At 36.8% G+C, this 115,343-nt stretch carries 95 protein-coding genes, 1 riboswitch and 1 other annotated feature; of the genes, 28 read left to right on the top strand and 67 right to left on the bottom strand.

What is annotated here, in order from left to right; translation table 11 throughout:
- Nucleotides 1-236: 236 nt before the first annotated feature.
- The 6 genes from C8K15_RS00465 to C8K15_RS00440 all read right to left on the bottom strand — a co-directional run bounded on the left by C8K15_RS00465 (nt 237) and on the right by C8K15_RS00440 (nt 7,472).
- The gene (locus C8K15_RS00465; protein WP_108584249.1) at nt 237-1,454 is read right to left on the bottom strand and encodes a putative glycoside hydrolase; all 1,218 of its coding nucleotides are present in this window, start codon (nt 1,452-1,454) and stop codon (nt 237-239) included.
- A gap of 149 nt (nt 1,455-1,603) precedes the next feature.
- A complete protein-coding gene (locus C8K15_RS00460) occupies nt 1,604-2,545 on the bottom strand; it encodes an ABC transporter ATP-binding protein (protein ID WP_108584248.1) in 942 nt (313 codons plus the stop codon).
- A complete protein-coding gene (locus C8K15_RS00455) occupies nt 2,538-3,599 on the bottom strand; it encodes an ABC transporter ATP-binding protein (RefSeq protein ID WP_108584246.1) in 1,062 nt (353 codons plus the stop codon). Before C8K15_RS00455 ends, C8K15_RS00460 begins: the two co-directional genes overlap by 8 nt.
- A gap of 17 nt (nt 3,600-3,616) precedes the next feature.
- Nucleotides 3,617-4,636, bottom strand: coding sequence for an oligopeptide ABC transporter permease (gene opp3C, locus C8K15_RS00450; RefSeq protein WP_108584245.1), 1,020 nt, complete (start codon nt 4,634-4,636; stop codon nt 3,617-3,619).
- A complete protein-coding gene (opp3b, locus tag C8K15_RS00445) occupies nt 4,636-5,568 on the bottom strand; it encodes an oligopeptide ABC transporter permease (protein WP_108584244.1) in 933 nt (310 codons plus the stop codon). The genes opp3C and opp3b overlap by 1 nt, the downstream gene beginning before the upstream one ends.
- Before the next feature lie 191 nt (nt 5,569-5,759).
- A complete protein-coding gene (locus C8K15_RS00440) occupies nt 5,760-7,472 on the bottom strand; it encodes a peptide ABC transporter substrate-binding protein (protein ID WP_108584242.1) in 1,713 nt (570 codons plus the stop codon).
- Between the two features lie 242 nt (nt 7,473-7,714).
- Here C8K15_RS00440 and C8K15_RS00435 point away from each other — a divergent pair, with 242 nt between their 5' ends.
- Both C8K15_RS00435 and trpS read left to right on the top strand, forming a co-directional pair.
- On the top strand, nt 7,715-8,059 hold the full coding sequence (locus C8K15_RS00435; RefSeq protein ID WP_108584240.1) for a DUF3899 domain-containing protein: 345 nt from the start codon (nt 7,715-7,717) through the stop codon (nt 8,057-8,059).
- A 57-nt stretch (nt 8,060-8,116) separates the two neighbouring features.
- Nucleotides 8,117-8,341: a binding site (T-box leader), on the top strand.
- A 44-nt stretch (nt 8,342-8,385) separates the two neighbouring features.
- Nucleotides 8,386-9,372 carry a tryptophan--tRNA ligase gene (trpS, locus tag C8K15_RS00430; protein ID WP_108584239.1) on the top strand — a complete coding sequence of 329 codons (987 nt, stop codon included), beginning with the start codon at nt 8,386-8,388 and terminating at the stop codon, nt 9,370-9,372.
- 405 nt (nt 9,373-9,777) lie between these two features.
- Here trpS and C8K15_RS00425 read toward each other — a convergent pair whose 3' ends face one another.
- The 7 genes from C8K15_RS00425 to C8K15_RS00395 all read right to left on the bottom strand — a co-directional run bounded on the left by C8K15_RS00425 (nt 9,778) and on the right by C8K15_RS00395 (nt 18,140).
- Entirely contained in the window at nt 9,778-11,592 is a 1,815-nt protein-coding gene (locus C8K15_RS00425) for an oligopeptide ABC transporter substrate-binding protein (protein ID WP_108584237.1), read from the bottom strand.
- Between the two features lie 73 nt (nt 11,593-11,665).
- Complete coding sequence (locus C8K15_RS00420) at nt 11,666-12,577, bottom strand: ABC transporter permease (RefSeq protein ID WP_108584236.1); 912 nt, start codon at nt 12,575-12,577, stop codon at nt 11,666-11,668.
- A gap of 31 nt (nt 12,578-12,608) precedes the next feature.
- Complete coding sequence (gene opp4B / locus C8K15_RS00415; RefSeq protein ID WP_108584234.1) at nt 12,609-13,571, bottom strand: oligopeptide ABC transporter permease; 963 nt, start codon at nt 13,569-13,571, stop codon at nt 12,609-12,611.
- Between the two features lies 1 nt (nt 13,572).
- Nucleotides 13,573-14,520, bottom strand: coding sequence for an ABC transporter ATP-binding protein (locus C8K15_RS00410; protein ID WP_108584232.1), 948 nt, complete (start codon nt 14,518-14,520; stop codon nt 13,573-13,575).
- Nucleotides 14,517-15,530 carry an ABC transporter ATP-binding protein gene (locus tag C8K15_RS00405; protein WP_108584231.1) on the bottom strand — a complete coding sequence of 338 codons (1,014 nt, stop codon included), beginning with the start codon at nt 15,528-15,530 and terminating at the stop codon, nt 14,517-14,519. Before C8K15_RS00405 ends, C8K15_RS00410 begins: the two co-directional genes overlap by 4 nt.
- Nucleotides 15,531-15,879: 349 nt before the next feature.
- Nucleotides 15,880-17,115 (bottom strand): beta-ketoacyl-ACP synthase II, encoded by a 1,236-nt coding sequence (gene fabF / locus C8K15_RS00400; RefSeq protein WP_108584229.1) that lies wholly within the window; start codon nt 17,113-17,115, stop codon nt 15,880-15,882.
- 89 nt (nt 17,116-17,204) lie between these two features.
- On the bottom strand, nt 17,205-18,140 hold the full coding sequence (locus C8K15_RS00395) for a beta-ketoacyl-ACP synthase III (protein ID WP_108584228.1): 936 nt from the start codon (nt 18,138-18,140) through the stop codon (nt 17,205-17,207).
- 190 nt (nt 18,141-18,330) lie between these two features.
- On the opposite strand from C8K15_RS00395, the gene C8K15_RS00390 reads away from it, so the two are divergent.
- On the top strand, nt 18,331-18,519 hold the full coding sequence (locus C8K15_RS00390; protein ID WP_108584226.1) for a YjzD family protein: 189 nt from the start codon (nt 18,331-18,333) through the stop codon (nt 18,517-18,519).
- A gap of 49 nt (nt 18,520-18,568) precedes the next feature.
- Here the strand turns inward: C8K15_RS00390 and C8K15_RS00385 are convergent, their stop codons facing one another.
- The 3 genes from C8K15_RS00385 to C8K15_RS00375 all read right to left on the bottom strand — a co-directional run bounded on the left by C8K15_RS00385 (nt 18,569) and on the right by C8K15_RS00375 (nt 22,012).
- Nucleotides 18,569-20,686, bottom strand: a complete 2,118-nt coding sequence (locus C8K15_RS00385; RefSeq protein WP_108584224.1) for an ATP-dependent Clp protease ATP-binding subunit — start codon at nt 20,684-20,686, stop codon at nt 18,569-18,571.
- A 194-nt stretch (nt 20,687-20,880) separates the two neighbouring features.
- Entirely contained in the window at nt 20,881-21,189 is a 309-nt protein-coding gene (locus tag C8K15_RS00380; RefSeq protein ID WP_108584223.1) for a metal-sulfur cluster assembly factor, read from the bottom strand.
- 49 nt (nt 21,190-21,238) lie between these two features.
- Nucleotides 21,239-22,012 carry a serine aminopeptidase domain-containing protein gene (locus C8K15_RS00375; RefSeq protein WP_108584221.1) on the bottom strand — a complete coding sequence of 258 codons (774 nt, stop codon included), beginning with the start codon at nt 22,010-22,012 and terminating at the stop codon, nt 21,239-21,241.
- A 137-nt stretch (nt 22,013-22,149) separates the two neighbouring features.
- Here C8K15_RS00375 and C8K15_RS00370 point away from each other — a divergent pair, with 137 nt between their 5' ends.
- From C8K15_RS00370 to C8K15_RS00360, 3 genes are read left to right on the top strand one after another with little or no spacing between them, the layout of a single operon-like run.
- On the top strand, nt 22,150-22,956 hold the full coding sequence (locus tag C8K15_RS00370) for a Cof-type HAD-IIB family hydrolase (protein WP_108584220.1): 807 nt from the start codon (nt 22,150-22,152) through the stop codon (nt 22,954-22,956).
- Nucleotides 22,957-22,983: 27 nt separating this feature from the next.
- Entirely contained in the window at nt 22,984-23,838 is an 855-nt protein-coding gene (locus C8K15_RS00365) for a DegV family protein (protein WP_108584218.1), read from the top strand.
- An 18-nt stretch (nt 23,839-23,856) separates the two neighbouring features.
- Nucleotides 23,857-25,185, top strand: coding sequence for a CoA-disulfide reductase (locus C8K15_RS00360; protein ID WP_108584217.1), 1,329 nt, complete (start codon nt 23,857-23,859; stop codon nt 25,183-25,185).
- Nucleotides 25,186-25,359: 174 nt separating this feature from the next.
- Here the strand turns inward: C8K15_RS00360 and C8K15_RS00355 are convergent, their stop codons facing one another.
- The 9 genes from C8K15_RS00355 to C8K15_RS00315 all read right to left on the bottom strand — a co-directional run bounded on the left by C8K15_RS00355 (nt 25,360) and on the right by C8K15_RS00315 (nt 38,926).
- On the bottom strand, nt 25,360-26,808 hold the full coding sequence (locus tag C8K15_RS00355) for an alpha-amylase family glycosyl hydrolase (protein WP_108584216.1): 1,449 nt from the start codon (nt 26,806-26,808) through the stop codon (nt 25,360-25,362).
- 243 nt (nt 26,809-27,051) lie between these two features.
- Nucleotides 27,052-27,426, bottom strand: a complete 375-nt coding sequence (locus tag C8K15_RS00350; RefSeq protein ID WP_108584214.1) for a YisL family protein — start codon at nt 27,424-27,426, stop codon at nt 27,052-27,054.
- 106 nt (nt 27,427-27,532) lie between these two features.
- A complete protein-coding gene (locus tag C8K15_RS00345; protein WP_108584213.1) occupies nt 27,533-28,435 on the bottom strand; it encodes a fumarylacetoacetate hydrolase family protein in 903 nt (300 codons plus the stop codon).
- Between the two features lie 74 nt (nt 28,436-28,509).
- The gene (locus C8K15_RS00340; RefSeq protein WP_108584212.1) at nt 28,510-29,667 is read right to left on the bottom strand and encodes a DUF418 domain-containing protein; all 1,158 of its coding nucleotides are present in this window, start codon (nt 29,665-29,667) and stop codon (nt 28,510-28,512) included.
- A gap of 2 nt (nt 29,668-29,669) precedes the next feature.
- Nucleotides 29,670-33,386, bottom strand: coding sequence for a helicase-exonuclease AddAB subunit AddA (gene addA / locus C8K15_RS00335; protein ID WP_108584210.1), 3,717 nt, complete (start codon nt 33,384-33,386; stop codon nt 29,670-29,672).
- Nucleotides 33,370-36,861 carry a helicase-exonuclease AddAB subunit AddB gene (gene addB / locus C8K15_RS00330; RefSeq protein WP_108584209.1) on the bottom strand — a complete coding sequence of 1,164 codons (3,492 nt, stop codon included), beginning with the start codon at nt 36,859-36,861 and terminating at the stop codon, nt 33,370-33,372. Before addB ends, addA begins: the two co-directional genes overlap by 17 nt.
- A gap of 243 nt (nt 36,862-37,104) precedes the next feature.
- The gene (lepB, locus tag C8K15_RS00325) at nt 37,105-37,677 is read right to left on the bottom strand and encodes a signal peptidase I (RefSeq protein ID WP_108584207.1); all 573 of its coding nucleotides are present in this window, start codon (nt 37,675-37,677) and stop codon (nt 37,105-37,107) included.
- Nucleotides 37,674-38,312, bottom strand: coding sequence for a TVP38/TMEM64 family protein (locus C8K15_RS00320; RefSeq protein WP_108584206.1), 639 nt, complete (start codon nt 38,310-38,312; stop codon nt 37,674-37,676). Before C8K15_RS00320 ends, lepB begins: the two co-directional genes overlap by 4 nt.
- Before the next feature lie 32 nt (nt 38,313-38,344).
- On the bottom strand, nt 38,345-38,926 hold the full coding sequence (locus C8K15_RS00315; RefSeq protein WP_108584205.1) for a helix-turn-helix domain-containing protein: 582 nt from the start codon (nt 38,924-38,926) through the stop codon (nt 38,345-38,347).
- Between the two features lie 77 nt (nt 38,927-39,003).
- Here C8K15_RS00315 and C8K15_RS00310 point away from each other — a divergent pair, with 77 nt between their 5' ends.
- The 3 genes from C8K15_RS00310 to C8K15_RS20095 all read left to right on the top strand — a co-directional run bounded on the left by C8K15_RS00310 (nt 39,004) and on the right by C8K15_RS20095 (nt 40,767).
- The gene (locus C8K15_RS00310) at nt 39,004-39,690 is read left to right on the top strand and encodes an AzlC family ABC transporter permease (RefSeq protein ID WP_108584204.1); all 687 of its coding nucleotides are present in this window, start codon (nt 39,004-39,006) and stop codon (nt 39,688-39,690) included.
- Complete coding sequence (locus tag C8K15_RS00305) at nt 39,690-39,998, top strand: AzlD domain-containing protein (RefSeq protein WP_108584202.1); 309 nt, start codon at nt 39,690-39,692, stop codon at nt 39,996-39,998. Before C8K15_RS00310 ends, C8K15_RS00305 begins: the two co-directional genes overlap by 1 nt.
- A gap of 246 nt (nt 39,999-40,244) precedes the next feature.
- Nucleotides 40,245-40,365, top strand: a riboswitch (SAM riboswitch).
- A gap of 240 nt (nt 40,366-40,605) precedes the next feature.
- The gene (locus tag C8K15_RS20095; RefSeq protein WP_146173627.1) at nt 40,606-40,767 is read left to right on the top strand and encodes a M20 family metallopeptidase; all 162 of its coding nucleotides are present in this window, start codon (nt 40,606-40,608) and stop codon (nt 40,765-40,767) included.
- Between the two features lie 198 nt (nt 40,768-40,965).
- Here the strand turns inward: C8K15_RS20095 and C8K15_RS00300 are convergent, their stop codons facing one another.
- The 19 genes from C8K15_RS00300 to C8K15_RS00210 form a co-directional block, all read right to left on the bottom strand.
- Complete coding sequence (locus tag C8K15_RS00300) at nt 40,966-41,211, bottom strand: CsbA family protein (RefSeq protein ID WP_108584200.1); 246 nt, start codon at nt 41,209-41,211, stop codon at nt 40,966-40,968.
- Nucleotides 41,212-41,221: 10 nt separating this feature from the next.
- Nucleotides 41,222-42,391, bottom strand: coding sequence for a PDZ domain-containing protein (locus C8K15_RS00295; protein ID WP_108584198.1), 1,170 nt, complete (start codon nt 42,389-42,391; stop codon nt 41,222-41,224).
- 81 nt (nt 42,392-42,472) lie between these two features.
- Complete coding sequence (locus C8K15_RS00290) at nt 42,473-43,906, bottom strand: S41 family peptidase (protein ID WP_108584197.1); 1,434 nt, start codon at nt 43,904-43,906, stop codon at nt 42,473-42,475.
- Between the two features lie 80 nt (nt 43,907-43,986).
- Nucleotides 43,987-44,562: a peroxiredoxin family protein gene (locus tag C8K15_RS00285; protein WP_108584195.1), complete on the bottom strand. Its 576-nt coding sequence runs from the start codon at nt 44,560-44,562 to the stop codon at nt 43,987-43,989.
- Between the two features lie 2 nt (nt 44,563-44,564).
- A complete protein-coding gene (locus C8K15_RS00280) occupies nt 44,565-45,215 on the bottom strand; it encodes a hypothetical protein (RefSeq protein ID WP_108584194.1) in 651 nt (216 codons plus the stop codon).
- Nucleotides 45,216-45,319: 104 nt separating this feature from the next.
- Nucleotides 45,320-46,645, bottom strand: coding sequence for a murein hydrolase activator EnvC family protein (locus C8K15_RS00275; protein WP_108584192.1), 1,326 nt, complete (start codon nt 46,643-46,645; stop codon nt 45,320-45,322).
- Nucleotides 46,646-46,669: 24 nt separating this feature from the next.
- Nucleotides 46,670-47,554, bottom strand: a complete 885-nt coding sequence (ftsX, locus tag C8K15_RS00270; RefSeq protein ID WP_108584190.1) for a permease-like cell division protein FtsX — start codon at nt 47,552-47,554, stop codon at nt 46,670-46,672.
- On the bottom strand, nt 47,544-48,230 hold the full coding sequence (gene ftsE / locus C8K15_RS00265) for a cell division ATP-binding protein FtsE (RefSeq protein WP_108584189.1): 687 nt from the start codon (nt 48,228-48,230) through the stop codon (nt 47,544-47,546). The genes ftsX and ftsE overlap by 11 nt, the downstream gene beginning before the upstream one ends.
- A 273-nt stretch (nt 48,231-48,503) precedes the next feature.
- Nucleotides 48,504-48,842: a cytochrome c551 gene (cccB, locus tag C8K15_RS00260; RefSeq protein ID WP_108584187.1), complete on the bottom strand. Its 339-nt coding sequence runs from the start codon at nt 48,840-48,842 to the stop codon at nt 48,504-48,506.
- 47 nt (nt 48,843-48,889) lie between these two features.
- Nucleotides 48,890-49,756, bottom strand: a complete 867-nt coding sequence (locus tag C8K15_RS00255; RefSeq protein ID WP_108584186.1) for a YitT family protein — start codon at nt 49,754-49,756, stop codon at nt 48,890-48,892.
- 1,219 nt (nt 49,757-50,975) lie between these two features.
- Nucleotides 50,976-52,077, bottom strand: a protein-coding gene (gene prfB / locus C8K15_RS00250) for a peptide chain release factor 2 (protein WP_108584759.1) whose coding sequence is annotated in 2 segments (ribosomal slippage) — nt 50,976-52,004 and nt 52,006-52,077 — 1,101 coding nt in all. Because the reading frame shifts where the segments join, the coding sequence is not laid out codon by codon here.
- Between the two features lie 21 nt (nt 52,078-52,098).
- A complete protein-coding gene (secA, locus tag C8K15_RS00245; protein ID WP_108584184.1) occupies nt 52,099-54,609 on the bottom strand; it encodes a preprotein translocase subunit SecA in 2,511 nt (836 codons plus the stop codon).
- A 78-nt stretch (nt 54,610-54,687) separates the two neighbouring features.
- Entirely contained in the window at nt 54,688-56,739 is a 2,052-nt protein-coding gene (locus tag C8K15_RS00240) for a bifunctional diguanylate cyclase/phosphodiesterase (RefSeq protein WP_108584183.1), read from the bottom strand.
- 166 nt (nt 56,740-56,905) lie between these two features.
- On the bottom strand, nt 56,906-57,466 hold the full coding sequence (gene hpf, locus C8K15_RS00235) for a ribosome hibernation-promoting factor, HPF/YfiA family (RefSeq protein WP_108584181.1): 561 nt from the start codon (nt 57,464-57,466) through the stop codon (nt 56,906-56,908).
- A 119-nt stretch (nt 57,467-57,585) separates the two neighbouring features.
- Complete coding sequence (locus C8K15_RS00230) at nt 57,586-58,206, bottom strand: ComF family protein (protein WP_108584180.1); 621 nt, start codon at nt 58,204-58,206, stop codon at nt 57,586-57,588.
- On the bottom strand, nt 58,203-59,555 hold the full coding sequence (locus C8K15_RS00225) for an ATP-dependent helicase ComFA (RefSeq protein ID WP_108584178.1): 1,353 nt from the start codon (nt 59,553-59,555) through the stop codon (nt 58,203-58,205). The genes C8K15_RS00230 and C8K15_RS00225 overlap by 4 nt, the downstream gene beginning before the upstream one ends.
- Nucleotides 59,556-59,673: 118 nt before the next feature.
- Nucleotides 59,674-60,252 carry a nuclear transport factor 2 family protein gene (locus C8K15_RS00220; protein WP_108584177.1) on the bottom strand — a complete coding sequence of 193 codons (579 nt, stop codon included), beginning with the start codon at nt 60,250-60,252 and terminating at the stop codon, nt 59,674-59,676.
- A gap of 283 nt (nt 60,253-60,535) precedes the next feature.
- On the bottom strand, nt 60,536-61,210 hold the full coding sequence (locus tag C8K15_RS00215; RefSeq protein ID WP_108584175.1) for a response regulator: 675 nt from the start codon (nt 61,208-61,210) through the stop codon (nt 60,536-60,538).
- Between the two features lie 31 nt (nt 61,211-61,241).
- Nucleotides 61,242-62,393, bottom strand: coding sequence for a sensor histidine kinase (locus C8K15_RS00210; protein ID WP_108584174.1), 1,152 nt, complete (start codon nt 62,391-62,393; stop codon nt 61,242-61,244).
- A 176-nt stretch (nt 62,394-62,569) separates the two neighbouring features.
- Between C8K15_RS00210 and C8K15_RS00205 the strand changes: the two genes are divergently transcribed.
- A complete protein-coding gene (locus tag C8K15_RS00205) occupies nt 62,570-63,202 on the top strand; it encodes a YigZ family protein (protein WP_108584172.1) in 633 nt (210 codons plus the stop codon).
- A gap of 132 nt (nt 63,203-63,334) precedes the next feature.
- A complete protein-coding gene (locus C8K15_RS00200; protein WP_108584170.1) occupies nt 63,335-64,438 on the top strand; it encodes an LCP family protein in 1,104 nt (367 codons plus the stop codon).
- Between the two features lie 61 nt (nt 64,439-64,499).
- On the opposite strand, the gene C8K15_RS21265 is transcribed toward C8K15_RS00200, so the two are convergent.
- A complete protein-coding gene (locus tag C8K15_RS21265; RefSeq protein ID WP_108584169.1) occupies nt 64,500-69,146 on the bottom strand; it encodes a cell wall-binding repeat-containing protein in 4,647 nt (1,548 codons plus the stop codon).
- Nucleotides 69,147-69,401: 255 nt separating this feature from the next.
- Here C8K15_RS21265 and murJ point away from each other — a divergent pair, with 255 nt between their 5' ends.
- The 4 genes from murJ to C8K15_RS00175 are packed head-to-tail and all read left to right on the top strand — an operon-like array spanning nt 69,402 to nt 74,194.
- On the top strand, nt 69,402-70,925 hold the full coding sequence (gene murJ, locus C8K15_RS00190) for a murein biosynthesis integral membrane protein MurJ (protein WP_108584167.1): 1,524 nt from the start codon (nt 69,402-69,404) through the stop codon (nt 70,923-70,925).
- Entirely contained in the window at nt 70,922-71,803 is an 882-nt protein-coding gene (locus C8K15_RS00185; protein ID WP_158268237.1) for a PIG-L deacetylase family protein, read from the top strand. The genes murJ and C8K15_RS00185 overlap by 4 nt, the downstream gene beginning before the upstream one ends.
- A 13-nt stretch (nt 71,804-71,816) precedes the next feature.
- On the top strand, nt 71,817-73,283 hold the full coding sequence (locus C8K15_RS00180) for an O-antigen ligase family protein (protein ID WP_108584164.1): 1,467 nt from the start codon (nt 71,817-71,819) through the stop codon (nt 73,281-73,283).
- A gap of 5 nt (nt 73,284-73,288) precedes the next feature.
- Nucleotides 73,289-74,194 carry a GNAT family N-acetyltransferase gene (locus tag C8K15_RS00175; RefSeq protein ID WP_108584162.1) on the top strand — a complete coding sequence of 302 codons (906 nt, stop codon included), beginning with the start codon at nt 73,289-73,291 and terminating at the stop codon, nt 74,192-74,194.
- Between the two features lie 50 nt (nt 74,195-74,244).
- Here C8K15_RS00175 and C8K15_RS00170 read toward each other — a convergent pair whose 3' ends face one another.
- The gene (locus tag C8K15_RS00170; protein WP_108584161.1) at nt 74,245-76,707 is read right to left on the bottom strand and encodes a cell wall-binding repeat-containing protein; all 2,463 of its coding nucleotides are present in this window, start codon (nt 76,705-76,707) and stop codon (nt 74,245-74,247) included.
- Between the two features lie 366 nt (nt 76,708-77,073).
- Nucleotides 77,074-77,556 (bottom strand): C40 family peptidase, encoded by a 483-nt coding sequence (locus C8K15_RS00165; protein WP_108584159.1) that lies wholly within the window; start codon nt 77,554-77,556, stop codon nt 77,074-77,076.
- A gap of 385 nt (nt 77,557-77,941) precedes the next feature.
- Between C8K15_RS00165 and C8K15_RS00160 the strand changes: the two genes are divergently transcribed.
- Entirely contained in the window at nt 77,942-78,706 is a 765-nt protein-coding gene (locus C8K15_RS00160) for a WecB/TagA/CpsF family glycosyltransferase (RefSeq protein WP_108584158.1), read from the top strand.
- 25 nt (nt 78,707-78,731) lie between these two features.
- Here C8K15_RS00160 and tagH read toward each other — a convergent pair whose 3' ends face one another.
- The 4 genes from tagH to C8K15_RS00140 all read right to left on the bottom strand — a co-directional run bounded on the left by tagH (nt 78,732) and on the right by C8K15_RS00140 (nt 84,001).
- Nucleotides 78,732-79,541 (bottom strand): teichoic acids export ABC transporter ATP-binding subunit TagH, encoded by an 810-nt coding sequence (gene tagH / locus C8K15_RS00155; RefSeq protein WP_108584156.1) that lies wholly within the window; start codon nt 79,539-79,541, stop codon nt 78,732-78,734.
- Between the two features lie 17 nt (nt 79,542-79,558).
- Entirely contained in the window at nt 79,559-80,365 is an 807-nt protein-coding gene (locus tag C8K15_RS00150; protein WP_108584155.1) for an ABC transporter permease, read from the bottom strand.
- Between the two features lie 32 nt (nt 80,366-80,397).
- A complete protein-coding gene (locus C8K15_RS00145; RefSeq protein WP_108584757.1) occupies nt 80,398-81,510 on the bottom strand; it encodes a CDP-glycerol glycerophosphotransferase family protein in 1,113 nt (370 codons plus the stop codon).
- Between the two features lie 130 nt (nt 81,511-81,640).
- The gene (locus tag C8K15_RS00140; protein WP_108584153.1) at nt 81,641-84,001 is read right to left on the bottom strand and encodes a CDP-glycerol glycerophosphotransferase family protein; all 2,361 of its coding nucleotides are present in this window, start codon (nt 83,999-84,001) and stop codon (nt 81,641-81,643) included.
- A gap of 113 nt (nt 84,002-84,114) precedes the next feature.
- Between C8K15_RS00140 and tagD the strand changes: the two genes are divergently transcribed.
- Nucleotides 84,115-84,510, top strand: coding sequence for a glycerol-3-phosphate cytidylyltransferase (tagD, locus tag C8K15_RS00135; RefSeq protein ID WP_108584152.1), 396 nt, complete (start codon nt 84,115-84,117; stop codon nt 84,508-84,510).
- Nucleotides 84,504-85,673 (top strand): CDP-glycerol glycerophosphotransferase family protein, encoded by a 1,170-nt coding sequence (locus C8K15_RS00130; RefSeq protein ID WP_108584150.1) that lies wholly within the window; start codon nt 84,504-84,506, stop codon nt 85,671-85,673. Before tagD ends, C8K15_RS00130 begins: the two co-directional genes overlap by 7 nt.
- Before the next feature lie 239 nt (nt 85,674-85,912).
- Here C8K15_RS00130 and C8K15_RS00125 read toward each other — a convergent pair whose 3' ends face one another.
- Both C8K15_RS00125 and C8K15_RS00120 read right to left on the bottom strand, forming a co-directional pair.
- Entirely contained in the window at nt 85,913-86,953 is a 1,041-nt protein-coding gene (locus C8K15_RS00125) for a hypothetical protein (RefSeq protein WP_108584148.1), read from the bottom strand.
- A gap of 12 nt (nt 86,954-86,965) precedes the next feature.
- Nucleotides 86,966-88,426: an MBOAT family O-acyltransferase gene (locus tag C8K15_RS00120; RefSeq protein ID WP_108584146.1), complete on the bottom strand. Its 1,461-nt coding sequence runs from the start codon at nt 88,424-88,426 to the stop codon at nt 86,966-86,968.
- 589 nt (nt 88,427-89,015) lie between these two features.
- Between C8K15_RS00120 and C8K15_RS00115 the strand changes: the two genes are divergently transcribed.
- Complete coding sequence (locus C8K15_RS00115) at nt 89,016-89,495, top strand: sigma-70 family RNA polymerase sigma factor (protein WP_108584145.1); 480 nt, start codon at nt 89,016-89,018, stop codon at nt 89,493-89,495.
- A gap of 202 nt (nt 89,496-89,697) precedes the next feature.
- On the opposite strand, the gene C8K15_RS00110 is transcribed toward C8K15_RS00115, so the two are convergent.
- Nucleotides 89,698-90,183: a competence protein ComK gene (locus tag C8K15_RS00110; RefSeq protein ID WP_233260339.1), complete on the bottom strand. Its 486-nt coding sequence runs from the start codon at nt 90,181-90,183 to the stop codon at nt 89,698-89,700.
- Nucleotides 90,184-90,439: 256 nt separating this feature from the next.
- On the opposite strand from C8K15_RS00110, the gene pgaC reads away from it, so the two are divergent.
- From pgaC to C8K15_RS00095, 3 genes are read left to right on the top strand one after another with little or no spacing between them, the layout of a single operon-like run.
- The gene (gene pgaC / locus C8K15_RS00105; protein WP_108584143.1) at nt 90,440-91,684 is read left to right on the top strand and encodes a poly-beta-1,6-N-acetyl-D-glucosamine synthase; all 1,245 of its coding nucleotides are present in this window, start codon (nt 90,440-90,442) and stop codon (nt 91,682-91,684) included.
- Nucleotides 91,648-92,106 (top strand): PgaD family protein, encoded by a 459-nt coding sequence (locus C8K15_RS00100; RefSeq protein WP_108584141.1) that lies wholly within the window; start codon nt 91,648-91,650, stop codon nt 92,104-92,106. Before pgaC ends, C8K15_RS00100 begins: the two co-directional genes overlap by 37 nt.
- A complete protein-coding gene (locus tag C8K15_RS00095) occupies nt 92,103-92,972 on the top strand; it encodes a polysaccharide deacetylase family protein (RefSeq protein ID WP_108584140.1) in 870 nt (289 codons plus the stop codon). Before C8K15_RS00100 ends, C8K15_RS00095 begins: the two co-directional genes overlap by 4 nt.
- A 194-nt stretch (nt 92,973-93,166) precedes the next feature.
- Here the strand turns inward: C8K15_RS00095 and C8K15_RS00090 are convergent, their stop codons facing one another.
- The 7 genes from C8K15_RS00090 to C8K15_RS00060 form a co-directional block, all read right to left on the bottom strand.
- A complete protein-coding gene (locus tag C8K15_RS00090; RefSeq protein WP_108584138.1) occupies nt 93,167-93,820 on the bottom strand; it encodes a hypothetical protein in 654 nt (217 codons plus the stop codon).
- Between the two features lie 193 nt (nt 93,821-94,013).
- Entirely contained in the window at nt 94,014-94,406 is a 393-nt protein-coding gene (locus C8K15_RS00085) for a hotdog fold thioesterase (RefSeq protein ID WP_108584136.1), read from the bottom strand.
- Nucleotides 94,407-94,490: 84 nt separating this feature from the next.
- Complete coding sequence (locus C8K15_RS00080; RefSeq protein ID WP_108584134.1) at nt 94,491-96,053, bottom strand: fatty acid--CoA ligase; 1,563 nt, start codon at nt 96,051-96,053, stop codon at nt 94,491-94,493.
- 491 nt (nt 96,054-96,544) lie between these two features.
- Nucleotides 96,545-97,528, bottom strand: coding sequence for a LacI family DNA-binding transcriptional regulator (locus tag C8K15_RS00075; RefSeq protein WP_108584133.1), 984 nt, complete (start codon nt 97,526-97,528; stop codon nt 96,545-96,547).
- Between the two features lie 91 nt (nt 97,529-97,619).
- Nucleotides 97,620-98,450, bottom strand: a complete 831-nt coding sequence (locus C8K15_RS00070) for a carbohydrate ABC transporter permease (protein WP_108584131.1) — start codon at nt 98,448-98,450, stop codon at nt 97,620-97,622.
- A gap of 208 nt (nt 98,451-98,658) precedes the next feature.
- Nucleotides 98,659-99,561, bottom strand: coding sequence for a carbohydrate ABC transporter permease (locus C8K15_RS00065; protein ID WP_108584130.1), 903 nt, complete (start codon nt 99,559-99,561; stop codon nt 98,659-98,661).
- A gap of 155 nt (nt 99,562-99,716) precedes the next feature.
- The gene (locus tag C8K15_RS00060) at nt 99,717-100,949 is read right to left on the bottom strand and encodes a sugar ABC transporter substrate-binding protein (RefSeq protein ID WP_108584129.1); all 1,233 of its coding nucleotides are present in this window, start codon (nt 100,947-100,949) and stop codon (nt 99,717-99,719) included.
- Between the two features lie 397 nt (nt 100,950-101,346).
- Here C8K15_RS00060 and C8K15_RS00055 point away from each other — a divergent pair, with 397 nt between their 5' ends.
- The 3 genes from C8K15_RS00055 (at nt 101,347) to C8K15_RS21100 (ending at nt 107,678) form a co-directional block, all read left to right on the top strand.
- Nucleotides 101,347-103,527, top strand: a complete 2,181-nt coding sequence (locus C8K15_RS00055; RefSeq protein WP_108584128.1) for a glycoside hydrolase family 3 N-terminal domain-containing protein — start codon at nt 101,347-101,349, stop codon at nt 103,525-103,527.
- 2 nt (nt 103,528-103,529) lie between these two features.
- Nucleotides 103,530-106,838 (top strand): GH36-type glycosyl hydrolase domain-containing protein, encoded by a 3,309-nt coding sequence (locus C8K15_RS00050; RefSeq protein ID WP_108584126.1) that lies wholly within the window; start codon nt 103,530-103,532, stop codon nt 106,836-106,838.
- A 711-nt stretch (nt 106,839-107,549) separates the two neighbouring features.
- Nucleotides 107,550-107,678, top strand: a complete 129-nt coding sequence (locus C8K15_RS21100; protein WP_255421015.1) for a hypothetical protein — start codon at nt 107,550-107,552, stop codon at nt 107,676-107,678.
- Between the two features lie 122 nt (nt 107,679-107,800).
- Here C8K15_RS21100 and C8K15_RS21095 read toward each other — a convergent pair whose 3' ends face one another.
- From C8K15_RS21095 to C8K15_RS00030, 4 genes are all read right to left on the bottom strand, one after another.
- On the bottom strand, nt 107,801-107,935 hold the full coding sequence (locus C8K15_RS21095; protein ID WP_255421014.1) for a hypothetical protein: 135 nt from the start codon (nt 107,933-107,935) through the stop codon (nt 107,801-107,803).
- A gap of 77 nt (nt 107,936-108,012) precedes the next feature.
- Entirely contained in the window at nt 108,013-108,195 is a 183-nt protein-coding gene (locus tag C8K15_RS00040) for a hypothetical protein (RefSeq protein ID WP_108584123.1), read from the bottom strand.
- Complete coding sequence (locus C8K15_RS00035; RefSeq protein ID WP_158268236.1) at nt 108,188-108,946, bottom strand: type II toxin-antitoxin system SpoIISA family toxin; 759 nt, start codon at nt 108,944-108,946, stop codon at nt 108,188-108,190. Before C8K15_RS00035 ends, C8K15_RS00040 begins: the two co-directional genes overlap by 8 nt.
- A gap of 49 nt (nt 108,947-108,995) precedes the next feature.
- Nucleotides 108,996-110,333, bottom strand: coding sequence for an esterase/lipase family protein (locus C8K15_RS00030; protein ID WP_146173626.1), 1,338 nt, complete (start codon nt 110,331-110,333; stop codon nt 108,996-108,998).
- A gap of 269 nt (nt 110,334-110,602) precedes the next feature.
- Between C8K15_RS00030 and C8K15_RS00025 the strand changes: the two genes are divergently transcribed.
- Nucleotides 110,603-110,941 carry an FmdB family zinc ribbon protein gene (locus C8K15_RS00025; protein ID WP_108584118.1) on the top strand — a complete coding sequence of 113 codons (339 nt, stop codon included), beginning with the start codon at nt 110,603-110,605 and terminating at the stop codon, nt 110,939-110,941.
- 725 nt (nt 110,942-111,666) lie between these two features.
- Here C8K15_RS00025 and C8K15_RS00015 read toward each other — a convergent pair.
- Complete coding sequence (locus tag C8K15_RS00015) at nt 111,667-112,362, bottom strand: GDSL-type esterase/lipase family protein (protein ID WP_108584115.1); 696 nt, start codon at nt 112,360-112,362, stop codon at nt 111,667-111,669.
- A gap of 186 nt (nt 112,363-112,548) precedes the next feature.
- The gene (locus C8K15_RS20140) at nt 112,549-112,704 is read right to left on the bottom strand and encodes a hypothetical protein (RefSeq protein WP_158268235.1); all 156 of its coding nucleotides are present in this window, start codon (nt 112,702-112,704) and stop codon (nt 112,549-112,551) included.
- A gap of 292 nt (nt 112,705-112,996) precedes the next feature.
- On the opposite strand from C8K15_RS20140, the gene C8K15_RS00010 reads away from it, so the two are divergent.
- Nucleotides 112,997-114,385 (top strand): LVIVD repeat-containing protein, encoded by a 1,389-nt coding sequence (locus C8K15_RS00010; protein WP_108584113.1) that lies wholly within the window; start codon nt 112,997-112,999, stop codon nt 114,383-114,385.
- Between the two features lie 382 nt (nt 114,386-114,767).
- Nucleotides 114,768-115,253 carry a hypothetical protein gene (locus C8K15_RS00005; protein ID WP_108584112.1) on the top strand — a complete coding sequence of 162 codons (486 nt, stop codon included), beginning with the start codon at nt 114,768-114,770 and terminating at the stop codon, nt 115,251-115,253.
- Nucleotides 115,254-115,343 lie beyond the last annotated feature (90 nt).

Below are 115,343 nucleotides of genomic sequence, written 5' to 3'. Positions count from 1 at the left end.
TTAGCAATAATTTATAGTTAAAACCTATGTTTATTAACTTTTTTGTGGTTCTCATACAAATATACCCGCTAAATTAACATTCTAAACACTCATTATTCTAGTTTTTCTTATTCTCAATTAGCAAATGAAAATGACAATCTAATATTCTTTCCCTACATATAATAATACGTAAGTAAACGGCAAAAGGTTTCACTTTTCAAAAAAAAGTTCTCTTCCTATAAGAAAGAGAACTTTTTTCATTTATTGAGGGGAGTGTAATCCACACCCGGTGAATAACGATTACCGGCATTCCATAATAAGTATTCTTTTATTCCAGCTTCATTTAATGCTAGAATTTGTGCTTGTACTTCGGTAGCACCATACTTTTGGTAGTTACCACTACCTAAGTAAGAGGCAGTAAAATCCTGTAACCACGGTCTTGATGTAGGTGGACTTTCAAGTTTTGCTAAAGTTGCATTTTCAGCTTTTGCATATTCTTGTACCAGTTTATATGGCTGTAAGTCTGGTTTTGCAATTCCAAAATATGATGTCCAGTGACTAGGATAAATCATTGAAGAAATGACATCGACATTTTCAGAAATCTTTCCAAAGTTTTGCCCAATACCAGGTGCTTCTGCTAATGTAGCAGCATATCCAAAAATATCGACTGAAACTTTTACGTTATAAGGTTTTAGCTTTTCACGAGCATAAGCAACAAAGTCTGTGACAGCGTGTACTCTTTTTTGTACTGAATCAGTGTCAGACGACTCATATTCACCCTTACCGTATGTTAAGGTATCTGCACGATTTTCAAATCCTTCTGGAAAACGTACATAGTCAAATTGAATCTCTTGGAAACCCATCTTCGCTGCTTCAACGGCTACCTCTACATTGTAATCCCATACTTCTTTCATAAATGGATTTACAAAGGATTCGCCACGTCCATTTTTCCAAACTTCTGATCCTTCTACAAATGAGAGCTCAGGTTTGGCCTTGGCAAGCGCCGAATCTTTAAAGACTACCACACGGGCAATTGGGTAAATTTTCTTTTCTTCTAGAATTTCTAAAACTTCACGAGGATTTTTAATGTAAGGATTTCCGATATTCAAAGGTTTCAATGGAGAATCATCTGAAGGCATGTATGTTAAATCACCAAAATCATCTTTAATATCAATTACCATGGCGTTTAAATCAGTTTTATCCAATAATTTTAGCAATTCATTAAATCGTGCTCCACCGGCTGAATGTCCAGTCACATAAACTCCTCGGACAGCATCTGGGTATGTAAATGTTAAACCTGAGTCAAACCGTAATAACGTTGAAGCCAAAATTAATTCCTCATCTATCGCAGTAAATCCATATGTACGTTCAGTAAAATCATCATTAGTCTTTTCTTCTTCAGCAGAAACGAGTGTATTTGGGGCAATTAATGCCGCCATTAAAGCACCAGTACTCATCCATTTCTTAAATGTCATAGTTTAATTTACATCCTTTCTATTCATTACCATCTTATCAAGTTAAGCATTACATTTAAAGCGAAATTTGTCATATTTACAATAATAAGAGCCATTCTTGTAATAAGAATGGCTCTTTTTGCTAATTTTTCTATTAATATCTTAATCTCTTAGACACGAGCAGCTGAAGTTAATTTTAATGATTCAAATTCTCTTGCTGAACAGAATACAAAATGTCCAGGAGTTACTTCACGCATTGCAATTTCTTCACCGTCTTCATAGTTATGAGACGTTGGGTCATACGATTTACGTACGCGTGTACGCTCATAGTTTGGATCTGGTAGTGGAATTGCTGATAATAGTGATTGAGTATATGGATGTAGTGGGTTGTTGTACAGCTCTTCAGCTGGTGCAAGTTCAACCAATTTACCAAAATACATAACACCGATACGATCTGAGATATATTTAACCATCGACAAATCATGTGCAATAAACAAGTACGTTAATCCTTTTTCTTCTTGTAATTCTTTTAACAAGTTAACAACTTGCGCTTGGATGGATACGTCTAGTGCAGAGATTGGCTCATCAGCAATGATGAACTCAGGCTCTACTGCAAGAGCACGAGCAATACCCAGACGTTGTCGTTGTCCACCAGAGAACTCATGTGGGTAACGGTTCGCATGTTCTTTATTTAGACCAACAGTTTCAAGTAACTCGTGAACACGATCTTTACGTTCTTTTGATGATTTAGTAAGACCATGAATATCTAAACCTTCTGCAATAATATCCAACACTTTCATACGTGGATTAAGAGACGCATATGGATCTTGGAAAATCATTTGCATTTTACGGTTAAATATTTTCAAATCAGACTTTGATTTTTTCCCATGAACACTAACGCCATTGAATTTCACTTCTCCAGCAGTTGCATCGTAAAGACGGATAATAGAGCGGCCAGTTGTTGATTTACCACAACCAGACTCTCCTACTAATCCAAGGGTTTCACCTCTGTAAATATCGAAACTAATATCATCAACTGCACGTACTTCATTTGCTTTACCTTGATTGAAATATTGTTTTAAATTTTTAATTTCAAGTAATTTTTCAGCCATTAGTACGCACTCCTTCATAGTAACGACTTCCTGGGAACTTTTTCATTCGCTCAATAATTGAAAGTGGTGGTTCCACTTTTGGTGCATCAGGATGTAATAACCAAGTGGATGCAAAATGTGTATCACTTACTTGGAAAACAGGTGGTGCTTGTTCCATGTCAATTGCTAGTGCATATTCACTGCGAAGTGCAAATGCATCTCCTTTTGGAGGATCCAACAAGTCTGGAGGCGTACCTGGAATCGCGTATAATTTTTCTTCTGCCGTATCGAGGGAAGGCATTGAGCTCAGTAACCCCCATGTATATGGATGTTGAGGATTGTAGAAAATTTCATCTACTGTACCCATTTCAACAATGCGGCCGCCATACATAACCGCAACGCGATCTGCCACGTTTGCAACTACCCCAAGGTCATGTGTAATGAAGATAATCGATGTATCGATTTTCTTCTGTAAATCTTTCATGAGTTCCAAAATTTGAGCTTGGATTGTAACGTCCAAAGCAGTTGTCGGCTCATCTGCAATCAAAATTTGTGGATTACATGCTAAAGCAATCGCAATAACAATACGCTGACGTTGACCACCAGAAAATTGGTGTGGGTATTGTTTAATTCGCAATTCCGGTTTAGGCATCCCAACCATACGTAGTAAATCGACTGCAATTTTTTTCGCTTCTGTTTTCCCTACTTTTTGATGTTTTAACAATGGTTCAGTAATTTGACGACCAATAGTCATGGTAGGATTTAATGACGTCATAGGATCCTGGAAGATCATTGAGATATCTTTCCCGCGAATTTTTTGCATTTCTTTATCAGTAAGCTTCGTTAAATCTTTTCCGTTAAATAAGATTTCTCCGCTTTTAAATTCAGAACTAGATTCTGGTAAAAGACGCATAATGGCTTTCGTAGTTACCGATTTACCTGAACCAGATTCACCAACAATCGCTAACGTTTCCCCTTTAAGCAAATCGAAGTTAACACCACGAATGGCTTTTACTTCACCTGCAAAAGTGTGGAAGGAAAGCTGAAGGTCTTTTACTTCTAAGATTTTTTCCATAGTCGCTTTCCTCCTTCTTAATCTTTCATTTTCGGATCAAGTGCATCACGTAATCCATCTCCAAGCAAGTTAAAAGCAATCATAAGCATGCTTAATACAAGTGCTGGGAACAATAAAATATGTGGTTGGAATTGCATCAACTGGTAACCATCATTAATTAACGTTCCAAGTGAAGCAGCTGGTGCTTGTAAACCAAGACCGATAAAGCTTAAAAATGCTTCGAAGAATATAGCACCTGGAATTGTAAACATAGTGTTTATAATGATAACCCCTAAAATGTTTGGAAGTAAATGCTTCCCAATTATACGATTGTTACTAGCACCTAATGTACGGGCTGCTAATACAAATTCTTGATTCTTATATTTTAGTACTTGTCCACGCACGATACGGGACATACCGATCCAACCGGTTAAAGTAATGGCAATAATAATGGCCGTAATACCTGGCTTCATTACTAAACTCATTAATATTACGACAACTAAGTTTGGAATACCGTACAAAATTTCGACAATCCGTTGCATAATATCGTCTACTCGACCACCATAATACCCTGAAATACCACCGTATAAGACACCTATAAGCACATCAATTGCAGCGGCAACGAAAGCGATGAATAAGGAGATTTGTGTACCTTCCCATAAACGAGCGAACATATCACGACCTAATCCGTCTGTACCAAACCAATAATACGTATCTACTTTTTTCATTTCATATAAATCTACTTCTGTACCACCAAGAGTTCCTATTCCATCTAAGATTCCGAGTTTCTCAAAACCTGGTACTTTAGGAGGTAGATTAGAATGTGTAATTGTTTGTGTTTCCGCATCATGCGGACCTATATATGGCCCAATTAATGCCATAATAAGGATTAACAATAAAATGACCATACTGACAATGGCAGCCTTATTTTTACGAATCCGTAACCAAGCATCTTGCCAGAAACTTAAACTTGGTTTTGAAATCTTTTCTGCTTGACTACTATCAATAGTAATTCTTTTAAAAGAATCAGCAGGTAACTTTTCTAGATTCTGTGTCATTAACTATTACCTCCTGACAAACGAATACGTGGATCGATTATTCCGTAAAGGATATCGACTAATAAAATAACAAACACTAAGAAGACAGAGAAGAACAAAGTTGTACCCATGATGATTGAGAAGTCACTAACCATAATGGCTTTAACGAATTGTTCACCAATGCCTGGTATAGCAAAAATTTTCTCAATTACAAGTGAACCTGTTAGAAGTCCAGCTGCTAATGGTCCCATAACCGTTACCAATGGAATTAACGCATTACGGAATGCATGTTTAAAAGCAACTTCAAATCCGGTAGCACCTTTTGATTTTGCTAAAGTTATGTAATCAGAACTTAGCACTTCTATCATTTCTGTACGAATGAAACGTGCTCCTGTCGCAAGAGGTCCCATCGCTAAAGCTATTGATGGTAGAATACTAGACTTCCATCCATCATTCCATAAAGCTACAGGAAGAACTCCCCATTTTACTGCAATCCAATATTGTAAAAACGATGCAAAAACGAAAGATGGGATGGATATTCCGAGAATTGCGATAAAAGTACTCCCGTAATCCCAAATGGTATTTTGCCTTAAAGCAGCAATCATACCTAATAATATCCCAATGGATATACCAAGAATTAAACCTTGTGCACCAAGTAAAAAGGATGGCCCTAAGCGTTTAAGAATTAAATCCGTAACACTTGCACCTTTAAATTGGTAAGAATTCCCTAAATCTCCCTGAGCCAAATTCGCCATGTATTTTCCATATTGTACCGGGATTGGCTGATCAAGACCATATTTTGCCTCTACTGCCGCAAGTTGAGTAGGGTTAAGTTTCGAAGCGGAACTAATAGGGGAACCTGGTAGCGTTTTCATTAAGAAAAATGTTGCTGTCGCGATCAGGAAAAGAGTAATGAACATATAGAAAACACGTTTTAATATATACTTAGCCATCATTGCACCTCCTAAATAATGTTTATGACATTCAATCTACAATATATAGATTAAACTAGTTATTGTCAAAATCAATTGAAAACAGTAAATTTTTAGTGAATTCACTCTCATTTAAAAAGAGAGTATATGGCCCTATCGGAAACCATATACTCTCTTACTATGAGATTTTCAAACAAATTAAAAGTTAAAGATTATTGAGCGTCTTTACCTTCGATGAAAGCCCACTTGTAGCTGTAGTCTCCACCGAATGGGTGAGAAATAACACCTTTAACATATGGTTTTTGTAATTGCATTGTTCCACGTTGATAGTTAGGTGCAATCGCATAATCTTCTTCAAGAAGAATTTTTTCAGCTTCAGCCATTGCTTCCCAACGAGCTTCTGGATCCATAGCTAATTTGCCAACTGATGCGTTTACTAACTCATCATACTTAGGATTTGAATAAGACATTTTGTTGTTACCGCCATCAGTTAACCAAAGATTCATGAATGTGTAAGGATCTTGGAAGTCAGGACCCCATCCAGCAGATTGAATATCATAGTCTTGAGCACTATCAAGGTCTAAACGTACAGCAAATGGTACTTCTTTAAGTTCAATTGTTAAACCAGGAAGAGTAGTCTCTAATTGAGATTTGAAGTACTCGTCCATTTTCTTAGCAACGTCAGAGTCTCCACCAAGAATTTCAAGAGTTATTTCTTTTACTCCAAGTTCTTTTAATCCTTTTTCCCAAGCCGCTTTTGCTTCATCTGCGTTAGGAACTGCCATGTCTCCGTTAACATCTCGGAAATCAGCGCCACTTTCGTCAAATGTAAATGCTGCTGGTACTAAATAGTTTGCAGGAACCGAACCGTTAGCTAGTACTACATCAACTAGATCTTGTTTGTTGTAACCTTTAGAGATTGCTTCACGAATATTTACGTTTGCAAGTGGTGTAGGTTTGCCATTACGCTCTTGATTAAATTTGAAATAGAATACAGTAGTTTCTAATTCTTTAACTAAATCAGGATCGTTAGCATATTGCATTGCATATTCACCAGAAAGACCGACACGATCTTTTTCTCCAGTTTTATACAAGTTTACAGCTGTAGGAACTTCTTTTACTACGTCATAGTTGATTTCAGTAAGTTTTACAGTTTCTGCATCCCAATACTGATCATTTTTAACTAATTTCCATTTTAATCCAGTGCCATCCCAATCAGCAAGAGTGAATGGTCCGTTTGAAATTAAATTGTCTGAGTTTGTTGCATAATCTTTACCTTTTTCAGTTACGAAAGCTTCATTTTGTGGTAAGTAAGTTCCGAAAGACATTAGAGATAAGAAGTAAGGAACTGGTTTTTCTAATGTTACTTCAAGAGTTTTTTCATCAACTGCCTTAACACCTAACTCAGTGTATTTAGCTTTTCCTTCAGAAATTGCAGTTGCGTTTTTGATTACGCCACCCATCATGTATGGACCGTATTCAGAAGCAGTATCAGGATTCATCGCACGTTTCCAAGCGAATTCAAAGTCTCCTGCTGTTACAGCATCTCCGTTAGACCATTTAGCATCACGAATTTTGAACGTGTATACTAAACCATCTTCAGATACAGTAGGTTCCCCTTCAGCGATTGCAGGAACTGCAACATTTTCTTGATTCAAACGGTATAAACCTTCGTTTACATTGTTTAAAAGATCAAAACCAACTGCATCTGTTGCTAATGCAGAATCCATTGATGGAATTTCAGCACTCATGATTAGATTAAGGACTTGTTCCTCATCTTTTACTTCTCCTGCTGTTGGTTCATCTTTGTCCGTATCACCAGGTGTTGCTGGTTCTGTTCCGTTCTTGTCTTCGCCACAAGCAGCTAAGAAAACACTAAGTACTAACATTAGGCTTAACAGCCAAAAAAACTTGCTCTTCTTCACTAAGTTGACCCCCTTGAATTTTCTGAAAAATTGGTACAATCTTTATTATACATATTCTTAAAAATCTGTACAGGCTTTTTTTGAATATTTTTTACATTTAGATATCAGTAATATTACATTTATATAACAGAACCGTTGAGGTGAAAGGCTTTTCTGTTAATTTCGAATATTTGATTCGGTTGACGAAATTTTGATTTTTTCTGTCTTTTCTTCTACAATGTGTAAAGAATGAGGTGTTGCAAATGAAAAAGAAACTGGTGACTTTTCTAATTTTCCAAATAATAATTGTTGCAATCATGTTTCTGTATTACCATAATCTGGAGTTAACTCCATATATTAATGTGTCATTTTTTGTCGGTGGATTACTCATTTTTATTGGCTTGTTAATTTATGTGGTATCAAATGGATTTTTCGATCTTTTTACTATGGGTATGAGAAAAGTTTTTACATTTAAAAAAGACCTAGTCGATTCAGAATCGATGAGATCTCCTTCAGAAATATTAGATTTACCATATGTCCCATTTTTCCAATTAGGTGGGTCCATTTTACTTTGTATGGCAGTGGCCTTGATAATTTATTTTGTATAGAAAAAATCACTTGATTTTTGAGTTTCTTCTATATTATAATGACTAACAAAATACATGCTAAATGCAAAGACGAAGATTAGTACATTTGACTGGGTTGTTTAGAGAGTCTGTGTTTGCTGAAAACAGATCTACCCTTCAAATAGAATGGACTTCAGAGCTTATTAAGCGAATTCTTTTAAGATGTAGCTTAATACGTCCCTTCACGTTACGAAGCTAAAGAGGCCAAAAAATTTTTTGGCAATCTGGGTGGTACCACGGATTCACACATCATTCGTCCCTTTACAAGGGAGAGTGATGTGTTTTTTTATTTTAAAGGAGGAAACTACATGAAGAAAATCTTTTCAGGCGTACAACCAACAGGAACTGTAACTCTGGGCAATTATATTGGAGCGTTCCGTCAATTCACCACATTGCAAGACGAATATGACTGTATTTTTTGTATCGTTGATCAACATGCTATTACCGTTCCACAAGACAGACTAGAACTGCGTAAAACCATTAGGTCTCTAGCTGCCCTTTATTTAGCAGCTGGGATAGACCCTAAGAAAGCCATTTTGTTTATCCAATCAGAGGTTCCTGCTCATGCTCAAGCAGGTTGGATGATGCAATGCATTTCTTATATTGGCGAACTTGAACGTATGACTCAATTTAAGGATAAATCTTCAGGAAAGGACGGCGTATCTGCTTCCCTTCTTACGTATCCACCACTGATGGCTGCTGACATCCTTCTTTACCAAACAGATATCGTACCTGTTGGTGATGATCAAAAGCAACATGTTGAACTAACACGTGACTTAGCAGAACGCTTTAATAAACGTTATAACGACGTCCTAACAATTCCAGAAATACGTTTACCTAAAAATGGAGCTCGCATTAAGGCTCTTCAGGATCCACTGAAAAAGATGAGTAAATCGGATCCCAATAAAAAATCTACGATTTCCTTATTAGATACTCCAAAAGAAATCGAGAAAAAAATTAAGAGTGCTGTAACAGATTCAGAAGGCGTCGTTGCTTACGATGTAGCCAACAAACCTGGCGTTTCGAATTTATTAACGATTGAAGCAGCCTTAACAAATGAAACTATTGAAGCGTTAGTAGCGAAGTATCAAGGCGTAGGCTACGGAGATTTTAAAGCATCCGTGGCTCAAGCAGTAATCGAACACTTACAGCCTATTCAGGAACGTTATGAAGCACTACTAACATCTGAAGAATTAGACATTATCTTAGATGAAGGTGCTCTTAAAGCTCAAGCAGTGGCGTCTAAAACACTTAAAAAAATGGAGAACGCGATGGGGTTGGGTAGAAAACGATAAGTGTAAGCAGAAAAAATGAACTTAGAAATATGATGAAATCAGGTGTCTGGAATATAAATAGCCAGACACTTTTCCATGTATAACCAAGCGATAAGTAATTTAAGTACAACAGAATTTGTAGCAGGCTCATCACAATGAGTATGTAACTGATCGTAAACACTAACCATTTTATCAATACAAGCATCCTTTTACACTACTATATGAAGCTGTCATTGTAAGTACGTCAAGTTAGTCCCATTTTCTTTTGTTAAATTATTTCTCTACATCCAAAAACCGACTCATCACGAAAAAATGAGTCGGTTTTCAATATGTGATTTTGTTTCCTTTAACAACGTTAGTTTATATTCAGCACAAAAAACCCGTGTCTATACTTTCGTATAGACACGGGTTTTCCTGTTATTCGAATTATTTAGAAGATTTAGCAGGATCTTCAGAAATTAATTCAACTTCGTTCCAATCAATTTTATCCGCGTAGTCAATATCGTAATTTTTCACGCTTTTATTAATCGGGCGTAATTCTAAACGGTATTGAGTTGGAATGATTGGTGCGTTTTCAGACATATATTCTTGCCATTCGCGGAATTTACCAGCACGGTATTCAGCATCGAAAGCTTCTGGAGAATCGATAGCAGCTAATATTCCTTCTAACTTCTCAGAAGTGTAACGGCTAAAGTTATATTGTGCAGTTTTTGAGTAAAGTCCTGATGGTGAAGGGTTAGTTCCTGTTCCCCATGCAGCCATAAAGATATCTACTTCAGGATCATCAGCTTCAATTTTGTCGTAGAAGCTGTTGAATTCGATTGTACGTCCTGTTGAAAGTGTTACATTTAAGCCGACATCTTTCCAGTTTTGCATATAGAATGATGCGATGTCTTCAGCGATATCGCCACCAGACATTGTAGCGAATTTAATTTCAAGTGGCTTGCCTTTTTTGTCTTCACGAAGTCCGTCACCATCAACGTCTTTATATCCAGCTTCATCTAATAATGCATTCGCTTTTTCTACGTCATAAGTGTAACCTTCTAATGAATCATCATAGAATGATTTGAATACTGGTGGGATTAAAGATGTTGCACGTTCACGTAAGTTGTTGTAATACACTTCTGAAACTTGTTCTACGTCGATTGCATAGCCCATTGCTTGACGAAGTTTTACGTCGCCCATTTTAGCGTCTGCATTCATGACAACTTCGCTCTTGTCTTTATCATATTTACCAAGTTTGAATCCAATATATTGGTAGTAAAGTTCGTTACGGCCAAGTACAGTAAGGTTATCAAAATCTTTAATTTCTAAATATTTATCAGTACTGAAAGTGTTAGCAGTCATATGATATTCCCCTGTTTGTAATGCCACAGAGATTGAAGTTGAAGGTACAGTTTTCACTAATACTGAATCAAGTTTCGGAGCACCTTTCCAGTAGTTTTCGTTTTTCACGAATTGTACTGATTCACCTGGTACGATTTTATCGAATTTGAATGCACCTAAAGTAACGATGTTTTTACGTACTGCATCTGATTCAAGTAAATCTTTAACTGGAATATCTTTTAGGATATGGCTTGGTTCAGCATAAGACCAAAGTCCATCACCAGAACTAAAAATAGCTGGAGATAATTTATTGAATGAAATTTCTAAAGTCTTTTCATCCACTTTCTTTAAACCTGAGATTGCATCTGCTTTTCCATCATGGTATTCAACAGCACCTACGATGTTTTGGAAATCAACATCATATCGTACTCCTGTGTAGTCCGGATGACCGATAATTAGGTATGGCTGCATTAAGTCTTCAATTTTAAGTGGTTCACCATCAGACCATTTAACTCCGTCTTTGATAGTAATTTTTACTTTATTATTATCTTGATCAACTTCCATACCAGCGATTCCATCTTTCGTTAATAAGAAGTCACCGTCTGTTTCAAAAATAAGGTTACTTGCGAAATCCATAATATCTGAATCATACGCGTCTTCATATAGAACTGATGAGAAAATTCCTTGGAAAGGTGAGTCATTTACTAGAGCTACTTTTAAAGTACCTCCTTTAATTACATCTCCTTCATTTTCAACATTCAACGGGAAGCTTCCTGTATCTACAACTTCTTCGTTTTCATTATCTTTTGCTGGTGAATCTTTCCCATCTGATTTTTCACCTTCACCGTTACATGCACCAAGTACGAGTACGAAAGCTAAAATTAATGCTAATAATGTCCAAAGCTTTTTGTTCATTCTTTTTCCTCCTTTTTTATCTCTTGTTCTATATATCAAACGTAAAACGTTTAATACCATTTTAATTTAGCTGTTACCCTAAACGTTGCTTCGCATCAGCAGATCGACGAATAGCTTGACCTACATAGTTGATGCCCAACATTAAGAAAAGAATGAGTAATGATGCTGGTAACCAAATCCACCACTTTTCAGATAACACAAGTGGATTGTTTGCATAACTTACCAAGGTTCCTAAACTCGGGGTCGAAGGTGGTAAACCGAATCCTAAATAGGAAAGACCCGTTTCGATTCCAACATTCCCTGCGAAGTTCAAAGTTAGTTCAACAATTAAAATGGAACTAAGATTTGGCATCATTTTTTTGAAAATGATAGCCGCATCACTTGTGCCCATCGTTTTCGAAGCATTGATATAGTCTCTTCGACTTTCGGAGAGTGCCTTGCTTCGAATCAGACGAGCTGTACCTGGCCATAAGAATACACTGACAATCAAAATAAAAATTGGAATATTGTATTTTGGCACAATCGTAACGAAGACAATAATAATCATCAAAGATGGAATCGTAATGAAGAAATCGATGATTCGCATAAAGATATTGTCTATCCATCCACCAAAATAACCCGTAGTCAAACCAATCATGATTCCTACTACACCTGTAAGTAAGGTAACTGCCATAGCAATTGCAATTGAGTTACGTGCTCCGATAATTAGTTGGCCTAAAATATCTCGACCACCTTGGTCAGCACCTAACAAGAACTTGTCTCCAGGTTCTGCGAATTTATCACGTAAACTAACACGCATCATTTGTTGCTGATCGATTAATAGAGACCAAATGAAAATCCCAACAATCACTACTATCAAAGCGATAAGTGAAAACATCGCGAGTTTATCTTTTTTAAATTCACGCATGATGACTTGAAATCCAGTAGGCGGAGAGCTTTCTGGATGTTCAGATTGAATCAATGCACTTTCTGTCTGCTCTTTCATGTATGTACACTCTCCTTAACCATTATTTTCGTCAATCTATCCTAATTCGTGGATCTACAATGCTCATAATAATATCGGATAATAGACTGCCTAATAATGTTAAGAATCCGTACAGCATAACCAAAGCAGTAATTACACTATAATCACGTCCAGAAATGGATTGAATGAATAACTGTCCCATTCCAGGATAGCCGAAAATTGTTTCAATAAAGATGGACCCACCAAGCAGACCCGTGATTGTAAAACCAAGGAATGCTGCAATTGGCAACAAAGAATTCCGGAAAATATGTCGTGAGTACACTTTATTTAAGGGAATCCCTTTACTACGTGCAGTACGGACATAGTCTTGAGACTTTGCATCAATTACTTCAGTACGTAAATATTGAATGACACCAGTAGTTCCAAGAACGGCATACGTAATGGCAGGTAACAGAAGATGATAGAATTTACTCCATATATAACCTAAGGAACCATTTTCATATTTGATATCAACCGTTCCGCTTGTCGGGAACCATTGGAGCTTGTATCCAAAAAGGAACAAGAATATTAGGGCTAAAACGAATACCGGAATGGCGTAACTGATAAAACTATAAAGTACAACCGTTTTATCTAAAAATGTATTCTGATAGCGTCCTGCTAGAACACCTAGCGGAATGGCAATTAAATACAGTAAAAACACACTTACTAAGGATAGCCATAATGTATTAAGTGCTCGATCCCCAATTAGGTCCGCTACTGCCACTTTATACGTATAACTCTTCCCAAAATCACCTTGAACTGCATTCATCATCCATGTTGCATATTGTTGATACCATGGATCATAAAAACCAGCTTGTTGACGTAATTCTTCTATTCGAGCCGGATCAGTATCTGGCGTTACCATTCCAGTAAAAGGATCCCCTGGCATAAATTTCGCCATAATAAAGATTAATAAACTTAAGACTAATAATTGTGGAATCATAACTAAAATACGTCGGATAATTGTTTTCCACATATCACATGACCCCCTCTTTATTTACCGTTTTCGCTACTGCATGCGTATCGGAAATAGACTGAAGATCATAAACGCGACCGTTTGCATCAAAGTATTGATGATTTTCAATTTGATAATTGTTCTCTACGTTAATACGTTCTACTTTACGTTCCACCCTACTCGCTGGCTCAATAGTTGGAATTGCTGACAATAAACGTTTTGTGTAAATATGCTGAGGCGATTGATAAATATCTTTCTTCGAACCAGACTCTACAAATCGTCCCTTATACATGATCGAAATATGGTCACACATATGTTTCACTACTCCAAGATCATGCGAGATAAACAAATAGCTTAATCCCAATTCAGCTTGTATATCTTTCAAGAAATTTAAAACCTGTGCTTGTACCGATAAGTCCAGTGCAGATACTGGTTCATCTGCAATAATGAGTTTTGGATTCGTTGCAATCGCTCGTGCTATTCCTATGCGCTGCTTTTGTCCACCCGAAAATTCATGAGGGTATTTCACTTTTGCATCCTCAGGCATTCCGACGATTGCTAATAGTTCATTGATTTTTCGTTTCTCTTCTAAATCGGAAAGGTTTAAAAAGTTACGGATTGGCTCAGCCAGGATATCTTGAACGCGTTTGCGCGGATTTAAGCTTGAATGTGCATCCTGGAAAATCATTTGGATATCTCGATTGTACGAAGAATTACGTTGGCGACGCTGGTTCGTCACATCTTTTCCTTCGTAAATGATTTGTCCAGACGTTATTTTCTCGAGACCTATTATCGCTTTACCAGTTGTTGATTTTCCACAACCAGATTCCCCTACTAGCCCGTAGGTTTTACCTTTATCAAATTCCATATTTATGCCGTCTACAGCATGAACATAGTCAACGATTGTATTAAAGAATCCACCGCGTATCGGATAATGCACGCGCAAATCTTTTATTTCCATAAAACTCATAACAAGCTTCCCCCTTCTTCCCCTTTGAAGTGAAAGTGGTTCCAGCAGGTACATCGAACAAAATGTCCTGGTGCTATTTCGTGAAGTTGTGGTTCTGTTTCGTGTGCCTCAGCCGGAATCCAAGGAATCCGTGGAGCAAAGCGACAGCCATTTCGCGGTAAGTTCACTAATGATGGTACTAAACCTTGAATGACTTCTAATTTTTCGTTTTCACTATGTGTTTGTGGAATTGAGTTTAATAAAGATCTTGTATAGGGATGTGCAGGATTATTAAATAATTCTTCAACGGGAGCCTCTTCAATAATTTGCCCCGCATACATTACAGCTACTCGATCGGCCACTTCCGCTACTACACCTAAGTCATGTGTAATCAAGATAATGCCAGATTCTGTTTCAGCCTGTAAATCTTTGAGTAAATCCAAGATTTGCGCTTGAATCGTAACGTCTAAAGCAGTGGTAGGTTCGTCTGCAATAATGATGGACGGCTTACAAGATATGGCAATGGCGATAATAACACGTTGACGCATACCACCAGAAAGCTGATGGGGAAATTGTTTTAAAACTCTTTGCGGATTAGGAATTCCAACTTGATTCAGAAGTTCAATGACACGATGAGATCTCTCGATTCTGGACATCCTCGTGTGATAAATTAGCGCTTCCTCAATTTGATCGCCTATTCGCATCAATGGATTTAATGCGGACAATGGATCCTGAAAGATCATCCCTATATCGTTACCTCGTACATTATTCAGTTTTTCATCTGTCAATGTAGCAAGGTTAAGTCCTTTAAATTGGATTTCACCCGTTATTTTGGTGTTGTTATGATCGTGAAGGCCAATTATGGATGTTGCTAAAGTACTTTTTCCGCATCCTGATTCTCCAACAATCGCTAAGATTTCGTTTTTCTTTAAATGAATTGAGACTCCGTCTACTGCATTAAAATATTTATCTTTCACTCTGAAACCAGTATGTAAATTATTAATAGTCAAAAGTTCTTGAGTCGGTTTCAAACAATTACTCCTCTCATGCTTATTCTAAGATGTGGCGAAACACTTATTCTTTTAAAAATTTAAATTTTTCTGTTAATTGGTCATCTAGTTGTAAATTCTATTACAGAATTATTACAACCGCAACAACTTTTTTGATTTTTTCCTATTTTTACTTTATTTTGAAATGAAAAATATTCTAAAAAGTCAGAATCAACAAGGTGATGTTCCCATTATCGTTAAGATAGACAAAAATGTTATTACTTTGCCAATTTCCATTTAATTATAAAGTCTTTCGTGATATTCCAAGTAAATCTGGAGGAGTTGTTGGAATTGGGCAAAAAAAAATCTCCTCATTAAGAGGAGACCTTTACTATATTTTTTTAAATAAAAGTGATGCATTATGACCGCCAAAACCTAGAGAATTACTCATTGCATATTCAATCTCTTGATTGCGCGAAGCATTCGCAACATAATCCAAATCACAAATTGGGTCCGGGTTTTCTAAATTCATTGTTGGTGGCAAAATACTTTCTTGTAGAGCCAATGCTGTGAAAATAGCTTCAATTCCACCAGCTGCTCCAAGTAAATGTCCCGTCATAGATTTTGTTGAACTCATTGCAAGTTTATATGCATGTTCGCCAAATACGGTTTTTACTGCCATTGTTTCAAACTGATCATTGTACGGCGTACTTGTACCATGAGCATTAATATAATCTACTTGAGTAGGGTCAATTCCACCATCTGCAAGTGCTTGTTGCATGGCTCTAGCCGCTCCTTCGCCTTCAGGTGCCGGTGCCGTAATATGATGTGCATCACCAGTAGAACCATAGCCAATTATTTCAGCATACATTTTTGCTCCACGAGCTTTCGCATGTTCATACTCTTCCAAAATAACAATACCTGATCCTTCACCAATAACAAAACCATCACGTTTGGCATCAAAAGGACGTGAAGCTGTTTTAATATCTGTGTTAAGCGTAAGTGCAGTGTTGGAACAAAAACCAGCAACAGACATATTCGTGATAGGGGCTTCAGCTCCTCCAGAAATCATCACATCTGCTTCACCACGTTCAATTACCTTAAACGCATCACCTATTGAGTTAGTACCCGAGGCACAAGCGGTTACAGTACAAGAGTTCATCGCTTTAGCACCAAAATGAATGGACACTTGGCCAGCTGCCATATCTGGTATCATCATTGGTACGAAAAATGGACTCACTCGTCGATAGCCACGGTCTAGGAATGTACGGAACTGCGCTTCATACGTTTCCATTCCTCCGATTCCTGATCCAATCCAGACACCTGTACGAAGACCAAGTTCTGGTGTGATTTCTAAATTTGCATCTTTAACAGCCATAATCGAAGCAGCTAATGCAAAATGTGTAAAGCGGTCCATTTTACGCGCTTCTTTACGTTCGATATATGTTTCAATATCAAAATCTTTAACTTCTGCCGCTACTTTAGCAGGGAAATCATCTGGATTCACACGCGTCAAAGGACCAACGCCTGATCTACCTTCTTTAATCCCTTCCCAAGTCGATTCTATATTATTGCCAAGCGGAGTTATTGCTCCAACTCCTGTTATTACAACACGACGCTTTGTCATGATAATTTTCTCCCCTTCATGTGAAACTTAAAAGATTTAGTATATTAAAGTATCCCTATGGTAATTCCAAGTTTAGCGTTAGAAAAGAATTATTTTCCCCATTTTAAGCAGATGGCACCCCAAGTTAGTCCGCCACCAAATCCTACAAGGACAACTACATCATCGTCTTTCACTTTTCCTGCTAGTACTTCTTCTTTTAATGCTATCGGAATGGAAGCTGCAGATGTATTACCAAACTGCTTGATTGTAGTTGACATTTTTTCTTCAGGCAATCCAAGTCGTATTCTAGAAGATTCCATAATGCGAATATTGGCTTGGTGAGGCACTAAGAAATCTACTTCATCTTTTGATAAACCAGCTTTAGCGATTACATTTTCCGCTGATTCGCCCATTTGACGCACAGCGAATTTAAACACCTCACGTCCATTCATTTCAAGGAAAGGTCCATTCTGCACTAAATGTTTTCCGCCCGAACCATCAGCTCCAAGTTCGAATGATAAAATACCGCGTCCTTCAGAAACTTGACCAACGACAACTGCTCCAGCTCCGTCTCCAAATAATACAGCCGTATTACGATCATCATAGTTCGTGATTTTTGATAGTTTTTCCACACCCACTACTAAAACATATGGGTATGTGCCTGACTCAACAAACTGTTTTGCTGTAATAACGCCATACATAAAACCTGCACATGCAGCTGAAATATCCATCGCAGCAGCATTTTTTGCTCCTAATTTATCTTGTATCATCGTGGATACACTTGGAAATGGTTGATCTGGTGTAACCGTCGCGACTATAATTAAACCGATTTGATGTGCTTCTATGCCAGAGTCTCTTAGAGCGTCTTTTGCTGCTTCATACGCCATATCTGAGGTATTAACATCATCGTCCGCAATTCTTCGCTCTTCTATACCTGTACGTGTACGAATCCATTCATCTGTTGTATCCATTATTTTCTCTAAATCAAAGTTTGTAACCACTCGCTCTGGTACATATCTACCTAAACCGATAATCCCCACACTCATGAGACACCCTCATTTCTTTTATCATCTTATATTAGTACCTGGTAATAATAATAACGAATTTTTGTTGATATTTCAACACATCGTCATGAATTTGCCAAACTTCTACAGAGAATGCTAAAAGATTCTTTTTCTCAGTGGAACCATATGATATGATGATAAAAGTAAATAGTCTGTCTCGAGGTGAATCAATATGAAATTTATTATCACATTTATTTGGTCATTTCTACTTGTTACTACGCTTAACTATGTAGTAAGTTCAGTTTCAGCTGTACCATTTGATTTTCAATTAGGTGCAATTCTTTCGCTTGCCTTTGCAGTTCTTATTTTCGTAATTTCTGCAATTCTACCAGACGAGCCAGTGGTTCACGAAAACCACTAAAATTAAAAACGGCCTCTACTGAAGTTACTACTTCAGAGAGGCCGTTTTTTTAATTCACATATACTTCTACTTCACCATTCACAACGGTTACTTCAATCATACTCCCTGGGATTAATTCCCCACCCAGTAAAGCTTTTGCAACAGCGGTTTCGACATGTCGCTGGATAAAACGACGTAAAGGTCGCGCACCAAACGTTGCATCTGTTCCTTCAAGTACAACCCAATCAATTAATTGTGATGTGAAAGTTACGCTAATTTCTTGTTCTTTCAAACGGTTTGCCAATTGAGCTAAATACTTCTCTGTAATTGCAGTGAAGTGGGATTCATTTAACGAATGAAATAATACGATTTCATCCATTCTGTTTAATAATTCTGGTTTGAAATGTGAGCGAAGAGCTGACATTACTAATGATTCTGCTTGATCGCCACCTTCAAGTAAATATTGAGAACCAATATTTGATGTCAAAATTACCACAGTATTAGAGAAGTTGACCACACGTCCTTGACTATCAGTGATGCGTCCATCATCTAAAAGTTGAAGTAAAATATTTGCGACATCCGGGTGAGCTTTTTCAATTTCATCAAGTAAGACCACTGAATATGGATTGCGTCGAACCATTTCCGTTAGTTGGCCACCTTCTTCGTACCCAATGTATCCTGGAGGTGCTCCAATAAGTCGAGACACACTATGTTTTTCCATGTACTCAGACATGTCAATACGAATGAAATGATCTTCTGAATCAAACAAGTTGGCAGCTAATGCTTTCGCAAGTTCTGTTTTCCCGACTCCAGTTGGCCCAAGGAATAAGAAAGAACCAATCGGTTTTGATGGATCTTTAATACCTGCACGTGCTCTCCAAACTGCTTCCGTAACAAACTGGACTGCTTGATCTTGACCTACTACTCGTTCTTGTAATGTTTCTTTCAGACGAAGAAGTTTGTCACGCTCTCCTTCGACAAGTTTCGTAACAGGAATTCCAGTCCAACGAGACACAATCGAAGCAATTTCTTCTGATGTCACTTCTTCGCGAAGCAAGCGATTTTCTGAAGTCGCTTCAAGTTCCGCTTCAAGTTCTACAATTTCTTTTTCAAGTGTTGGAATCTTGCCATATCGCAATTCACCTGCTGTTTTATAGTCAGAACTGTTTTCAGCAATCTCTGCATCACGACGATATGTGTCTAAGATCTCGCGCTTTTTTTGAATTTGGTGAAGAGACTCTTTTTCTGTCGTCCATTGGTTACGCATCGATTCTGTAGAAGATTTCAAAGCATCAAGCTCATTACGCAAGTTAGCTAAACGTTGTTGACTTGCTTGATCTTTTTCTTTCATTAATGCTTGCTCTTCTATTTCAAGTTGCATCATCCGACGTGTCACTTCGTCAAGTTCTTGTGGCATTGAATCGATTTCAGTTCGAATCATCGCACAAGCTTCATCGACTAAATCAATTGCCTTATCTGGTAAAAACCGCTCTGTTAAATAACGATCCGATAACTGTGCGGCTGCGACGATTGCACGGTCATGAATACGAACCGCATGATGTAATTCAAAACGTTCTTTTAATCCGCGCAATATGGATACGGTATCTTCCACTGAAGGTTCCCGAACTAATACTTGTTGAAAGCGACGTTCTAATGCTTTGTCTTTTTCGATATATAGACGGTACTCATCAAGCGTGGTTGCACCTATACAATGCAATTCACCTCTTGCTAACATAGGTTTTAACATATTCCCTGCGTCCATAGCCCCTTCTGTTTTGCCAGCGCCGACAATGGTATGAATTTCATCAATGAAAAGAATAATACGCCCTTCACTGTCTTTCACTTCTTTTAATACCGCTTGTAAGCGTTCTTCAAATTCTCCACGATACTTTGCCCCAGCAATGAGTGAACTCATGTCTAATTCATAAATATCACGCTCTTTTAAGCCTTCTGGTACGTCTTTACGCACGATTCGCTGTGCTAATCCTTCAACAATCGCCGTTTTACCTACACCTGGCTCTCCAATAAGAACCGGATTGTTTTTTGTTTTTCTTGAAAGAATTCGAATGACATGACGTATTTCTTGGTCACGACCGATAACAGGGTCCATCTTTCCACTTCTAGCTAATTCCACTAAATTACGACCGTATAATTCTAATGGTTTTTTTTGTTCTTGTTGTTGCTGCATATTCATTACACTCCTTAGTTTGACCTTTTCTGACCTTTGAGTTAATTATACGATTTCACAATTAAATCTGTAAAGAATATTGAACTCGCTTGCTGGCATTCTGCTACACCTTGGTTTTTATTGGTTTCACTCATTTATTCAAAAAAAAACTCCACTCACTGATAATTCACAGTAAGTGGAGCATTATTAGTTTATTATCTAACACCTAGTGCCATTTTTGCGTAACGAGACATATTGTCTTTTGACCAACCTGGTGTCCATACGATCTTGACATCGACTTCTTTTACTTCTGGTAATTCATATAAAGAAGTTTTAACCATATCGACAATCATAGGTCCCATTGGGCAACCAAGTGATGTTAATGTCATAGTGACAACAGCAAAACCGTCTTCTGTCAACTCGACATCATAGACAAGGCCAAGGTTTACTATATCAATACCTAGTTCAGGGTCAATCACGTTTTCTAGTGCACCCATCATGCTATCGCGCATATCTTGCTCCATGTTCATACCCCTTTCAACTTTCGTATAAGTCCATCATAACAAATGCTTCTTATTCAGACAAATAGTGTGCAATGAAATCCGTGGATGCGAGCATCCCTTTTCTAGAAACAGCATGGCTTGCCGTTTTATCGGTCATAAATTGAAAACGTTGCGGATCATGTACGTACGATTTCTTTAACGCATTGAAAAAGTTGAAAGTCGGCTCATACGGAACCACATTATCTTGCATCCCATGCCAGAAAAATATAGGACGTCCATTTAATTTATTTGGGTTCAGTGTAATGTCGAATTTACGTAACGTTTCAAACATTTGTTTACGTTCAATATCTGTTATTGGCAATTTAAAGCCACGAGATTCAAACTGAGACATTTGCGCTTTGGCTAATTGTACATATCCAGGAGACCCCATCATTACAGCCGCAGTATCGATCCAAGGGTACACGTTTAAACAACCTAACGTAATAATTCCGCCCATGGAAGTTCCAGCAAGCCCAATCTTAGTATCACCTGAAATTATATTTCTATTAATGAGCTCATTTCTCAATATATTGATTTCTTCGATGGAAGTTAATATCGTTTCCCAAAATCGTAATGATAATTGGACTTCATCGAGAGGTTCCTGTCTTTCGCCATGTAGATGGGCGTCTGGTAGTAAAACCCTGAAGCCTTTTTCTGCTAATTGGTAGGCGTAGTGTAAATTATGCTCTTTTGCACTCGTGAAGCCATGTAGAAAAATCACAACAGGTACTTGTATATCTTTTTCTGATTCTTTATATACATGTAATAGTGGAATATGTCCCCACCGTTCATTTTCAACCTTCATACTTCCACTTCCTTTGCATCGTGTACTTATTATCCTAGCAAAACAAATGGCAAATTTCAAAATTGAAGTTACCTTTTTTTGACTAATAGCGGGTTGTGACGATACACTTTACTAAAGTAGGAAGGGAGTCCACATTTATGCAACCTCATTTAATCGTTTTAGATTTAGATGGAACCTTATTAACAGATGAAAAAGTCATTTCAGAAAAGACTTTACATACACTTTTTAAGGCTAGAGAACACGGTCATGAAATCATGATTGCTACTGGACGTCCATACCGTGCAAGTGAAGTTTATTACCATCAATTAAAAATGCAAACGCCAATCGTGAATTTTAATGGTGCTTTTGTTCATCACCCAACAGATCCCACTTGGAAGCCAATTCATGAGCCCATTAATCTTGGAATCGTAAATGAAGTGATCGATGCCATTCACGACTATAAATTTTATAACATTATTGCAGAAGTGATGGATGATGTTTATCTGCATTATCACGATGAAAAATTACTTGATATTTTCAGCTTTGGAAAACCACAGGTCACAACCGGAGACATCCGCAATTATTTGAAAACCGATCCGACTAGTTTACTAATTCATGCAAATGAACATGATGTACCTTCAATTCGTCAGCATCTTCACGATGTACATGCTGAAGTCATCGATCATAGACGATGGGGCGCACCTTGGCATGTTATTGAAATTGTACGAAGTGGTCTTAATAAAGCCGTTGGACTCGCTCACGTTTCAAAACACTTAAACATTCCACAACAAAATATTATTGCCTTTGGCGATGAAGATAATGATTTGGAAATGATTGAATATGCTGGCACTGGTGTCGCAATGGGAAATGCCATTTCACCACTGAAAAACATTGCCAATGAAGTAACTGCCTCAAATAATGAAGATGGTATTGCAGAATTCTTACAAGAGCGATTAAACTTATAGAAATAGAAATTTCCGGGGGGGAAAAAGATGAGAATATTTGCCGACAGTGCCTGTGATTTACCGAAATCTTATTTTGAAAAAAATCCGGTAACATTGATTCCATTACGGGTTCATATTGGTGAAACAGAATACTTAGATGTAATGACGATTGATTCTACACAAGTATATGAACAAATTCGACAAGGACAACAACCAAAAACTTCTCAAGCATCACCGGAACAATTCTTGAAGCTTTTTGAAGAAATGGCACAGTCCGGAGAAGAAGGCCTTTATATCGCTTTCTCTTCTGAACTTTCTGGAACTCATAATACGGCGGTCATGATTCGAGATCAAGTGAAAGAAGAGTTTCCAAATTTAAAGTTAACCATTATTGATTCAAAATGTGCCTCACTTGGGTATGGATTACTTGTAAAAGAAGCGGTTCGTTTACAACAACTTGGTGAACCTATAGAGAGAATCGTGGAAATTATTTCTTTTAAAGCTACACATATGGAACATTTATTTACAGTTGAAGATTTAGATTACATGGCTCGTGGTGGACGAGTCACGAAAACAAGTGCGATTATCGGGGGATTGTTAAATATTAAGCCCCTACTTCACGTGGAAAACGGCAAGCTTGTGCCAATTGAAAAGTTAAGAGGACGTAAAAAGGTCTTAAAACGTATTCTTGAAATCATGGAAGAACGAGGCGAAAGGCTTCATGAACAAACCATCGCTATCAGTCATGGGGATGATGAAGCATTTGCACTTGAAATGAAAGCTATGATTGAAGACACATTCCATCCAAAACAAATTGAAATTCATATAATCGGATCCGTAATTGGTGCCCATGTTGGACCTGGAACATTAGGTGTGTATTTTTCAAATCAATTACCGTCATAGGAAACGGAGCGTATATACATGAAAAAAATCGTTATCGTTGGCGCTGTTGCTGGAGGCGCTACTGTCGCTTCCCAAATTCGTTATTATGATAAAGAAGCAAAAATCGTCATGTATGAACAAGATGAAACCATGTCTTATGGAGCTTGCGGAATGCCTTATTTTATCGGTGGCGAGATTACAGATGAAAGTTCACTAATTGCAGCAACGCCTGAAAAATTTAAAAAAGAAAAAAATATTGATGTTCGTTTAAAACATCGAGTAATAAGCATCAATCGAAATCAAAAAACGGTTGAAGTGTTAAATTTAGAAACACAACAGACTTTTGAAGAATCATATGATGTCCTTATATTATCACCTGGAGGAAAGCCAATAATTCCAAAAACACCGGGCCTAGATAGCACCACAATGTTCACATTACGAAACTTCAGCGATATGAAGAAAATTAATCATTATATCAAAACGGAACAACCCAAAAGCTGTGTCATCGTTGGAGCAGGATTTATTGGTTTAGAGATGGCAGAAAATCTTGCCAATCTCGGCATAAAGGTATCTATAGTAGAAAAATCTCCACAGGTGATGAACATTATGGATCCCGATAGCTCTGCTCTAGTGGAAAAGGAATTACTCGAACATGGTGTGAAGCTTTTTAAAGGGAATTTCATTACCAAAGCTGATGGTCAAAACCTCGACCTCGATTTAGGAGAAAAACTACAAGCTGATTTTATTTTAATGAGTGTCGGTGTCTCTCCAAGTACCGAACTAGCAGAAAAAGCACAGTTAACAATTGGTGAAACTCGTGGAATTGTCACAAACCTATATTTACAAACAAATGATCCGTCTATCTATGCAATTGGTGATGCTGCAGAAAACATCGATTTTATTACAGGCGATGCTAAACGCGTTCCTTTGGCATGGCCAGCTCACCGTCAAGCCTACATTGTGGCTCGTCATATTACAGGCGACAATATTCCTTTTAAAGGATTACTTGGTACATCCATTTGTAAAGTGTTTACTCAATCAGTCGCAATAACAGGATTAAATGAAGCAACGTTAATTGAACGTCATATGAAATATGAAAGTGTTGTCCAAACAGCACATTCGAATGCCGGGTATTATCCAGATCATGCGAAAATATTCATGAAAATTCATTATGATTCTCCAACTCGTAAAGTATTAGGAGCACAAGTAGTTGGCGGTAAAGGCGTTGACAAACGGATTGACGTCCTTGCAACTGCAATCTATGCAGGTCTTACAATGGATGACCTACAAGCACTAGAATTAGCTTATGCTCCACCATACTCATCACCAAAAGATCCAGTGAACATGGCGGGATACCGAGCAAAATAAAATCGCTTGGGACTTTAACAGTCTCAAGCGATTTTTTTATTCTATAGTTGTGGTGTGGTCTAAGCACGGATTTGTGTCGACTATGAGCGGTTCTTTGTCGACTACTTGCGAAATTTTGTCGACTACGCGCGAATCACTTCAAAATATCCATTAATTACCATATTAAGCGATTCTTTATTTCAAACTTTCGTCACGTTTCTTTTGTCTTCCTTTTTTCCAAACAAGATAGATAAAGACTAGAAACAGAACGTACACAAGAACTAGTGCTGCCATATAGGGTTTATTGAATCCTTTTTTATCTTTGACCAAATAAAACTCGGCAATTTCACGACTCAACACAAGTTTGTAAGTTCCATCATCTTTTTGTCTCAAAATATCGCTTTCAAATAAGCCTGTAAGCTCTTTGTTATCACCAATGACTTCTCTTGGTAAGTCGAAGCTTTGAGTACCCCCTGTATTGTTTATAGCCACAATCCAAGATTCCTTTTCATTCGATCGTTTATAAATCATTAATCCCGCTTCATTATGCAACATTTCAATTGACCCAGTACGAAGAGCCGATGAACCATTTCGGAGTTTCTGGACATCCCCAATAAATTCAACTAATTCTTCATCTGTATTAAAATCCAATAGCGGGTGTGATTCCGGTGGTTTTTCACCATTTACTGCAATCTCAGAACCATACGTCATTAATGGCACACCAGGAATAGATAGTATTGTTGCCATTGCCATTTTAAATCGAGTGGGTGGGAACATATTTGATTCTGCTGCATCTGCTGTAAATCGGCGAGAACTAAGTGAATCAATTTGTTGTATTACTGGTTTGTCTTGTGATGGCACTGCTATTTCTATTTCATTATCAACCGTTTTAAATGCATGACGATACTGTTCTTCTTGATCAGTTGAAACTTTAGCATCAAATTGTGCTTCACTTGGTTCATTGCTTAAGACATAAAAGTCTTCATTTTCTTCTTTAAGTGCATCAATTATGGTATTTAAAAAATCCGTATCAACATCTTCAATAGCCGTCAGTCGAAGGCCATCTACTTTATATTGTTTCACAAATGATAAGACAGATTTAAGAATAGCTTGTTGAGCGTCTTCATTCGTGAAATCAAATGAAATGGTCCCATCAGTATTTTCTATAATCCAGGGATCATTGTCCTCATTAGAAGTAAAGACATGTTTTGAACTTACATTTTGTATTGGGAAATCAACAATAACACTCATATTTTTTTGATGAACTTTGTCGATTAACGTATTTAATTCTTTAGATGTACCAAAATGTCGCTCTAACTTCTCATAATCCAATACACGTTTTCCGTCATAGGTTTCAGTTGAAAAGACTGGTCCTAGAGAAATCATGGTAAAACCTAGCTTTTCAATATGATCCAGTTTTTCGACCACTCCCATGAAATCTCCGCCTGCAAATGCTCCAGGTGTTTGTGTATCAACTTCAAAATCATTTTCAATCGTTTTATTAAAGTATCGATCGACTAACAAATCATATATGCTTTCATCTTCTATCGTTTCTTTTGCTGCTGCTTGTGTGGTTAACGGTGACACCATACTAACAATTAGAGTCAAAATAATCGTCATCAGCATCCATTTTTCTGTCTTCACGGGAGGTCCTCCTCTACGAATCTTCATTCGTAATTTTACCAAACACTTCTGAGCCTCGCCATGATTAACGAAGAATTCATTTTGATTTACGTCAATACTGTGAAATTATCCACTTTGTTGAGAAACTTTCACCCTAATTCCAACTTGGGAACCGATTTTTCCAACTGAGCAATCGCTCACTTTCAAATCAATTAAAAAACCACCTTACTCCAACCATAAGGAGTAAAGTGGTTCAAAAAAGTACTAAGCTAAAAAGTTAATGCCCATTGGTAATTTGAATCCTAAGAACATCGTGATGAATAAGAAGATAAATAATAGAACCCAAAACATTGTTGTCGGTTTTTGTTTTTTCATACGAACTAAAATCATTTCCATCATTCCGATAATTAGAACGCCACCGATTAATTTAAATCCGTATAACATGCCCATATCGAAATCCATACCTTTAATAAATAGCGATATACCAGTTAGTAGAATTAACACGTAAAATAAGCGTAATATCATATGTGTTATTTTTTGGCCTTTACTGCCGTTTTTCATTGCAACTGCGACAAAGAATAAAATAATTCCGATTACCCAAGTCGTAATGTGTAAATCCGTGTTAGCTAAAAAATCCAAAATCGTCACCTCATCTAATTTGTTGTTCTATTCTAGAATATCATATCTACGGTTCTAATAAACTTTTTTAGGCTACCGCTTGTCGATATTTCCCGGGCAATTATCTTTATTCGAATCGATTGACCAATGTCCCTATACCTTCAACCGCTACTTTCACGGTGTCTCCAGTTGCTAAAAACTTTGGTGGATTAAAGCCTTTACCCACTCCAGAAGGGGTACCAGTTAAAATCACATCGCCTGGTTCAAGTGTCACAAGTGATGAGATTTCAGCTATTAAATCTTCTATAGTGAAAATCATATCTTTTGTGTGTCCATTTTGACGCACTTCACCATTTACTTTCGTAACAATCGATAAACTTTGTGGCTCAGGCACTTCATCTTTCGTTACCAAATATGGACCCATCGGACATGATCCTTTCAAACTTTTACCTAAGAAAAATTGTTGGTGTTTAGATTGTAAATCCCGCGCCGTTAAATCGTTCGCAATGGTATAACCAAAGACATGATCATACGCTAATTTTTTCGGGATATTGTCGCCTTTTTTACTAATGACGACTGCTAATTCTCCTTCATAGTCATAAGAAGAGGTTACATTCGCATGTACAGATAATGTTTCTTTATCCGCTGCAATAGTCGTAGGTGATTTTGTGAAAACCATCAGATTTTCAGGAGCACTTTGTAATCCCATTTCTTTTGCATGATCTTCATAATTTCGTCCTACAGCAATAATATTTTTCGGCGTACGTGGAATTGGTGATAACCACTCAATAGTTGAAAAGGCATGTTTAAATTGACCAGGTTCTTCAGATTTCAATGCAGCATCTGTAAGCTTTCTCATTTGTTCTACAAAATCCATTCCGTTAGCAATTCCTTCGACGATTGTTTCAGGAAAACTCGGTACTACCTGGAGCGTCTCTTGTATCGCTAACACGTCCCACACTGCTTCTTCTTTTTTTACTTTTGGACCAAATTTGATAAGGCCATCGTAGCGATATGACAAAATTTTCATACACGGACACTCCCTGAAAAAGAATTTGTTAAATTCAGTCTACGATACTTCGACAGATTTTTCATCCGAAATTTTTATTTAATTTTCCCGTATGTGACTCTTTTCCAAATCGCTTCAACTGGTCCTTGCTTAAATTTAGACAACCATATTTCAGAAAAAATCATTTGAATGACGAAAATACCTACTGCCATCCAAGTTCCAGTCAGGACATCGATTTTTCCATATAACGCAAATCCGTATGAATAGAAAATTGTGGTTGCAATGACCGACTGGGATAAATAAGTAGTCATGGACATGCGACCAACTTTGGCAACCGGGTTCAATAGTTTCCTGAAGATGGTTAGCTGACATAAGAGAGTAATCAAACCAGCGTATCCAATTGCGACTAACGGTCCACCAAAGATATCTTGAACAAACATATAATAAAAGTTTGCCTCAAATAAATACGGCAAAAGTTTAATAGAAAACCCAGCAACTAAAGTGACAGCCGTTAACGTAATCCAAAACGTTTTCTTATTTGACGTGCGTTCGATCAACTTCCCTTTTGCTGCCGCTGCTCCAAGTAACATATAAGGTAAAATGGTCATTCCAATTAACAATAAAGAACCTGATTCTATATTAGCGTAGGTCCAATCAGCTGCTCGTTGCATAAAAATATCCATCCAAGAACCTGAACCAAATGCATCAAGAGAGGATTCTATTTCTTGAAAACCCGTATAAAACTCTTCACCTGTTGCCGAGACAATATAACTTAACAACGCGAGTCCCATATTCGGAATGACATAAAGTAGGAAAGCGATAGTTACTAACCATATTCGTGATAAACGCAATAAAAAGAGGACTATAAAACCACTTAAAGCATAAGTGATTAATATATCTCCAGACCATATAAGAAACGCGTGTAGAATTCCAATGATAAGCAGAATGCTTAATCTACGTAAACCAAGCGGAATAAATGAAATTCCGCGTTCTTGTGATTTCCTAAATTGCATCATTAAGCCGTAACCAAACAACATGGAGAACAACGGATAGACGCTTCCTTGTATGGCGATATCGATCCATTGAAACGTATCTTTGTCACTCGGATCTGTATACCATGTGTACGGATTGATGTAGTAAAAAGGGGTATGGAATGCGAGCATATTGACGATAAAAATACCAAGAAGTGAGAAGCCGCGCATCATATCAATGGCAACTACTCGTTCATGTAATTCAGTAGGTTGAACTTTCACATTTAATCCTCCAGTAAGATTGTTTGATCAGCGTCAAACAAATACAATATTTTCTCTTTTATCGTAATGGCTAAAATATGCTCAATCGCTTGTTTATAAAGTAAAAGCTGTAATCCATAACGATGATGCATTTCACGTAAAATGGATGCTTCTGTAATAAGAACTCCCTTTATTCGATCGGTTTTATAATCCAGCAGTACCCACTCCCCGTCCGCTTCTTGGAAGAGGCAGTCAGCGATACCTTGCAAGATTTGAGTGTCTCCATCGTCATCGGTTAATCCATAAGTAAAGGGAACTTCTCGTAACACTTGCTTAGCTTGACGTAAGCGAGTAGCCAGTGGAGATTGTAAGAATGCCCCTAGTGCATCTGTCTTGATAGCATTAGCTTCATTCGATGTTAATAACTGTTTATCTGCTAGCTGTTGGATAAATGCTTCAATTGATCCCTTACTTAGAGCTAGATTTACATCTACATGTTGCATAGCTGTATGCATTGCCGTTCCGATTTCCGCAGATGTTAGTTTCCGCTCACCTTGTTGGAGAAAAGCAGGTCGCTTATAGACACTTTTAATCGCTTGTTGTACTTGGCTCGGTCTGAAAAATTCAGGTTCTTCTTCTTTTCTTAATTGATCCAGTCTTTTGAGCTCGCTCACCGATTGTTTTGAACGTTTAGAAACGGAGCGTTCAAATGGGTACACTGCATTAAATCGTCTTTCGATTTCGTCCATCATTTCTGAAGTAACGACATTAGCAGTTGTCGGATTAGTCGATTGTGGTGATTCTAATTCTACTAAGACTTCACGTAAGTCTTCCACATAAATTGTCTCGAACGACCACTTAGAAGGATGTTGTAAACCTGAATGCACTACTCCTTGCCACAAAGAGAAATCCGGATGTCTTGCTACTGACGGTCCAATCCAATCTAAGAACCCTTTAGCTCGTGAACGCACATATTCCGGCAACCTGTCTCCACTAGAGTTGGCAATATCAACCCATTTAGTGATGGATTTTTGTGCATCTTTTACCGTTCCAACAAGCATTAATTTTTCTTTTGCTCGCGTCATAGCGACATAAAGAACACGCATTTCTTCCGACTTTAACTCCAGTTGTTTCTTTTCCTTCATCGCCAAAAAGGGTAAAGATGTGTAGGCAATACGTTTTTCTGGATCTACTGCTTTGACAGCCAAACCAAATGTTTGATCAAATAAATATAATTCATTGAAGTCCATTTGATTGAAGTCTCTCCCTAAACCGGCAATAAAGACGTATGGAAATTCAAGACCTTTAGACGAGTGAATCGTCATAAGACGCACGACATTTTCTTTTTCACTCATGGCACGCGCAGTTCCTAAATCGTCTCCGCGCTTTTTCATGCGATCAATAAATCGTAAGAAGCGGAATAATCCACGGAAAGAGGATTTTTCATAAGACAAAGCACGATCATGCAATGCACGTAAATTCGCTTGTCTTTGTTTACCACCTGGCATAGCCCCGACCATTTCGTAATAATGTGTGTCCATGTAAATTCTCCAAATCAAATCGGCTAGTGAACCTCTCCGTGCCAAATCACGCCATTCTTCGTAATGTAAGAAGAACCGCTGTAACTTCTCGGCTGTCTCTGGGTCAATCCCACTCCCACCTAAGCGTATAAAGTTTTTAAGCGCCTCAAAAAAAGGCTCTTTTGGTGCTGACAAGCGAATATGTGAAAGCTCAGATTCTGTTAATCCGACAAAAGGCGCACGAAGCACAGACGCTAATGGGATATCTTGATATGGGTTATCGACTATACGCAGTGTGTTCAACATAATCATGACTTCGAGCGCGTCAAAATACCCTTTTGATAGATTCGCATATAATGGAATTCCTGCTTGCTTAAACTCCTCTGTTAAATCAGCGGACCAGGTCATTGATCTCATCAAAATGACAATATCACGGTATTCAAGAGGTCGTTCATTTTTCGTCCATGCATCGACCACCATTGTTTGATTCTCCATCAATTTGCGGATTTTCCCGATGATATAACGGGCTTCCCATTGTGACTTTTTCAACTCTTCTAGCTCTTGAATCTCTTCATTAACATCCTCGTCATCATCTGTCGATTCCTCGTCTTCTTGTTGTTGTGATAGAAGCGTCAGCTCTACTGTTGATTGTTGATCAGGATAAGGCGCCCCTGGTTTTAATGCAGCCGCTTCATCATATTCAATTTCACCAACACGCTCGCCCATGATTTGAGAAAAGATAAAATTAGTCGCATACAAAATTTCCGGACGACTTCTGAAATTCGCATTCAAATCAATTTTGATACCTGTATCTAGAGCTTCAGTTGTAAACATTAAATACTTCGCTAGGAAAAGCATTGGTTCTGCTAAACGGAAACGATAAATCGATTGCTTAACATCCCCAACCATAAACATATTTCCGTTTGCTTCTGTTCCACTTTTGACAATTTGTAAAATCGTTTCTTGTAAGCGATTTGTATCTTGATACTCATCCACCAACACTTCCTTGTACTGCGCCATTACATCTTCTGCAATGTTTGAAGGAATAAGATGACCATTTTCTTCTTTCGTCAAAATTTGCAGCGCAAAATGTTCAAGGTCTGAGAAATCGACTAACCCCCGCTCACTTTTTGCTAATCGATACTGCTCTCCGTATGTAAGAGTTAAGTCGACGAGTGTTTGGAGAATCGGGTGCATCAGTCTCATTTCGTCTAGCAATCTCGCTGGAGTCCGCGTAAAGTAAGAATCTTTTATTCCATTAACCCGCTTCTTCAATTGGTCGCGCTTATCTTTGGCTTTTTGAATGAGGTCTTCATCGTAAGTTTCTTTTGGAATGCGCGCTGCAGTTGTAAATTTTAAGCTTTGAAAATAGTCAAAAGTAGATTGCCATGATTGTGTAGAAATTCGACGAATCCCTTCAGCAATTAATAATTGATCTTGCTCAACTGTAGTTCCATAAGGTGCTGGCCCAGCTGGTTGTATAGCAATCTGACGCATTTCCTCTGTCATAGAATAAGCTTCTTCAAGCGTATGTTGAATCGTTAATTTTAGAGCATGGATAAAAGGAAGCTCATCGATTTGCATGTCGATCGGCACATTGTAACCTTGCGGAATCGATTGTAACCACTTCTTCGGCTCAGGATGAACACTTGCAGCACCATATAATTTCTCAATCAGTGTTTCAATTAGTTGATCATCACGATCGGATGTAAAACTATCAACGAGTCGGTATATTTCTTCGGGATTATCTGCTTTATAAGCTGTTTCCAACACGGCTGCCAACACATCGTCCCGAATTAATGCAGCTTCTGCCTCATTAGCGAGTCTGAAACCTGGATCCAAGTCGAGCACGTAAGCGTACTGTTTAACGATAGATAAACAAAACGAATGGAGAGTTGAAATTTGTGCCTTATTTAATAGGCTCAACTGTCTTCTTAAATGGCTTGATGTCGGATCCTTAATTAATTCTTTTTCCAATGCTTCCGCCATACGGTGACGCATCTCAGCTGCTGAAGCATTGGTAAAGGTCACTACTAAGAGTTCATCTACATCAACGGGATTCGTTTGTCGAATCATTTTTTGTATGAGTCGCTCGATTAATACGGCCGTTTTCCCTGAACCCGCAGCCGCTGAAACGAGTACGTCACGACCTTCTGCAAAAATCGATCGCCACTGAGCATCCGTCCAAGTTACGTCTTGTGGTTTAGTCGGTATCAACATTCGGTGTAACCTCCTCATTTATTCGCTGCGTAATTTCTTCCGGTGTGCTAACCGCTAGTTTGCGATAGTCTTGCTCAGGATCTGTTGGATCAAATTGACACACACTGCGGTAATTACAATAATCACATGCCGTTTTATCTTTCATACGGTAAGGCAACACACGCGTATCACCGGCAAGCATGCCATCTCCAGCTTGTTGATGTTTGGCCCGTACAAATGAACGCAAATTAGCCATATCTTGTGGAGAGACAACTTTTGACGTTTTCGAAATGGACCCATCTTTATTGATTCGGGCTGGAATAACTTTAGAAGCTCCAACAATTTCTGTATCCATTTCATTTAAAACAGCTGCATCGTCAATTAATAACCCACGCATTTTATACTTCTTGAACACTTCTTCTTCTATATCCATGTCAGACAACTCTTTTGCTAGTTTCAACATTGGATTATGAACGTGAACATATAGAACACCCGCAGGATCTGCTTCTTCACCTAACCAGATAGCAGAGTTAGTTGCTGCTACGTCTAAATACGTAAGCATTTGCAATGATATTCCGAAATACACATCATTTAAATCCAGGCCCTTTGCGGATGATTTGTAATCAACAATTCGGATAAATTGTTTGCCATCAATAACGGCTGCGTCCACTCGATCGATTCGTCCGCGCATTTTCATCGCGTTACCGTTTTTAAGTGGAATTTCGAGTGTCGGCAATTCTTCTCCCGGACCAAATCCCGCTTCGATCGCTATCGGTACAAAGCTCGAAACACTGGCATGATCGCGCAATGTCGTCATCGTTCTCTGCAAAATCTGAACAAGTTTACGTTGAATATAATAATACCTTTTTGAACTCATCAAGATTTGATGAACGAAATGCGGCGAGATTTCTTCCACAGCTTGTCTTGCTAATTCCCAAGCATGCGTAGTTGAAAGCTGGGCCCAAGAGATTCCAAGTTGTTTCGTTTCGTCAGCAATCCATTTTAATGCAGCATGGAATAAGTCCCCGATAGCGGGTGCTTCAAGACGATACTCACTACGCTCTTCTAATTGCAAACCGTATGTCGCGAAGTGTGCAAAAGGACAACTATAGTATTTTTCAACGCGAGACACACTCGATGTAAAGGAGTCACCATATAAGGCGTTTGTGGTGTCTGGATTTAAACGTTGTGCTTTTACTGGGTTTGATAACTGGCGCATCACTCGCTTGAAAACGCTTTGCCAATATGGGTCATTCTCATAATAAGAGGCAACTGCTAGCCATTCTTCTTCAAGTTGACCTTCTGTGCGTGCTTGTTTTATTTTTGTAGCTAAAAATTGCATCGTTGGTCTAGGATGTTGAATATAGTGCTTTGCACTTTCTTTTAATACTGCCGGGTCTATCACAGCAAGTTCAACTTCGACATTTGGCATTAATTTTTGTAGTCGCTTGATGTACGTGGACGGCAGTAATGCTTTGCCTTCTTCATCCGCCACAGCATACGAAATAAACAGTTTATCTGAAGCTGTTGTCACTGCTCGATAAGCCATGTAGGTTTCATCCATTAACCTCATTTTAGAAGTTGGGGCAAGCTCGAATCCAATTTGCATAAACCATTCGCGCTCGGTATCTGACAGCAACCCTTCTTGGTCGATGCGCTTTGGAAATACTCCATCGTTTACTCCAATCACAAAAGCCGCTCGAATATTTGACAAGCGTGATAAATCAACTGTGGCTACAGTTACTTCGTCAAGAGACGGTGGAATACGTGAGAACTCAAGCGTATCAAACCCTTCCTCAAGCAATCGGAAACTCTCTTTCGGCGTTAACTTTTCATCGCCAAACATCAAAACGAATTGATCCAGAACGTCTACCCACTGAGACCACGCTTGATCATGCTCAGTTGCAAGCAATAGATGACCATGTTCATTTTCATCGTCTTTTAATATTTGTATCTTATCGAAAATATATAGTTCTTCTACAAATTCAAAAAGAGCCTGTGCTACTTCTTTGCCTGTTTCACTGTTTTTAATCTTGTGAGCCAACGTTTGAAGAGGTGCTAACATGCAGTCACGTACAGCTGTAATATCCTCTTGTAAGGCGCGTTCCTCATCGGTTTGAGCTTTTGTATGAAATTCAAGTCCTCGATATTTTTTTACGAGCCAGCGTTTCTCATCAGTCCAACGATCTCCATAAATCCCTTGTGAAATCACAAAATTCTCTAAGCGATCGGCACGTTCACGCCAAATTTGTTTGTTTGCTTGAAGTGGGAAAATCAAATCTGTTTTGATCGCTCTAAACATAGATTCATATTGATAATCGTTCAAAATAGATTCAAAGACTGAACGACTCAATTCAACTAAAGGATGATGCAACATCGCCTTTTTGCGGTTAATGAATACCGGGATATCATATTGTGCAAATGTCGTTTCAAGAAGTTCATCGTACACTTCAGGTTGTCGATAAAGAACAGCGATGTCTTGATATCGCATCTGTTCATCCCGAACGAGACGTCTAATATGCCTAGCCACAGCATGAACTTCTGCTCGACGACTGTCAGCTTCAATTACATGTACATGCTCGTGATTATCAATAGCTGGCGCGGGATACGTATGTAAGTTCTCTTCCAGATGCTGAATTTCGCTGTTCATAAAACGTTTGTTTTCATTTAAATGAACAGATGGTTCGATTGCTACAGAACCTTCGTGCGCCATTTCTTTTAATCTCTCAGCCGTTTTTGCAGCTCCATGAAAGAGTGATTGATCGTCCATCAAATCTTCTATTTCGTTATTTAGTGGAAGTGCAATCGTGACGCGTTTGGCATGTTTCATCAACTCGCCTAATATTTCATACTCCCTTGTGGTCATTGTTACAAAGCCATCCACGTAAATATCAGATTCTGCTATTAGCTCAGACTGATGAATCTGCTTTGAAAGCAACGCATAATACCCCTCACTGTCGATATAAGCCGTCCCAAGTCGTTCTTCTAATGCACGAAGTAAGACGGACAAATCATGAGCCTTGTCTTGCAATGTTCGAGGGGCATCCACTTGTTTAAGCGACTCTTCAAGTGAATGCAATGTATCACAATCCAAACAATAGCGAGTAAATTCTTTTAATAACATTTCCATTTGATCCGTAAAGCCGCGTTTATTTGCTGCTTGTTTGAAGAGGGAAAATTCTTCTTTATGTTCTTCCAATAATCTTCGTATTAACATACGGTAACCAAATCCACTAATTTCTTGTCGACTAATCCCACCTGTTTCTTGCAACACGCGCCAAGCTAAGCGTTTAAACGTCGTAACTTGTGTTCGGATAATTCCTTTTACTTCTTGAGTAGTTGATAATGCCGATTCAGTAGAAAATGACATTTGGTCAGGTACAACAAAAAATATAGGAGATCCCAGTGGATTGCTCTTCGATGCGTCGGCAACTTCACGTCTCATATATTGTGATTTCCCAACACCTGCTCGTCCAGTTATTAATCGCAGTGACACATGAAAGCCCCCTTAATTTTCTTTAGTAGTAGTGTTCAAAAAGGAGCATAAAAAGAACCGAGGAGGTCAAGGCGGCGTAGTCTTCGAGCACCACAGCGTATGTACCTAATACGTGAGGAGCGGAGAAGCAAGCCAACGAAGAGATCCGAAAGTTATTTTTAGCGGACTTTTTGAACTTCATATAAAAAATCCCGAAATTTCTTCCCTACCTCTATTGTACAGAACTACTGCAAGAGGTGGAAATTATTCGGGATTTTTACCTGTAAAATCAATGGTGGCTGTTTCAAGTGGCCAATATCTTGCAACAACTTTTCCGACGATATCATCTTTCTTCACAAACTGAAAATAACGACTGTCGAGGCTTTGCCTGCGATTGTCACCAAGGACAAAATAGGAATCTTCTGGGATTCTCAATCTTCCTGTGAGCGTTTGAAGTGTGAAATTTTCTGTCAATCTTTCATTCGGATCATCAAAGGCATCATATGATTGCAAGAAAGGTTCTTCCACACGCTTGTCATTAATAAAAAGATTGTCATTATAGTACGTAATAACATCTCCCGGGACTCCAATAATTCGTTTAACGTAATCTTCATTTTCATCCGTATGAAAAACTAACACATCCAAGCGATCAATGTCGCCAACGGTATATGAAATTTTACTTACTAATACTTTATCCGAACTTTGGAGTGTGGGCTGCATTGATTGACCTGAAACTGAGTAATTCGTTACTACTAAGGAGCGAATGACGACAATGATTAATATGCCAATAATAATGGCTTTAGCCCATTCCCAAGCCTCCTGTTTCAATGAACTCAAACCATGGGCCCCTTTCCCTTTTGTCTTTCTTTTTGAATCAATCGAAAATCCGCTTCAACTCGTGCATTTAACCTTCGTTCAATTTGCTTACCTAAAAGCCATAATAATACGATAACTGCCACTACTATAGCTGTTCGTATTGGTTGTGTGATAAGAGCTTTAATGTCATAGCCAATAAAACTTATGGTTAAAATCATCACAAATTTACCAGCAAGTAACGTCCATAAATACGTATTCTTTTTTATATCTGATAGGCCTGCCACAACATTTACGAGTGCAGACGGGGTAAACGGAAAACATAATAATAAAAATAACGGTCCAAATCCATGCGTTTCAACCCAATGAATTAATTTCTGAACACGTTCATGTCTGGTCATGATGCTAAGAAAGCGCGCACGACCATATTTGCGAATGATTAAAAACACAATATATGAACCGATAGCAGTCCCAGCCCAAGATATTAAAAAGCCTATCCATAAACCATATGCGCTAGCATTGGCAAAAACGAATGCAAATAGGGGTAAAAATGGTAAAAAAGATTCTAAAAATGGTAGTAAGAATCCGATGAGAGGTCCAAGTGATTTGTAATCCCTTGTTAGTTCTAATAAATTTTCTGTTGTTAACCAATCGAACATGATCTTCATCCTCAAAATATAATAGTTATCCTTCAGTTTTCCCGAGACCAGCCCGTATCAAACATTTGATATGTAATGATTAGATGAATAATAGACGTGGTTTCACTGGTGTTTATATAATGGTGGGTTTGATTTCCAGAAAAAACCAAGGTGTCACCTGATTCAAGTTGAATCTCTTCAGCTTCTAATATAATTTTCAATTCTCCAGTGACCACCGTTAAAGATTCCTCCACTCCATCCATATGAGCAACACTTTCATAAGAACAGTGTCGATCTAACTCAATCCTGTAAAGTTCCCAACCACGTTCTGGACTATACGGAATAATAGAAAATACACGATATCTTCCTTCGTCTTCTGTTACGAATGGAATTTCTGAAGATGAGATTTTTTTTACAGTAGATTTTGGTGGTTGTAAAAGAGAAGAGAAACTAATTTTCAATCCATCGGCAATCTTCCAAATGGTAGATACAGTCGGATTTGACTCCCCTTTTTCCATTTGTGCAAGTTGTGCTTTACTAACATCTGTCAGTTTCGCCATATCATCTAAACTCATCCCACGTTGGTAACGAATTTTTTTTAACTGAACACCTAAATTACGTCTCATCTGTTCCATAATTTCACCTCTCGTTGTTTATTTTAACATACAGTTGTATAATCTATTAAACATTCAGCGAGAGGAGCAGATGACACATGACATTTACGAATGGAATTCGAGCCGGTTTAAGCATCGCTATCGGATACTGTCCAATTGCTTTAACTTTTGGTTTACTTGCTAAAACAACCGGCTTATCTATGTGGGAGGCAACGGCTATGAGCATGTTTGTTTTTGCAGGTGCTGCTCAATACATATCGTTAACATTAATCTCAACAGGCGTTGATCCCATTTTAATTGTTCTAAATACGTTTGTCGTCAACATACGTCACTTTTTAATGACGGCATCATTGAACGAAAAGATGCAACCTGATGCCCGTTGGAAAAAAGCCATTTATGCATTTGGGGTTACAGATGAAACATTTTCGGTATTAGCTACACAAAAACGAGATAATATTCGGACATCCTTTGCTGCAGGCGTCATATTAATTTCCTATGGCAGCTGGGTAGTTTTTACAGCACTCGGACACGTTATTGGCGCTAATTTGCCTGCGTTCCTTCAAGCAGCCATGTCTATTGCATTATATGCAATGTTTGTAGGCTTGCTCGTACCCTCTATGAAAGGCAATCGAAAAGTGGCATTGCTTGCGTTATTCGGGGCAGTCATTCACTGCGCCTTGTATTGGAGTGGCTTATTATCAACCGGCTGGGCAATTCTAGTTGCCACTTTGGGTTCCGCGATTTTGGTTGAAATTCTATATGCTCGGAAAGGACGTGTCGCCTAATGGAAAAGTGGTATTGGTGGATTATTCTCGGAATGGCTATTGTGACCTATATTCCACGTGCTTTTCCGTTAACTTTTTTAGAAGGACGTGAATTACCACCGCTTGTTAGTGGTGTATTAAGAAATATTCCCTTTGCTGTATTAGGTGCTTTAATATTTCCCGCCATCCTATTCGTACAAGAAGGCAATTTATTATTTGGCTTTATTGGTGCCGTCGCCGCATTCGCATTAGCATTTGCTGGAGCAAACGTCATCATAGTGGTAATGGGATCCATCGCAGTATTAGCTATTTATAGTTTGATAGGCTAGAAGATTTTTTGTTACATGGTCCAGGTTGATGGAGTGACTCGCCAGGTTGACGAAGTGATGCTCCAGGTTGACGGAGTGGTTCTCCAGGTTGACGAAGGCTCCCGCCAGGTTGTACAAATTATCTACCATTCCTATCCTTCACTAATCGTCTGAATAGTCTTATTATTGAAAATAAGTTGACGAGTTATTTCGAAAGGAGTAAAGTCATAATCAATTCTTGCAACGATTTTATAGCTACACATCACTTTCTTATCTAGAGAGACCGAGGGACAGGCCCTTTGACGTCTCGGCAGCGGGTTCAACTTAATTGTTGAACACTGTGCCAACTCCTGCAAGCGAATGTACCTAATCGCTTGGAAGATGAGAACGAGATGGTTTTCCGTAAATTCGGAGAGCCTTCTTTTTCTTGAGTATAAGAAAAAGAAGGCTCTCTTTTTTTCGTTCAGAGATAGAAGGATGATGCGCTAAAATTGCCTGCGGAATCAATTATTTTCCTTTTCAGGGAGTTCTCAATTTCCGAGTGAAAGTAATTTATTTAGAAGGAGGTTCCGTAAAATCAAGAGCAACTTGCAAAGGTCTTTACTAATAAAAAAACGGAGGAATTCAAATGACATTGGTAATTGATTTAAAATCACAGATTTATGATAGTATCGATAGCCATTCAGAACGAATTATCTCATTGGCACAAGAAATTCATGCGAAACCTGAAATTGGTAATGAAGAAGTGTTTGCTAGCTATTCTTTAAGCGAGAATTTGATTTTGAAGTGACTCTTAGTGTATCTGGTCATGACACTGCCTTTTATTGAGCGCACCAGAATTACTTCATCAGGTAGCACTTAAAGCGAAGAATGAAGAATAAATGTGTTATACAGCGAGGGCTTATTAGCCGCTCGTTTTTTTACAGCACCATTCTTCTCATTCAAAAAAAGAAAAACGACTTTACACATGAGTGTAAAGTCGTTTCGTTTAATCTTCCTGTTTCTTGCCGCGTTTCATCATAAGTGTTGCATACCAAAACCCGATAGTTAAGGATAAAGCATCGACGACGTACAGCAACCAAGTATGTGTATATCCTGCATATACGGATGCAGTAATCAGGGCGACCGTTAATATCAACGCTACTATATGTGAGAACGTAATTCGTGTAAATAATATAACGAGCACTCCGGGTAATAATAAAGCTAAAATAAATTTGGTAACCATAGATTCCATAAATGTTCTCCTATCTTACGACCAATAAACCGAGACGATGGTGATCGTGACGATATATAACATGTTGACGTAATCGCACTTCTCCTTGATGATCGAGAATTTCAAGTCTACAATGTGCCGCGTTTATCTGAATTGCTTCATATAATTCTCTTTCGTTTGAAACTGTTTGACCATTTACTCTACGAATACACTCACCAATAACAAGTCCCATTTTTTCAGCTGGCGAATCGGGTAAGACACCCGCAATCATTACTCCTGAATCTTTGGGAGCAACAGCGTGATTTCCTTGTCGTTCTTTGATTGCAAAGTTCATCCAAACACCAATACGGGCAATTGCACCAATAGCTAAACTAATTGCTGCCATCACGGGGAACCAAAATGCAGTTATTGATAAAATCACAGTACCTAGACCAACAGCTGCAACAGACATTCCAAGTTTCGGGAATAAATATACTGGCAGTGAACGACGAGTTTTTTGTTGGAAGCCAATTACAACTGGAAATAATACCAACCCAAATGATTCACTACCGAATGAAAATTGAGGCCAGTATGGAGAAAACTCCTGAATGACATCTCCTGGCACTATCACAAGCAAGGGAATCATCCATAAACGCTTGGATAAATAACTTGCAGCTGTTAGTCCACGAGAAGACTTCACTAAAATTGGTGAAGCAGATTCAGCACCAGTTTTACTAATGAGTAGACCTTCAACAATTACTGTTGCACCGATAATTAAGGCAACAGGCAATGACAATTGCATCCAGTTCATTTCTCCAAACCAATCAAAAGTCAAAAACGAGAATGTGAGATTCGTTTCATATCCAATCCACAATGCTCCGATAGCTAATGCAGCTGCTACAATTGGTGAACCCAATTGATACATGAAAAGCATTACTAGAATGGCACTGATGATACTATACGTTGCAATCCAATCTGTCGTTACGGTTAAACCAATACCAATACTAAGTACTGAAAGAATAACTGCAAAAATCCAGATGTCCGCAAACATTCTCTTCATTTCTGTCCAACCCCATAAAATACGCGTTCGAAAAGAACGTCTTTCTCTTTTCACACGAACATATCCCAGGAGTATTGCGAAAAGAATTGCAATGTAAAATAATGGATTGATAAATAATTTACTGATCCCTTTTAACAACTCTAATCCTATCTCTTGCCACATAAACCAAACACCACCCAATCAACGGTTCGTGCATTTCTTTCCATTGTAACAAACCGTTGATAGAATGCGTATAGGTTTTTTCTACTTTTGAATAGAGTGGAATAAATAACCTAAGGACTTTTGCAGTTGATCGTCATTTTTCTTGCTCGTTTTATACGTCAAAATCGTCTCTCTAGCTGATTGATAAAACTCTGTATTCATAATCGCATCAGTTTGTAGTTTCTTTTCTTTTTTGAATTTCAACACTGCTTTTGCCGTATCTTCATCAAAATATCCATTAACTTTTGTAATAGGATATCCTAATGCCTTTAATACTTTTTGTCCATAAATGATATCTTCATGAAAATCTCCTACTTGATAAGTGCCACTAATAGGCAACGGCTCTAGCTGGTAAAGCTCATTTGATTCAACTTTAAAATCGGCTACTATGCCTTTTCCATGAATCCACTGTTGCTTTGGTGTTAACCATTTATGCGAGGATAGTTTCATTTCCCCTCCATTGGTTAGTTCCCACGTTTCCTGAACAGTACCTTTCCCAAAGCTCTTAGAACCTGCAATGAGTGCACGTTGGTTTGATTTTAATGCACCACTCAACACTTCGCTTGCGGAAGCACTGCCTTCGTTTTGCAACAACACAATCGGAATCTTCTTCATTACTTTTGAGTAGTCATCTACATTTGTTGCTTTCACTGGCAAAGGTTCGAGAACACCTTTGGCATCTTGCATATAAGCGAAGATCTGTCCGTTTTTCAACATCGTACCAATGATTTGTTCTACGCTATGTAAATATCCGCCTGGATTTCCTCGAACATCAATTAATAAGCCGTCGATCCCTTGCTTGACCAAAGTGCGGGTTTGCTGTTCCCATTCTTCTGCAGTTTTTTCACCAAAAATTGAAATACTTACATAGCCAATTGCCGAATTATCTTGTTCGATACGCTCACTAGAAACGGTGTGAATTTGCAGTGCCGATCTCACCATACTTAGTTCCATATGGCGATCTTCTGTTTCTCTAAAGACGGTTAAAGTAACATTCGTTCCTTTTTTACCTTTAATAGCTTTTAGCAAATCAGATAAACTTTTTCCGTCGACTCGCTCTCCATCTACTTGTACAATTTCGTCGTAAGGTTTAACGCCTGCTTTTTCTGCTGGTGATTCTTTCAAAGGCGTTACCACGATAAAACGTCCTTTACTTTCAACAATTTCTAAACCAATACCCACGCGCTCGTCCGACAATGATTCCCGATGCGATTTAGCTTCTTCTTTAGTCATATACTTACTGTAAGGATCCCCAAGCGTTTCAGCCATTCCTCGAAGAGCGCCTTCAATCAACAGTTTCCCTTCTACCGGATGAACTGAGCTAGCTAAAATCCGTTCATAAGCTTCATCAATTGGTGACATTTGACTTATCGTATTACTAGCTGACTTGTCTTTTTTAAACGGAGTCCAAAACATGAGTAAACAAAGAATCAAAATAACTAAAAATGCAAATAAAAAAACCCGGCTTCTTTTCAATAAATATCGCCCCCTACTTTCTTCGTTTCATTGTATGAACGAGTAGCGGGCAATACGACAAGAAGAAGCCAGATTTATTATTAATCTAAATTTGAAACAAAATCTTTTATCATGTTTTCATCCATCGGGCCTACGATTTTGTTTTGAATACGCCCTTTCGTATCTATCATGTAAGACGTTGGGATCGTAATGGCTTGAAACGTCTCTCCAACCACTCCTTCTGTGTCCAGCGGAATCGGGAAAGTTAATCCATAATCTTGAACAAAATTCTGCACACTTTCTTCCTTATCCTCACTTGTTAAGTTGACTGCTAAAATTTCCACATTTTCTTCATCAGAAAAATCTTCGTAAAAATTTTGCATATGAGGCATTTCGGCTTTACATGGCGGACACCATGTTGCCCAGAAATTGACAATGACTTTTTTCCCTTTTAATTCAGATAGTTGAACCTTTTTGCCATCTAGTGTAGTTAGAGTAAAGTCTGGTGCCAAGTTCCCTTTTGTTAAGCCTTCTTCAGATGTTACATCTAGTAGATCCACACCCTTTTGTTCATTAGAAAACGACTCTTCTGTATCGACATTCCCCTTTACAAATCCAACAATCATGATGGAAATCAGGATTGCGACAATAATCAGACCAAACATTTTTTTCTTCATCATTATTCCTCCGTAAATTCATGTTGTTTATTTGTTAAGGCGTGAGCTAGTAATCCACAAACCACGAATATACCGGTAACAATGAGTGGGGTTTGAAGCACGCCTTGTGGTTGAATAAGGGCAACAAAAATATGTGTAAGTAAAAACAGTACAATTAATTGAAATTGCCAAGTGGTTGAACTGGTGATTTTCAACCAAGTCAGAGTTGCTAATAAAACAAATAAAACTACCGTTACGATTTTTTGCCAAGGCGATGCTTCGTTTAATAAAACCATAATTATTTGATATAAAGATTGTAACATGACCATTGAAAACAACATGGCAACAAGCTCAAATTCTTGCCAATTTTCCCGCTTAAACTGCAACAATAATTTCGACAAAGCGATGCTTAAGCCAAGAATTACCCCTACACTACCTCCATTAAAATAAAGTATCGAAAATGGAGAATCGATTATCATTTCAAAGTCAGTAATGACTACACTGAATTTCCAAACAAGTAAAAATAGAATAGCCGCACCTGAGAACCAGTCTTCTGTCTCTTTTCCGAATTTGCGCCATACAATAATTCCTGTCAGTAGTATGGCCAAAAGTACAGCGACCCATGATGAAGGTATCGTCAATGTTCTAATAATAAACCAATCCGTAACGGGCAATATTTCTCATCTCCTAAACAACGTTTCATATATTCGTGATAGTAAACATTTACATAGAAAAACTCACTCTCAATAAAATGAGAGTGAGTTTTTACTAGATTTAATTAAAATGATACGTAAAGTATTGGATTTACTGCATTAGAACGTGAACTATTCCAAGGACCTACGTGAACTTCAAAATGTAAATGTGATCCTGTAGAACGACCTGTACTTCCCATTTTACCGACAAGTTGTCCTTTTGAAACTGATTGGCCAACGCCAACATTAATTCCACTTAAATGTGCATAAACCGTAGTGAAAATTTGACCATTAATTGAGTGAGTAATCATGATTACATTGCCGTAAGTTCCCATTGGTCCTGCGTGAGAAATAACACCATCTGCTGCAGAAACAACCGGTGTTCCTACGCTATTCGCAATGTCACTACCGTAGTGAAACTCATTTCCAGAACCAATGTTACGTCCTCCAAAGGTTGATGAGAATCGACCAGCAGCAGGGCGTGTCCATGTTCCAGAAGAAACCGATACACTCGGTCCAGGTGCAGAAGGTCGTGATACTGTTGTAGATTTTTGTTGATTTCTTTGTGCACGTTCCTCGGCTGCTTTTTTCTTTTGAGCGATTTCAGCTTGACGAGCAATTTCAATTAAACGAGATTGTTCAGCCACAATTTTATTTTCAATTTCTTTACTAACTTTATGTGTTTCTTCATGTTCTTTTTCAAGCCCTTTTTTCTCTGTTATTAGTAGAGATTGCTGTGCTTCCAGTTTATCTACCAATTTACCTTTTGACACTTTTTGAGAATTTAGAGTTGCTTTAAGATTCATTAACTTGTCTTGACTTTGTTTTTGTTTCGCTAATTTCTCTTCAACTGAAGCTTTTTGTTCTTCAAGCGATTTTTTATCGGCCGCTTGTTCTTCCAGTATTTTACGATCAGCATCCATTAATGTATTAACAGCAGAGAAGCGGTCAATAAAGTCTGCGAAACTACTAGCTCCAAGTAAAACATCTAAATAATTTACAGATCCACCGCTTTCTTGAACTGCACGTAATCGTTCTTTAATCAATTCATCACGATCTGCAATTTTCTTTTCAAGCACTTTAATCGTTTCGTGCAATTTGTCAATTTCATCATTAGTACGTTTAATATCGCCTTTGATTCTATCAATCTCATTATCTGTTTCAATTATTTTACTATCCAGAGCTTGGATCTGTGAAAGCAAATCCGTTTGAGAATTTTGATTTCTAGTAATGTCGCCATTTTTCTTCTGAATAGTCAAATTCAATCGGTTCTCTTTCTGCTCCAATTGTTTTTGTTCACTTTTTAATTCATTTAATGAGTTTGCTGAAGCAGCAGGTTGATTCATAAATACTGAACTTCCTAACACTGTTGCTAAGGCTACTATCATCAATTTAGATTGTTTCTTTCCCATGTTATGCCCCTTTCAAATTCGCGCTTAAACGCGTAAAAACTTTCTCACCGACATGAAGCTTCCCCAAACGCCAATAAAAATACCCATCACAAGAATAAGGATGTTTACTTGGTATAAAAATGGAGTAATTGGTAATAATTTAAACATTTCGCCTTCTAAATATGGTTGAAGTATTTTATATAGATTGAAGTAAAGTAGACTAACAAGAGTAATTGGTAAAATTGATCCCAGAATACCAATCCACATTCCTTCTAATACAAAAGGAATTCGGACAAAGCCATTTGTCGCACCTACTAGTTTCATAATCTCAATTTCACGACGACGTGCTACTATCGTAATTCGTATTGTATTTGAAATTAAGAACATTGCAGTAAACAGTAAGGCTAAAATTAAGACTAGTCCTACATTTCGAGCAACATTTAAGAATTCGAACAACTTCTCAATCTTACCTTCTCCATATTCTATTGAATATGTATTTTTCAGCCGATCAATTTTCTCAGCGACTTTTTCAGTATCCTGAGGATTAGTAGCTTTCACATAAAAGGCAGCTCTTAGGGGATTGTTTTGTTCGGATAATCCCATATTTTCCCCGAAATCGTTTATTAAATCTTCGAGTTCAGCTTCTTTTGTTGAATATGTAAGAGATGCTACGCCATCAATATTTTTTATTTCTTTTTCTAACTGTTTTGCTTCTTTATCATTTGCTGTCAGTTCGACTAATACTTTAATTTCAACGTCTTTTTCTAAATCGTCTGCAACTTTGTTTAAGTTCATCATAATCATGACGAAAACGCCTACTAATAATAACGTGACTGTAACAGCACTTGCCGAAGCAAATGTCATCCAACTATTTCGACTTAAACTTTTAAAACTTTCTCGGAAATGACGTCCTACTGTTCTAGCTTTCATAACCGTAGGCACCTCCAACTTCATCACGAACCACTAATCCGCCTTCAACTGCTATAACTCGGTGTGTATTCGTATTGACAATTTCTTTATTATGAGTTGCCATAATTATTGTTGTGCCTCGACGATTAATTTCTTCAAATAAATTCATAATATCCCATGATGTATCAGGATCTAAGTTACCAGTAGGTTCGTCAGCAATCATCACTTTTGGATTATTTACTATAGAACGGGCAATTGAGACACGTTGTTGTTCGCCGCCTGAAAGTTCTGTTGGAAACATGCGTGCTTTATGTTTAAGTCCTACTAAATCCAACACTTCCATTACGCGTTTGCGGATCACTTTTGGTGATTCCTCAATTACTTCTAATGCAAATGCAACATTCTCATAGACATTTAATCGAGGCAATAATTTAAAGTCTTGAAAAACTACGCCGATTTGTCTTCTTAAATATGGAACATTTTTCGACTTCAATGTTGCCAAATTTACTCCATTAACAATTATTTCTCCGCTCGTTGGTCGTTCTTCTCTATACATCATCTTGATGAATGTCGATTTACCAGCCCCACTTGGACCAACTACATAAACAAATTCACCTTGTTTAATTTCTACATTAAATCCATTTGCGGCAACTATGCCGTTTGGATATTTTTTATAAACATTTTTCATTGAAATCATATTTTTTGTAACCACCTATACATTTTAAAACTATTTTATGATTTTTTCCGACAAATTCATTATAACAATGTTATCGACAAATTTTCATTACATTATCATTACAAAATATCAACAAAAAAGCCTACAATATCTCTCTTCTATTACTTTTTACACAAGAAAACAATCCATATTGAAATATATTTCAATATTTTAGTCGAATATTCCTTCTTAGATTTCGACAAGATTTTTACAAATTAAAAAGACCAACGCGAAATTATGCGTTGGTCTCTCTTATTACTTCTTATTTGATAACCATTCTGCCACTACTTCTGCTTCTGCACCTTCAATAATGTTAGCTGGCATCGCACCACGGCCTTCTTGTATCACTTTTAAAATTTCTTCTTGTGATAGTCGTGAACCAACATCAGTCAGGTTAGGGAAGTTTCCTTGACCCTCTAAATTTCCACCATGACAACTTGTACAATTTCCTTGCACAATTTTCTCAGCATCTTGAGTCTCAACAACTTCTCCACCATTTTTCTTATTTGTTACGGTCGCTTCTTCATCTCCGCCACCACATGCGGCAATCATCAATACAGAACCAAAAATAGCTGCAAGTAATTTCAATTTCATGTTCTTTTCCTCCCAGAATTTTTTACATTCTACTAAAGTATACCTTATTATGGACGTTTAAAACCTTCACCTAATACCTCGTAGGAGTCTGTTACGATGACAAATGCAGACGGATCAACGTTTTTTATTACTTGTTTTAATTTTGTAAACTCTGTTTGATAGACAACGACAAGTAATATTGGTCGTTCTTGTTCTGTATAACCGCCAACTGCTGAAAGTTTTGTCACACCCCGATTAACTTCGGTATAGATAGCATCCCTAATTTCTTCTTGTTTATTCGTAATAATGTAAACCATTTTCGATTGGCTAAAGCCAAGTTGGATAATATCAATTGTTTTCGTGGTAACAAATAATCCGATTAAAGCGTATAATCCTTTTTCAACATCAAATACTAAAGCAGCTGAAAGCACTATGAGTCCATCAATTAACATGACGCTTGTACCAAGTGTCAGACCTGAATATTTTGCAATAATTTGGGCTGCTAAGTCGGTTCCTCCTGTTGATGCACGACCTCTAAACACGATCCCCAGACCTACACCAACCGAGATACCGCCAAATAATGCTCCGAGTAAAGGATTCAATGTAGCTGGTTCCCAATTCGCTGTTAATAAGACAAATAATGGCAACGCAAGAGTTCCGACAAGTGAACGTGCACCGAATTGCTTACCGAGAAAAATAACGCCAGTAATAAACAACGGAATATTAAATGCATATTGCACAAGACCTGGATTCCAGTTGAATACACCTTTTAGTATGGTACTAATTCCACTTACTCCACCAGATGCAACTTCATTAGGTAGTAAAAAAACATTAAATCCAACGGCAATAATTGCAGCTCCGATTATGATATATATATACTCTAATATGGAAGATAAAATTGGATGTGGCTCATTCCGTACTTTACGATTTTTCATGATTATTCCTACCTTCTAGTTATCTAAAATTCCCTAGTGAAGTATATCAGACCCTTTGTTATGTGTGAAGTTCATTATGATGAAGTGAGAAAGTCAATCTGGAAAAACACTATGATGGTTGGTTTACTTAAGAGTTTTTACTTCATTTCTGTAAATATTCATCCGAAGATGATAAACCGCATAGATTTTTTCAGCAACAGTGAGACTCACTTTATAGAATAAGCGGTAGTAGACAATTAGTATAGGTTTTCAGGTCGCTTCGCACGCATCCTCTGCTGTACCTTGGTCTAGAGAATAAAGTGGGTGCGCTTGTGACTTCGTCAATGCACTTGCCTCTCATTTTCCAGATTATCTTACAGCTGCTTTACGTCCTTCGCTCCCTTGCGACCTGGATTCTAAGTAATAGTGCTTTGGTTTACTACAGAAATGATACTTCCTTTAAGTAGATATTCGGCTGAAGATGATATCTCAGCCTCTTTTTGCTTTTTTTATTTATACGTTTTTTTCTCCATAAGTGACACTCACTTTGTTAAATAGAAAACGGAAACTTTGAAGTAGATAGGTTTTCAGGTCGCTTCGCACGCAGCCTCTGCTGCACCTTGGTCTAGAGAATAAAAATGGTGAGCTTGTGACTTCGTCACTGCGCTCACCTCTCATTTTCTAGATCATCTTGCGGCGGGTGTGCGCCCTTTGCTCGCTTACAACCTGGATACTCAAAGTTAGGATTGTTTGGTTTACTAGAGAATAGTTACGTTCTTTATATAGATATTCAGCTGAAGATGATATTTCAGCCTCTTTATGCTTTTTTCATCTCAAAATTCGAGTTAAAACTCGCTTTATTGAATACCCAACAGTACCTCTCATCATCATTCTCACTCTCGCGGGCTCACTTTTAAAAAACTGTTGCCAAAATAAAGAAACGCAGTAGCCACCGAAATAGCATCTTCGGCGGCTTAATTCTTTAAAAATGTTGTCTTTTCCTTAGTAAACCAAAATCGAAAGGTTGTGGGGAAGCGAAGAAAGATGGGGGATGTAACCTTTGTCACATCCCCCACTTACTTATTCATTAGGCAAAGGTGCAGCATGGTGATTTTGCAGTGCTCCCGAAAACCTAAGTGAAAAATTGGTTTCATATAAAGTTGATTAGCGAACTAGATTTTAAATTCATTTCTAACAAACAAAAAACGGGCATCCTTTTTGGATACCCGCTTTTCTATAATTAGTTCATTCTTGAACGTAAATATGAATTAATGAATAAATCAATATCTCCGTCCATAACGCCTTGGACATTTCCACTTTCAGTGCTTGTGCGATGATCTTTTACCATTGAATATGGGTGGAATACATATGAGCGAATTTGACTTCCCCATCCGATTTCCTTTTGATCGCCACGAATTTCAAGCATTTGTGCTTCTTGTTCTTGAATTTTCAAGGCATAAAGTTTAGCTTTCAAATAGGTCATAGCTTTTTCACGGTTTTTAATTTGTGAACGTTCTTGCTGACACGTAACAACTGCACCCGTTGGAATATGTGTGATACGTACAGCTGAGTCAGTCGTATTAATATGCTGACCACCTGCACCACTTGCACGATACGTATCCACTTTCAAATCTTCAGTCCGAATTTCAATTTCAATTTCATTATTGAATTCAGGCATTACTTCACAAGATACGAAAGATGTATGTCGACGTCCAGAAGAATCGAAAGGTGAAATACGCACTAAACGATGTACACCTTTTTCAGCTTTTAAATATCCATACGCATTATGTCCTTTAAAACCTAACGTAACGGATTTGATACCCGCTTCGTCACCAGCTAAGTAATCTAATGTTTCCACTTTAAAGCCACGTTTTTCACCCCAACGCGTATACATGCGAAGTAGCATCGAGCCCCAGTCCTGAGACTCCGTTCCACCAGCTCCAGGGTGTAGTTCCAAAATGGCATTGTTTTTGTCATATGGTTCACTCAGTAATAACTGCAATTCGAAGTCACCCAATTTTGAAGTGAATTCCTTCATTTCTTTGCTGAGCTCTTCGTGCAATTCTTCGTCTGGTTCTTCACGTAACAATTCCAACGTCATTTCTAAATTTTCTTGTGTGTCGACTAACTCTTGATATTCATTGACAATTTCTTTCAAGCCATTAGCTTCACTTATTACAACTTGAGCAGCATCTTGATCATTCCAAAAATCGGGATACGACATATTTTCATCTAATTCTGCAATTCGTGCCTCTTTGTTTTCTAAGTCAAAGAGACCCCCTAAAGTCGAGTAATTTTGAAGCGGTTCTATCTAATTCATTACGTACATCTGATAATTCCATCATTGCTAAATTCCTCCGTTATCATTCAACAGCACCGTGGCAATTTTTGAATTTCTTACCACTGCCACATGGACATATTTCATTTCGTCCAACTGAAGCCTCTGCTCGTACTGGTTTTTTCTTAACAGGCCCACCCTCTTCTTTCGGGTTAACAGCTTGACCTTTTGCAACTTCTTCACGTTGAAGGTTGTTGCGTATTTCTGCCTTCATTGCATATTTCGCTACATCTTCTTGGACAGATTCGACCATTGATTCAAACATTGCAAATCCTTCGTTTTGATATTCACGAAGTGGATCAATTTGTCCATATGCACGTAAGTGAATTCCTTGTCGTAATTGGTCCATTGCATCGATATGGTCAATCCATTTCGAGTCAATAGAACGTAGTAACACAACTTTTTCAAATTCTCGCATACGTTCTGAAGACATTTCTTCTTCTTTTTCATCATAGTGTTTGTATACTAGTGTCTTAACATATTCAGTTATTTCTTCAGACGATTTACCTTCTAATTGATCTCGTGATACCGCACCTTCGGATAATAAATTCGCATGAATCGTATCTTCAAGTCCTTTATAGTTCCACTCAGCTTGTTTATCGGATGATGTGTGTGAAGTAACTGTGCGTTCAATTACATCATTTATCATCGTTTCTACAAGACCACGCATATTGTCTGTCTCTAACACTTCTAAACGTTCTTTATAAATAATTTCACGTTGTTGACGTAAAACATCATCGTATTGTAACAAACGTTTACGTGCATCGAAGTTATTACCTTCCACACGTTTTTGAGCAGATTCAACTGCTTTTGTAACCATTTTAGATTGAATTGGTTGAGTATCGTCCATTCCAAGACGAGCCATCATGGCACGCATATTATCAGAACCAAAACGACGCATTAAATCATCTTCCATTGATAAGTAGAATTGCGTGATACCTGGATCCCCTTGACGTCCAGAACGACCTCGAAGCTGATTATCAATACGGCGTGACTCATGACGTTCAGTACCAATAACGGCTAAACCGCCAACTTCAACAACACCTTCGCCAAGTTTAATGTCAGTACCACGACCAGCCATGTTCGTCGCAATAGTAACTGAACCTTTGTGACCAGCTGTCGCGATAATTTCGGCTTCGTGTTCATGATTTTTAGCATTTAATACATTATGTTGAATACCGTGTTTTTTTAATAAGTTTGAAATGATTTCGGAAGTTTCAATCGCAACAGTTCCAACAAGAACAGGTTGACCTGCTTTGTTCCGCTCAGCAATATCAGCCGCAACTGCTTTATATTTCCCTTCCATGGAAGCATAGATTAAGTCTGCACGATCATCCCGACCAATTACACGGTTTGTTGGAATGCTGATAACATTCATATTGTAAATGTTTCGGAATTCTTCTTCTTCCGTTTTTGCAGTACCCGTCATACCCGAAAGTTTTTCGTACATTCTGAAGTAATTTTGGAACGTGATAGTAGCCATGGTCATAGATTCATTTTGAATCTCAAGACCCTCTTTTGCTTCAATGGCTTGGTGAAGTCCATCAGAGTAGCGACGACCTTTCATTAAGCGACCAGTGAAGGAGTCAACGATCACGACATCCCCATCTTGAACCACATAGTCCACATCATTATGCATACTCGCATGTGCTTTTAATGATTGGTTGATCGCGTGGTTTAAACGGACATGTGTTAAATCAAATAAGTTATCAATGCCAAACGCTTTTTCAACTCTTTCAATTCCAGCTTCAGTTAAAACTACGCCTTTAGTCGATTCATCGTATGAATAGTCTTCTTCTTTACGAAGTACTTTCACAAGTGCATTTGACTGCTGATAAAGTTGAGCAGATTTAGCAGCATTTCCAGAAATGATCAACGGCGTACGTGCTTCATCAATTAAGATTGAGTCAACTTCATCGATTACTGCAAAGTAAAGTGGTCGTTGAACATGCTCCTCTTTATATAACACCATATTATCGCGCAAATAATCGAAACCTAATTCGTTGTTTGTCGTATAGGTAATATCCGCAGCGTATGCATCACGTTTTTCGTCTTTATTCAAACTATTTAAATTCAAACCGACAGTTAAGCCTAAGAAATTATACAATTTACCCATTTCTTCAGCATCACGACTCGCTAAATACTCATTGACCGTCACTACATGAACGCCTTTACCAGTAATTGCATTCAAATAAACTGGCATTGTAGATGTTAATGTTTTACCTTCACCAGTTTTCATTTCAGCAATATTTCCTTCATGAAGTGCTGCAGCCCCCATAATTTGAACACGGAAAGGATACATTCCGAATACACGTCTTGCCGCTTCTCTTACAACTGCAAACGCTTCAACTTGTAAATCTTCTAATACAGTCCCACTAGCATAGTGTTGTTTAAATTCATCTGTTTTTGCACGTAATTGATCATCAGTTAAAGCTTCTGTTTGTTGTGCTAACGCTTCAACTTGATCAGTAATTTTTTCTAATCTTTTTAAATCCCGCTTATTTAAGTCAAATACTTTATTTAATACTCCAAGCATTTAAATTCACTTCCCATTTAGTCTAAGGTTTATTTTAACACTGCTACTAAAGGGGTGCAAATAACGGACTTGTACAAATCAAGTGACGTCGTTATCTAAGAATGTATGCAATTGCCCTTTATTAAGTGGTTTACTGTAGTAAAAACCTTGAATTATATCTGTTTCCATTGCTATTAGGAGCTCCAGTTGTTTAACTGTTTCAACCCCTTCTGCAACAATATTAAATCCTAAATTGTGTGATAGGTCTATGACCGATTTAACAATTGCTTGCACTCTGACGTCATTTTCCATTTGTTGAACAAAACTTTGATCAATTTTCACTCGATTGATCGGTAATATTCGTAAATAATTTAATGAAGAATAACCTGTTCCAAAATCATCTAGGGCAATTGAGATACCCATTTTTCGGATCTTTTGAAGAGTTTGTAGCACTTCTTCTCCGCTATCTATAAACATTGACTCGGTAATTTCAATTTCAATTAGACTTGGATTTACTTGATACTTTCTCAAAAGTGTTTTTAGCCTGTGAATGAAGTCTATCTCTTTTAGTTGTAATGCGCTAACATTTATTGCTATGGATGAAACATATGGATATTGATGATGAATTTCTTTAATTTCCCGAATTGCCATTTCGAGCACCCAATCACCAATTACTAAGATATTACCTGATTTCTCGGCTACAGGAATAAATTCTGCCGGAGAGATCATTCCCCATTCAGGATGACGCCAGCGTAGCAACGCTTCCAAACTTTCTGTCCTATTTGTTTTTAAATTGAATTGTGGCTGATAAACCAGCGTAAAGTGATTGAATTTAATAGCTTCACGCAATCCTTGTTCCAACATATGTTGTTTTTCAAACTCTTCTTTCATTTCATAATTAAAATAAAGAATTCTATTTCTGCCAGCCTCTTTCGCTTTATATAGAGCTGTGTCAGCGTTTACGAATAGTTGTTCACATGCGTCTGCATCTGTCGGATAAAGGGAAACCCCCATAGAAGGTGTTACGAATACAGCTTGTTTATTTAAGTAAAATGCTTTTGAAAATGCATCATGTATATTATTCAGTGTCGTTCGAATAAAAGGGAAATGTTCTCTTTCCGTATGCAAGAGTATTATAAACTCGTCTCCACCAAATCGACCAAAATAACTATGCTTAGGTAATAATTGTTGAATGCGTTCTGCCACTTGAATTAAAAGATCATCACCGTATGAGTGACCTTTCGAATCGTTAATTTGTTTAAAGTGATCTAAATCTAAGAAAGTAACGGCAATCATTTGGGGAGTATTTCGTATATCCTCGATCCATTTTGCCAGTTGACGTCGAACTGATGAACGGTTTGGTAAACTTGTTAAAGAATCAAAACGAGCTTGGAAATCCATTTCTTGAACTTGTATATTTAACAATTCCCCCATCTGCTCAATTGATTGTGCAATTTCCCCAATCTCATCATTACGATTAATATTCATATTCGAACCTAAGTTTCCTTGTTCCATTTGGCGAACATGTTTCACTATTATGGGTAAATCTTTTAACATACTACGCAAGATTATGGACAAAATGATTAATATTAAAACAGCTGCAATAATCCATGACAACCCAATAGTCTTGGCATAATTTTGAAGTGGGTGAGTAACATTAATGGCGGGTATATAACTCACCATTTGCCAACCTGTCCCTTTAATTTCTCGGACTTCAACATATACGTTGCCTTGAGATGTGTTAACTAAGGTAACAACATCATCGGAGATATTGAGCTTTTTTAATTCAGGCCACATATTGTCATCATCAAATAAAATTTGACCTTGCTCAGTTAACAAAACATATTTGTTATTGTTAATTTCATAGGACGCAATTAATTGAGGTATGGTTTCTAATTGCATATCTAATTCTTCTAATTCACCAAGTTGCTCTGCAATTCCTCTTTTACTTTTTAACAAAGTATTAATTTCCTGTGCAACAACTTCATTTTTCATCTCCAGTTCTTCTTTTATATGTCCCTCAAATAATTTTTTCGAATAATTGTATGAAAAGGCAGCTATTATAAACAGAATTGAAATGACAACGGCACTCATTGCGAATAACACCTTGCCTCGTAACCCAAATTTGTCCCATAGCCGTATGCTAATCAAATAATTCCCTCCCCTTTTGAAACGGAATTATGTATTCTATCTACTGTTTTAATATTCGCTTTAATCGACTCAATTCCTCCTCATTCGACAAATAAAAAAGTAGGTTTTTCAATAAAGACAAAAAAAGAAAGCCCACGAATATGGGCTTTCTTTACACGCTTTTCATTTAGTTAGTTTCGATTAATCCGTACTTACCATCTTTACGTTTATAGACAATATGTGTTCCATCTGATTCAGAATCTGTGAATACGAAGAAATTATGTCCAAGCATATCCATTTGTAAAACGGCTTCTTCTTGATCCATTGGTTTCAATTCAAATTGTTTTGTACGAACAATATGGATATCTTCTTCACTATCTTCTTGATGGGTTGCTTGTTCTGGTGATTGCACGTTAGCAAAATATGCGCCAACACCTTCTCGTTCACGGAACTTACGATTTACTTTAGTTTTATATTTACGAATTTGACGCTCTAATTTATCGACGATTAAGTCGACTGCTGCATACATATCATTATGTCTTTCTTCAGCACGAAGCGTTAAATTCTTCATTGGAATCGTAACTTCGACTTTCGTTTGACTGTCGTTATATACCTTTAAATTGACATTTGCGTTCGCTTGAATTTCTTCGTTGAAATAGCGTTCAACTTTATTGATTTTGCTTTCAACGTGTTCGCGAATCGCAGGAGTTACCTCAACGTTTTCACCGCGGATATTATAATTTAACATGTAAACTCCTCCTTTAATTAAGGCTATGTTAACCTTATTCTACTTATCCCCTAATAACTCCTTCAACAAACCAAAAATAAATTAGTAATTTGTCGAATGAAGTCATTTCCATTAATTTTTCATGCGCGGATTAGCGTCAAAGCATCAACCGTATTAGCTCCTGCTTTTTTTAAAACATAGGCCGCATGGTGCAATGTAGTGCCGGTTGTATACAAATCATCGACTAATAAAATGTTTTGATTTTGAACATCCTTCGTAACCGTGAAAATTAATTCTGTAGAGATTCGTTCTTTTTTCGATTTTCCGACTTGCGAGTGATTTAATGTTTTGGACAAGACATGATGAAAAGGAACATTTGCAGCATTTAGTAATTCATCAACTTGGGAAAAAGTCCGTGCGAGTAACATGTCCGGATGAAGAGGAATAGGAACAATTTTCGCTTTAACTTTAAGTAATGGCAGAAAATCCGATGTAAATATGTTTGCGAGTTCCACGTCTAATTGAAATTTATACTGCTGATAAACGTGTTTCATCCAGTCATTGTAGTTGTATATGGAATTAACGGAATCAAGGGCACCTTCATAATGGGTACCGATCCATTCGTTCCTACAATCTTTTTCTTCAGCTTTTTCGAATTTATTTAAACATTTTTCGCAAACTAATTGTGATGATTTAATAAAGAGTAGTTTTCGCCATGATGCGATTTCTAAAAATGAAGAAGAACAAATCAAGCACTTCATAATACTTCCCGATTCGTATTATGCTCTATAATTGTTGCTTTTGCCTTATCCATTTCTAGAGAAATTCCATGATGAAAAAACACTAAATCTCCACTCGGAAAATCTACTGATCGACCCACACGCCCACTAATTTGGATTAAAGCGCTACTAGTAAAAATCTTTTCATCTGCTCCTACAACAGCTACTTGGACATTTGGAATAGTAATCCCTCGTTCAAGTATGGTCGTAGTAAGTAAACCACATACTTTTTTTCGGCGTAATTTTAGAACCTTTTCTTTCCTTTCAGGATCCTCCGCATGAACTGCTGAGATGTCTACATGAATTTGCTGAAATAAGGGTAATGCGCACTTCATTAAATCAATCGTCGGGAAAAAAATTAAAAATGGTTGATCATTTTGAAGACATTGTTGTGTCCAATTAGCTAACTTCTGAGGAAGTTGGTCTTTATACATATGCTTCTTATAGTTCCATAACCCAACAAACCTTGGAACAGGCAATGGAAACCCGTGAAAACGCTGTGAAATAAGCGAAATATTATCCGCTTGACTTAATAGCTCATCAGAAGGAGTAGCGGTTATGGTATGAACAGCGGCACTTTTCTTTTTTGCTTTTTGAACAGCAAATTGTAGGGACTTGTCCACTGTATAAGGAAAAGCATCTGCTTCATCCACGAACACGACATCAAACGCTTTCTCAAAACGCAATAATTGATGTGTTGTTGCAAGAATCAATTGGGCAAAATCCGAATAATCTGGAGATCCACCATACAAAGCATGAATTATAGTTTGCGGGAAAACTTGCTGAAACCTTGGGGCAAGTTCCAATACTACATCTGTTCTAGGCGTCGCAACGCACACACGGAGCCCTCGTTGCAGTGCATCAAATATTGAAGGATAAAGTAATTCTGTTTTACCAGCTCCACAAACAGCGTAAATTAAATGACTCTGATTTCGTTGAACGCTAATAAGTAATTCGTTTGAAGCTTTTGCTTGTAGTGAAGTTAAGGTTCCCGACCATGTAAAACAGTGATTTACCTCATGGACTTTGGACGGCCCGGACCATGTAATTAACTCGCTACAGCTACTTATTCTTCCCATCTGAATACACTGTCTACAATACAAACAAGTACCATTACATTTTGCACATTGAAATGCGGTCAATTGCTTATTGCCGCACCGTCGACAATTTGAACTTTTCGTTTTTTTACTACTGGAATTTTGATTAGACTGAATGCCTGTGTGGGGGGAAATAAATCCTTTTCGAATAAATTCTTCGATTACTGGTAAAGGAAAGGGGGTTTGTTCCTTCAACCAAATACGACCAGTTAAAAATGCTTGCACTTCTTTCATGAGCATTCCTCCATTTCGGATTGTACTCATTCCTATTTATTTATTTTACTCAAGTATTGTGTAAAGCGCCAGAGTGACATATAAAAAAACCTCGCTTGTATGCGAGGTTTTCCACTATTTATTCTGCTACATCTCCGATGAAATAAACGCTCGTTACACGCCATTCGCCATCTTCTTTTGCAAATACTGTGACTTGTCTTCCAGTTCGATCAAGTTTTGCTCCTGTTGTCTCTTGTTTAAGAGATATAGAAAGTGAAGCGAAAACTTGTGCTTGGTTTTTATTATATTTAATAACCGTCACATCTTCAGCCTTCCGGTTCACTTCATATTGAGCAAACGTTTCTTTTACAGTCACTTCTTCTTCCAGGTAATCAAATCCTTCAGGCTCTTTAGCAATTACAGTCATATATTTCTCTAGATCTTCTTCATTGAAAGAACTAATATATGTCCCGAAAGCTTCTAGCAACGCCTTTTTCTCATCTGCTGGTATATTTTGAGCTTCATCAACATTGGTACCAACCATTTCAAAACCAACATCATTCTCTTCTTGGTCTTTCACACTATGTTCTAATGGACTATTTTCACCAGACGATTCACCATCAGATACTGACCCAGCTCCTTTACGATTCTCTTCGCTCGAACATGCCGAAAGAAATATCGAAAGAATAACAAGTAGTACTATATATTTAAATTTCATTAAGCTCGTCCCTCCTACTCGGCTTTTATTTTGACATAAAAATTAAATCCTGACAATAAATAATAGCCTTCTACACAATAGACGTTAGTCCAATTGTGAAAGTTCCATAGAAAACGTAAAGGTTTGGTGTTAAAAACCGAGTGGACGAATTGCTGTTTGACGAAACATCTTTTAGGGGATTGAGTCATTTTGTACAACCTGGAGACTCACTTCGTCAACCTGGAGCGACTCACACTCACAAAAACCCCCACAAGCAAGAGCTTGTGGGGGTTAGTAATGTTAATTAACGTACTTCTACCCAACCATTTTTGATAGCTGTAACTACGGCTTGTGTACGATCGTTTACGTTCATTTTTTGAAGAATGCTTGATACGTGGTTTTTAACGGTTTTTTCAGAGATGAACAATGTTTCTCCAATCATGCGGTTACTTTGTCCATCAGTTAATAACTGTAATACTTCACATTCGCGTTTAGTTAGTAAGTGGAAAGGACGACGAATTTCCGATTGGTGGAATGTTCCTTTGTTTTCGCGCTCACTTAGGCGACGGAATTCCGACACTAAATTACGCGTTACTTTAGGATGTAAATAAGATCCTCCAGCTGCAACAACTTTAATTGCTTGGATAATTGCATCTGCATCCATTTCTTTTAACATGTAGCCAAGTGCACCAGTTTTTAAGGCATGCATGACATACGATTCGTCGTCATGAATAGATAACATGATGACTTTCGCGTCAGGATATTTCGCCATTAATTCACCAGTTGCTTCAACACCATTTTTACGTGGCATGTTAATGTCCATTAAAATTACTTCTGGTACATATTGTTCATATAAACTTAATGCATCGCTTCCGTCATCGCCTTCAGCAATTACATCAAATGAATCTTCAAAATCTAATATTCGTTTAACACCTTCACGGAATAATTGGTGGTCGTCAATGATTACAATTTTCGTCATCGTCATTTTCCTCCTAGTATATAAGACAAGCTTATCTTTGTTCCTCAATCAAAGGAATTTGAAACTTCATAGAAGTACCTTTACCAATAGTGGATTTAACAATCATCTCACCCTTTAATAAATCAATACGTTCTTGCATTCCTATCATACCAAAAGATTTATCTCGAACTAAACGTTTATCAAATCCGGTTCCATTATCTTTTACAGTAATCGTTACCATAGAAGTACACCATTCAACGTCTACCCAAATGTTTTGAGATTTACCATGTTTCGTCGCATTCGTTACCGATTCTTGAATTAAACGAAAGATAGCAACTTCAAAGTTGGATAAAAGTCTTCTCTGATTTCCATGTGAACGGAAGTGTATTTGGCAACTCGTATTATATTCTTCGATAGTCATTAAGTATTTTTTGAGGGTAGGCACTAATCCTAAATCGTCCAATGCCATTGGTCTTAAATCGTAAATAATTCGTCGCACTTCTGATAGTGCATTACGGACCATTAATTTTAAACTAGATATTTCAATAAGTGCTTGATCAACACCCTTTTCTCGATATGTTCGTTCAATTAAATCTGAACGGACTAATACATTAGCCATCATCTGCGCTGGTCCATCATGTATTTCCCGAGACAATCGTTTGCGTTCTTCTTCTTGTGCTTCAATAATTTTCATACTAAAGTCTTGTTTTAACTTCGCTGTTTCTAAAGCTTGCCCCACATTTTTTAAATCGGATGTTAGATAGTTAGTTACCACATTTGCTTGCGTAACAAGTTGGTCCGCATGCAAAATCGCATCGTTTAAATCATTTAAACGACGTTCTAAATCATCTCGACGCTCTTGTAATTGTCGATCTTCAGTTCGATTAATCGAAAGTTTAATTTGCAAATCGTTAGCATGTTCATAAGCTTCTCGAACTTGTTCTTCTGTGAACGTGTTAAAATGTTTAGAGACATCTCCTAAACGTTTTCGAGATAACCGTGTCTCTTCAATAAGCAAATTCCCTTCTGTGAAGACATCTTCTAACTTCGAATGAACAATCGCTAATTCTTTTTGCATTTGAATTAAGCTTTGTCGATTTTGCTCGCTTATAATGAAGATATCATTTTTAGAACGGTTCATTGTCTCAACCATTTGACTAAAAATATAATCAAGTGAATTGATATCGACCTTTTTCCCAGACATCAGGTATTCTCCTTTTCGAGCAACATTCTGATGAATGACGTTGCATTCGTTTCTCTCTTTATTACTTATACGCCATATATGCCAATTTTCCTGCAATGACTGCATTAATTATATCACTATATACACAATTAAATATTAAAATTGCATGACAACTAGATTTCAAAAGGAGTGTTTTTTTGAGAAAAGATTACCTAACAGTAAAAGGGTACGGCGAATCTGAAATTATTATTCAAAAATCGCGCTTCCTTACATATATAAGTCGCGTAGAGTCAGAACAACAAGCTCAAGCCTTTATTGAAGAAATAAAATTAAAACATAAATCAGCCAATCATAATTGCTCCGCATACCTAATTGGCGAACATGATTCCGTTCAAAAAGCAAATGATGATGGTGAACCGAGTGGAACTGCTGGATTTCCAATGCTTGAAGTATTAAAAAAACAGGGCTTAAAAGACACAGTTGTAGTCGTAACAAGATATTTCGGTGGCATTAAATTAGGTGGTGGTGGTTTAATCCGAGCTTATGGTAAAGCAACCACAGAGGGCATAATGGCAGCGCAGATTGTCGAAAGACGTCTTCATCACTTAATAAAAGTATCTATTGATTATACGTGGTTAGGCAAAGTTGAAAACGAAGTAAGGAGTTCACAATATCCGCTTCATCATATTGATTACGCAGAAGCTGTCGAATTATTGCTATATGTACCCATTACAATGGAAGATTCTTTTAATGCATGGATAGCAGAAATGACGAATGGACAAGCTATTATTGTACCCCAGACACTAGATTTTCTCGAATTTGACATATGAATGTAATATTTTTTTCCTTTTACGATTAGGAAAAGCATTGTATAATGAGGAGTGCTGTAGTTCTATGAAAATACATTTTCATACTTCAGTGAATGAAAGTGTAGGCTAATTCCTGCTAAAAGGAGAATCAAAATGAATCGAAAACAATTTAGATCAACTAGAGATTATTCGACAAATACTGTAAAAAAGAAATCAAAAAATAAATCCTTAATTTTAAAAATATCACTCTTGCTCATAGCGTCTATTCTTATCACTGTCACTGCTTATGGTATATTCTTAATGAAAAAAGCAGAAAGTGCTGCTGATCGCTCTTTAGAAAGTATAGAAAGAGAGAAATCCAGTCTTCGCGAAGAAAAAGTTGAACCTTTGGAAGACAATATCTCCATTTTATTCATGGGTGTTGATGATAGTTCAGAACGTAACCAAGGATCGAATACTCGATCAGATGCCTTGATAGTTGCTACATTAAATAATGAAAGTAAATCTATAAAAATGTTAAGCATACCTAGAGATTCTTATGTTTATATTCCTGAAGTCGGATACAAAGATAAAATTACTCACGCCTATGCTTATGGTCAAACGGAAGCCACATTGGAAACCGTAGAAAAACTACTTGATATACCGATTGATTACTATGTGAAAATGAACTTTGATGCTTTTATTGATATCGTCGATTCACTTGGAGGTATTGAAGCCGATGTTCCTTATCCTTTAACGGAACTTGATTCCGAAGATAAAAGAACAATTAATCTTGAACCCGGTTATCAATCATTAAACGGGTCTGAAGCTTTAGCTCTTGCTCGAACACGTAAACAAGATAATGATATTGAACGAGGGAAACGTCAACAAGCAATCTTAGAAGCAGTTATGAAAAAAACAGTTTCAGCTTCATCCTTTACAAAATACGGGGATTTAATTGATGCCGTTGGAGATAATATGAAAACCAACATGACCTTTACAGAAATGAAATCGATGTTTGAATACGGTAAAAATGGTATGCCATCAATAGAAAAACTGAACTTGCTGGGTGTTGACGACATGAGCACAGGTGTTTATTACTACCAACTCGATGAACCAAACCTTTTAGAAATTAAAGCGAAAATGCAAGCCCATTTAGACTATGAACATAATGCAACTGAATTCACTTCTGGAGATGATGCTTCATCTGATTCTTCAGACTCAGATGGAAATCTGAGTCAGGGCTCTTATCAACAAGACACTAGTAACCAGCCATAACCGGCTGGTTTTTTTGTGCAAAAAAACTCCACATTCATCGCTGAATGTGGAGTTTACACTATTAGTTACCTAAATATTTATCAAGTTCTGCCAAGATGCTATCAGGTACCGCTACTTTACCACCCAATACATCTACGTACTCAACTCCTAGTTTTTGTAAATGTTCACCAAGTTCAGGAGTTACATTTTTACCAACGATATAAACGCCACTTCCTTCTTTAGCTGCTAAAACTCCACCAGCTAAAGCATCAGCAAAGTTTACACCAGTTGAGACATATACGCTCTTCGTTTCATCTGCAAAGAACTTAGAAATAGCAACTGACGTTTCATATCGGTTAGAACCAGAAATACGGTGACCATTTGGCACAGCTTTTAATACACTATCGTTCACTGCTACTTTCCCACCGATAACGTATGTCTGATCAACCCCAGCTTTTACTAATGCATCTTTTGTAACAGCCGGTAAAGTTTTATCACGAGTTAATAGAATTGGCATACCTTGCTCAGCTGCATAGCTTGAAACTGATAATGCATCCGGGAAGTTTGATCCACTTGCAATTACAGCAGTATCATATTTACCAAACTTGCTAGCAATTTTCGCTGCTGTTTCATAACGGTCTTTACCTGAAATACGCTCTACTTTAATTCCAGATTGAGTAAGTTTTGCTAAAACTTCTTTCGAAATCGCGGTTTCTCCACCAAGCACATATACTTGCTTAGCACCTAAACGTTTGATTTCGTCATATGTTGATGCTGGTAAAGAACTAGTTTTAGAAAGTAACAATGGACCGCCATACAAGTGAGCTAATGGAACACCTGCTAATGCATCCGCATATTGATCTCCACGAGCTAGAACAACTGTTTCAGCTGATTCCCATCCTTGTTGACTAACTTTTACAGCTGTTTCATAACGATCTTTTCCAGAAATACGATCAGCACGTAATTCTGATGCAATGCGTTCAACTTTTACTTCTTTCTCTACTTTGTTTCCAGCAGCATCTTCAACAACTACATTGAAAGAATTTACACCTGGAGCTAAATCAACTGAAACGGCTACTTTTTCATCCGTAGGTTGCGAGATTTTTGCTTCATCGATGAAACCACGGTTGAATGCAACATCTCCATCAACAGTTACTTTAACAGCGTTAAAGTTATCTTTAACAAATAAGTTGAAATCTAATTTCGACACATCATTATTCACAACAGTCGGTGCATCGTGACCAACAGTAGGAACCGTTAAGTCAATATAGACCGGACGAGCTATTTCAAACTCATTACCATTTACATCTACAGCTTTGATCTTAATATTTTTGAATCCTTCACTAGTAAAGGTTGCAGTTGTATCGAATTTGTAAACTTTTTTAACTGCGTCAAATGTAAACGCAACATCTTTGCCGTCAACTGTTAACTTGTCTAGAGCTTCTTCCTCTACCGTACCGCTTACTCGAACATTTTTAGTATTGTAAAGTCCGAACGGAGTAGGTGTACTTTCGCCTAATAAAATAACTGGGAATGACTCATCACCAATTACGTTACCTGCATAGCCTACATTGTATCCGTGATCGATAGGCAGTACTTCAATAGATGTTACATCTTTCGCTGCAAATCCATAATCACCTAAATTAACTTGTGTTTTAGAAGCAGCCAAATAAGTCTTTCCAGTTACATCTTTTCCATTAATGTAAAGTGCGTAGAATTTAGTTCCAACGCCTTCATCCATAAATTTGAAATCAGCAACATTTGTTTCCGCGTTAAATGATACTTTTGCAGTTGGAGCAACTGTATCTACGTAAACTGGTAGTTTAGTTGACTGCCAGTGTGCATCTTCATAATCTACTTTAGCTTTAAGCTCATATTGGTATAAACCATCTTCAACTTTAGCATTTTTAACTTTACCATCCCAAATACGAGATTCATTGTAACTGTACCAGCTACCTTTTCCACTATTATAGAAGTTTTTACGAACATCTTGTTCTTTATTTACTGAACGTAATTGCTTGCTTCCAGTACTATCTAATACATTTGTTTCAAATTCTTTAGCATTACGAAGTAAAGATGGCAATGCAAGAACATCTTCCATTAGTCCGTCGTTATTTGGAGACATTACATACACTTGCTCCCCATCAACTTCAATTGTATCTTGGAAATATTCTCCACCGTCAGTTAGCATATTAGAGAATTTGTTTAAATCAAATAGGGATTGATAGAACTTATCATTACCTTTAAAATCATCAACGATAGCAGGACGATCCCATTCACCATAGAAGCCGATATAAGGAACAACTAGATCTGGGTTTGTGACATCTTTACTATTTAACTTCAAGAAGCCTTCAACGAATACATCTTGTTCGATTGATTTGAAAATGTCTTCACCTTCATTATTAAGTCCAGGAACTTTTGCATCCGTTAAGTCAATAGTAACCTTAACATCTACTTTTCCATTTGCAGGAACTTTAACTGTTTTAGGTGCAGATACTTTCACATCTTTTAACTTACCTGATTGTAATTGGTTGTATACGATTTCTCCATCTTCTGCAAATCTATCTGCAAGCACTGAAGTATCTACATCATACTCAACAGCTTTATCTGTTAAGTTTTCAGCTGTAACAATCATTGAGAATGTTTTTGATTGGAAGTCTTTAACGTTTACTTTTGCTTCTCCAGTAGTTTTATCAGTCACAACGACCGGTGTGTTTACAGCCGCATACAATTGCATCATACCTGCGCCTTGACGTCGCGGAGAAATTTCACTGCCATCTAATCCTAATGTAATATCTGCAGTGTTCATTAATAATTTTTTAGCTAAACGTGTACGTTGATCAGCTGTGTAATCATCAAACCGCGTATCACCTTTAAGGTATTGTTGAATTAATGCTGCTCCACCCGCAACGTGTGGTGCTGCCATAGATGTTCCGCTCATTACAGTATATTTATTGTCATTTACAGTAGAGTAAATATTTCCACCTGGAGCTGAAAGTTCAGGTTTGAATTCTAGATCCGGAGTTACTCCCCAAGAAGTAAAGTCAGTTGAACGTCCTACTTCTGGATTTTCAATTTTACCATCTTGTTTAACTCCTAAAGTTAGAGAACCATCCACTTTAAGGGCTTCTTCTAGAGCCAAGCCTTCAGCACGTGTCGACTTCATGAATGGAATATCCCAGCCACCTTGATCTTTGAAGAACACAGGAGAAGATGAGTTATAAACAATAATTCCCTTCGCACCAGCTGCTGCTGCATTAATCGTTTTATCGACAAATGTTAATGAACCACGTTCAACAAGGACTACTTTCCCTTTAACGTCGATTCCTTCGTAGTCTGATTTAGCTCCTAATGCTGCCGGATTTCCAGTTAACTGTTTCAGACTTACAACTTCTACTGTACCAAGTTTAGACCAATCATCTACACCATAACCCGTAACCGATGAACCTTCACCCGATAATGTGTGTGTGAATTCATAAATCAAGTTTCCTGTTGCAGCAACTTGGACTGTGTCTTTGTTTAATCCAGGTGATCCTACTAAACCATAGTCCGGATTTTGATAATATGGATTGTCATACCCGTAACCGATAGTACCTGAGTTTCCAGCTGATACTGATGCTACAATTCCATTCTCAACCGCTTTAGAAATTGCTAAATCTTCTGCACTGTCTTCTTCATAGAAAGAAGCAGTTGAACCTAAACTCATGTTCAATACATCTGCACCTAATTTAACTGCATCATCAATAGCTGCTAAGTAAATATCAGAGAATGTTGATGGGAAATTCGGGTCATTACTGAAAACTTTCATGCCTAGTAGTTGAGATTCTGGTGCAACCCCTTTGATACCACCGTTTGTCGTATCACCGTTCGCTCCAACTGTTCCAGCTACATGCATACCGTGCATTGATGCATCAGGACCAAGATCCTTAATCGTATCATTTTGATCATAATAGTTATACGCAAACGGAACTTTAGGAGTGTAGTATTTTCCTGTTAAACCTGATGCTGCTACTTCTGCAGATGTCAGTTCTCCCGTTTTTGCATCTGATAAAACGAAATCTTTATGGCCAGGGTCGATACCAGAATCGATTACTGCAACGATCATTCCTTCGCCTTTAAACTTAGCATCTGCCCATGTTTGGTAAGATTGAATAAAGTCGTGACTAGTAGTCATGTCTGGCGTAACTTGTGGTCTTTCGTATTCATTAGCTAAATAAACTTTTTTTACGTTTGGTAAACTTTCAATCTTCTTGACGTCAGCAAAACGAACTTGTCCGCTAAAGCCGTTGAAAGTAGTTGTATAGTCAAATTGTGCATCGAAATCAATTCCTTGAGAAGAAATTGTATTTTTCAATGATTTATGAGTCTTTTTTAGAGTGGAATTAATGGTAGTTTTTTCAGTAGAAGATAATTCTTTATAAAGTAAGCCTTTACCAGTCGCCACTTCAACGGCAGAAGAGCCCTCAACTTCAACAATAACGCGAACTTGATCATTTTCTTTAAGATTAGCTTTCAAATCTTTCTTTTCGAACTTTTTCTCAGCAAGTTGTTTCACAAGCTTTGCTTTTTCATTCGATAAAACATTTAGGACTTTTGCATCTTTTTCAAGATTAGTACTTGAAGCTTTTGAAGTAGTCTGTGCTGAGATAAAAGATGCGTTACTAAGTACTAGGCCTGTCGCTAAGAATGTTGATAGATATTTTTTCCATGCTTTTGAACCAGTTGTCAAACTTATTCCTCCCTTAAATTACCTATAAACAGTAGAGAAACTAAAAGACTATTTATTCAGTTTAAATCTCTCTCCATGTCAAATCATACCAAACACGCCTTATCGTGGTCAATATATATTTTAGATAATTTCATATATTTAGAATTCGAATTTAATCTATGTGTAACGTTATTATAATAGTGTTTAAGAGTGGAGTCTGTTAAAATCATCATTGGTGTCTTGTAGGAAAATTGTATCTCGTTCGGAGTGAATTTAATGAAGAAAAATCTAACCATTTCTGGTTTATTACTTATTATAGCAACCCTCATTTTAAAATTTTCAGGGCTATTACGAGATATGGTTTTGGCCTATTATTTTGGAGATTCTAGTGAAGCAAGTGCATATTTAGTAGCATTTATATTGCCAAACATCTTTATTTTGTTTTTTACAACAGGAATGAAAAATAGTTTTGTACCGAGTTACATTTTGGCAGCAAAAAATGATAATTCCCAACACCATTTTTCACAAGTACTTAGAGTTACTACACTATTTGGCATAGCGGTTACAATCATTGGTATTACGCTTTCACCAATAATATTGCCTCTTATGTATCCTGACTTTAATATAGATACGATCCGATTGACAATTACCGTAGCGACTATCTTTTTTGTGTCCATAACATTCGCTGCGATGAATTCAGTATATGAGGCTTATTTGGATGCTGAAAGTCGCTATTCTATTTCAGTTTTCTCACAAACCATTGTGATAACTTCGTCCATCTTATCAGCCTTATTATTTTCAGATCAACTTGGCGTTTATGCTTTTGCTTATGGCTATTTAGTTGGTGCAATTCTCTCATTCATAATGAAAAAATTATTCTTTATTCCTAAGAAATCTCATACCATTATTGGTAAACTCGACAAGAATGAGATTAAGCCATTTGTTCTAGTATTTATTCCAGTTGCCATTACAGTAATGGTCGGTCAAGTAAACCTTATTATTGATACAATCTTTGCAGGACATTTTGCAGAACAAGCGGTTTCTTATATAAATTACGCTAAAAACATTGTACATTTTCCACAAGCGATAATCGGTGTCACAATCGGAACGATTATTTTCCCCGTTCTTTCGAAAGCAGTAGCTAATAATGATGAACATCAATTTAACCGTAGTGTAGAAAAAGGACTAATCCTCACGCTTTTTTTATTACTTCCTGCAATTGCGGGAATGATGATTTTGATGAAAGAATTAATTGAAGTTATTTATCAACGTGGAGCATTTACAGCGGGGGCGACGACAGCCACGGCAACTGTCGCTTATTATTATGTTGGTTCTGTGTTATTTTTCAGTTTACAAAATACGATTAATAAAGCTTTCTACGCAAAGCAGAATGGGCATATTATTTTACGTATTAGTATTTTTTCAGTATTTCTAAATATTGGTCTTAACTTCCTATTCATATACTTGTTAGAATCTTATATAGGCATACCATTAGCTTCGTCAGTCATGGCCGTCGTTTATTTCGTATTAAATATCATTGTCTATCAAAAAACTGAAAACCTTCTGAACTGGCCTTATCTAATGAAGAGTACAGGAAAAATACTGCTTGCTTTAGGCATTATGATTGCAATTGTTCTGTTTGCAGGAACTTTTTTAAAGGAATTGAATCCTATTATTAACATCATGATTACAAGTATAATTGGAGCAATCGTATACTTAACATCTAGCTTCATTCTTAAAATTGATGTGTTTTCTGATGTAGTTAAACGATTTACAAAAAGGAGTGTGCAAGCGAAGTGAAACAACTACTCATCAAAGCAATAAATCCGCTGGCAATTCCTTTAACCAAAATTATTTTAAAACGCTTTTATTCAGGAAATCTGCCTATTACGCAACTTGAACATAAACAAAATGTTGTCGTCTTTGCACCACATGTTGATGATGAAACAATTGGACTTGGTGGCACTATAAAAAAGTACACGGATCAACAAACTAAAGTTCATGTTGTCAATGTGACGGACGGCGGGAAAAGTAATCGCCATGTGAATAATTTATCTGAGATTCGAAAACAAGAATTAAAATTGATTCAACCTATACTTGGTATTTCATCACTTACTTTTCTTGATTATCCAGATGGCCAAGTGAATCAAATAAAGTCTTCAGAAGACTTTATAAAAGTATTAGAAGAGCTAAAACCAGATATCGTTTATACAACAAGTTTTATTGATGCACATACTGATCATACTGCAACGGCTCATTTACTTGCAGATGCATTAACGAAATCACAACACCAACCACAAGTGGTCAGACAATATGAAATTAATTGTCCCGTACCTCCCGAATTTATTAACTGTGTGATTGACATCACGAATGAGAATAATACTAAGCTTCAAGCGATAACCTATTTTAAATCACAAATAATTGCATTTGATGGCTTTATATTATTATCAAAACTCAAATCATCTATTGTTTCGAAAAAACTTTCAAAAGTTGAAACATTTATTGAATCTACTGTTGATGAGTTTATTAAGCAATCAGATTTGCTACTTTCAAAAAACTTGGTGGATTTTTCACAAGACTTTAAACAAGCAAATCGTAGTTCAACATTATTGATCGCTGTATTTAAAAATTTAGACAAAAAACGAGAGATTTATAAACAACTTCAGAATCTTTCCTAAAATGGAGGTCCCTATGCGACAAATTTATAACAAGTATTTACCTTTTATATGGCCAGTTGTTTTGATTGTTTTTCTATTAGCCGCTTATAGTACCAACTCATTACTTGGTTACTTTATTTCAGTAGTTCTTTTCATTGTAGCTTTAGTAAGCCCTAAGAAAGCAATATTACTACTCTTTATGTATGTTCCTATTCGACCATTTCTAATTGAATTAAATCCGTCACTACGTTTAGCTGGTGATTTAATGATTGCAGGCGCATTCCTTCACGTCGTCTGGAAGTCTCGACATGACTTACGCGCTTTGGTCACATTCCACGTATTTGAATATGGATATTTTGCCTTTTTAATAATTGGTTCATTTTCGGCAATTGTAGATAGAATCGAAATCGGACCCATTATTCTCCAATTACGAGCGTTTATTATATTTTATTTAATTTACTACATCGTAAAGAGACTCGACATAAAAAAAGAAGATATTATACAAGTTTTGCATGTCTTTATTTGGACAACCCTTTTAATTATCATACAAGCTTTAATAGAAAAGCTATCCATTAGAGGGCTTTTCATGCCAGAAGAATGGAAACAACTACCTCTATCGTCTAAGAATAGAGTTAGAATTTATGGTATGGTTGGAAATCCAAATGTATTAGGAATTTATCTTGGATTTGCTTACTTCTTATTCTATTATGCTAAAAAATACATCTCGCAGTACAACACAGTATGGATGCAAATTTTACAATACTTAACAATAGGGATTTTTGTATTAACGTATTCCCGTGGAACTTGGATTGGGTTTTTCATCATTGCGATGGTTTACGTTTTTGCTTCTCACAATTTCGCATTATTAAAAAAGATAGTCATTCAAATAGCCATTGCTCTTGTGGTCGTTGTATTACCAATTAACGTCCTTACGAATTGGATTGAAGACACTTCCATAGGTCAAGAAAAAGTACAAAACATACAGAAATTTGATGTTGGAGGCAGCTCAGGCTTTGTCGATCGAGTTGGTGGCACGTTTAGTGATGAAACCATCACAGGGAGTCAAAGTTCAGGACGTCTCTTTATTGTAAAAAAAGGGTTCGAAGTTTTTAAAGATTATCCGATTATGGGTACAGGATTCTCAACTTTTGGCGATTCAGCCTCTCTTTCCCGTATTTCCCACATATCAGCAGAATACGAAATCAATAGACAGTTCTATTCAGACAATCAGTATATTCAAATTATCGTACAAACTGGCGTTCTTGGTGTCTTAAGTTTTGCAGTATTCTTGCTTGGCATGTTATATGCATTGCTAAAAACAACGCGCACAAAATTAACCAAGCTAATGATTGGTGTAGTACTTGGTGCTTTCTTTATGGGTCTTGTGTACAACTTATGGGAGGCAGATGTGTTTACATTGCTATTCTTTGCTTTCCTAGCCGTGACTTTAAATAGTCAGTCTCAATTCCAATCAATTCACGAAGATCTTACGAGGAGTTGAATGAAATGATTCGTTCATACTTGGCGGGTGATGAAACTGGTATTAATACTTTGTTTGAGTCCGTTTTCCAAAAAAAACGTTCATTGACTGAATGGCAATGGAAGTTTGAAACACTCAGTTCTCACTTCCCGATTATCATAGTTGCGGAAGAAGATAATCAAATTGTCGGTCACGCAGCTTGCCTATTATTTGAAGGCGTTAATGTAGACGGTTCCCCCATTTTGATTGGGGAACGTGTTGACATTATGGTCCATCCTAACTATCAAGGTCGTGGAATTTATCAACAAATTGTGAAAGAACTCATGGAAGAAAGTGAACGCCAAAACGTGGCTTATTTATACGGCTTCCCTGCTGAAAAAGCCAAAAATATTTTCATTAAAATGACTCAAGCAACGGACTTAGGAAACATCAACCGTTATGTTTCCATTAATTTTCCAAATCTAAGTAAAAAACGACCTCATCAATTGATGAAGGCGCTGTCCGAAACAGAATTATTAAATATGTCTAATTTCAAAATTGAATCTGCTATCCATGTAAATCGTTCCAAAGCTTTTTTAACAAATCGCTATATTAAACATCCATCAAAAGATTACTATGTGTACCACTTAGATTCAGATTATATAATTTACCGAATTGACCACTTAAAATCACTCATCCCTGTCTATACGATCGTAGATATTTTAGCTGATGATGAGTTCTCAATAGTGAAAAGTTTTAAAAAATCCCTAGGAATTGGTCTTGTTTCAACTTGGGGCATTCCGCATACCCCACTTGAAGCTGCATTATTGACAACTGGATTTAAGGTCCATTCAAGTCCTATGCCCTTTGTCGTGAAAACACTAAGAACTCATGATTATGGCCAAACTTTTAATAACTGGCGAATTCTGCAAGGCGATGTAGATTCCTTTTAAACACAAAAAGCCCGATGACAATTTCCTGTCATCGGGCTTTTCTTGTTTATTTATTCGTAAATTGAGTAGTATGTGTCGTCAGAAACGACAGATTTACCACCTGTTACGATATATGTTGCTGAAGGGTGATTATCAACATAATCTTTAACTACTACAGGGAGTCCATTAGGCCCAACTAACAATACAGGTGCTCCATACTTCGTTGCTAAAACACTACCTGTTAAAGCATCAGCAAAGCCAGTACCGCTTGCTACAAATGAAGCCCAAGTATCTCCGTGAAACTCTTCAGCTACCGCAACAGATGTTTCATAACGTGTTTTACCAGAGACACGTGTTGCTGCTGGAAGTGCTTTTTTAACTGCTTCGCTAACTGCTAATTTACCACCAATAACGAATGATTTATCTACATTCTTTAAGGCAGTTTTTGTTGTAGCTGGTATGCTGTTAGGGCGAGTTAATAGAATTGGTGTAGCAGATTGTGCTGCATAAGAACCGATTGATAATGCATCTGGATATGTTAAACCAGAGACAACAATTGCTTCTTCATAGCTACCTAGCTCATGAGCTACCTTAGCAGCTGTTTCGTAACGATCTACGCCAGAAATACGGCTTACTTCAATTCCCATATCAGTGATACTTTTCAGAACTTCTCTAGAAATCGCTTTTGTACCGCCCATTACGACAACTTCTTTTGTACCTAAACGTGTTAATTCTTCCATAACACTGGCTGGAAGTGAAGTCGGACGAGTTAATAAAATTGGTGCATCTAAAGAATACGCTAATGGACCAGCGGTCATTGAATCAGCAAACTCGTCACCACGAGCAATCACAACCTTTTCAGCAGAACTAAATCCAGCTTTTGAAATTTCTACTGCTGTTTCGTAACGAGTCTTACCAGACAAACGTACTTGATTAATACGCCCTTCACGGTCTGCTTCGATTGTTTCAAGACCTTTAATGTAATTAATGAATGTTTCCCAGTCAACATTACCTGGCTCACTAACTTTTCCGTTCTCATAAGCTTCTTTAAACATTGTGTAGCCATCTCCACCTTTAGCAGTGAACGAGTTTGTTGCTACTTTGTAAGTTTTTTCTGGATCTAAATACGTTAAGCTTCCTTCATCATCTTGAACTAAAGCAGATAAGACACGACTACCTGCTTCTTGCGTATTGTCATAATTCACAACTAAACCTGCCACATGTAAAAAGGCACCCGATTCTTTAGGAGATTGGCTTACACTATGCTCTAATGCAGCATAAATGTCTTCACCTGTTAATTCCATAATAGCTAGTGCATTTCCGAAAGGCATAACAGTCAGAACTTCACCAACCGTAATATCACCTTTATCAATTGAAGCGCGAATTCCACCACCGTTTTGAACAGCTATCACGGTATCTTTATCAATCTTTTTCGCAGCGTCTAACATGCCATCAGTCATCAAGTTCCCAAGATTTGTTTCACCGGTACGAACGTTTCCACGTGCACCATCTAATACATCAGTTGTGGTAACACCTGTTGATTTATTTTTCAATTCTGCAATTTTGTCTGCATAAGGTTTTAATTTGGCTGCAGCTTCTGGATTTTCAGCAGCATCGGCCACCGTGTGTAAAACTGATGTGTGGCTAGTAAGTTCACCAGCATCGTTAAAGGTTACATCTAATTCACCTAAGAATTTATTATATTCATTTGCTTGTACGATAATTGTGTCCCCAGAACCTGGACGATCAATTAAATGACCTGAATCAAGTTTCGAGTGAGTATGACCTCCAACGATTACATCAATTTCAGGTACTGCTTCAGCTAATGTTAAATCGTTATCATAAGCATCGTCGAAGCCCAAATGAGTTAAGGCAACAATTTTGTTAACTTCATTTTCTTTAAAGAAAGCAACTGCTGCTTTAGCTTCTGCAATATAATCTGTAAATTGCACTGCTTTAGGACTTGATATGAATTCTGTTTCTGCTGTAGTCAAACCGAATATTCCGATTTTTTCACCGTCAACTTCTTTAATGATTCCGTCAAAAATCTCTCCAGCTTCATCATTTCCACCAAATCCAGCATTTTGTAATCCTGCAAATAATGGATCCGCAGCAAAATTAGTATTAGCACTAATTAACGGAAACTCTGCTTTTTTCACAAACTCCGCTAGGGCTTTATGTCCATCTGCAGAATCACCTAAATCAAACTCGTGATTTCCAAATGTCATAGCATCGTAGTTCATCATATTCATAAAATCTAAATCTGCTAGTCCTTTGAATTCATTAAAATATAAAGTTCCAGAGAATACATCACCAGCATCTACTAATAGGTTATTAGGGTTTTCTTCGCGTAACTTGTTGACTAATGTTACCTTTTTAGCAATGTTGTCTAAATTGGCGTGAGTATCATTTGAATGTAACAAAGTTAATGAAAAATCTTCTGCTGCTGCTTTGACCGTTACTGGAGCACTAACATTAAACAAACTTGCTGTTAGAGTGGCTGCAGTTAAGGCAGTTACGAATTTCTTATTCATTTTCCACCATCCTATTTTTTTTAGGAATCATGTTCAGATTCAAAGTTACTATAGCAAAAATTAATAGTTTGAAGAATAAGACTATGTAATTTTCATGTAAATTTAAAATGAAAACGTTCCCACATAGTATTATTTTACCAATATTTATTTTCTACCTCAAGGTTTATTTTTCAAATAGTTAGATAGCTTAACGTTCCTACGATCAACTAGATTAATTTGCATTGAAATCGTCAAATAGTAGTAAAGAGTCTAATAGAAGATTTGATAAGTATTTCAATATGTAAAAAACGCCTTATCGCATTTTGTAAAATGCAATAAGACGTTAAAGTATATTTGTTTTACTATTAATCACAAATCAGTTAGGAGTTACTTTATTACTTTCGCAACTCGTTTCGCGCCTACATATTTTGAACCCCAGTAATAAGGATCATTAATCTTAGCTACTGAAACACCTTTACTTGATGAAGAATGAACAAACTTTCCTTTACCTATGTAAATTCCTGCATGAGAAATCCCTCTACCAGAAGTATTAAAAAATACTAAGTCGCCAGCTTTAAGATTTTTCTTTGAAACCTTTTTACCAGTTTTATACATAGCACCTGAAGTTCTCGGTAATTTCACGCCTACTTTTTTATAAACATAACCAACAAATCCTGAGCAATCAAAGCCTTTTGTTGTCGTTCCGCCATAAACATATTTTGTACCCATTACTTTATTTGCAGTTGTTACAATCTTAGTAGATTTAATTCCACTTGCTGCATCTGCATGATTACCTAAAGGTGCAATCACTAAAAATAAAGCAATCGTTAACATTGAAATGACTTTAAACAACTGAGACTGAAATTTCATAAAATAGAATCCTCCGGTTTGGCCAATGGCTATAAATTTTCTGATAAATTAACTATGTTTATCTTATCACGTATATAACCATTTTTAGTTTACAGTTATGTAACAATTTGATTACTATTTGTAACAACTTGTAGATAGGTTTGAATGTACTTGACACTACTATTATTTCTTTCCAATACGTCTGTGAACGTTGCTAAATCAAACTATTTCTAAAACACATAGTATAAAAAATATAAGATTCTAATACTAAATGCTATCAATTTCTATATATTTCAACTTAACAAAACTATCTCAAAAATTTACACTATCTTGATAAATTCTTAACAAAACGTTATAATAAGAAACAATGTATAGCTTACCAAAAATAAAAAGGAGGTGAAATCTTATGACTCAAGCTAAAGTACTGATTTTAGATATGCCTATAGATAATATGTCAAAAACTAATCTATTAAATATTGTAGACAATGAACTAGAACAAAGAGAAAAGAATTTATTTATTGTTACTGCAAATCCGGAGATTATAATGAGTGCAAAGAAATCACCTTCTTATAGAGATTCAATTTTACAAGCCGATTTTATTGTACCCGACGGATCAGGAGTTATGATGGCTTCCGATATCTTAAATGATTCATTACAAGAAAAAATCACAGGCTATGACTTAGTCCATAGTTTCCTTTCATATGCAAATGACAAAAAAAAATCAGTATACTTCTTCGGTTCCAAAGATGGCGTGGCTGTTGACGCGGCAATTAATTCTATTAAACTTTATCCAAACGTTCGAATAGCTGGCACTAAACATGGCTATTCAGGCCATGGATTAGATATAGCTGAAGAAATTGCAGCTACAAAACCTGATTTTGTATTTATTGGTCTTGGTGCACCTTTACAAGAAAAATGGGCTGCGGAATATAAGCATTTATTTCCTAACTCGATATTAATGGGGGTTGGTGGTAGCTTTGATGTATTATCAGGTAAAACGAAGCGTGCCCCACAATTCTGGCTTAATAATAATCTTGAATGGATGTATCGCTTAATTACACAACCTGTTCGTGGAAAACGGATGCTTCAATTGCCTGTCTTCGTAGCCGAAGTTTACAAGCAAAAATGGGCTAATCGAAAAGTTTATGTAAAACGAGAAAGACACACATAAAAATGCTGTAATCGTCTAATGACGATTACAGCATTTTTTCTGTTTTCATAGATTGTCTATTTAGTGCATCTGTACGATATTTTTTCTTCTGTGTTTTCGTCATTGCTTGATATTCTTTTAAAAATGATTCGTAGTTTTTTAGTACTTCACTCGCTTTTCCATACTCTTTCACCACGCCAAACTCTAACCACAGAATTTGCTCACAAAACTTCTTCATCTGGGAGATGGAATGACTAACAAAAAACATTGTTTTGCCTTTTGCTTTAAACTCCATCATTTTCTCGAGACTTTTCTCAGCAAAAGCTTTATCTCCTACAGACAATGCCTCATCAATAATTAATATATCCGGGTTTACACGAACGGATATGGAAAAACCTAATCGAGATTTCATGCCGCTTGAATACGTTTTTACAGGTTGATCAATAAACTTCTCCAGTTCAGCAAATTCGATGATTTCTTCTTCCATTTCTGTGATTTCTTTTTTAGAAAATCCCAGCATTAAAAGTTTAAGTTCAATGTTTTCTCTACCAGATAACGAATTATCCAGTCCAGCATTAACGGCAATCAATGCCACGTTACCTTGAATAGTAACTTCTCCAGTAGTTGTAGGAATAACCCCTGCGATAATATTGGCAAGTGTCGACTTTCCTGAACCGTTAATACCCACTAGTCCGATAATTGACCCTTGCTCGACATTAAATGAAACGTCTTGGAGTGCAAAAAAGTCTTCTCCATATTCTTTATGAGGAACAATTAAATCGAGAAGACGTTCCGACTTTTTCTTGTAAAGTTTATATCTCTTATAAACATTTTTAACTTCGACAGTGTTTTCCATGCTTATCACTTCCAGTTTTAGAGGAAATCAATAAATTGACTTCTAAATTTCACGTGCAAATAAGAACCAACCATTAATGTTAATGCTGTTATTACTATAAAGTATAAAGTGTATAGTGGATTTTCAAGGAAATACCAGCCTTGTCCTAATAATGAATAGCGGTAACCTTCAACAATATAATAGAAAGGGTTCAACTTTACCCAAATTTGAAAGGACTCAGGTAACAAAGTCGGAGGCCATATTATTGGCGACAAATAGAATAACATCCGCATAACGGATTGCAAAAACATTTGTACATCTTTAGCAATCGTCGTTAGTGTTGATGTAATAAGTGATAGACTAAACAAAAACACCAGCAAAGCAACTATATATAAAGGAAGTTGCAAATAGTAGATCGAAATAGGAAAACCTAGAAATTGTAGTATTAACATGGCCAATCCTATAAGAATCAGATGAGGGTAAAATTGCGCAAAAATAACATAATTCGGAATCACACTCATCGGAAAGTTCATTTTGGACAACATTCGAATCTTGCTATAAATCGATTTTGAAGCTTTCATCACACTTGAATTTATAAAGAACCAGACCAATATCCCAGCAAACATCCATTGGAAATATGGGATATCTCCAATTGGTTCCTTTTGACGGATTCCAAAACCAAACACAAACCAGTAAATTAATATTTGAATGGCTGGATTAATAATTTCCCAAGCAGCTCCAAGGTAATTACCACTTGTCAAACTCCTTAATTCATATACAGAAAGTCTCCTAACTAAATAGAAAAATTGCATTTGTTCTTTTAGAATTTTAATTGCTGACTTCATTCTTTATCCTCACCTACTCACAATTTATCACACTACTTTAAAAAGCCTTGTACTACTCGTCTTGTAGCATGACCATCTTCTAATGAAGAAAACTTATTTATAAAGGATTTAAACTTAGGATTTGTATCAACATTAAATCGCACAAGTTCATGTATCGCATCAAACAGTTCTTCTTCTGTCTGAACGATAGGACCAGGGGCCTCTTCTTCAATATCAATGTAGAATCCTCTAAGTTGATCTCTGTAAGTTGCTAAATCATACATAAAGAATACAATCGGTCTATTAAGGATAGCGTAATCAAAGAATACAGATGAATAATCTGTAATTAAAAGATCCGCACTCACATAGAGATCACGTATATCTGGATAAGACGACACATCATAAACTATACCTTCATGCGTTGAGAAATCAAAGTTTTCGGCCACCAAATAGTGCATTCTGGTTAACAACACCCACTCGGCTCCAAATTCCTTTTTCCAGTTGTCTAAATCGAATTGAAATTTAAATTTATATTTTCCTTTTGAATAGAACTCATTATCTCGCCAAGTCGGCGCATACAGCATAATTTTCTTATTATGAGGAATACCAAGTTTTTGCTTTATTTCATCTATAGCTGCATCTGAATGAGTAGTAAGTATATCATTGCGTGGATACCCTGACTCAATTACATCGCCGTTATAATGGAATGCTCTTTTGAAAATTTCAGTTGAATATGGATTGGGAGAAACCAAGTAATCCCAATTTTGAGATTCATTAATGAAATTCTTTTTATAATTATCCGTTTTTGTACCAGGCATGTGGATCTCTTCAATATCTAATCCGAGTTTCTTGAGTGGTGTCCCGTGCCAAGTCTGAACATAGACAGTTCCTTGCGGTTTTGGCATCCACCCAGGCAAACGAACATTATTAACCCAGTATTTTGCACGTGGGAATGTAAGAAACCATTTTATCGAAAACCGACGAATATATGGCACTTGAAACTCTTCAAACAATTTGATTGCCTGTTTATCAACACTCCATAGCAATTGATATTCCTTATAATGTTCTTTCATATATTCATAAATAGCCCTTGGATTATCACTATATTGTTTGGCATGGAAACTTTCGAACATGACCAATTTTCTTTTTTTAGGCAACAATCCCATGACAACAAAAATAAAACGGAATATTTTCAATAGAAATTCACTTTTCTTTAACCTGTTAAGCAAGTCAATGACCTCTATTCTGCATTTTCAAATTTTAGTAAAAGATCAATCGTATATTACATGTTATTGGTTACAAGATTTGATCTTGTTTTAAAAATTCGATAATACGACCAGTGTTTTGTCTGTCATCAAACGAATTGATTTGCTTATATTTGTATAAAATTTCATCTTCTACTTGGTAATTTTGATTGATTGCTTTTTTAACTGTATCCATAAGTTCTGAGATGGTATAAGCAATAGCTCCAGGTGCATTTTCATCATTAACCGGAGGAATAGCTCGATACTGTTCAATTAAATAATCCTTTTCCTCCCAGAAGAAAATAGGATAAGCCCCTCTAAACGTGGCGTCATAAATAGCAGACGAATAGTCCGTAATGAAAATCACTGATTCCTTCAAAGCTTCTGAAGGGTTTGCACTAATAATGTGTTGATATTCTTTCATATTCTCATAAATGAATTCAGAGAATTTATTATGGGGTATAATTAAAAGCCTATCCAATAGTTTGTGCTCTTTAAATGCTTCAATTACACGCATGATTTGCTCATAATAAGAAGTCTTCTCAATTAATCCTCTATAGATTAACCCTTCTTCCCAGTACCGATACGTAGGCATGAAAGCTATTTTATCTGCTGATTCATTTAAATATGCTTTATCAAAAGTAGCTAATCCGGTAAGGATCAAGTCTTCTCTATCATAACCCATTTTATAGAATTCACCTGCTTCAAGTTCAGAACTTATTACAGATTTATTCATATTATAGGCATTTTTATCCTTATGAAATCCAAAAGCCATAGGGTTATCTACTGGTTTTGCAAACATAATTCCATGTTGTAGAAATATTAATGGAATCGACTTAATTTTTTCTCGAATTACATCGATGTAAAGTCTATCGTTTAATAAATGATTGGATAATTCGCTTGAGATTAAATTTGACGCATTAAATGTTAAATAGTAATGATAAAAACTATGTTTTTTAACTATCGCTTTTTTATAAGCTTTTTTGAGCGCTTGATAGTTTTCTGCATCTTCACTAAGGATAAAGTAATTCTTAGATTTCAGATTTTTTTCTTTCATCACTTGTTCAAAAACTTGGATTGACGATTCATCCGCTTTCATACTTTTCTTCTCGAAATACAGATTAATTTTCGCCTTTTTCTTCGGAATTAACTTTGTTAAGAGAAATGCAACATATATAAAATTCCTCTTCAATAACGTATATTCTTCTTCTTTTGAAATAATCGTCGATGTTATATCTCCACGTAAATTAGTTCTAATGATATTCACTTGATCACCATAAATTGTAAAATCTAAAGTTTTTGCTTTGCGAGGACGTAACTTAAGCTTTAAATTATGTAAGATAGCTTTTTTATTCCCCAAATACAAATTATTATGGATACGTGTATTGATATATAAAGATGAAATCGGTACTTTGAAAAATCCATATCGTCGGAATAAACGAAGATTAAAAGGTCTTGTGAATTTTGCAATTGGTTTTGGATTATCACCTGCATATAGATAGTCGTACTTACCATTCGCATTGTATGCATAATGTGTATTACGTCCATAAATATAAAGGCTCTTGCCAAAGAATTGCGCTCTCATATTTGGATAGAAACCAGAAACTCTTGTTGGGTTTGAATGTGTCAAGAATACACCATTCGTTTTATTGTGTAGAAAATACTTAGATCCGTTAATAATTATTGTTCCTAGTATATGTTTATTTCGATATTTTTTAAATTGAGAAACACTAAATAACTTTGTACCTCTTCTTGATACTTTCTTGTAATTAACAGATACACTTTCGTCATTAAATGACAACTCAAGTGTATTTGGATCAGTAAGATTGAAGTTAAGCTCTGCAATAGTCGAATTTACAGTAAAAACAACTTTTTTTGTAGTGATTTCTTTTCTAAATAAATCATAAATTACAAACATGTAGAAATTTGAATAGTTGATTCTGCCCACAGTCAAATAACGGAATTCAATCGTTGTGAGTTCAAGATCAACTGGGTATACAATAACCGATGCATCATGTGTTACAATATCGTGAATACTAAATAAATAGTTACCGGTTTGATTGTACATGGAGAAAGTTGTTTCACCTGTTTGTTTAAATGAAAGTAAGTCTGAATAATTTTCAAATGTCATTTCATAAGAGGTTTCTGTTGGTTGAAATTGTTCGGTTGGGATATGATTTATCCGTGTCACAATTACATTTTCAGATTTAATATAAACGATAATATTAGTATCATTGTATTCTTTACATAACAATACTTGATCGTTAGCTGAATATTGTCCTACGACAAGTGATTTTTCAACAGTAACTAGATTTAAATCAATTCGATAAACCGTTTCACTTTCTAATAAAATAAAATCGATTTTTTCAATTGAATCTTCTAGTATTTGTACATTTTTATTATATACTTTCATAATCTATCCTTCTTTGCTCAATTATTTATTTAGCTTTTAGAATTATTACATACAATTTAATATCATAACATTTTATCGAAATTTAGAAAATAACTATTTGTGGAGTGAGTAAGATGAAGAAAGTAATTACCTATGGAACATTTGATTTAATACATCATGGACACATTAATATCTTAAGAAAAGCTAAGGAATACGGTGATTACTTAATCGTAGGATTGTCATCAGATGAGTTTAATATTCTTAAAGGAAAAGAAGCTTATTATTCTTATGATGAACGGAAACTAATATTGGAAGCAATAAAATATGTCGATGAAGTGATTCCCGAACATAACTGGCATCAAAAATCAGATGATATTCAAACGAATCAAATTGATTTATTTGTCATGGGTTCAGATTGGGAAGGTAAGTTTGATGACCTAAATGATTATTGCGAAGTAATCTACCTACCTAGAACTGAAGGCATTTCAACGACAAAGATTAAAACTGATTTATATAACAAACCATGTTAAAAGAAGTTCTTATTTCAGTTTATTTAATTATCATTAAAATCATCTTTTTGTTGTTTAACCTTCTTCCGTTACAGAACAAAACCGTCTTCTTATCTTCATTCGGAGACAATGCATTTTTTGTGGCTATGGAGTTATCACGGTATGAAGAACATCAACTAATCTTTATTAATCAAGCACGCTGTAAAATAGATTTTTCTTCGATTCCTACAAAGAATAAGAAAATTTTATCGTTTGAAACCAAGAACTTCATTGATACATATAAATCCATCTATCACTTAGCTACGTCAAAATATATATTTGTCGATAATTACGTGGGTATTTTATCCACAGTTCAGTTTCGAAAGGACGTCAAGTGTGTTCAATTATGGCATGCAGCGGGAGCCATTAAGCGATTTGGATGGAGTGATCCAACAACGATTGACCGTAGCGAGCAAGCCAAAACTAGATTTCAACAAGTATATGATCGATTTCACTTTATCCCAGTGGGTTCAAAACAAATGGCTCAGATTTTCACTGAATCTTTCCACCTCGATCAGAATCGATTTTTGTACACTGGGGTTCCACAAACAGATTTTTATTTTGATTCCATCGCTAAAACCAAAAGCCTAATTCGTGTTGGTGAAACTTACCCCTCTATCCAAGGGAAAAAAATAGTGTTGTACGCCCCAACTTTTAGAAAAGACGAACTTGAAAAAATGAATTTTAAATTTGATATTGACCAATTTCTTGAAAGACTTGACGAAAAATATGTATTGCTTATAAGATTGCATCCCTCTGTCAAAGATGTGACCCATATAAAAAGTCATCCTAGAGTCCTTGTTGTCAACGACTATCCTCACGTTAACGAATTAATGATCGCTAGCGATATTTTAGTAACAGATTACTCCTCTATTCCCTTCGAGTTTTCATTGTTGCGTAAAAAGATGATTTTTTTCACTTATGATTTGGCTACTTATGATAAGGAACAAGGACTCTGGGACGAAACAAGTCTCTCTTTTCCAGGACCAATTGTAAAAACCACCTCAGAGGTAATTGATCATATTCTAGATCCCAACATTGATTTCCAAAAAATTGATTCATTCAAAAATCATTGGAATACCTTCTCAACTGGTCATGCGACCAAAACATTAATCTCTTTGATTTATGATGACAATGATTTGTAATTTCAAGAAAAAATCGCTTTCTTTGAGAGTGTGTGTTTTTGCAGAGGAAAAAGTCTCTGTCTCCAGACGAATGGTCGAAAAGATCACTTGAAAGTTTGTTGGTGACCTGCATAAAAGGTTTATTCATCATCTTCACACACCGTTTATTCCGCTATGTTTCTACGTAAAAAAGACAATCCTAAATACCGGATTGTCTTTTTTTTATTTTATCAGCTTCTCAACACTTAAAATGACTTTTGTTATTCATTAACCAACTTTTTCAAATCACTCATATACTGATCCACATTAGTTTCGTTTACATTCACATAAAATGACCCTTCACCTTCACCCGTTTCAAGGGAATGAATCATCTTATCCCCTACTTCTGGATAAAAGTGATAAAAATCCAACCAATATTCATCTTTTGACGTAAAGTCATTTTCCAGATGGAATGATTTCACTTGACCAAAGACGTCAATAATTTCACGAATTGAACGTTCGTATGCATCGAAATAATTAGGATTTTTCAAATAAGTTTTGATACGGATGATATGTGCCATATCAGTGAATATAACAAATTCAGAGGCTGGACTTGCTTTTTTCATCTTCTCCAACTCGCTTTTATATGTTTCTCTGTATGCAAACTCTGTCGTGTAGTTGGTTTGGTCATAACGTTTAACAAAATCTACTTTTCCTTTTGCCAATCGATCATTCGGATAAGTAGATTTTACTTGGTTCTCTCTTGTATATGATCTTTGCAGTGGATACTTATTATTTTTAGATGCTTCGAAATTGACTAATGATTTGTCCAATGTATCTTGTGAAAACAGAGAAGTAAAATCTAGAATTCGATTTTGAGCCTGTTTAAAATATGTTTTAGGATCGCCCATTGGCGGTTGAACATTCGCATAATACGAGTGTAAAGAAAGTTCAACATAGACACGATTTAGCTTGCCATCATTTATTTTTTTTGCAAAGTCAATGTAATCATTGTATTCCGTAATATGAATCGAGCTTAAGGAGTAATTAAAAACCTCTTCTTGCTTAAAGCTGTCAGTATTCATATATGTTACACGGCTTGAGCCAATTAACAACGAATCGAAAGGTTGGTGATTTTTAACTAAAAGATTCGTTTTTTGCAATCGCTCATCAAACCCATTTTGATAATCATTATTTTCATGAGCATGATTAAAGTTCCAATAAGGATCCACATAATAATTGAAGCTCATTAAGCCAAAGATTGGAATAAGTACGAACAACATGGATGCTAGAAATAGCTTGAACCATTTTTGATAACTCAATTGAAGGCACTCCTAGAAATTAAAATATAAAAACTCACTATTTTTATGAAGAATATATGTGATGAATAAAACAGAAATAATGCAGAAATTCACTAACAGTAAAGTCGAAACTTTAGGTTGAAATCTCTCTAATAACTGAATCGAATTTGGAGCAAGCAACGATAATGCCATAAAGAAAAGAATAAATGGCAAGACAAATAGTGGATTCGTTAACCAATGGACCCCTAAAAATTCGAAAGACTCCCAAGTTGCTGCAAATGTAAGTTTCTGATTTAGTACATGCACTATACTTTGATCGACATTAAACATTTTCGCTAGTAATGTATGAGCTTGTCCAACGCTTTCCGCTCTAAAGTACACCCAAGCAAAGTTCACGAAGAAGAACGTAATGAACCACGATACTAAGAATGGCAAGACAATTTTGGTTTTCCCCCACAATCTAACAACAATCGATGCAAGGCCATGTAAGGTTCCCCAAATAATGAATGTCCAACCGGCACCATGCCACAAACCACTAACTGCAAATATGATAAAAATATTAATATAGGTGCGATATTCACCCTTGCGATTTCCACCCAACGGGAAGTAAAGATAATGAGTTAAAAATCGACTTAATGTCATATGCCAACGTTTCCAAAAATCTTGGATATTGCGTGCTTTATAAGGTGAGAAAAAATTCACCGGTAAAGTAATATTGAACAACAGCGCCAACCCTATTGCCATGTCGCAATAACCACTAAAATCAAAATAGAGCTGCATGGTATATGAAAACGACGTTATCCAGGATTCTACGAATGTTAGTGTATCGACATTTGCAAAACCTTCATTCGCCCATACGGCAAATGTATCTGCGACTCCTACTTTTTTCGCTAACCCTATCGCAAAAATAAATATCCCTTCCACAATATGATTCAATTGAATGCGATATTTACTTTTATCGTTAAACTGTGGAATAAGTTCATGATGATGAACAATCGGTCCAGCAATTAACTGAGGGAAAAAGGTAACAAATAATGCATAGGTAATAAATGAATATTTCTTCGTTTCTCCACGATAGGAATCAACGACATAAGCAATTTGTTGGAATGTGAAGAAACTTATTGCTAATGGTAAGAGTAAATGTTGCAAAGCAATATTGGTGTCAAATAACCAATTTACATTTCCCATAAAAAAATCATAGTACTTAAAATAGCCCAATAATAGGACGTTTGCTAATACACCAAAAATTAGTAATCCTTTCCGTGTACTACCCGATTCCGATCGATTTATCATCGTTCCAATCAAAAAGTTGAACACCATCGAAACTAAAATTAGGATTAAATAAATCGGATTCCAAAATCCATAAAAGAATAGAGATGAAACTAACAAAACAAACAATGCCATTTTATGCAGATTTAATTTGTGAAGTCCAAAATAAAGTAAAAACACAACCGGTAAAAAGAACAATAAAAATTCTATCGAGTTAAAAAGCACTTTATTCACCCTTATTCATCGTAATATAACTTTCCAAGTATATTCAATGCTCACCTGTTGGTCAAATGAACATAGCACCATTTGAATAGAGTATCCCAGGACATAAAGGACTAGCTTGTTTAAGAATTGTAATATTAATTCGGAGATATTCTTGTATTCGCTTCACTTAAAATCCCTTGATCATAATGACATCCACCTACAATGAATTGCTGAAACTCTAGAAAATGATATTGATCTTATCTTATTGCCCACACTTCAAGTGGACTGGCTGGAGATGTTATTCGATATAATGAGTAATAAAAGGACCCCCCATTAATAGTGAAAACTATTTATGGGGGGTCCCTTTTATAGGTTGATACACTTGCTAGTAATAGTTTTATCGTTCTTATTCAATAAATCGTATAATTCACACAATAGATTCCTTCTGGATATTTCATTTATATATTTTATTCATTCAATCCTAGTAGAATAATTTCTTTTTCTAGGTCGCAAACGTCACAAACACTCATTGGAACTGTTTATTTAGTTGTCTTACACTGATTCTACCTAGGAATAACCCTGATGTGCACATTGGCAAGGCAGCTTAAAAATGGAAACTGTTGAAGACATATTAATCCAGTTCGAACCAATGATTCATGCTTGTATACGCAAACTACACATCTATAAAAACCATGACGCATTCTTGCAAGTTGGAAGAGTTGGACTGTGGAAAGCTTGGCAAAGATATGACTCATCAAAAGGGGATTTTGCGCCATTTGCGTATCGCAGTATTTATGGCAGTTTGTTAGATGAATTAAAGAAAGCGGCAATCGAAGAAAACATCATACCTGCAGAAGATCAAACACTTGAAATCCTGTTAAATAAACCAGCCGAGTCATCTTTGGATTCGGAAGAACTAGTAAATGCATTATCCCAACTAAACTTAGGTGAGCAGCAACTCATTCATTTGTTGTTTGTCGACCGTTGTTCTTTGGATGAAGTAGCTCTGCATCTTGGCATCACCAAAGCAGGCGTCAAGAAAAAAAGAGAACGCACTTTACTAAAGCTGAGACGCATTCTGACAACTTAACTCATTCTTATGAGGTTCTATTAAAAATCAGCCAGCGAAATCGACATGATGGTGAATTTTTGACTAGAACCTCTTCTTTTAAGATTCGTTGAAAAGCTTTGGTTTTTGCTAAATAAAAGGTATAGGAGACAACTTTTATTTTCAGCACTTGGCAAACTTTCATCCTTACAATATTCTTAAACTAGTTGTGAAACTAAATCAATTATTCGTCATCGTTTGCTATGTATCGTTTCTTATCACGCTGAATAATGCGATAGGTGTCTAGGGTGAAATGCAGTCTATGTTGTTGTTTTAACAGGGCGTGTTTTGAAACATGTACAGTAAGCGACGTGCCATTCCTAAATGTCACCAGTGACTTGCCCTTGTCTAATTCCTTAACGTGAAAATGGTGGTTAAACAGCCACACACATTCTGCATGTTGATAAGACATAGTTGGAAAAGCACCGATCTCAGTTGGTTCAATGAGAATTGATGTTTTTTTAGGATAATTCATGAATATTCTGGTTGCCTGTATACGTCCTTCCATCGTAGAAGCATACCTTATGCATGCTCTATTCAGTAAATCGTGCACAGTCAAACATGAATAATAAATGCCATGGGTTGTCGTAATCTTAGATTTATAATCCCCAGTAAAAACTGATTCAAGCGACAAAGCTTGATTGTCAATCCAATTTGAATCACAGTTCAACAGAAAATCCCCTTTATGTCTCCTATAGTTATATTCTACCAATCTTGCAAGGTCTTGCATAGTCTGAATTTACTGAAAAGATAGTATTTTTTCAGTTTTAACCTCATTTTTTAATCTATCAATATCTATCGTTAACACTATATATATATTTTGGGAAAAGTGATAAAAAAAGCATATTATTAATTCCATTCGCTGTAATTAATATAGTAATATATATATAGATGAAGTTTTTTAAGTAAGGGGAGTTGGTAAATATATGGATTTTTTCACAGGGCCATACGGAGTTGTTACTAGTTTTGTTTTTTGGTATCCATTTATTATGGCTCTTTTTTGGATGGCAGGCTCTCTTCTCTTCCTGCAGACAAAAGAACCTAAAAATGACACATTAGATATAGATGGATTTGATTGGCCGATGATCAGTATTCTCGTCCCTTGCTACAATGAAGAGGAAACGATTGAAGAGACCGTACAGAACCTTTCTGGGCTCTCTTATCCAAAGAAAGAAATACTTTTAATTAATGATGGTTCTATTGATCAAACGTCAGTAATTATGGAGAGGTTATCAAAACTCTACAACAACGTAAGAGTTATACAACTTCAACAAAACCGTGGAAAGGCAAATGCCTTACAAGTTGGCTTGTTCGCGTCTCGTTCAGAGTATCTAGTATGTGTTGATGCTGATGCACTTCTTTCGGATACTGCTCCCTATTATATGATTCGTCAGTTCTTCATTAAAGGAGAACGTGTAGGAGCTGTAACGGGTAGTCCAAGTATTCGCAATCGAAATACATTATTGAGTCGAATGCAGCTAGTTGAATATGCGTCCATTATTGGCGCAATTAAACGTACACAAAGATTAATAGGGAAAGTAATGACCGTGTCTGGAGTAGTCGTTACTTTTCGAAAAAAAGCACTTGTCGACGTCGGATTATGGGACCGCGATATGATTACAGAGGATATTGCGGTTAGCTGGAAATTACAAAAACGCTTTTGGGATGTTCGTTACGAACCGCGCGCGATATGTTGGATGCTAGTACCGGAAACTTTGTCGGGCATTTGGAAGCAACGGATACGCTGGGCACAAGGGGGGCAAGAAGTTGTCCTTCGTCATTGGCGCATATTATTCAGCTGGAAACAAAGACGTTTATGGCCCATTTTTCTCGAACAGTGTATCAGTACAATTTGGGCTTTTTGTTGGCTTTTCGTCACTGTCATGCTCGTATTTTCAGCTGACCAAGTTCAAGACTTATTTATCTGGTTCACACTGACATCATTTTCACTTGTCTTCATCAGCATGATTCAACTCTTTATTGCTCTAGTAATTGATTCAAGGTACAACCGCGTCCTGAAATATTATTTTTGGGCGGCTTGGTATCCCTCTATTTATTGGATGGTGAATACAGCTGTTGTCATGGTAGCTGTACCGAGAGCCATTAAATCTCGTAGAAAAGGAGGTTACGCGGTATGGAGCAGTCCCGACCGGGGTCTAAAGAAATCGTAATCATCGATGGTAATCGTTCAAACCTCAGATTCGTTATCGATATAATCATAACTCTATTTTTTTGGTGCTATACCTTAATTGTAATGATATTTATTTTGTCTGCTAGCTTTGGGTTTAGTAATCCCCTTACTCGAGTACTGAATTCTTCATTCAAAACGACCAATGGCCAGGTTCAATTACTGTCCCTATTTGGCTTAATTCTGTTCATTACTTTTTATCTTTTATTTTGTGTAAATCGATTCTATAACAAAAAGCGCTTTGGATCTCTAACTCGTCGGACGTATCCAAAGAATGTAACGAATGATGATTTGATGTCTCTGCAATTAATGGATGAAGAAAATATAGAAAAACTTCAAACTACAGATTATATAGTCTTTGCCAAAAACCCGATTATTTCTTTAGAAGAGGAAAAATATTCATGAAAAAAACACTTATATTTTTCATTATGATTAGCCTTATCGGGTTTTTAATTTTGTTTAGTAATGAAATTAATAACATGATTTTCGCTCAGGACGAACCATCCATGTCGTTCTCGAATGAACTAGAGACAGATGGCTGTCTCGGTTTAAATTATCACCGCGTCCTAAAGGACAACGTACTTACTCAATCAACAAGATGGTTTCTGAATTCCGATGAACTTGTAAAATATAGCGTGTTAACAACTGAGCTTCAGTATCAATTGAACGCATTAACCGATGCCGGTGCGGTTTTTTTATCTGAAGATGAATTATTACAAGCCAAGAATTCAGGAGATTTCCCTGATAAATGTGTTTGGATTTCTTTTGACGACATAGACTATTCCGTCTATGAACATGCATTCCCTATTTTGAAAGAGGCAGGAGTTCCATTTACATTGTTCGTGATTGCTGGACATGTAGGGGACAAAGATTTTAATAACCTTAAAATGACCACATGGGATGAACTACGAGAAATGCAAAAAAGTGGACTGGCTAGTTTTGGGTCCCACACTTACGATATGCATCGATTCGAAGACGAAACGCCAGTTTTTCTTCTCGCTGAAAATAGAGAAACCTTCAAGCAAGACTTAAACAAAAGTACCCAAACCATTGAGCAAGAACTTGGGGTCACAGTTCGCAGCTTCGCTTACCCATATGGGAATACCGACGACTCCACATCTGAAGTAATACGGGAACAAGGACTTGAGGCGGGTTATATCTTGGCACCTCAAACCATAAGACCAACTGATGACAACTTTCATCTCAATAGGGTACTCATCAATGACACAACCTTCAATGAAGTCATCCTTCCATTTATTGAAAGCCAATGAAACATAAAAGTAGCAGCTGAAGATACAACTCACATTAATTAAAAAACCTTGATTACTGCTTTTGGCTGCCGCCGAAAGCCTTTTTTGTTGATGAAACCTTCTTACAATATTATATTTTCTTCATCACTTTGAAAAAGCCGAACAATGTGACAAATTCTCACCGTTCGGCTTTTTCCTGTAGCATTTATTTCACTCTAGTCAACGATTCGATGTACTAAAGTATTTGTTCCTTCTTTCAAATCTAAAATATAATCATATTTCTTTCCATTGAATTCTTTTTCATATTTACCATCTTCGTTTGACGTGAATGGGATTTCGCCTAAAAATTCGCCTCCTTCATCCAATGTCACTTCACCATCTACATAACTAATAAAAAGACTCATTGCGTAAAAAATAGCTGCTCTGTCTGCACCAGCTATTTCATGACCTACTAGTTTCATTTCAGTTATTTCTTTTGTTTCGTTATCTACTGTATAAATTAAAGTTGTTTTTAAAGACGTTGGGAAGTCATGGGAAAACATTGATATTTCTTCAGTAGAATTTGCCTCATCTTTTTTGATATTAGACGCATCCATTTTATAATCACTGTTCTTGGCAAAATCGGTTGCGGTGCCGTTCCATTTCGCCGCTTCCTCATCAGCATTAGGCAGACTGTCCAGCGTCGTAGCTGTCTGTGGTTCCGCTGGTTCTTCTACCTCTTCTACTTTTTCTATTTCTTCGGCATCAATTTCAGTACTTACTTCAACCAGTTCCTTGTCTTCTCTTTCACTCATTTGAGTAAAGACAAAAATTCCCGCCGCTAATAATCCAATACCCAACATACTAAAATATACTGCTGTCTTTTTCATGACGTACCCCTTTTCAACAAATAAATTGATGACAATCGGCGGCTGAATCTTCCATCGTTATTCCCTCAACAAGCACAACGATGCACGTCTCGTTATTTCCAAATCATTCCTAGTATGGGCAGCCTTGTTTATAATATTCAACAATTTCATTTACATGCTACCTTTATAATAAATACTATAAAACGCTAATCAATTATTTCAATTGAACGATTGCCATGGTGCATCTGGATACACAAATTAACTTTTCATCTTCATCGACAATTTTGATATCCCACACCATGGTTTTACGCCCTCTATGTAGTGGGGTTCCGATTGCTGTGACGATTCCATCTTTCTTTCCGCGGATGTGGTTTGCATTAATCTCAAGTCCAACTGCTGTTTCGATTTCTTGATCAATTAAATTCAAAGTTCCAAAACTCGCAACTGATTCAGCTAAGACAACAGATGCTCCTCCGTGAAGCTGTCCGTAAGGTTGGTGTGTGGATGAGTTAACTGGCATCGTTGCCGTAACCCTATCTTTCGTCATTTCTACGAATTCAATTCCAAGTAAGCCTATAATTGTTTCTTCCATCGGTTTCATTTCCATTTAATAAATTCCTCTCTTTTGCACGAATAATAAACACGAAATTCTCCTAGCTACCTTCATCAAAGCTAGGAGAATTCATTCATTTTAGTAGTTTACGCTCTCTATGAGTTGTTGTTCCCGCAGCAGGAATTTCTGAATTTTCCCGCTCGCATTACGAGGAAGTTCATCGACAAACTGATAGTGTCTCGGGCGTTTATATCCAGCTAAGTTGTCATTGTTTTTACAGAACTTCTCAAGTTCATCTGCAGTTAATGATGGGTCTTTCGTTACAACAAACGCAAGCACCGATTCCCCCCACTTCTCATCGGGAATACCAAGAACTGCTACATCCTGAACAGAATCGTGTTCATGTAATACATCTTCTACTTCTCGTGGATAAATATTTTCACCACCACTAATGATCATATCGTCCACACGGTCCGCGACATACAAATAACCATCCTCGTCCATGTAACCTAAATCACTAGAGTGGTACCACCCTTTGTACAGCGCTTTTTTAGTTGCTTCTTCGCGATTGAAATAGCCTGCCATCATGCAAGGTCCTTTGACGATAATTTCACCGACTTGCCCTGGTTTTAATACTTGTTCCGGTTCAGAAGGTCCATCCTCATTTGGCTGTACTATCCGAATTTCATGATTATATGCAGGTTTTCCAGCAGATCCCACTTTCGTTAGCTGTTCATCTTCGGCAAGGAACGTGATTGCAGGTCCCATTTCGGTTTGACCGTATGCTTGAATTAAATCGATTCCTAAAATGTCTTTCACTCGTTTTACAAGAACTGGTGCCATCGGAGCAGCTCCGTATAAACCGCGTTGCAACGACTTAACTTTAGACGCGGCCCCTTCCAGTTCCGCCATCATGCTCCACATGGTTGGAACCGCGAACATTACGGTAACCTTCTCTTGTTCAACTGTCTCGAGCGCAGCCGCTGGATTGAATTGATGCATAATGATACTTGAAGCTCCAACTTGAACACGTGGAATGACACAGCAATGTAATTCAGCGCAGTGGAACATTGGTGCGATGACAAGACCTACATCGTTTTTAGTACAATTTAATACGGCTGTGCAAATCATACTTTGCTCTGCCATGTCCCGGTGGCGGTGAATTACCCCTTTAGGTCTGCCAGTCGTTCCACTCGTATACATAATGGCATACGTATCCGTTTCACTTACTTCAACTGCCGGATTTTTCACTGGAGCTTTGCCAACTTCCTCATGGTAATTCTTTGCGAAAGACGGTGTTTCTTCATTAATAAACCAAAATTGTGTATTAGGAAATTGCGATTGAATGGCAGCCACTTGATCTTTCAATAACTCTTCAAACATCACAACTTTTGGTGTGGCATCATTTAAAATATAAGTAACTTCTTCAGACTTTAAACGGAAGTTGATGGGATTGAAAATGGCACCGATTTTGGCACACGCAAATAACGTCGTCGGAAGTTCACTTGTATTAAATAGGAAGGTCGAAACACGGTCTCCTTTTCCAACTCCTGCAGCTGTTAAAGCATTCGCCAAGCGATGCACGTCATCTCGCCACTCCCCATACGTCCAACGCTGACCTTTTTTCAAATCAACAAGTGCTTCTTTGTTCGGAAACTTACTTACAGTCTGATCAAAAATACTCCCTAACGTCGCATACATATCCCCAGCCCCCTGTTACATTAATGAATCAAAATTCATTTCTATTACTACTTACAATAATGTCAGATTAGAAGGAATATTACAATAATTTATTTGATCAGGTCTTGTAACAATCAAAGAAACTATTTCGTGGTCCAAGAAAATCTAGTTTCCAACTTGGACCACGATTTTTCCAACTTGGCTTCTCTTTTTTCCAACTTGACGCTCATATTTTCCAACTTAGCATTCGCTCATCAAAAATCCCAACAGAAAAACCCACTAAGCGATAGCGTGTGGGTCCATTCAAGAACTTTTCTCTTAAAATAACACGAGTCAAGCCTAATTCATTAATATTGCCAACTTTATGGTTCAAAACCTTTTATTACTGCTTTTGACTACCCGTCAAAAGTCTTTTCTGTTGGTGACACCTATAATTACACAAAAACCACTCTAATACTTCTTTCCAAATCCACCAAAAAAGGGTCTCCCGCGTTAACGGGAGACCCTCATTGTTATTTCACTGATTTTCTAACAATCAATTCAGTCGAAAGCTTGTAATAGGGATTCACTATTTGACCTGATAGTTGTTGCAAAATCAGATGAATGGCTAATGCGCCCGCTTCGTATTTTGGCTGCTTGATTGTAGTTAATGGTGGTGTGGTGAATTCTGCGAGCTGAATGTCATCGAATCCAATGATGGAGATGTCACCTGGTACGTTTATTTTATTTTCTCTAAATGCTTGCAAGCCGCCAACGGCCATCTCGTCATTCGCATAAAATACGCCACTTGGTAGGTTTCCTTGGGCAATCAGAATTTTAGTAGCTCGATAACCGCCTTCTCTAGTGAAATCTCCTTGCATGAGCCATTTCGTTTGATGAAGTAAATCATGATCACGGAGAGCAGCTTTAAAGCCGCTATATCTCATTTCACTATCATGAGCGTTTTGTGGTCCACTTATAAATGCAATGTCTTTATGACCATGTTGAATTAAATGTTCGGTCGCATCATACCCACCTTGATGGTTATCCACTTCTACTTGAACGACATGATCAATCGACAACTGACGATCTAATAATATTATCGGAAAACCTTTACGTGCTGATTGAATGATGATGTCGTCTGAAATATTATGAGCTAAAATAATTGCCGCATCGACGCGCTTCTCTCTAAGGAACTTAACTGCTGTGGATTCAGCCCCACCTTGAGAACTACAAGCAATTAAGTCATATCCATTCGTCATCGATACTTCTTGCACACCTTTAGTGAGCTCTGAGTAAAATGGTCCTGCTAAATCGCTAAGGATTAAAGCAATGGTATTCGTTTTCGTTCGCTTTAAGTCAGAAGCAAAACCGTTTTTTCGATAGTTTAATTGTTGAGCTGCTTCCAATACTTTATCTTTGGTTGCTTGGCTAATTCTCGTACTATCATTTAAAGCATAGGATACGGTTGAAATTGCAACTCCTGCGAGCTTGGCCACATCTTTGATTGTTGCCATAGCTACTCCTCCATTCAATCTTTACATCTATTAATTACTGTTCCTTCCTAAATTATACACGTTTGAAAGCAAGTCATTCAGTCATTTTTCATTACTTTAGACCGGATGTGGTAAATCCTTCAACGATATACTTTTGGAATAACGAAAATACAATAATAATCGGAATGACCATGAAGGCTGCTCCTGCCATTTGAAGAGCAAAGTTATTTGCATATTGACCTTTTAGTAAAGACAAACCGACCGATAACGTATAAAGAGATTCATCATTTGCAATGATTAACGGCCATAAGAAACTGTTCCATGCTGCAATAAATGTAAGAATTCCTTGGACAGCAAAGATTGGCTTAGATATCGGCATAATTAATCGGAAGAAAATATAAAACTCGCCTGCTCCATCCAGCCTAGCAGCTTCAATAAGATCGGTTGGAATCGTTGCCATGAACATTCTAAACAAAAAGATACTGAATGCTGCGGCAAGTCCTGGCAACACAATACCAAGCATCGTGTTAATAAGACCCATTTCATTTAATAGGAGATACACAGGAATCATCGTAACTTGTCCTGGAATCATCATCGTCGCAAGTACTAAGTAAAATATTTTATCTTTCCCTTTGAAATTATATTTAGCAAAACCATAACCGGCCATTGCGTTGAAAAATAATCCAACAAACGATAGCGCGACAATGATTAAAGTGTTTTTCAAATAAATACCGAAGTTCATATTCGTAAATAGACTTATATAATTATCTAAAGTCGGGTTTTCTGCAAACAATGTTGGTGGCATTTGTAATATTTCACTTTCAGGTTTGAAAGAACTCGAAATCATCCAAATAAAAGGCAACGATACGATTAACCCACCTATAATCAGCAGGATCGTCACGACCCATCGTTCAAAGGTATGTTTTGATTTTTCTGAAGGCATTGGATCTCACTCCGATACTGATAGATTTATTAAGAAAAGCGGAAAGCGCCATCTAGCACGATACCATGAAATGTGGAACTGCCCTTTTAAATCAGGTAATAAGTGAAAGATAGGCTAGCTAGACATTTTGTACAACCTGCAGCGTCACTTCGTCAACCTGGACCATATAATCATCAACTCATCGAAACTCTATATAGGTTGTTTCCTTTTAATAGTCGACATCACTTTTCTTCAACTTGAATTGCAGCAATGTCACAATGATGATGACAATAAACAGCACAAATGATCCTGCTGCGGCATAGCCAAACTCACTGAATTGGAAACCTCTTTGATAAATAAACAATGCCATTGAGACGGTTCCATCAAGAGGACCACCTTGGGTCATGATAAATGGTTCTTCGAAGAACTGAAGCCATCCAATCAAAGTTGTAACCGTAACGAAGAATATGGAGTAACGTAATAGCGGAATGGTAATGTAAACAAGCACTTGCCATCTTTTAGCGCCATCAATTCTAGCCGCTTCATAATACGAATTTGGAATCCCTTGAAGTGCTGCTAAGAAAATGATCATGTTGATACCGATCCCTTTCCACACGGCAAGCACAATAAGAGATAGTTTTGCCAATACCGGTTGCTCTAACCAAGGAACTTTATCTACATCTACCAAGGAAAGGACGTAATTAAATAGTCCGTACTCTGTGTTATAAAGGAAACCCCACACCACAGCAACGGCGATGATATTTGTAATAGCTGGCATAAAGTACACGGCTCTGAAAACCGTAAAAATTAAGTTTTTACCGTAATTAATCAGTAAAGCAATACCGAGTGAACTGATGATCACGAGCGGAACGCCAATTACTACGTAAAATAGCGTGTTAAAAACTGCTTTATGGAAGACGGTATCCTTTAATAATGTGGTGTAGTTTTCTAAGCCAATAAAGTTAATACTGGACCAGTCAGCTAACCCTTTCAGATTCAAGTCAGTAAAACTAATAACAAACGCAATTGTTATCGGAATGAGGCTGAATAAAATAAGAATGAGTAACGCTGGTGCAATAAAAAGATAAGGATGACGATTTCTCATTGTAGTCTTGAGCATTTGGTTTAACATTTTACCCCACCTACCTTTACAATCTTTCACCTTTCGACAAAACAATCTTGAAAAAATAGGTAAGTGATCATTGGTTCATCACTTACCTATCATTTGTGCAGGATCAACCTGATGTCTTTTAGGAGATTGTCAATCTATTTTCAACCATTCTAGCTTTATTTAATCATACCTTTTGCTTTTTCATCTAACCCTTTAAGTTCTGTTTCAACATCAGCACCACCACTGATAACTCTTTCAATAGAAGCAAGTAATTCTTGGACGATTTTTTCCCACTCTTTAATTTGAGGTGCACCTTGTGAACTTTCAAGTTGCTCACCAAATGTTGCATACATCTCATTGTCTGCTAGTTTCGGATCTTGCCAAGCTTCTACACGAGAAGGAAGTGTGTTTGATGTTTCCATCCATTCTAACTGAGTATCCACTTCATTCATATAAGAAATAAAGTCTAATGACTCGTCGACCATTTCAGAATTGTGGAATACAGAGAAGTTCGCTCCACCAATACTTGATAGGTTGTTTTCTTTTTCTGGCATTGTTGCAACTGCCCATTTACCTTCTAAATCAGGCGCTTGATCGTTTAACACATTAATCATCCACGGACCACTGAAGAAGATTGGTTTCTTGCCGTCTTTAAAGGCTTGTACAATATCAACGCCTTTTGCTGGTGAACTAATTCCTTCTTTAAAGTAGCTAGTGTAATAGTCCATTGCCCCTTTAAATTCAGGAGAAGAGAAATTAGGATTTTTTGCATCGAATTCAAATCCATTTTGCCATGCAAAGATTAATGGTGTTACTTGATCATTTAAATCAATGTCCAGTCCATAAACATCGTCACCAGATTTAGAAAGTTTAGAAGCAGCATCTTTTAGTTCATCCCATGTAGCTGGAGGCTCTGAATACCCTACTTCTTCTAATAAATCGGTGCGATAGTACATCGTACGTGTTTCTACATACCAAGGAATACCAATTACTTTATCGTCATACATCATGGAAGATTGAGCACCTTCAAAATAGTTTTTAGGATCAAATTCAGGGTGATCTTCCATATGTTCAGTTAGATCAAGCAATGCACCTGCATCTGCAAATTCTGAAACCCATGTTGTCCCTAGTTGTAATACGTCAGGCCCATTACCCGATGCAACAGCTGTTAATAGCTTATCGTGAGCAGAATCCCAAGGAATAGCTTGTACTTTTACATCCAAACCTGGGTTTTCTTCTTCAAATTTTGCTGTCATTTCACTTAGCAGCTTACCTTCTCCGCCCATTGCCCAGACTGATAATGTTTTGTCTCCATCTTCGCTACCTTTTTCCCCGTTACCACAACCAGCTAAAATACCTGATAATGCAACTGCTAAAACCGTCGAGTAAACTAATCCTTTTTTCTTCATTTGATTTCCATCTCCTTTTCTATTTTGGTCTTGTGTGAATAAACGAATCTTTGAAACCATCATATTATCATTTAATAAATATAATCGTTACGCTGTTGAAACGTTTCGATAATTCTATTATAATGAAAATTGAATACGCTTACAACTGTTTTTCGAAATAATTAATTATTTCCATTTGCATAATAGAAAACACAGCATTGTTTAGAATATATTTCTCTTATTATTTGAAAATAATCATATACAGTCCTTAAATTCCTATCTTTGTTCTGAATATAGTTCTACTATTAAGCTACACGATACAGTTGAATGTATCCCTTTTATATTGTAATAAGGAAGAATCGTATAGATCACGTCAAAGTGAAACGTTTCACAAACTATAGTAGATGGAGGTTATTTAATGACTACTTCAACCATTCAAAGCCTGATGAAACAGATGACATTAAATGAAAAAATCGCTCAGTTACTTCAGCTTGCAGGACCTTTCTTCAAAGGCTCAACTGAGCAAGGGCATATAACCGGACCGATGGCTGCAATGCCGATCAGCGTCGAAAATATTGAACACGCTGGTTCCGTACTCGGTGTCTCGGGTGCTGCTGAAGTAATTTCGATTCAAAAGAAACATCTAGAAAATAATCGACTTGGTATCCCTCTGTTGTTCATGGCGGATATTATTCATGGATACAAAACCATTTTCCCAGTGCCTTTAGCAATCGCATGTAGTTGGGACACTGAGCTTGCTCAAAAAAGTGCAGAAATCGCAGCAAAAGAAGCCGCAGTTTCTGGTGTACATGTTACATTTGCTCCAATGGTCGATTTAGTTCGTGACCCTCGTTGGGGACGCGTGATGGAATCGACAGGTGAAGATCCTTATTTAAATCAAGTATTCGCGAAAGCCTTTGTCAATGGATTTCAAGGGCAAGACTTATCAAACGACCTTCAATCTGTAGCTGCTTGTGTCAAACATTTCGCCGCTTATGGGGCTGCTGAAGCAGGTCGAGATTACAACACTGTGGATCTTTCAGAAAGACAACTTAGAGAATCGTATCTCCCTGCCTATAAAGCCGCTCTTGATGAAGGTTGTGAAATGGTCATGACTGCGTTTAATACAGTAGATGGCATTCCTGCAACAGGTAATGAGAAGTTAATGAGAAGTCTACTTCGTGAAGAATGGGGCTTTGATGGCGTTCTAATCTCGGATTGGGGCGCCGTAAAGGAATTGATTCCTCATGGCGTTGCTGAAGATGACAAAGAAGCCGCATTGAAAGCAATAAAAGCGGGTGTCGATATTGAAATGATGACTGCCTGTTATGTTCAACATTTAGCTGAACTTGTGACGGAAGGTGCGATTGAGGAAAGCATAATTGACGAATCAGTTCTTCGCATTCTTACATTAAAAGAGAAACTCGGATTATTTGAACAACCTTATAGGGGCGCTGATGTGGAGCTTGAACAACAAGTGGTCAGCCATCCAGATCATCTTCAAGTATCACGTGAACTCGCAACCAAATCTTGTGTTCTATTGAAAAACGACAATCACATACTCCCTCTTACTAGCAACAAGAATATTGCATTAATCGGACCATTTGCGGATAGCGGCGATATTTTAGGGCCTTGGTCAGCACTTGGGGTTAGAGAAGAAGCCGTGACATTAAAGCAAGCATTTGAAAAACATCTTCCTACTAATCAGCTGAATGTTGCCACTGGTTGCCATGTAGAAACGATTACACAACAACAGCTGGAAGAAGCTGTTCAAGCAGCGTCGAATGCTGATGTAATTGTTGTCGCAGTTGGTGAAGATAGTGAAATGAGTGGCGAAGCAGGTTGTCGAACGAACATTCAATTGCCCGCTCCTCAACTGGAGTTGCTAAAAGCATTAGCCACTTGTGGAAAACCAATTATTACGCTTTTATTTAATGGACGTCCACTCGACCTTCATGGAGTCATTGAATACAGTGATGCCGTGCTTGAAGCGTGGTACCCAGGAAGTGAAGGCGGAAATGCACTTTTAGACCTTCTTTATGGTGTAACAATTCCTTCAGGAAAACTGACGATGTCTTTCCCTGATAACGTTGGACAAGTACCCGTTTACTATAATCACTTCAATACAGGTCGACCACAAGGTGCACCCGATGCACAAGAACGCTATGTATCTCAATATCTAGATGCACCAAACGATCCGTTGTTCCCTTTCGGCTTCGGATTAAGTTATACGCAGTTTAGCTATTCAGACCTTGAACTTACTTCGACTCAACTAACGAAGGACTCTGAAATCACAGCGACTGCGTCTGTTTCAAATATTGGTCACTTCACTGGTGAAGAAATTGTTCAGTTTTATATTCAAGATGTCGTTGGAGAAGTAGTTCGACCATTGAAAGAATTAAAAGGCTACCAAAGCATTATACTCGAGCCTGGCGAAACGCAACAAGTGACCTTTACGATTACCGAAGATCAACTTCGTTACCACCATGCGGACCTTTCATTTAAGAGTGATAATGGCTCATTCGTTTTATATGTAGGAACGAATAGCAAAGATGTCCTTTCACATTCATTCCAATTGATATCACAAGGGAGGAACTAACCATGACTGCATATACAAATAAGACATACCAACTTCAAACTGGTGATACACAAGTGAATTTTCTTCCCTCAGGAGATGTATCAACTATCTCCCATAAAAACATGATGGTTAACCAGCTTATTGGTAATGCCATCGACGGCTCAATCAATAATATTTTCTTGCGCATTTTTAGTAACGACAAAATAGACTTCTACCCCCTTCTTGGTGTGAAATCGACGAGTACTTTTTCGACTTCTGCAAATAAGGCAAAGTGGGCTGGGACTGTTCCCGGGATTGACTATGAAGTGATCTTCCATTTGGCCAATGAACAAATGTGGTTTTGGGAAGTAAACTTAGACGGAGAACAGCTTGATGTGGACTTGGTGTATGGACAAGATGTAGGAGTGGCTCACATAAATGCGCTTCGTTCTAACGAAGCATATAACGCTCAGTACTTAGACCATGCCGTATTTGAAGATACGACTGGTTTTACCGTGTGCACACGGCAAAATCAGCAACAAGGTGACTACTTCCCTTACCTTCAACAAGGATCATTAGAGAAAAATGTCGGCTACTCTACAGATGGATTTCAATTTTTCGGTTTAAGTTACAAAGAAACCGATATCCCCGAAGCTTTAACAAAGGCTTCTTTAGCGAATGAAACGTATCAATATGAATTTGCTTATACAGCTCTACAAAGTGAAAAAATAAGTCTCACAGGGAAGACTTCATTTGTATTTTATGGTGCGGTTGCTAGCCACCATCCAAATGCAGTGAAGAACCCATTATTTATACAAGAAATCCAACATGCTTGGGATGGAATAGAGAAAGAAGAGGTTTCATTTAAGACGCTTGATTCACCTCATGATCTAGCTTTCTCAGGAGCCGGAACCATTTCATCTTCGGCGATGACATCAGCTGAGCTTGATGCGCTTTATCCAGAGAAACTATTAGAAGAATGGGATGGCGAGTCATTGTTATCCTTTTTTACACCAACGTATGAACATGTTGTGATGAAAGAAAAAGAGCTTCAATTAGAACGTTCACATGGCCATATCCTGATGAGTGGAGAAAATCATCAACTCGGTGAACCGGTTATCACTTCCACTTCTTATATGCCGGGCGTATTTAATGCCCAGCTCGTTTTAGGAAATACATCGATGAACAAACTATTATCCAATGTTCGCAATCCCTTAAATATCATGAAGACATCGGGTCAGCGTATTTATGTAAAACTTGATGGCGAGTATCAATTATTGACGATGCCAGCTGTTTACGAACTAGGATTCAATTATGCTCGCTGGATTTATAAGCTTGCTGACGACGAACTGACCATTACGAGCTTTACTGTTGTTGATAAAAAAGCAGTAACTTTGCATGTTTCTTCTTCACATAATAAGTCGTATGATTTCATGGTCACCAATCAAATAACGATGAATAACAATGAATATGAAGCTCCTTTCCACTTAGAGGTTGAAAACGACAATTCATTTATCGTTGCAGCAGATTCAACTTCTGACAGTGCCCATGTACATCCTAATCTTGCTTATCGTTTTAAACTTCATGGGGCTGATATGACTGTATCTAAACTAAAAGAAGCCTCACTCGTTTCTTTAGAAATCAACACCACGAGCAACTGGACCTTAACGATGGAAGGGTCATTAGTTGGCGAATTCGACCATTTCGAGGAGCTTGATTTCGACCTTGAAAAATCACGTTATCAAACGTACTACAAAGGCGTGATGAATGGATTTTCTTTGTCACTACCTGCTAATCAAGAATCTGTTGAAAAAGTAAACGCAATCTCCTGGTGGTATACGCACAATATGCTCGTTCACTATTCCGTTCCACACGGTCTCGAGCAATACGGTGGAGCTGCTTGGGGAACGAGAGACGTTTGTCAGGGACCAACCGAATATTTCCTTGCGACTCATCAATACGAAAGTGTAAAAGATATTATTAAAACCTTGTACTCTCACCAATACGAAGATACAGGTGAATGGCCACAATGGTTCATGTTTGATAAATATCAAACAATCCAACAAGATCATAGCCACGGCGACGTCATTGTGTGGCCACTTAAAGTAGTGGCGGATTATCTGACTGCAACAAATGACGTTGAAATTTTGAACATGACAATCCCTTACACGAACCGCTCTGATTTTTCATTCACTGCACCCGCCACATTGATGGACCATGTCAGAAAACAAATAAAGTCGATCAAAGATAACTTCTTGCATGACACACATCTTTCTTCATATGGAGATGGCGACTGGGACGATACACTGCAACCAGCCAATCCAAAACTTAAACAATATATGGTAAGCAGCTGGACAGTTGCTCTTACCTTCCAAACGATTCGTAATCTTGCTACAAGCTTACAAACTGTGAATCCACAGGAATCCGATGAGTTAATGAACTTAGCAGAAGGCATCGAAAAAGACTTTAAAACGTATATGCTAAACACAGACGTTATCCCAGGTTTTCTTTATTTCGAAGACCCTGAAAACCCGGAAAACATGGTTCACCCAAGTGATTATAAAACAGGCATTAACTATCGTTTATTGCCAATGACTCGAGGTATGATCAGTGAATTATTAACACCTGAAGAAGCTGTTAGCCATGAAGCTTTGATTAAAGAGCATTTCTACTGTCCAGACGGCGTTCGATTAATGAATAGACCTGCTAATTACGAAGGCGGTGTGAGCAAACACTTTAAACGTGCAGAACAAGCATCCAACTTCGGACGTGAAATCGGCTTGCAATATGTACATGCCCACATTCGTTTTGTCGAAGCCATGGCAAAACTCGGTCGCACAGAAGAAGTGTGGAAAGGTCTTGAAACAATCAATCCAATCGGTATCACGAAAGTCGTATCAAATGCTCAAAAACGCCAAAGCAATGCATACTTTAGTAGTTCAGACGGGAACTTCAAAACCCGTTATGAAGCACAAGACCGCTTCAACGAATTAAGAACCGGCCAAGTTTCAGTTAAAGGTGGATGGCGCATTTATTCAAGCGGACCTGGAATTTACATGAACCAGTTAATTTCAAACGGTTTAGGCATTCGCCAACAAGCTGACCACTTAGAAATTGACCCAATCCTTCCTTCTTCATTAGATGGCTTGGAATGTTCATTTGTCGTTTATGGAAAACCCGTAACGATTCGCTACCATTTATCTAATCAAGAAGGTACTTTAACTGTTAACGGAAATGAAGTAGATTTTGAGAGTCTTCAAAACCGTTATCGTCAAGGCGGCGTGAAGATTGGGAAAAAAGCGTTAGAAGCAGAATTAACGGATGATGAAAACCTTATTGAAATTTGGAGTTAAGATTCCACTATGTTTCTTGATTGCTAATTATTATAGTATAAGCTATGGTATCCAGATCGCTATGGGTGGCAACCTGCTGCATCATTAACTAATGAATGAATGAAAAGACGAGTGAGGTGACTAAACGTCACCTCACTCGTCTCTTTTCTTACAGGCAATCTTGCGGCGTTTTTGCACCCTTCGCTCTCCTGCAACCTTAGCGTTCATAGTGGTTTTTTGACTCTGGTTAACTAAAGAAAAGATGCAAACTGTAACAAGAGTTGCTGCCTAAGATACAATTTCGGCAGCTTCTTGCGTTCTGTATCATTTAAAACCTTTATTACTGCTTTTGGTGACACACTAACCCTCTCATGTCCATAATTTTACTAATACAACTAAAACCATGATTTTTACAACCAAACCGTTCAAAATTACAACTAAATGCCCCATTTTTACAACTAAACACGAGAATTTTACAACTAAACAATCGCTCATCCAAATTCCCATCAGAAAAACCCACCAAGCGACAGCGGGTGGGGCCATACAAGAACTTTTCTCTTCAAAATATCATGATGAAAAGCTTATTACTGCTTTTTTGAAGATAGCCAAAGCCTTTTTTATTGGTGACACACTGATTCTAAATTCCATAACAACTAAACTTGTCCACTATCTACTAATCTTTTATAAATCATGTGCAGCCCCCTTGCATATACTTCAAAAAGGAGGTTGTACATGACGTACTATTTAGCTGTCACTCTTGGAATGCTTATGTGCTTAGGTATCTTGTTCGGAACCTTTGTTTATTCACTTACGCTTGCTCTTAATACCAAGGATGCAACTAAAGTGGATCCCATCAAGTAAGGAACCATCACCAAACAAAAATGATTTAATAAAAAGATAAAACAGAAGCGACCAACATGCATTTGGCCGCTTCTTTCTTCCTATCACCCTATTAATCTTTCAGTCAATTCTTACCCTGTCATTTATAAAAATATGGTTCTTTTAATTTTCTCCAAGAAACTTAAAACCTCTTCTTTTTTCTTTATAAGGGCAATGTCCGAAGGTGAAGGATGAATTTTTCCGGAAATTAATTTCATTGACTGCTTCTTTTTTTCCAAGAATAACCACCTTACCCCTTTTTTATTTAGTATATGCGGTGAAACAAAAAAATTCACAACGAATTCGTTGTGAATTTTCATTCGAAATCTTTACCTAATACAAGTTTAGATTTATTAATACTTTGAGAAATTTCCTTCTTTAATTCCTTCAACCGTTTTGTTTCTGGACTTTGACCAACTTTAGGAGAAGTAACGATTGATCTTTTAATATTCATTTTTCTGTGATATTCTCCCTCGCGGTCAACTACATAATTAGTCATTTGATATTCCTCCCTCTATAATGTAAAGCTCAGAAGATAGGGTAAACATATTAATTAATATATCCACCAGTAAAATATCGACCTCACTAATTGACTTAGTCGTTCTAATCTCTAATACATAAATGGAATCATTCAATGTAAAAGGATACAAAGCTAATTTACTGTCACTACTATAATAAGTCTCCAATAAATTAAGTTGAGTATCAATATTTATAAAGTTCTTTCTTTTGTGTCGATTCATTAATTCTTCTTTTTCCAACTTGGTGTTATAGCTAAAGAATTTAATGATTAATCTTTCACATTCAGCATATTCTTGAATGATACTTTTCAATCCATCAAAGTATTCTTCGTTACTTTCATAATACCCGATTATCGAGTCGCTAAGCAAAATACTACGTGTTATTCGTATTTTTTCTTTATTATCACCTATTTTATCACTTAATTCATTAATAGTCTCAGGAAGACTGTGTAGCTCATTATTTCCAACCTTTTTTAAATATAGACTTAAAAATATAAAAGCATCCACCAACATAAAAATGACTGCAACAATTAAATAATTTTTCCAATCGCTTATTATACTGCTGGGCTTGTCTGTCCAATATACTAATGCACCAAAAAGGAATATTCCATACCAAGTTTTCCGAATTGAAGTTAAATTGGTTGAATTGATTTTTCCTTTCCAGCTAAATATAATGTAAAATATCAATGCGGTAAAAACGATCCAAACTAAAATTTTAATAAAGATTAACACTTCAATCAACCCTTTTCAAATTCTATTTGTTCTATCTAACAAATATTCCTCACTTTAAATACCTAATTGCTTCTCCAACGTAATTCTTAACTTCCTCACCTTCATAGTAATTAAAATGATTCCAACTCGTGGAAATGTGAGCCATCTTTATTTCATTCACGGATATCATATTATCAATATTTACTAAAATATCATTTGAAAGACCCAAATACTTTCCTGTTATGGCAAAGTACTTCTTGTCAGAATCTAAAATATCAGCAGCATTTAATTCCGTAACAAACCCCGAATCATTCGCAAGATCTTCGAAACCTCTTAATTTTTTCTCTCTTATTAAATCCCAAAAGTCTTCACTTTTAATTGAGCGCCTACCACTTCCAAAAACACCGTTTGCGATTAAACACATCCTCGCTAATATCGGTACAGTGATTAGAATCGAACCATTATTAGGTGTACCAGCCATTATCAATTTATTAAACGGGGCCGCATATTTACTAGTTGCTGACCTACTCACTAATCCGCCCATACTATGGGAAACAATGAGTATCTCTTTATCGGGATACTTTTTCTTTAAATAATTCACTCCACTAGCTAAAAATTCTCCATTTACACTTATACGCTCATCGACAGTAAGGTACTCAAACCCATATACTTCATAAGCCTTTTGAAGATAGTCAAACAAACTAAAATAGGAATCGCTAATACTTGAAACCAATCCGTGAACGATGATGGCAATAGGTTTTTCACTAATCTCCTGCTCACCTTCTTCAGCTACCTTAACTTTTCGAAAAGAAGACGTTCCATCTGGTAGTAACTTAAACAGACCGAGTTCACTCGTTTCCTTACTAAACTTATTTAATACAATGTAAAAACTGTTCTTATTTGCAAGTTCATTAGTGGAAAGGCTTTGATTTACTGAATGATCTAACAAATAATTCACCTGTTGTTTATTAATCTTCGCCTCAACAGCAGTCTCCTTATCTGAATGACTCAATATCTCGACTTTCGGAGAAACTTGATTTAACAACTCAATATAATCACTACTTTCATTGTCCAATAACTGAAGATAATCTTCTTGGATGGCAAAAAAGTATTCATCATCACCACAAACTAACCGAAAGGAAAGATCACGATCTTCTTTAAAATTATCAATCGTAACTTTGTACACCAATTTATTCATTGAATAGGGAATCTCATGAATAAAATCACTACTTAATTCAACTTTCTTCAAAGAAACTTCTTGATCATTAATAATAAATGGTTCGTCATTTTCTATATTTGCAACTTGAACTGAACGTGTATTGATAACAATTTCACTGCCCTCTACATACATAAACCCCTCATTCATCTTGATGCTCCTTTCTAACTCTCCGTGAATAAACCATTTCATTACTATATTAATCTATTACACTTCAAAATGTAAGAAACTTCCGTCAATTTAGAATCTTGAAACCGTTTTTAATAACGAAAGAAGTATAATGATCTATTAATTAAAATCAGCTGCCAAAGATGTAATTCGAGCCGCCAAAAAACAATCTATATTCATAAATACTATGTAAAAAATTACATAACATAATTATAAAGTACCTGTTAATAATTGAATAACTCTTAGTATAATAATAACGAAAACATTCTTATATTAAGGGGATTATCATTACTATGGACTCATCACTTCCATGCCCGAACTGCGGCCATTCAATTACAGAAGAAACCTTTCAAAAATATTCAAATCCCTTTACTATGAAATGCCCACACTGTGGCGCAAAATTCAAAGAAACAAAAGTTACTCCTTGGCTATTAGTGCTAGCGATTATTGTTGCACCTATTTTCATATTCATCGGAGTCACACTTCAAACCTATATCGCAGGATTTTGGCCATTTATCGAAAAAATACCAACCGCTTTCGTCTTCCTTGCATTTGCCTACCCAATTTATGCATCATATGAAAAATTTAATGCTCGTATCATTGTGTCAAAAGGCATTTTACAACTTAAATAATTAATTTAAGTTATACAATACAAAAAAGCAGTCGAAGATGATACTCTTCGACTGCTTAATGTATGTAATGCCTGGAAAATTCTTTTATTTACTACTCCTTTATAGCCCGATAAATAGAAATCGCTGTCAATAATTTAATTATCACTAATTATCTATCAAATTAATGGTGCAGTCCCACGTTTATTTAGTAACGCAGTTTAAAAGAGCAGCTAAAACCATTCACTAGAATTTTCGATTACATAAAATTTTTAAGGAGTAATGAGTCTATGGTGCAAATAAAATATTTCTTATATCTTTTCTTTCTTCATTCAATTTTTGGAATTTGCATCTTTTATCTGAATGAAAACTTCAATAAATCATTTAATAGTTTAAGCAAAGCAGATATTATGAAAGGAATATTAATTGGAATTATTATGTTTTCATACACTGTGTTAATTAGAGATATGAATTCAAGGTTTCCAAAAATCTCTAAAAGTACAAAACTTGTGATGTTAATTAATTAGTTGTTCGACATACGGTGACTTAGTTCAAGCAAAAAACAAGAATTTAACACTAAGGCGGTAAATTCCTGAATGATTAAAGGGTTATAAGAAGAGTTCGTAAAAGTTTGCGTGAAAACGAGACCTTTACAAAGTAACCTTATAGTTTTGCGAACATCAAAAATTATGGGCAATATAAAAACAATTTTAAAAAGCGACCGAAGTAATATCGGCCGCTCCATTCATTCATTTTGATTTCAATTTCTCCATCCACACATCATATCCATCACCAGTTAAGTGAATTCCGTCCACTGTGTACTCTTTCTTTAACTGACCGTAAGCATTTTCAAAATGTCGATTCAAATCTACATATTGAATGTCATTTTCTTTTGCCAATTGTTGAAGCACTTCATTGAATTGATGAACCGTTTCATTTGAAATCTTTTTTTCAAACTTCTGGTTATTAACAGGAAGAATCGACTGCACAATCACTTTGGTCGACGAGTGATCAAAAGATTGAATAATCTTTTCCATATTCTTGTGATACTCCTCGATATCAACATTACCGCCAATATCATTTATCCCTACCAATATATAGACTTCTTCTGGATTACGTTTCACCACTTCATCGATTCGATTCAAAACACCCTTCGTGTCATCTTCTACAATTCCTCGATTCAAAACGACTTCACCTGGAAAATATGTTTGTAATTCCCCATGATCCGTGATGCTATCCCCGAGAAATACTTTATCCACATCAGGATAATCATAAGACTCGAATGAAACCTTCTTCTGAATATAGTATTCCGAATACTCTTCTGAAGAAAAGAATTTTTTAACAACAGCCATTCCGCCTTGTTTATACACAATAAAACTACCTATACCAATTAACAATAAGTTCATCACTAAAGACAGGATGAACCAAACTTTAAACTTCTTCATATGTACACTTCCTATTTCTCTTCCAACCTATTTTTGGAATTACTATATTTGCTATATTTATATAGTAGTATTACCGATATCGAACACCCTTAAACTTTATTGAAAATTATTACTTTTGCTTAAATTTCTCTGTTTCCACAAAAGTATCAGTCGAAGATATAATTTCGCTAATCATTTTATAATCTATTACTGATTTTGTGACTTCGTTCGGTGTTTTATCTCGATTCCAACTTGGAGTGTGATTTTTCCAACTTGGCATTCAAATTTTCCAACTTGGCTGCCCTTTTTTCCAACTTGGACCTCATATTTTCCAACTGAGCAATCGTTCATCAAAAATCCCATCCAATTTTTCGATTACTACTAATCCCTCGCCCTACATACTCCAAATTCATACTTCAAACCATTACATTATGACCATAAAATTTGCAACAAATAAACGTACTACTAAATTAACTTCCAAAAAACAGGCTCATTCACACTTTTCCCATGTCATTCCAGGTATATTGTCATAAATTGTTAATTAGTAATAAAGAATGATGTGAATATTTCCAAATATTCTGTAAAATGCAATTATACTGTTTCGGGAGACTTAATATCCGAAAAAGAGGATTACTAAATAGAAGGAGGAATTTTGATGAAGAGTGCTTTTTGGATTCGAACTGCTTTGGCAGGAGCTTTAACTTTTTCTGTTACAGGAACAACTGTATTTGCCCATGACGAACTAGGTGGTTCGGTAGAAAAAGGTGATAATTTAGCTGGTAGTGAATTGCGGGTGCCGTTGTTAGAAGGAAGTAAAAATGTAGGTAATCTGAAAGAAGTTGCAGCGGTTCCTTTGAAAGAACTTAACGGAGTTAAAAACTCTACTGCAGATGTTTACGCTCATAAAGGATTCGCATATCTGGGAACACACTCAGCAAATGGTGGCGCTGGCGGTGTCCGCGTATTTGACATGAAAGATCCTTCTAATCCTGTCGAAGTTTCATCATTTGGCGGGATTGAAGGCACTTGGCAAGAAAAGGTGATTGTGAAAACTGTCAACACACCTGATTTTAAAGGTGATTTAGCAGTTGTCAGTGTACAACAACTTGATCGTAACAATCCGAATACGAAAGGCGGTTTCGTCCTATACGATGTGACGAATCCAAAAGAGCCTAAGGAATTAGGATTCTGGGAGTCCCCTTCTCCAGCACGTGGTACACATGAACTGTATTTAACGGTTCAAGGGAATAACATTTACGTATTAACTGCTGATTGTTATGCTGATTTCTACTCACACGGAGAGAATATGGATGTTTCATTTGTAGATGTAACTAATCCAGCAAATCCAGAAACCATTTATGAATTTAACCCACGTGATTATATCCCAGAAGTTAGCGATGAAAATTACGACGGATATAATTGGACGGATGAAGAAGGTATCCAAAGAACTGCTTTTGCACACAGTGTAAAAACTGATGGAACCGGAAAAACTGCTTACCTTTCTTATTGGGATTTAGGTACCATTATTCTAGATATTAGTGATGCTAAGAACCCTGTCTACTTAGGTAAAACAGACTTTGGCTCTAATGTTCAAGGTTCAGCACATTCCATGGACCTAGCAAAAGGCGGTAACGTTCTGGTTGAAACACGCGAAGTTTTCGGACCAGTCAGAAATGGATTCGAATCAGCTTATGGTTACACAATGATCTATGACATTAAAGACAAAACGAATCCAAAACTCCTTAGCACATTCAAAACTGATTTCACAGAAAAAATCCCTGGTGGAGCAACTGTCCATGACCCGAAAGTACATGGAAATACACTTTACCTATCCCACTATTCCGGTGGTGTTCGAGTAGTCGATATTACAGATGAATCCAATCCAGTTGAAACTGGCTCATACATTCCAAGTAAATCAAATATCTGGGGAGTCTTTGTAGATCGAAATTACGTTCTTGCATCTGATATGGGATCAGGACTAAAAGTGTTACAAAAAAATGGTTATAACCCTGAGAATGTAAACAACGCTAATAAGGCTAGATAAACCTAAATAGCCTTTCTTCTAAAAAAAAGAATCGATAGACATCTATACAGAAACAGCGGCTGAAGTAATTTCAGCCGCTGTTTTGTACTTTATCGAAGACGTTTTCAGTGTATTGTCTAGATTTTTCGAAACCCTCTGAATGGTAAGTTGCTTTGTATTTGTTTACTTTGAATATCCAATGACAGAATCGATTAGAGGCATCGAATACAAAATTTTAATGGCAAATTCATTTGAGATACATTTGGCTCTTTTGTTTTTTTTTTTGCAATCAAATAATATAACTATTTTAATATATAACAAGATTTTCTAGAAATTTATATACACAGAACGGTAAATATTGTAATCTTAAATAGGTATTTAATAACAGAGGGGAATGGTATTTTTGAACCAATTTTTAAAAATAATTTCAGTTTTCACTTTATTAATTTGTTGTTTCTTTTCTTTGAAAACAGATTTTGCCCATGCTGCTATGGAGAATGCAGTCCAACTCGAGTTAAATAAAACTCATCAAGGAAAACTAGACAATTCATATGATTCGGATTTTTATAAAATAACTCTACCAGGTGATGGTAATGTTACTTTATCTATAAAGCATCATAATAATGGATCTTGGTACGGGACAATCCTAGATAATAAAGGTGTAGTTTATGAAAATGTTTCTACGGATGACAGTGGACTAGTTGAAGGATATGCTTCAACCCAAGTCGGACTCCCTAAAGGAACATATTATATAGAAATCTGGGATCAATATAATTCTGAAGATATATCTTATGAAATAAAAGCAGGCTTCGAAGAAAGTAATTATTATGAAAAGGAATACAACGATAACCTTACTACTGCTAATACTATGACTTTAAACCAACTGTAACCGTCAAGTAGAATTTTACACTTTCCGCTAATTTCCCCTTTACACTTTTGCCGAAAACAAATGCTGTCTATTTTTCATCCGATAGCTATC

The sequence above is a fragment of the Paenisporosarcina sp. OV554 genome (assembly GCF_003058165.1).
In the GTDB taxonomy this organism is placed as follows: Bacteria; Bacillota; Bacilli; order Bacillales_A; family Planococcaceae; genus Paenisporosarcina.
Note: the sequence above shows the minus strand (reverse complement) of the source record. Positions and strands in the feature narration are given on the sequence as shown.

What these genes read in the sequence shown, in the direction of transcription:
- C8K15_RS00030 (WP_146173626.1), bottom strand. Translation starts at nt 110,333, where the DNA reads ATGAAATGGTTTATTCACGGAGAGTTAGAAAGGAGCATCAAGATGAAT.
- C8K15_RS00065 (WP_108584130.1), bottom strand. Translation starts at nt 99,561, where the DNA reads ATGTTAAACCAAATGCTCAAGACTACAATGAGAAATCGTCATCCTTAT.
- secA (WP_108584184.1), bottom strand. Translation starts at nt 54,609, where the DNA reads ATGCTTGGAGTATTAAATAAAGTATTTGACTTAAATAAGCGGGATTTA.
- C8K15_RS00455 (WP_108584246.1), bottom strand. Translation starts at nt 3,599, where the DNA reads ATGGAAAAAATCTTAGAAGTAAAAGACCTTCAGCTTTCCTTCCACACT.
- C8K15_RS00025 (WP_108584118.1), top strand. Translation starts at nt 110,603, where the DNA reads ATGGACTCATCACTTCCATGCCCGAACTGCGGCCATTCAATTACAGAA.
- trpS (WP_108584239.1), top strand. Translation starts at nt 8,386, where the DNA reads ATGAAGAAAATCTTTTCAGGCGTACAACCAACAGGAACTGTAACTCTG.
- addA (WP_108584210.1), bottom strand. Translation starts at nt 33,386, where the DNA reads ATGTTGATACCGACTAAACCACAAGACGTAACTTGGACGGATGCTCAG.
- C8K15_RS00230 (WP_108584180.1), bottom strand. Translation starts at nt 58,206, where the DNA reads ATGAAGTGCTTGATTTGTTCTTCTTCATTTTTAGAAATCGCATCATGG.
- C8K15_RS00315 (WP_108584205.1), bottom strand. Translation starts at nt 38,926, where the DNA reads ATGGAACAGATGAGACGTAATTTAGGTGTTCAGTTAAAAAAAATTCGT.
- C8K15_RS00305 (WP_108584202.1), top strand. Translation starts at nt 39,690, where the DNA reads ATGGAAAAGTGGTATTGGTGGATTATTCTCGGAATGGCTATTGTGACC.
- C8K15_RS00390 (WP_108584226.1), top strand. Translation starts at nt 18,331, where the DNA reads ATGAAATTTATTATCACATTTATTTGGTCATTTCTACTTGTTACTACG.
- C8K15_RS00070 (WP_108584131.1), bottom strand. Translation starts at nt 98,450, where the DNA reads ATGCCTTCAGAAAAATCAAAACATACCTTTGAACGATGGGTCGTGACG.
- C8K15_RS00285 (WP_108584195.1), bottom strand. Translation starts at nt 44,562, where the DNA reads ATGAAGAAAAAAATGTTTGGTCTGATTATTGTCGCAATCCTGATTTCC.
- C8K15_RS00100 (WP_108584141.1), top strand. Translation starts at nt 91,648, where the DNA reads ATGGAGCAGTCCCGACCGGGGTCTAAAGAAATCGTAATCATCGATGGT.
- C8K15_RS00435 (WP_108584240.1), top strand. Translation starts at nt 7,715, where the DNA reads ATGAAAAAGAAACTGGTGACTTTTCTAATTTTCCAAATAATAATTGTT.
- C8K15_RS00075 (WP_108584133.1), bottom strand. Translation starts at nt 97,528, where the DNA reads ATGGCAACAATCAAAGATGTGGCCAAGCTCGCAGGAGTTGCAATTTCA.
- C8K15_RS00380 (WP_108584223.1), bottom strand. Translation starts at nt 21,189, where the DNA reads ATGGAGCAAGATATGCGCGATAGCATGATGGGTGCACTAGAAAACGTG.
- C8K15_RS00145 (WP_108584757.1), bottom strand. Translation starts at nt 81,510, where the DNA reads ATGGGATTGTTGCCTAAAAAAAGAAAATTGGTCATGTTCGAAAGTTTC.
- C8K15_RS20140 (WP_158268235.1), bottom strand. Translation starts at nt 112,704, where the DNA reads ATGGGATTTTTGATGAACGATTGCTCAGTTGGAAAATATGAGGTCCAA.
- C8K15_RS00210 (WP_108584174.1), bottom strand. Translation starts at nt 62,393, where the DNA reads ATGTCTGGGAAAAAGGTCGATATCAATTCACTTGATTATATTTTTAGT.
- C8K15_RS00180 (WP_108584164.1), top strand. Translation starts at nt 71,817, where the DNA reads ATGCGACAAATTTATAACAAGTATTTACCTTTTATATGGCCAGTTGTT.
- C8K15_RS00060 (WP_108584129.1), bottom strand. Translation starts at nt 100,949, where the DNA reads ATGAAGAAAAAAGGATTAGTTTACTCGACGGTTTTAGCAGTTGCATTA.
- C8K15_RS00345 (WP_108584213.1), bottom strand. Translation starts at nt 28,435, where the DNA reads ATGAAAATTTTGTCATATCGCTACGATGGCCTTATCAAATTTGGTCCA.
- C8K15_RS00360 (WP_108584217.1), top strand. Translation starts at nt 23,857, where the DNA reads ATGAAAAAAATCGTTATCGTTGGCGCTGTTGCTGGAGGCGCTACTGTC.
- opp4B (WP_108584234.1), bottom strand. Translation starts at nt 13,571, where the DNA reads ATGTGGAAAACAATTATCCGACGTATTTTAGTTATGATTCCACAATTA.
- C8K15_RS00040 (WP_108584123.1), bottom strand. Translation starts at nt 108,195, where the DNA reads ATGACTAATTATGTAGTTGACCGCGAGGGAGAATATCACAGAAAAATG.
- C8K15_RS00130 (WP_108584150.1), top strand. Translation starts at nt 84,504, where the DNA reads ATGTTAAAAGAAGTTCTTATTTCAGTTTATTTAATTATCATTAAAATC.
- hpf (WP_108584181.1), bottom strand. Translation starts at nt 57,466, where the DNA reads ATGTTAAATTATAATATCCGCGGTGAAAACGTTGAGGTAACTCCTGCG.
- C8K15_RS00050 (WP_108584126.1), top strand. Translation starts at nt 103,530, where the DNA reads ATGACTGCATATACAAATAAGACATACCAACTTCAAACTGGTGATACA.
- C8K15_RS00375 (WP_108584221.1), bottom strand. Translation starts at nt 22,012, where the DNA reads ATGAAGGTTGAAAATGAACGGTGGGGACATATTCCACTATTACATGTA.
- pgaC (WP_108584143.1), top strand. Translation starts at nt 90,440, where the DNA reads ATGGATTTTTTCACAGGGCCATACGGAGTTGTTACTAGTTTTGTTTTT.
- C8K15_RS00015 (WP_108584115.1), bottom strand. Translation starts at nt 112,362, where the DNA reads ATGAAGAAGTTTAAAGTTTGGTTCATCCTGTCTTTAGTGATGAACTTA.
- C8K15_RS00460 (WP_108584248.1), bottom strand. Translation starts at nt 2,545, where the DNA reads ATGGCTGAAAAATTACTTGAAATTAAAAATTTAAAACAATATTTCAAT.
- C8K15_RS00425 (WP_108584237.1), bottom strand. Translation starts at nt 11,592, where the DNA reads ATGAACAAAAAGCTTTGGACATTATTAGCATTAATTTTAGCTTTCGTA.
- C8K15_RS21100 (WP_255421015.1), top strand. Translation starts at nt 107,550, where the DNA reads ATGACGTACTATTTAGCTGTCACTCTTGGAATGCTTATGTGCTTAGGT.
- C8K15_RS00220 (WP_108584177.1), bottom strand. Translation starts at nt 60,252, where the DNA reads ATGAAATTTAAATATATAGTACTACTTGTTATTCTTTCGATATTTCTT.
- C8K15_RS00300 (WP_108584200.1), bottom strand. Translation starts at nt 41,211, where the DNA reads ATGGAATCTATGGTTACCAAATTTATTTTAGCTTTATTATTACCCGGA.
- C8K15_RS00465 (WP_108584249.1), bottom strand. Translation starts at nt 1,454, where the DNA reads ATGACATTTAAGAAATGGATGAGTACTGGTGCTTTAATGGCGGCATTA.
- opp3b (WP_108584244.1), bottom strand. Translation starts at nt 5,568, where the DNA reads ATGGCTAAGTATATATTAAAACGTGTTTTCTATATGTTCATTACTCTT.
- C8K15_RS00225 (WP_108584178.1), bottom strand. Translation starts at nt 59,555, where the DNA reads ATGAAAGAAGTGCAAGCATTTTTAACTGGTCGTATTTGGTTGAAGGAA.
- C8K15_RS00395 (WP_108584228.1), bottom strand. Translation starts at nt 18,140, where the DNA reads ATGAGTGTGGGGATTATCGGTTTAGGTAGATATGTACCAGAGCGAGTG.
- C8K15_RS00090 (WP_108584138.1), bottom strand. Translation starts at nt 93,820, where the DNA reads ATGAAAAAGACAGCAGTATATTTTAGTATGTTGGGTATTGGATTATTA.
- C8K15_RS20095 (WP_146173627.1), top strand. Translation starts at nt 40,606, where the DNA reads ATGACATTGGTAATTGATTTAAAATCACAGATTTATGATAGTATCGAT.
- C8K15_RS00215 (WP_108584175.1), bottom strand. Translation starts at nt 61,210, where the DNA reads ATGACGAAAATTGTAATCATTGACGACCACCAATTATTCCGTGAAGGT.
- C8K15_RS00080 (WP_108584134.1), bottom strand. Translation starts at nt 96,053, where the DNA reads ATGTATGCGACGTTAGGGAGTATTTTTGATCAGACTGTAAGTAAGTTT.
- murJ (WP_108584167.1), top strand. Translation starts at nt 69,402, where the DNA reads ATGAAGAAAAATCTAACCATTTCTGGTTTATTACTTATTATAGCAACC.
- C8K15_RS00175 (WP_108584162.1), top strand. Translation starts at nt 73,289, where the DNA reads ATGATTCGTTCATACTTGGCGGGTGATGAAACTGGTATTAATACTTTG.
- C8K15_RS00275 (WP_108584192.1), bottom strand. Translation starts at nt 46,645, where the DNA reads ATGGGAAAGAAACAATCTAAATTGATGATAGTAGCCTTAGCAACAGTG.
- C8K15_RS00200 (WP_108584170.1), top strand. Translation starts at nt 63,335, where the DNA reads ATGAATCGAAAACAATTTAGATCAACTAGAGATTATTCGACAAATACT.
- C8K15_RS00140 (WP_108584153.1), bottom strand. Translation starts at nt 84,001, where the DNA reads ATGAAAGTATATAATAAAAATGTACAAATACTAGAAGATTCAATTGAA.
- C8K15_RS00255 (WP_108584186.1), bottom strand. Translation starts at nt 49,756, where the DNA reads ATGAAAAATCGTAAAGTACGGAATGAGCCACATCCAATTTTATCTTCC.
- C8K15_RS00150 (WP_108584155.1), bottom strand. Translation starts at nt 80,365, where the DNA reads ATGAAGTCAGCAATTAAAATTCTAAAAGAACAAATGCAATTTTTCTAT.
- C8K15_RS00160 (WP_108584158.1), top strand. Translation starts at nt 77,942, where the DNA reads ATGACTCAAGCTAAAGTACTGATTTTAGATATGCCTATAGATAATATG.
- C8K15_RS00115 (WP_108584145.1), top strand. Translation starts at nt 89,016, where the DNA reads ATGGAAACTGTTGAAGACATATTAATCCAGTTCGAACCAATGATTCAT.
- cccB (WP_108584187.1), bottom strand. Translation starts at nt 48,842, where the DNA reads ATGAAATTGAAATTACTTGCAGCTATTTTTGGTTCTGTATTGATGATT.
- C8K15_RS00055 (WP_108584128.1), top strand. Translation starts at nt 101,347, where the DNA reads ATGACTACTTCAACCATTCAAAGCCTGATGAAACAGATGACATTAAAT.
- ftsX (WP_108584190.1), bottom strand. Translation starts at nt 47,554, where the DNA reads ATGAAAGCTAGAACAGTAGGACGTCATTTCCGAGAAAGTTTTAAAAGT.
- C8K15_RS00410 (WP_108584232.1), bottom strand. Translation starts at nt 14,520, where the DNA reads ATGAGTTTTATGGAAATAAAAGATTTGCGCGTGCATTATCCGATACGC.
- tagH (WP_108584156.1), bottom strand. Translation starts at nt 79,541, where the DNA reads ATGGAAAACACTGTCGAAGTTAAAAATGTTTATAAGAGATATAAACTT.
- C8K15_RS00365 (WP_108584218.1), top strand. Translation starts at nt 22,984, where the DNA reads ATGAGAATATTTGCCGACAGTGCCTGTGATTTACCGAAATCTTATTTT.
- opp3C (WP_108584245.1), bottom strand. Translation starts at nt 4,636, where the DNA reads ATGACACAGAATCTAGAAAAGTTACCTGCTGATTCTTTTAAAAGAATT.
- C8K15_RS00095 (WP_108584140.1), top strand. Translation starts at nt 92,103, where the DNA reads ATGAAAAAAACACTTATATTTTTCATTATGATTAGCCTTATCGGGTTT.
- C8K15_RS00320 (WP_108584206.1), bottom strand. Translation starts at nt 38,312, where the DNA reads ATGTTCGATTGGTTAACAACAGAAAATTTATTAGAACTAACAAGGGAT.
- tagD (WP_108584152.1), top strand. Translation starts at nt 84,115, where the DNA reads ATGAAGAAAGTAATTACCTATGGAACATTTGATTTAATACATCATGGA.
- C8K15_RS00295 (WP_108584198.1), bottom strand. Translation starts at nt 42,391, where the DNA reads ATGTGGCAAGAGATAGGATTAGAGTTGTTAAAAGGGATCAGTAAATTA.
- C8K15_RS00165 (WP_108584159.1), bottom strand. Translation starts at nt 77,556, where the DNA reads ATGAAATTTCAGTCTCAGTTGTTTAAAGTCATTTCAATGTTAACGATT.
- C8K15_RS00310 (WP_108584204.1), top strand. Translation starts at nt 39,004, where the DNA reads ATGACATTTACGAATGGAATTCGAGCCGGTTTAAGCATCGCTATCGGA.
- fabF (WP_108584229.1), bottom strand. Translation starts at nt 17,115, where the DNA reads ATGACAAAGCGTCGTGTTGTAATAACAGGAGTTGGAGCAATAACTCCG.
- C8K15_RS00085 (WP_108584136.1), bottom strand. Translation starts at nt 94,406, where the DNA reads ATGGAAATGAAACCGATGGAAGAAACAATTATAGGCTTACTTGGAATT.
- C8K15_RS00010 (WP_108584113.1), top strand. Translation starts at nt 112,997, where the DNA reads ATGAAGAGTGCTTTTTGGATTCGAACTGCTTTGGCAGGAGCTTTAACT.
- C8K15_RS00370 (WP_108584220.1), top strand. Translation starts at nt 22,150, where the DNA reads ATGCAACCTCATTTAATCGTTTTAGATTTAGATGGAACCTTATTAACA.
- C8K15_RS00170 (WP_108584161.1), bottom strand. Translation starts at nt 76,707, where the DNA reads ATGAATAAGAAATTCGTAACTGCCTTAACTGCAGCCACTCTAACAGCA.
- C8K15_RS00385 (WP_108584224.1), bottom strand. Translation starts at nt 20,686, where the DNA reads ATGCAGCAACAACAAGAACAAAAAAAACCATTAGAATTATACGGTCGT.
- C8K15_RS00420 (WP_108584236.1), bottom strand. Translation starts at nt 12,577, where the DNA reads ATGAAAGAGCAGACAGAAAGTGCATTGATTCAATCTGAACATCCAGAA.
- ftsE (WP_108584189.1), bottom strand. Translation starts at nt 48,230, where the DNA reads ATGATTTCAATGAAAAATGTTTATAAAAAATATCCAAACGGCATAGTT.